The 113,537-nt window shown below is 59.2% G+C and carries 103 protein-coding genes and 1 tRNA gene (1 of these 104 running past the window's edge); 48 read left to right on the forward strand and 56 right to left on the reverse strand.

All coding sequences use genetic code 11. From position 1 onward, the window contains the following. Positions 1–99: 99 nt before the first annotated feature. Positions 100–432 carry an STAS domain-containing protein gene (locus ABD903_RS13865; protein WP_345225196.1) on the reverse strand — a complete coding sequence of 111 codons (333 nt, stop codon included), beginning with the start codon at positions 430–432 and terminating at the stop codon, positions 100–102. Between the two features lie 472 nt (positions 433–904). On the opposite strand from ABD903_RS13865, the gene ABD903_RS13870 reads away from it, so the two are divergent. From ABD903_RS13870 to ABD903_RS13905, 8 genes are all read left to right on the forward strand, one after another. Continuing rightward, positions 905–976: transfer RNA gene (locus ABD903_RS13870), tRNA-Glu, on the forward strand. 408 nt (positions 977–1,384) lie between these two features. Next, the gene (locus ABD903_RS13875; protein ID WP_345225198.1) at positions 1,385–2,143 is read left to right on the forward strand and encodes a DUF72 domain-containing protein; all 759 of its coding nucleotides are present in this window, start codon (positions 1,385–1,387) and stop codon (positions 2,141–2,143) included. A gap of 660 nt (positions 2,144–2,803) precedes the next feature. Beyond that, positions 2,804–3,289 (forward strand): carboxypeptidase regulatory-like domain-containing protein, encoded by a 486-nt coding sequence (locus ABD903_RS13880; RefSeq protein ID WP_345225199.1) that lies wholly within the window; start codon positions 2,804–2,806, stop codon positions 3,287–3,289. Between the two features lie 78 nt (positions 3,290–3,367). Continuing rightward, positions 3,368–4,093 (forward strand): M48 family metallopeptidase, encoded by a 726-nt coding sequence (locus ABD903_RS13885; RefSeq protein ID WP_345225201.1) that lies wholly within the window; start codon positions 3,368–3,370, stop codon positions 4,091–4,093. Positions 4,094–4,273: 180 nt separating this feature from the next. Continuing rightward, positions 4,274–5,281: a type I glyceraldehyde-3-phosphate dehydrogenase gene (gene gap, locus ABD903_RS13890; RefSeq protein WP_345225204.1), complete on the forward strand. Its 1,008-nt coding sequence runs from the start codon at positions 4,274–4,276 to the stop codon at positions 5,279–5,281. Between the two features lie 135 nt (positions 5,282–5,416). Further along, a complete protein-coding gene (locus tag ABD903_RS13895) occupies positions 5,417–6,334 on the forward strand; it encodes a diacylglycerol/lipid kinase family protein (RefSeq protein ID WP_345225206.1) in 918 nt (305 codons plus the stop codon). Between the two features lie 79 nt (positions 6,335–6,413). Then, the gene (locus ABD903_RS13900) at positions 6,414–6,761 is read left to right on the forward strand and encodes a translation initiation factor (protein ID WP_345225208.1); all 348 of its coding nucleotides are present in this window, start codon (positions 6,414–6,416) and stop codon (positions 6,759–6,761) included. A 51-nt stretch (positions 6,762–6,812) separates the two neighbouring features. Next, positions 6,813–7,250 carry a DUF1622 domain-containing protein gene (locus tag ABD903_RS13905; protein WP_345225209.1) on the forward strand — a complete coding sequence of 146 codons (438 nt, stop codon included), beginning with the start codon at positions 6,813–6,815 and terminating at the stop codon, positions 7,248–7,250. On the opposite strand, the gene kdsB is transcribed toward ABD903_RS13905, so the two are convergent. Next, entirely contained in the window at positions 7,225–7,983 is a 759-nt protein-coding gene (gene kdsB, locus ABD903_RS13910) for a 3-deoxy-manno-octulosonate cytidylyltransferase (protein WP_345225211.1), read from the reverse strand. The genes ABD903_RS13905 and kdsB overlap by 26 nt on opposite strands. 279 nt (positions 7,984–8,262) lie before the next feature. Here kdsB and ABD903_RS13915 point away from each other — a divergent pair, with 279 nt between their 5' ends. Both ABD903_RS13915 and ABD903_RS13920 read left to right on the forward strand, forming a co-directional pair. Further along, a complete protein-coding gene (locus ABD903_RS13915; protein ID WP_345225213.1) occupies positions 8,263–9,249 on the forward strand; it encodes a LysM peptidoglycan-binding domain-containing protein in 987 nt (328 codons plus the stop codon). Between the two features lie 66 nt (positions 9,250–9,315). Beyond that, positions 9,316–10,074 carry a TIGR02757 family protein gene (locus ABD903_RS13920; protein WP_345225215.1) on the forward strand — a complete coding sequence of 253 codons (759 nt, stop codon included), beginning with the start codon at positions 9,316–9,318 and terminating at the stop codon, positions 10,072–10,074. Between the two features lie 56 nt (positions 10,075–10,130). Here ABD903_RS13920 and ABD903_RS13925 read toward each other — a convergent pair whose 3' ends face one another. The 4 genes from ABD903_RS13925 to ABD903_RS13940 form a co-directional block, all read right to left on the reverse strand. Next, complete coding sequence (locus tag ABD903_RS13925) at positions 10,131–12,572, reverse strand: TonB-dependent receptor domain-containing protein (protein WP_345225216.1); 2,442 nt, start codon at positions 12,570–12,572, stop codon at positions 10,131–10,133. Beyond that, positions 12,553–13,923, reverse strand: coding sequence for an HTTM domain-containing protein (locus tag ABD903_RS13930; RefSeq protein ID WP_345225218.1), 1,371 nt, complete (start codon positions 13,921–13,923; stop codon positions 12,553–12,555). Before ABD903_RS13930 ends, ABD903_RS13925 begins: the two co-directional genes overlap by 20 nt. Then, on the reverse strand, positions 13,923–15,032 hold the full coding sequence (locus ABD903_RS13935) for an imelysin family protein (protein ID WP_345225220.1): 1,110 nt from the start codon (positions 15,030–15,032) through the stop codon (positions 13,923–13,925). Before ABD903_RS13935 ends, ABD903_RS13930 begins: the two co-directional genes overlap by 1 nt. A gap of 90 nt (positions 15,033–15,122) precedes the next feature. After that, the gene (locus ABD903_RS13940) at positions 15,123–16,262 is read right to left on the reverse strand and encodes a DUF4856 domain-containing protein (protein WP_345225222.1); all 1,140 of its coding nucleotides are present in this window, start codon (positions 16,260–16,262) and stop codon (positions 15,123–15,125) included. Positions 16,263–16,686: 424 nt separating this feature from the next. On the opposite strand from ABD903_RS13940, the gene ABD903_RS13945 reads away from it, so the two are divergent. Both ABD903_RS13945 and ABD903_RS13950 read left to right on the forward strand, forming a co-directional pair. Next, a complete protein-coding gene (locus ABD903_RS13945) occupies positions 16,687–19,107 on the forward strand; it encodes an endonuclease MutS2 (protein WP_345225224.1) in 2,421 nt (806 codons plus the stop codon). Positions 19,108–19,126: 19 nt separating this feature from the next. Then, complete coding sequence (locus tag ABD903_RS13950; protein ID WP_345225226.1) at positions 19,127–19,612, forward strand: hypothetical protein; 486 nt, start codon at positions 19,127–19,129, stop codon at positions 19,610–19,612. Between the two features lie 81 nt (positions 19,613–19,693). Here the strand turns inward: ABD903_RS13950 and ABD903_RS13955 are convergent, their stop codons facing one another. From ABD903_RS13955 to ABD903_RS13970, 4 genes are all read right to left on the reverse strand, one after another. Next, positions 19,694–22,009, reverse strand: coding sequence for a phospholipase D-like domain-containing protein (locus ABD903_RS13955; protein WP_345225228.1), 2,316 nt, complete (start codon positions 22,007–22,009; stop codon positions 19,694–19,696). 120 nt (positions 22,010–22,129) lie between these two features. After that, positions 22,130–23,092, reverse strand: coding sequence for a fibronectin type III domain-containing protein (locus tag ABD903_RS13960; protein WP_345225230.1), 963 nt, complete (start codon positions 23,090–23,092; stop codon positions 22,130–22,132). Between the two features lie 153 nt (positions 23,093–23,245). Beyond that, positions 23,246–24,280: a UDP-N-acetylmuramate dehydrogenase gene (gene murB, locus ABD903_RS13965; protein WP_345225232.1), complete on the reverse strand. Its 1,035-nt coding sequence runs from the start codon at positions 24,278–24,280 to the stop codon at positions 23,246–23,248. Positions 24,281–24,538: 258 nt separating this feature from the next. Continuing rightward, positions 24,539–25,942, reverse strand: a complete 1,404-nt coding sequence (locus ABD903_RS13970) for a sugar MFS transporter (RefSeq protein ID WP_345225234.1) — start codon at positions 25,940–25,942, stop codon at positions 24,539–24,541. A 115-nt stretch (positions 25,943–26,057) separates the two neighbouring features. Between ABD903_RS13970 and ABD903_RS13975 the strand changes: the two genes are divergently transcribed. Beyond that, on the forward strand, positions 26,058–27,251 hold the full coding sequence (locus tag ABD903_RS13975) for a THUMP domain-containing class I SAM-dependent RNA methyltransferase (protein ID WP_345225236.1): 1,194 nt from the start codon (positions 26,058–26,060) through the stop codon (positions 27,249–27,251). 247 nt (positions 27,252–27,498) lie between these two features. Here ABD903_RS13975 and ABD903_RS13980 read toward each other — a convergent pair whose 3' ends face one another. The 3 genes from ABD903_RS13980 to ABD903_RS13990 all read right to left on the reverse strand — a co-directional run bounded on the left by ABD903_RS13980 (position 27,499) and on the right by ABD903_RS13990 (position 30,168). Next, entirely contained in the window at positions 27,499–27,882 is a 384-nt protein-coding gene (locus ABD903_RS13980) for a DoxX family protein (RefSeq protein WP_345225238.1), read from the reverse strand. An 11-nt stretch (positions 27,883–27,893) separates the two neighbouring features. Continuing rightward, on the reverse strand, positions 27,894–28,832 hold the full coding sequence (locus tag ABD903_RS13985) for an NAD(P)-dependent alcohol dehydrogenase (RefSeq protein ID WP_345225240.1): 939 nt from the start codon (positions 28,830–28,832) through the stop codon (positions 27,894–27,896). 799 nt (positions 28,833–29,631) lie between these two features. Next, positions 29,632–30,168: an ester cyclase gene (locus ABD903_RS13990; RefSeq protein ID WP_345225242.1), complete on the reverse strand. Its 537-nt coding sequence runs from the start codon at positions 30,166–30,168 to the stop codon at positions 29,632–29,634. A 354-nt stretch (positions 30,169–30,522) separates the two neighbouring features. Between ABD903_RS13990 and recQ the strand changes: the two genes are divergently transcribed. From recQ to ABD903_RS14020, 6 genes are all read left to right on the forward strand, one after another. Continuing rightward, positions 30,523–32,793, forward strand: coding sequence for a DNA helicase RecQ (gene recQ / locus ABD903_RS13995; protein WP_345225244.1), 2,271 nt, complete (start codon positions 30,523–30,525; stop codon positions 32,791–32,793). Positions 32,794–33,004: 211 nt separating this feature from the next. Further along, positions 33,005–33,721 (forward strand): DUF2306 domain-containing protein, encoded by a 717-nt coding sequence (locus tag ABD903_RS14000; RefSeq protein WP_345225246.1) that lies wholly within the window; start codon positions 33,005–33,007, stop codon positions 33,719–33,721. Continuing rightward, positions 33,718–34,581 carry a hypothetical protein gene (locus ABD903_RS14005; protein ID WP_345225247.1) on the forward strand — a complete coding sequence of 288 codons (864 nt, stop codon included), beginning with the start codon at positions 33,718–33,720 and terminating at the stop codon, positions 34,579–34,581. Before ABD903_RS14000 ends, ABD903_RS14005 begins: the two co-directional genes overlap by 4 nt. 65 nt (positions 34,582–34,646) lie before the next feature. Next, positions 34,647–35,474: a hypothetical protein gene (locus ABD903_RS14010; protein ID WP_345225249.1), complete on the forward strand. Its 828-nt coding sequence runs from the start codon at positions 34,647–34,649 to the stop codon at positions 35,472–35,474. A 159-nt stretch (positions 35,475–35,633) separates the two neighbouring features. After that, positions 35,634–36,476 carry a helix-turn-helix domain-containing protein gene (locus ABD903_RS14015; RefSeq protein ID WP_345225251.1) on the forward strand — a complete coding sequence of 281 codons (843 nt, stop codon included), beginning with the start codon at positions 35,634–35,636 and terminating at the stop codon, positions 36,474–36,476. A gap of 211 nt (positions 36,477–36,687) precedes the next feature. Continuing rightward, positions 36,688–37,407: a pirin family protein gene (locus ABD903_RS14020; protein ID WP_345225253.1), complete on the forward strand. Its 720-nt coding sequence runs from the start codon at positions 36,688–36,690 to the stop codon at positions 37,405–37,407. A gap of 189 nt (positions 37,408–37,596) precedes the next feature. On the opposite strand, the gene ABD903_RS14025 is transcribed toward ABD903_RS14020, so the two are convergent. The 5 genes from ABD903_RS14025 to ABD903_RS14045 all read right to left on the reverse strand — a co-directional run bounded on the left by ABD903_RS14025 (position 37,597) and on the right by ABD903_RS14045 (position 43,496). Further along, on the reverse strand, positions 37,597–39,450 hold the full coding sequence (locus ABD903_RS14025; protein ID WP_345225256.1) for a M2 family metallopeptidase: 1,854 nt from the start codon (positions 39,448–39,450) through the stop codon (positions 37,597–37,599). Positions 39,451–39,659: 209 nt separating this feature from the next. Further along, the gene (locus tag ABD903_RS14030; protein ID WP_345225257.1) at positions 39,660–40,604 is read right to left on the reverse strand and encodes a zinc-dependent peptidase; all 945 of its coding nucleotides are present in this window, start codon (positions 40,602–40,604) and stop codon (positions 39,660–39,662) included. Between the two features lie 53 nt (positions 40,605–40,657). After that, positions 40,658–41,023 (reverse strand): low molecular weight protein tyrosine phosphatase family protein, encoded by a 366-nt coding sequence (locus ABD903_RS14035; protein WP_345225259.1) that lies wholly within the window; start codon positions 41,021–41,023, stop codon positions 40,658–40,660. Positions 41,024–41,028: 5 nt separating this feature from the next. Beyond that, positions 41,029–42,447 (reverse strand): DEAD/DEAH box helicase, encoded by a 1,419-nt coding sequence (locus ABD903_RS14040; RefSeq protein WP_345225260.1) that lies wholly within the window; start codon positions 42,445–42,447, stop codon positions 41,029–41,031. Positions 42,448–42,542: 95 nt separating this feature from the next. Continuing rightward, on the reverse strand, positions 42,543–43,496 hold the full coding sequence (locus ABD903_RS14045; RefSeq protein WP_345225262.1) for a YihY/virulence factor BrkB family protein: 954 nt from the start codon (positions 43,494–43,496) through the stop codon (positions 42,543–42,545). Between the two features lie 114 nt (positions 43,497–43,610). Here ABD903_RS14045 and ABD903_RS14050 point away from each other — a divergent pair, with 114 nt between their 5' ends. Further along, a complete protein-coding gene (locus tag ABD903_RS14050; protein ID WP_345225264.1) occupies positions 43,611–44,111 on the forward strand; it encodes a DUF2062 domain-containing protein in 501 nt (166 codons plus the stop codon). 178 nt (positions 44,112–44,289) lie between these two features. Here the strand turns inward: ABD903_RS14050 and ABD903_RS14055 are convergent, their stop codons facing one another. From ABD903_RS14055 to ABD903_RS14075, 5 genes are all read right to left on the reverse strand, one after another. Then, complete coding sequence (locus ABD903_RS14055; RefSeq protein ID WP_345225266.1) at positions 44,290–45,258, reverse strand: enhanced serine sensitivity protein SseB C-terminal domain-containing protein; 969 nt, start codon at positions 45,256–45,258, stop codon at positions 44,290–44,292. A 132-nt stretch (positions 45,259–45,390) separates the two neighbouring features. Next, positions 45,391–45,825 carry a c-type cytochrome gene (locus ABD903_RS14060; RefSeq protein ID WP_345225268.1) on the reverse strand — a complete coding sequence of 145 codons (435 nt, stop codon included), beginning with the start codon at positions 45,823–45,825 and terminating at the stop codon, positions 45,391–45,393. Positions 45,826–45,866: 41 nt separating this feature from the next. Next, the gene (locus tag ABD903_RS14065) at positions 45,867–46,541 is read right to left on the reverse strand and encodes an SCO family protein (protein WP_345225270.1); all 675 of its coding nucleotides are present in this window, start codon (positions 46,539–46,541) and stop codon (positions 45,867–45,869) included. Positions 46,542–46,554: 13 nt separating this feature from the next. Beyond that, complete coding sequence (locus ABD903_RS14070; protein WP_345225272.1) at positions 46,555–46,962, reverse strand: hypothetical protein; 408 nt, start codon at positions 46,960–46,962, stop codon at positions 46,555–46,557. A 45-nt stretch (positions 46,963–47,007) separates the two neighbouring features. Continuing rightward, the gene (locus tag ABD903_RS14075; RefSeq protein ID WP_345225274.1) at positions 47,008–47,523 is read right to left on the reverse strand and encodes a DUF4112 domain-containing protein; all 516 of its coding nucleotides are present in this window, start codon (positions 47,521–47,523) and stop codon (positions 47,008–47,010) included. Positions 47,524–47,728: 205 nt separating this feature from the next. Here ABD903_RS14075 and ABD903_RS14080 point away from each other — a divergent pair, with 205 nt between their 5' ends. Then, complete coding sequence (locus ABD903_RS14080) at positions 47,729–48,727, forward strand: aldo/keto reductase (protein WP_345225276.1); 999 nt, start codon at positions 47,729–47,731, stop codon at positions 48,725–48,727. A gap of 261 nt (positions 48,728–48,988) precedes the next feature. On the opposite strand, the gene ABD903_RS14085 is transcribed toward ABD903_RS14080, so the two are convergent. After that, entirely contained in the window at positions 48,989–50,437 is a 1,449-nt protein-coding gene (locus ABD903_RS14085) for a diadenylate cyclase (protein ID WP_345225277.1), read from the reverse strand. 220 nt (positions 50,438–50,657) lie between these two features. Between ABD903_RS14085 and ABD903_RS14090 the strand changes: the two genes are divergently transcribed. Beyond that, positions 50,658–50,912, forward strand: a complete 255-nt coding sequence (locus tag ABD903_RS14090; protein WP_345225278.1) for a hypothetical protein — start codon at positions 50,658–50,660, stop codon at positions 50,910–50,912. Here ABD903_RS14090 and ABD903_RS14095 read toward each other — a convergent pair. After that, a complete protein-coding gene (locus tag ABD903_RS14095) occupies positions 50,907–52,130 on the reverse strand; it encodes a BaiN/RdsA family NAD(P)/FAD-dependent oxidoreductase (RefSeq protein ID WP_345225279.1) in 1,224 nt (407 codons plus the stop codon). The two genes, ABD903_RS14090 and ABD903_RS14095, sit on opposite strands and share 6 nt — an antisense overlap. 112 nt (positions 52,131–52,242) lie before the next feature. Here ABD903_RS14095 and ABD903_RS14100 point away from each other — a divergent pair, with 112 nt between their 5' ends. Further along, on the forward strand, positions 52,243–53,433 hold the full coding sequence (locus tag ABD903_RS14100) for a cation:proton antiporter domain-containing protein (protein WP_345225280.1): 1,191 nt from the start codon (positions 52,243–52,245) through the stop codon (positions 53,431–53,433). A gap of 31 nt (positions 53,434–53,464) precedes the next feature. On the opposite strand, the gene ABD903_RS14105 is transcribed toward ABD903_RS14100, so the two are convergent. The 6 genes from ABD903_RS14105 to ABD903_RS14130 all read right to left on the reverse strand — a co-directional run bounded on the left by ABD903_RS14105 (position 53,465) and on the right by ABD903_RS14130 (position 60,819). Beyond that, positions 53,465–55,243, reverse strand: coding sequence for a chloride channel protein (locus ABD903_RS14105; protein ID WP_345225281.1), 1,779 nt, complete (start codon positions 55,241–55,243; stop codon positions 53,465–53,467). Between the two features lie 174 nt (positions 55,244–55,417). Further along, on the reverse strand, positions 55,418–56,272 hold the full coding sequence (locus ABD903_RS14110; RefSeq protein WP_345225282.1) for a mechanosensitive ion channel family protein: 855 nt from the start codon (positions 56,270–56,272) through the stop codon (positions 55,418–55,420). A 75-nt stretch (positions 56,273–56,347) separates the two neighbouring features. Further along, positions 56,348–56,707, reverse strand: coding sequence for a hypothetical protein (locus ABD903_RS14115; protein WP_345225284.1), 360 nt, complete (start codon positions 56,705–56,707; stop codon positions 56,348–56,350). Continuing rightward, the gene (locus ABD903_RS14120; RefSeq protein WP_345225285.1) at positions 56,707–57,012 is read right to left on the reverse strand and encodes a hypothetical protein; all 306 of its coding nucleotides are present in this window, start codon (positions 57,010–57,012) and stop codon (positions 56,707–56,709) included. Before ABD903_RS14120 ends, ABD903_RS14115 begins: the two co-directional genes overlap by 1 nt. Before the next feature lie 105 nt (positions 57,013–57,117). After that, positions 57,118–57,555 carry a nucleoside deaminase gene (locus ABD903_RS14125; RefSeq protein WP_345225287.1) on the reverse strand — a complete coding sequence of 146 codons (438 nt, stop codon included), beginning with the start codon at positions 57,553–57,555 and terminating at the stop codon, positions 57,118–57,120. Positions 57,556–57,768: 213 nt separating this feature from the next. Continuing rightward, positions 57,769–60,819, reverse strand: coding sequence for a PD-(D/E)XK nuclease family protein (locus tag ABD903_RS14130; RefSeq protein WP_345225289.1), 3,051 nt, complete (start codon positions 60,817–60,819; stop codon positions 57,769–57,771). Positions 60,820–60,933: 114 nt separating this feature from the next. On the opposite strand from ABD903_RS14130, the gene ABD903_RS14135 reads away from it, so the two are divergent. Continuing rightward, positions 60,934–61,629: a hypothetical protein gene (locus ABD903_RS14135; protein WP_345225291.1), complete on the forward strand. Its 696-nt coding sequence runs from the start codon at positions 60,934–60,936 to the stop codon at positions 61,627–61,629. A gap of 167 nt (positions 61,630–61,796) precedes the next feature. On the opposite strand, the gene ABD903_RS14140 is transcribed toward ABD903_RS14135, so the two are convergent. The 3 genes from ABD903_RS14140 to ABD903_RS14150 are packed head-to-tail and all read right to left on the reverse strand — an operon-like array spanning position 61,797 to position 63,170. Further along, positions 61,797–62,318, reverse strand: coding sequence for a GNAT family N-acetyltransferase (locus ABD903_RS14140; protein WP_345225292.1), 522 nt, complete (start codon positions 62,316–62,318; stop codon positions 61,797–61,799). Beyond that, positions 62,318–62,632, reverse strand: a complete 315-nt coding sequence (locus ABD903_RS14145; protein WP_345225294.1) for a hypothetical protein — start codon at positions 62,630–62,632, stop codon at positions 62,318–62,320. Before ABD903_RS14145 ends, ABD903_RS14140 begins: the two co-directional genes overlap by 1 nt. Positions 62,633–62,642: 10 nt before the next feature. Then, positions 62,643–63,170, reverse strand: a complete 528-nt coding sequence (locus ABD903_RS14150) for a GNAT family N-acetyltransferase (protein WP_345225295.1) — start codon at positions 63,168–63,170, stop codon at positions 62,643–62,645. Between the two features lie 123 nt (positions 63,171–63,293). Between ABD903_RS14150 and ABD903_RS14155 the strand changes: the two genes are divergently transcribed. Together ABD903_RS14155 and ABD903_RS14160 are read left to right on the forward strand one after the other, a co-directional pair. Then, a complete protein-coding gene (locus ABD903_RS14155; RefSeq protein WP_345225296.1) occupies positions 63,294–63,821 on the forward strand; it encodes a vitamin K epoxide reductase family protein in 528 nt (175 codons plus the stop codon). 116 nt (positions 63,822–63,937) lie between these two features. Then, positions 63,938–64,519 (forward strand): hypothetical protein, encoded by a 582-nt coding sequence (locus tag ABD903_RS14160; protein WP_345225298.1) that lies wholly within the window; start codon positions 63,938–63,940, stop codon positions 64,517–64,519. Between the two features lie 16 nt (positions 64,520–64,535). Here ABD903_RS14160 and ABD903_RS14165 read toward each other — a convergent pair whose 3' ends face one another. Further along, positions 64,536–68,486: a UvrD-helicase domain-containing protein gene (locus tag ABD903_RS14165; protein ID WP_345225299.1), complete on the reverse strand. Its 3,951-nt coding sequence runs from the start codon at positions 68,484–68,486 to the stop codon at positions 64,536–64,538. A gap of 98 nt (positions 68,487–68,584) precedes the next feature. Between ABD903_RS14165 and ABD903_RS14170 the strand changes: the two genes are divergently transcribed. After that, complete coding sequence (locus tag ABD903_RS14170; protein ID WP_345225300.1) at positions 68,585–69,100, forward strand: hypothetical protein; 516 nt, start codon at positions 68,585–68,587, stop codon at positions 69,098–69,100. A 465-nt stretch (positions 69,101–69,565) separates the two neighbouring features. After that, positions 69,566–70,483, forward strand: coding sequence for a hypothetical protein (locus ABD903_RS14175; protein ID WP_345225301.1), 918 nt, complete (start codon positions 69,566–69,568; stop codon positions 70,481–70,483). Between the two features lie 90 nt (positions 70,484–70,573). Here ABD903_RS14175 and ABD903_RS14180 read toward each other — a convergent pair whose 3' ends face one another. Next, positions 70,574–71,011, reverse strand: a complete 438-nt coding sequence (locus ABD903_RS14180; RefSeq protein WP_345225303.1) for an acyl-CoA thioesterase — start codon at positions 71,009–71,011, stop codon at positions 70,574–70,576. Positions 71,012–71,029: 18 nt separating this feature from the next. Next, positions 71,030–71,737 (reverse strand): DNA alkylation repair protein, encoded by a 708-nt coding sequence (locus ABD903_RS14185; RefSeq protein WP_345225305.1) that lies wholly within the window; start codon positions 71,735–71,737, stop codon positions 71,030–71,032. A gap of 239 nt (positions 71,738–71,976) precedes the next feature. On the opposite strand from ABD903_RS14185, the gene ABD903_RS14190 reads away from it, so the two are divergent. Both ABD903_RS14190 and ABD903_RS14195 read left to right on the forward strand, forming a co-directional pair. Then, entirely contained in the window at positions 71,977–72,168 is a 192-nt protein-coding gene (locus ABD903_RS14190) for a cold-shock protein (RefSeq protein ID WP_151079922.1), read from the forward strand. Positions 72,169–72,523: 355 nt separating this feature from the next. Then, complete coding sequence (locus ABD903_RS14195; protein WP_345225306.1) at positions 72,524–74,479, forward strand: DEAD/DEAH box helicase; 1,956 nt, start codon at positions 72,524–72,526, stop codon at positions 74,477–74,479. A 147-nt stretch (positions 74,480–74,626) separates the two neighbouring features. Here the strand turns inward: ABD903_RS14195 and ABD903_RS14200 are convergent, their stop codons facing one another. The 3 genes from ABD903_RS14200 to ABD903_RS14210 all read right to left on the reverse strand — a co-directional run bounded on the left by ABD903_RS14200 (position 74,627) and on the right by ABD903_RS14210 (position 77,392). Next, the gene (locus ABD903_RS14200; RefSeq protein WP_345225308.1) at positions 74,627–75,094 is read right to left on the reverse strand and encodes a PA2169 family four-helix-bundle protein; all 468 of its coding nucleotides are present in this window, start codon (positions 75,092–75,094) and stop codon (positions 74,627–74,629) included. A gap of 168 nt (positions 75,095–75,262) precedes the next feature. Continuing rightward, positions 75,263–76,504: a BaiN/RdsA family NAD(P)/FAD-dependent oxidoreductase gene (locus ABD903_RS14205; RefSeq protein WP_345225309.1), complete on the reverse strand. Its 1,242-nt coding sequence runs from the start codon at positions 76,502–76,504 to the stop codon at positions 75,263–75,265. Positions 76,505–76,531: 27 nt separating this feature from the next. Then, the gene (locus tag ABD903_RS14210; protein WP_345225311.1) at positions 76,532–77,392 is read right to left on the reverse strand and encodes an SDR family oxidoreductase; all 861 of its coding nucleotides are present in this window, start codon (positions 77,390–77,392) and stop codon (positions 76,532–76,534) included. Between the two features lie 138 nt (positions 77,393–77,530). Here ABD903_RS14210 and ABD903_RS14215 point away from each other — a divergent pair, with 138 nt between their 5' ends. Continuing rightward, entirely contained in the window at positions 77,531–78,403 is an 873-nt protein-coding gene (locus ABD903_RS14215; protein ID WP_345225312.1) for an SDR family oxidoreductase, read from the forward strand. A gap of 137 nt (positions 78,404–78,540) precedes the next feature. Here the strand turns inward: ABD903_RS14215 and ABD903_RS14220 are convergent, their stop codons facing one another. Next, positions 78,541–79,383 (reverse strand): LysM peptidoglycan-binding domain-containing protein, encoded by an 843-nt coding sequence (locus tag ABD903_RS14220; protein WP_345225314.1) that lies wholly within the window; start codon positions 79,381–79,383, stop codon positions 78,541–78,543. 77 nt (positions 79,384–79,460) lie between these two features. After that, a complete protein-coding gene (locus tag ABD903_RS14225; protein WP_345225316.1) occupies positions 79,461–79,760 on the reverse strand; it encodes a hypothetical protein in 300 nt (99 codons plus the stop codon). A gap of 118 nt (positions 79,761–79,878) precedes the next feature. On the opposite strand from ABD903_RS14225, the gene ABD903_RS14230 reads away from it, so the two are divergent. Continuing rightward, positions 79,879–80,646, forward strand: a complete 768-nt coding sequence (locus tag ABD903_RS14230) for a glycosyltransferase family 2 protein (RefSeq protein WP_345225319.1) — start codon at positions 79,879–79,881, stop codon at positions 80,644–80,646. A 114-nt stretch (positions 80,647–80,760) separates the two neighbouring features. Here ABD903_RS14230 and ABD903_RS14235 read toward each other — a convergent pair whose 3' ends face one another. The 4 genes from ABD903_RS14235 to ABD903_RS14250 all read right to left on the reverse strand — a co-directional run bounded on the left by ABD903_RS14235 (position 80,761) and on the right by ABD903_RS14250 (position 86,678). Further along, a complete protein-coding gene (locus tag ABD903_RS14235) occupies positions 80,761–82,203 on the reverse strand; it encodes a T9SS type A sorting domain-containing protein (protein ID WP_345225321.1) in 1,443 nt (480 codons plus the stop codon). A 228-nt stretch (positions 82,204–82,431) separates the two neighbouring features. Then, positions 82,432–83,667: a metal-dependent hydrolase family protein gene (locus ABD903_RS14240; RefSeq protein ID WP_345225323.1), complete on the reverse strand. Its 1,236-nt coding sequence runs from the start codon at positions 83,665–83,667 to the stop codon at positions 82,432–82,434. A 56-nt stretch (positions 83,668–83,723) separates the two neighbouring features. Next, positions 83,724–84,332: a hypothetical protein gene (locus tag ABD903_RS14245; protein WP_345225325.1), complete on the reverse strand. Its 609-nt coding sequence runs from the start codon at positions 84,330–84,332 to the stop codon at positions 83,724–83,726. A gap of 60 nt (positions 84,333–84,392) precedes the next feature. Next, positions 84,393–86,678 (reverse strand): S46 family peptidase, encoded by a 2,286-nt coding sequence (locus ABD903_RS14250; RefSeq protein WP_345225326.1) that lies wholly within the window; start codon positions 86,676–86,678, stop codon positions 84,393–84,395. Between the two features lie 147 nt (positions 86,679–86,825). On the opposite strand from ABD903_RS14250, the gene ABD903_RS14255 reads away from it, so the two are divergent. After that, entirely contained in the window at positions 86,826–87,617 is a 792-nt protein-coding gene (locus tag ABD903_RS14255; protein ID WP_345225327.1) for a DUF4184 family protein, read from the forward strand. Between the two features lie 16 nt (positions 87,618–87,633). Here the strand turns inward: ABD903_RS14255 and ABD903_RS14260 are convergent, their stop codons facing one another. After that, entirely contained in the window at positions 87,634–88,131 is a 498-nt protein-coding gene (locus ABD903_RS14260) for a YkvA family protein (protein WP_345225328.1), read from the reverse strand. A 152-nt stretch (positions 88,132–88,283) separates the two neighbouring features. On the opposite strand from ABD903_RS14260, the gene ABD903_RS14265 reads away from it, so the two are divergent. Continuing rightward, complete coding sequence (locus ABD903_RS14265; RefSeq protein ID WP_345225329.1) at positions 88,284–88,823, forward strand: DinB family protein; 540 nt, start codon at positions 88,284–88,286, stop codon at positions 88,821–88,823. An 83-nt stretch (positions 88,824–88,906) separates the two neighbouring features. On the opposite strand, the gene ABD903_RS14270 is transcribed toward ABD903_RS14265, so the two are convergent. The 4 genes from ABD903_RS14270 to ABD903_RS14285 all read right to left on the reverse strand — a co-directional run bounded on the left by ABD903_RS14270 (position 88,907) and on the right by ABD903_RS14285 (position 91,835). After that, a complete protein-coding gene (locus ABD903_RS14270; RefSeq protein WP_345225330.1) occupies positions 88,907–89,548 on the reverse strand; it encodes an AlbA family DNA-binding domain-containing protein in 642 nt (213 codons plus the stop codon). Between the two features lie 337 nt (positions 89,549–89,885). Beyond that, positions 89,886–90,146: a hypothetical protein gene (locus ABD903_RS14275; RefSeq protein WP_345225332.1), complete on the reverse strand. Its 261-nt coding sequence runs from the start codon at positions 90,144–90,146 to the stop codon at positions 89,886–89,888. Positions 90,147–90,413: 267 nt separating this feature from the next. Then, positions 90,414–91,286: an SDR family NAD(P)-dependent oxidoreductase gene (locus ABD903_RS14280; RefSeq protein ID WP_345225333.1), complete on the reverse strand. Its 873-nt coding sequence runs from the start codon at positions 91,284–91,286 to the stop codon at positions 90,414–90,416. A gap of 126 nt (positions 91,287–91,412) precedes the next feature. Continuing rightward, positions 91,413–91,835: a DUF3127 domain-containing protein gene (locus tag ABD903_RS14285; protein ID WP_345225334.1), complete on the reverse strand. Its 423-nt coding sequence runs from the start codon at positions 91,833–91,835 to the stop codon at positions 91,413–91,415. 190 nt (positions 91,836–92,025) lie between these two features. On the opposite strand from ABD903_RS14285, the gene ABD903_RS14290 reads away from it, so the two are divergent. Beyond that, the gene (locus ABD903_RS14290) at positions 92,026–92,997 is read left to right on the forward strand and encodes an isoaspartyl peptidase/L-asparaginase family protein (protein WP_345225335.1); all 972 of its coding nucleotides are present in this window, start codon (positions 92,026–92,028) and stop codon (positions 92,995–92,997) included. A gap of 179 nt (positions 92,998–93,176) precedes the next feature. Then, positions 93,177–93,521: a hypothetical protein gene (locus ABD903_RS14295; RefSeq protein ID WP_345225336.1), complete on the forward strand. Its 345-nt coding sequence runs from the start codon at positions 93,177–93,179 to the stop codon at positions 93,519–93,521. 87 nt (positions 93,522–93,608) lie between these two features. On the opposite strand, the gene ABD903_RS14300 is transcribed toward ABD903_RS14295, so the two are convergent. Further along, entirely contained in the window at positions 93,609–94,532 is a 924-nt protein-coding gene (locus ABD903_RS14300) for a cyanophycinase (protein ID WP_345225337.1), read from the reverse strand. Between the two features lie 88 nt (positions 94,533–94,620). Then, positions 94,621–96,414, reverse strand: a complete 1,794-nt coding sequence (locus ABD903_RS14305; protein WP_345225338.1) for a M1 family metallopeptidase — start codon at positions 96,412–96,414, stop codon at positions 94,621–94,623. Between the two features lie 185 nt (positions 96,415–96,599). Between ABD903_RS14305 and ABD903_RS14310 the strand changes: the two genes are divergently transcribed. The 4 genes from ABD903_RS14310 (at position 96,600) to ABD903_RS14325 (ending at position 100,408) form a co-directional block, all read left to right on the forward strand. Continuing rightward, positions 96,600–96,863, forward strand: coding sequence for a hypothetical protein (locus ABD903_RS14310; RefSeq protein ID WP_345225340.1), 264 nt, complete (start codon positions 96,600–96,602; stop codon positions 96,861–96,863). Then, a complete protein-coding gene (locus ABD903_RS14315) occupies positions 96,811–98,541 on the forward strand; it encodes a L,D-transpeptidase family protein (protein WP_345225341.1) in 1,731 nt (576 codons plus the stop codon). Before ABD903_RS14310 ends, ABD903_RS14315 begins: the two co-directional genes overlap by 53 nt. A gap of 452 nt (positions 98,542–98,993) precedes the next feature. Beyond that, positions 98,994–99,596: a helix-turn-helix domain-containing protein gene (locus tag ABD903_RS14320; RefSeq protein ID WP_345225343.1), complete on the forward strand. Its 603-nt coding sequence runs from the start codon at positions 98,994–98,996 to the stop codon at positions 99,594–99,596. A gap of 638 nt (positions 99,597–100,234) precedes the next feature. Continuing rightward, positions 100,235–100,408 carry a hypothetical protein gene (locus ABD903_RS14325; RefSeq protein WP_345225344.1) on the forward strand — a complete coding sequence of 58 codons (174 nt, stop codon included), beginning with the start codon at positions 100,235–100,237 and terminating at the stop codon, positions 100,406–100,408. A 144-nt stretch (positions 100,409–100,552) separates the two neighbouring features. Here the strand turns inward: ABD903_RS14325 and ABD903_RS14330 are convergent, their stop codons facing one another. Together ABD903_RS14330 and ABD903_RS14335 are read right to left on the reverse strand one after the other, a co-directional pair. After that, on the reverse strand, positions 100,553–101,044 hold the full coding sequence (locus ABD903_RS14330) for a hypothetical protein (RefSeq protein ID WP_345225346.1): 492 nt from the start codon (positions 101,042–101,044) through the stop codon (positions 100,553–100,555). Positions 101,045–101,473: 429 nt separating this feature from the next. Then, positions 101,474–102,880 (reverse strand): DEAD/DEAH box helicase, encoded by a 1,407-nt coding sequence (locus ABD903_RS14335; protein WP_345225347.1) that lies wholly within the window; start codon positions 102,878–102,880, stop codon positions 101,474–101,476. Between the two features lie 101 nt (positions 102,881–102,981). Between ABD903_RS14335 and ABD903_RS14340 the strand changes: the two genes are divergently transcribed. After that, positions 102,982–103,503, forward strand: a complete 522-nt coding sequence (locus ABD903_RS14340; protein ID WP_345225349.1) for an NUDIX domain-containing protein — start codon at positions 102,982–102,984, stop codon at positions 103,501–103,503. A gap of 146 nt (positions 103,504–103,649) precedes the next feature. On the opposite strand, the gene ABD903_RS14345 is transcribed toward ABD903_RS14340, so the two are convergent. Continuing rightward, positions 103,650–104,210 carry a hypothetical protein gene (locus tag ABD903_RS14345; RefSeq protein WP_345225351.1) on the reverse strand — a complete coding sequence of 187 codons (561 nt, stop codon included), beginning with the start codon at positions 104,208–104,210 and terminating at the stop codon, positions 103,650–103,652. Positions 104,211–104,439: 229 nt separating this feature from the next. Here ABD903_RS14345 and ABD903_RS14350 point away from each other — a divergent pair, with 229 nt between their 5' ends. From ABD903_RS14350 to ABD903_RS14380, 7 genes are all read left to right on the forward strand, one after another. Next, the gene (locus ABD903_RS14350; RefSeq protein WP_345225353.1) at positions 104,440–105,879 is read left to right on the forward strand and encodes a 3' terminal RNA ribose 2'-O-methyltransferase Hen1; all 1,440 of its coding nucleotides are present in this window, start codon (positions 104,440–104,442) and stop codon (positions 105,877–105,879) included. Between the two features lie 151 nt (positions 105,880–106,030). Then, positions 106,031–108,031, forward strand: coding sequence for an OmpA family protein (locus ABD903_RS14355; RefSeq protein WP_345225355.1), 2,001 nt, complete (start codon positions 106,031–106,033; stop codon positions 108,029–108,031). Between the two features lie 55 nt (positions 108,032–108,086). Then, positions 108,087–110,726, forward strand: coding sequence for a polynucleotide kinase-phosphatase (locus tag ABD903_RS14360; RefSeq protein WP_345225357.1), 2,640 nt, complete (start codon positions 108,087–108,089; stop codon positions 110,724–110,726). A 66-nt stretch (positions 110,727–110,792) separates the two neighbouring features. After that, positions 110,793–111,557: a hypothetical protein gene (locus tag ABD903_RS14365; RefSeq protein ID WP_345225359.1), complete on the forward strand. Its 765-nt coding sequence runs from the start codon at positions 110,793–110,795 to the stop codon at positions 111,555–111,557. 165 nt (positions 111,558–111,722) lie between these two features. Further along, on the forward strand, positions 111,723–111,914 hold the full coding sequence (locus ABD903_RS14370; RefSeq protein WP_345225362.1) for a hypothetical protein: 192 nt from the start codon (positions 111,723–111,725) through the stop codon (positions 111,912–111,914). Next, on the forward strand, positions 111,911–112,780 hold the full coding sequence (locus ABD903_RS14375) for a UDP-2,3-diacylglucosamine diphosphatase (protein WP_345225363.1): 870 nt from the start codon (positions 111,911–111,913) through the stop codon (positions 112,778–112,780). Before ABD903_RS14370 ends, ABD903_RS14375 begins: the two co-directional genes overlap by 4 nt. A gap of 111 nt (positions 112,781–112,891) precedes the next feature. Then, positions 112,892–113,537: the 5' portion of a glycosyltransferase family protein gene (locus ABD903_RS14380; RefSeq protein ID WP_345225365.1), read on the forward strand. It continues 383 nt past the right edge of the window; 646 of the gene's 1,029 nt are visible here — the first part of the coding sequence; its start codon is at positions 112,892–112,894; its stop codon lies off the right edge, out of view.

Raw genomic sequence — 113,537 nt, forward strand, 5'->3', positions numbered from 1 at the left:
CTGGATTCTGTGGGCCAACGTCACGCTCTGCTTGAATCGGTTTCCTTAATTCCCAAACAGGCTCTTAGGCCAGAAGTTTAGTTACTCGCCAATTACCCTTTACCCAACCACCGGCGGAGCTTCCGTGAGCATCGTCGGGCGGGCATCTGCGGTCAGGTTATTGAAGGCCTGTTGCAAGGGCTGGCTCAGGCACAGCAGTATCAATTCGGAGCCGCGGCGGCGTAGCCGCTCGTGGTAGCGCAGCAACACCGCGAGGTGCTCGGCGGCCAGGGCTTGCAACCGGCTGCAATCGACCCAAACGCTGGGTTTGCGGCTCCGCCAGGCTTGTAACAGGCAGCGTTCCAACGAGCCAGTCGCCGAATCCGTTGCTGGCAGGTCATCGGCGAGTAGCAATACGAAGCGGTCGGGGAGGATTTCGTGGAAGACTTGCATGGCGGGGAAAGACAGGCGTGGAAATGGGGCGCTGCACATATACGCTAAGCTGAACCATAAAGTGACGCGGCTTTATACCTAAATAATCTCCGTAGTCTCGTGGGTAAGTACGTAGTTTTATTGCCTCAGAACTGGTTTTTTCGAGGTAGAGCCTTCCGCAATGCCCGGGTATACCCTCGTTGCATGGCAGGCTTCTCGTTGGATGGGGCAACCGGCGCGGCCGTTGGATTGGTAGGGCGCCTTGCAAAGCAGCCCGTTTTTTATGCTTTACTCTTCCGTCAGTGTTCGATTCAGGAGAAAAAGGCCCTGGCAGTATTGCAGGAAAGCACCTAGGTTACTTACTGGGTAAAATTTTTGTGGTTGAGAATCAGAAATTTCCTGTCGGGTTCAGACTTTTTTAAGGAGCAGGTATTGCGCCACGAAACCGCACTACTATCTTTGCACCACTGAAAGCGACTAAGGAACAATATCTGGTCCGTTCGTCTAGGGGTTAGGACTGCAGATTTTCATTCTGCCAACAGGGGTTCGATTCCCCTACGGACTACTAAACCTTGGTTGCTCTCAAAAAAGAAGGCCACTCTGTTTTAAGCAGGGTGGCCTTTCTTGCTTTCTGTCAGTGGCCGCAAGCCTATTCCAGTGTTAGCATTGCCGCTAGGGAAGCCCCTCTGCAAGTCAAGCAGGCGGCGTTTGACCTGGGCCAGCAACTCGGCGGGCACGGGAATCTGGGCCGTGGCGGGTGAAGGGGTAGCGCACCAAGGCGGTGATTTCGAGCAGCTCGTCTTGCAGCTGGGCGCGGGTTTTCCCCGCTGCTAGGCGCTGCCCCCTGCCTGGCATGCCAAGAGGGCTGCTCTGATAAGCAGATGATGCGTTAGGACCCCGTGAAGATGTGCCTGGGGAAAACGCCGAGGCAGCGTGGCCCGTTATACCCCGAACCTTCCATTTAACTCCTCCCATGCCGGCCCTCCTTGGCACCCTGCGCACTGGCACCAGCGGCATCGTCGTGCCCGGCCCGAAGGCCACCTTTCCGGAGGCTTACCAGACGACGAGCCGCCTCACCTACTACGCCACCCTGTTTAACTCGGTGGAGATTAACAGCACCTTCTACCGCATCCCCCAGCCCAAAACGTTTGCGGCCTGGGCCGCGGAAACCGGCCCTGCATTTGACTTTACCCTCAAGCTCTGGCGCGATATCACGCACACCAAAGCCCTGGCCGAGGACCTCTCCGGCGTGGTCCGCTTTCTAGAGGCGGCACGGGAGTTGGGCCCCAAAAAGGGCTGCCTGCTCATTCAGTTCCCGCCCAGCAACACCATTCGTCAGCTGCACGCAGTTAGTGCCCTGTTGACTGCGCTGGCAGCGGCAGACCCCGCCCGCGAGTGGCGCAAAGCGGTGGAGTTTCGCCACCCCAGCTGGTATGTCGATGATACTTGTGAAATGCTGGACCACCACGGCGCCAGCCTGGTGCTGCACGACAAAGGTCCCGCCCGAAACGCCCGGCTCAACGAGGGGGCCGACTTTGTCTATCTGCGCTTCCACGGCCCGCAGGGCAACTACCGCGAGTCCTACGAGCACGATTTTCTGCACGACCAGGCCGAGCAGATACACGACTACCTCCAAGAGGGGAAAGACGTGTATGCCTACTTCAACAACACCATGGGCGCCGCTTTTGACAATGCCCAAGATCTGCAGCGGCTGGTCGCGGAGCGGGCGTGAGCCGTCCAACTCGCCTCCGGGGGCGGGCGCTGGTTTCCAGGGCCAGGTCGTGGTACACCACGGCGCGGGCTTTCGCAATGGCCGTGGCACCGAGGGCCTTCGCGCGGGGCTGCCGGTCGGGCCGGGCATGCTGTGGTGGACGGGGCCGAGGAACTCTTCCGCTTCGACGACGCGGATGGGAGAGATGGGCAAGTGTAAGAGTTGAGCGGTAAGGGCCAAGAACTCGCCGAACACGGGCTCGACCAGGATGGGCAGCAAGTCGTGGGCGCGCAGGCTGCGCGCCGCGCGGCCTAAGGGGAAATGAACTGAGCGTACCAGATGGCCCGCTCGGTTCATTTCCCCAAGGGTTATTTTACGTGGTCATTTCTAGGGAGGATCCTGTGTTTACAGAAACAGTCGATTTTGTTCCTCACGGACTACTAATTTAGTTGCTTCAACTTGTTAGGCTGAATTAGCTAAGGACACAAATAGATGCTGCTTTAGTTATAGATGTAATATCGTTTGCCCAGAATATTGATTCGTTTGGAAGCGAAAGGCTAAGGTTGGGCCATATGCCAGTGTAGCGCCAGGAACGGTGCAGTACGTTTGATTCATCGCTCCGTCACTGCCTTGGTGCAGGCGCTGTGCACATCCAACTGCTACTCCCTTAGCCACACCTTCATGTTCGCTCTCCGTACCCTTCCGTCTTTCGTTCTGGCCGCTGTTCTTTTCCTGATTTCGTTGAGCGGTTTTGCAGCGCCGGGTTCCGGAACGGCTCCGGTATCCAAAACTGCTGCTGCTAAAAAGGCGGCTTCTCCCAAGAAAGGGCCGAGCGTCCGTCGCAAAGTTGAAACGCTGAAGCCAGTAATGGCCGTGCCGACGACCGACATCTTCCACGACCACCGTCCGGTGGCTTTGGCTGGCTGGGTTACCGGTGCCGATGGCATGCCTCTGCCCGGCGCCACGGTATGGCTGACGGGTAGCACGCACAAACTGGCTACCGTAACCAATGCGAAAGGCGACTTCGTACTCACCTTGCCTAACAATGCCCCGGTAAGCCTGACCGTTGGCTTTGCCGGGTACGAAAACCAAACGGTGGTGCTAACCCAGCCCCGCCTGCAAAAAGGATTGAGCGTAGAGTTGAAGCAGACCGTAAGCCGCCGATAATCGGCCTCAAACGAATACCGGCGCTGTTGATCCATGCGTCATGGCAGCCGTATCTTGCAAGGCTTTTGCAGGAAACGCATGCCGCAGGTACAAATTGAAGGAGTAGATCTGGAGTTGGTGCGCAAGAACATTCGCACGATACGTCTTACGGTATATGCCCCGGACGGACGAGTGCGGGCAGCAGTGCCGCTTCGCATGCCGCTGGAAAGCATTCAGCAGTTTGTAGTCGCCCGCCGGGCCTGGATTCGCAAGCACCAGGCAACCTTCGCCGCGCGCCAACCCGCTCCCCAGCTGCGTTACGAAGACAACGAAACCCATTACTACCAAGGCCGCGGCTATGCACTTCGCTTGCTTCCTGCGGTGGGACGGCCGCAGGTGATTTTGCGCGAAGAGCAAGGACAGCTGGAGCTTCACCTGCCCCCTGGTAATACCGCCGAAACCCGCGCCGCGCTGCTGGCGGCGTGGTACCGCGCCCGGCTGAAGGAACAGGTACCGGTGCTGCTTCAGCAGTGGCAGCCCGTGGTGGGCGCCCAGGCCGCCGAGTGGGGCGTAAAGCAGATGAAAACGCGCTGGGGAACCTGCAACACCCGCGCCCGGCGCATTTGGCTGAATCTGGAGTTAATCAAACGGCCGCCGCAGTGCCTGGCCTACGTGGTGGTGCACGAACTGGTGCATTTGCACGAGCGGCTGCACAACGCCCGTTTTTGGGGCTTCATGGATCAGTTTATGCCCGACTGGCGGCAGCACAAAGCCGAACTCAACCAAGTGGCGCTAACCCCGGCCATGCATCCCGATGCTGACTAATTGCCAGGCGGGCTGCACGAACTGATTTCCAACATAAAGCAACGGGCTGCTACTACCAATAAGGGCGTACGCGGGCTGCCGTCGGGGCCGGGTTTTTGTTTTCTCCCGTAGCCGCGTACCTTCGCCCGCGCATTCTCACCACGGTTCAGTGCGTGAACCGTTAACCTTTTCTTCCCCATTATGGCTAAAATCAAAGTCGCCATCAACGGTTTCGGCCGGATTGGTCGCCTGACGTTTAAGTCGCTGCTGAGCCGCCCCGACGTGGAAGTGGTAGCCATCAACGACCTGACCGACAACAAGACGCTGGCTCACCTGCTCAAGTATGACTCGGTGCACGGCCGCTTCGATGGCACGGTGGAATACGACGAGAACAGCCTGACCGTGAACGGCCAGCGCATTGCTGCCCTCGCCGAGCGCGACCCGAAGTTGCTCCCCTGGGGCGACATGGGCGTGGACGTGGTACTGGAATCGACCGGCCGCTTCACCGACGAAGCCGGTGCGGGTCAGCACCTCACCGCTGGTGCCAAGAAAGTAGTTATTTCGGCTCCCGCCACGGGTAACATCCCCACTGTGGTGTTGGGTGTAAACGAAGACATCCTGACCGGCGCGGAAACCATTCTCTCGAACGCCTCCTGCACCACCAACTGCCTGGCCCCCATGGCTAAGGTGTTGGATGATGCTTTCGGCATTGAGAAAGGCTACATCACCACGGTGCACGCCTACACCTCCGACCAGAACCTGCAGGACGCGCCGCACAAAGACCTGCGTCGTGCCCGCGCTGCGGCTTACAGCATCATCCCCACCAGCACCGGCGCCGCCAAGGCCGTAGGTCTGGTGCTGCCCCACCTGAAGGGCAAGCTCGATGGTCTGGCCATGCGCGTGCCAATTCCAGACGGTTCGATGACCGACCTGACGGTTATCCTGAAGAAGGAAGTAACCAAGGAGCAGGTGAACGACGCCCTGAAAGCTGCTGCCGCCGGCCCGCTGAAAGGCATTCTGGAGTACACCACCGACCCCATCGTGAGCATCGACATCGTGGGCAACCCCCACTCGTGCATCCTGGATTCGGAGCTCACCTCGGCTAACGGTACGTTGGTTAAGGTTATCGGCTGGTACGACAACGAAAGCGGTTACAGCACCCGCACTGCCGACCTGATCGAAAAACTCGGCCAGATGAAGTCCAAGTAAGCGTCCGCGCTTGCGTTTTGCAACGCCCGCTCTGCCTTTCGGCGGGGCGGGCGTTGCTGCGTATAAGCAAGGCACTGGCCGTGGGCGTTTGCCGCCGGCCGTGCATCTTTGCCACCCGCTCCGTTCGTGACCTGTATGCCCACCTCTTTGTCCCGCCTGTGCTTAATCTTTAATCCGATATCAGGCACCAACCGGAATTTTGACTTGCAAGGGCTGCTGAACGCCGTGCTGGGTAAGGATTACGGCTTGCATTACGAGGTGCGGGCTACCCAATACGCTGGTCACGCCGAGGAACTCGCCCGTGAAGCCGCCGCACAGGGCTTTGGCGTGGTGGTGGCCGTGGGCGGCGATGGAACGGTAAACGAAGTCGGCCGAGGCCTGCTGGGCACCGGCGTGGCCATGGCGGTATTGCCACGCGGCTCCGGCAACGGCCTAGCCCGTCACCTAGGTATTCCGCTGCGCCCCGAAGCTGCGGTAGCTCTGCTGCGCCGCCCCCGCGTGCTGAACATCGATGTGGGCCGCTTGAATGGAAGACCGTTTTTCTGCACCGCTGGCCTGGGTTTTGATGCGCACGTGAGCCGCATGTTTGCCGAAGCCGGTACCCGCGGGCTTAGCACCTACGTGCGCGTTGCGCTGCGCGAGTACCAGCGTTACCGCCCGTGCCCAGTGGAAATAGAACTGGCAGACAAGCAGATTCAAACCGACTGCTACGTGCTGGCATTTGCCAACGCTGCCCAATACGGCAACAACGCCTACATCGCGCCCCTGGCCGACATTCAGGACGGATTGCTGGATGTATGTCTGATTAACCAACTTCCCTTATGGCGCGCCGTGAAAGTGGCCTACGGCCTCGCGGCCGGAAACCTGCCTACTTCGGGCGCCGCCGCCTATCACACCGCCCACACGATACACGTTCGCACCGAGCGGCCCCTGGGCTTTCACCTCGATGGCGACTTTGCCGGCGAATCAGCTGATTTCTCGGTGGCGCTGGAACCGTTGGCCTTGCCTGTAGTAGTGGGCGAGGGATTTGGAAACACAATTGCTGTTGGCTGAGAGGGAACATCTTACTAGCCGATCTGTCTCCTTTAGGCCTTCAAGAGGGCAAGAAATCAAGGCTTTAACCCATTTTACCATGAGCAAAAAACACGGCAACAGGGAAGGGGTGGTGTACTCCACTAACCCCGATTTTACCTACCAGCAGGATGAAGCCGCTGAGGCCGTTACGCTGCCTCCGCAGCAACAGCAGCTGCGCGTGCAACTGGATAAGAAGCAGCGGGGCGGCAAGCAGGTAACTCTCATTACCGGTTTCAAAGGCACTGAAGAGGACTTGCAGACCCTCGGCAAAACCCTGAAAACCAAGTGCGGCGTGGGCGGCAGCGCCAAAGACGCCGAAATCCTGATTCAGGGCGACGTGCGCGAAAAGGTAATGGCCGAGCTGGTGAAACTAGGTTACAAGAACACCAAACGCATCGGCGGCTAATTCTTTTCCGTACCACGACGCAGTAGTACCGGCATTAGCCCACCACCTCTCATGCGACAGTTCGAATTAATAGAAGGCACGGTGCGAGGCGCAGTGCAGTGGCTGAAGCTGGGCGTGGAGGCGGTAGGGGCCGCCGTAATCGGAATTGGTATTGTGGTGGCGCTGGCGCAGCTGCTGCCCATGGTGCTACGCCGCAAGCCGGCCAGCTTCACGGCCGTGCGCCTATCACTGGCGCGGTACTTGGCGCTGGCACTGGAATTTCAGCTAGGAGCCGATATTCTTTCCACGGCCATTGCGCCAACCTGGGAGCAGATTGGGCAACTGGGTGCCATTGCGGTAATTCGCACGGTGCTGAACGTGTTCCTGGCCAAGGAAATGCGCGAGGAGCAAGCGTCCATAGCCGAGGAAGCTGTGGTAAACAAAGCCAACAGCGAAGGAAGTCCTGTAAGCCCCGTGCAGCCGGTTATGCCTCGGCAGTACCCACAGTAGCAAGGTGCCGCAACGCCCGCTCCACGTCCTCGGGAGTATCAATGCCAATGGTTTCCAGCTCCGTTTCGGCGGTGTGAATTCTAAATCCGTGGGTGAGCCAACGGAGCTGCTCTAACGATTCGGCCAACTCCAGCGGCGCTGGAGCTAGTTGGGTGAGTTGCTGGAGAACGGCCGGTCGGTACGCGTACAAGCCAATGTGGCGCAAGTAGCGGTGGTGCGTCCGCCATTCCGACTCGGGGTATTGGCGCAGGTACGGAATGGGGTGGCGGCTGAAATACAGGGCCTCGCCGGCAGCGCCCAGTATTACTTTGGGAAGGTGTGGGCTTTGCAGTTCTTCATCGGACACCACTGGTTTTACCAGCGTGGCAATTTGGGTGGAGGCATCGGCAAATACATCCAAGAGCGCGTTAATCTGCGCGGGGTGAATAAAGGGCTCGTCGCCCTGGATGTTCACCACGCAACCGGCCGATACGCCCAGCTGCTGGTAGGCTTCCCACACCCGGTCGGTGCCGCTGGGGTGGTCGGGGTGGGTAAGTACCGCTTCGCCGCCGAAACCCTGAACGTGCTCCAGAATGCGTTGGTCGTCGGTGGCCACCACCACGCGGCTCAAGCGGGCCTGCTGGGCCTGCTCCACTACCCGCCGAATCATGCTGCGGCCGCCAAGGTCCACAAGTGGCTTGCCGGGCAGGCGGGTGGAGGCGAAACGGGCGGGAATGATGCCGATGCTGTGCATAGGAACGAGGAGTAGGAGCGGATTATGGTCGCAAGGTAAGTTTGATGCCGTTACCTAGCCGCTGGTAGACCAGCCGATGCAGATTCGCCAAAGTAATAGAGCCGCGACGGGCGCACTGCAAAAAAACAGGTTTGGTTGGCACGAAAGTGGCCTACTGGCGGTAGCCCCGACCGGATTTGCGTATCTTTCGGCGTTGCGGGCGCTCCGCTGACGATGCATCTGTTGGATTTGGGAATATCATTGCCTGCGTCCGACTTCCGTGCCGTACGAAACCACCGTATGACCCGTTTATCCTACCGACTCCTCGTTTCTTCTCTTTTTGCCCTGCCGTTTACCGCCGCTGCCAGCCCCGTGCTGCCGCCCGATTCGATAGGCGTTGTGTACCGGCAGAATGCCGCTTTCGTGCGGCACCGCGTGGCTCCCGGCGAAACACTGTACGGCATTGCCCGCCGCTACCGCGTTAGCGTGGAGCAGCTGATGGAAGCCAACCCAACGGTAAAAGGCGCTTTGGCATCGGGCCAGGAAATTCTGGTGCCGCGCCAGCGCGCCGTGCTTCCGGCCAGTACGCCAGCTACGGCTGTCAAACCAGCCGCCTCAGCAACCAGCGGCGGCGGCGGCGGCAATGCTGCTGCCCGCAGCTTGCCCACCGATGCCCGCGGCAACCACATTTACAAGGTAGCGGCCGGGCAAACCCTCTTTGCCATTGGTCGGAAGTTCGATGTAGCACCAGCCGAGCTACAGCGGCTGAACAAACTCGCCGATGGCGGTGTGCGTGTTGGTCAAACCCTGGTGATACTGCCTGGGTCGGGAGGTGCCGCCGCTCCGGAACCGGCAGTTGCCGCCACGCCCAAGCCCGCGCCACCCACCGCCCGTCCCGAGCGAGAGGAGCCTGCCGACAAGGAACCCGGTAAAGTAACCGACGACCGTCCTGTTACCACGCCCACGGTGCCCGCAGAGGAAGAAGCCAAGGAGCCCACCCGCGCCAGCGAGGTAGTGCGCAAGGTGACGGAAAGCGGCTTGGCAGCCGTAATTGAAGGCGGCAACTCCGAGAAATATCTGGCTCTGCACAAAACGGCCCCCGTGGGCACCATCATGATGGTGCGCAACATCATGAACGGCGTGGTGGTGTACGTGCGGGTTATCGGCAAGCTGCCCGACACCGGCGACAACTCCAGCATCCTGATTCGTCTCTCGAAGAAGGCCGTAGCCAAACTGAATACGCCCGATCAGCGGTTTCGCGTAGAAACGTCGTATCTACCTGAATAAGAACGTGCCTGTAAGTATTGTTCCTCGAAAGCCCGGCCTGCGTCGGGCTTTCTAGTTGATAGAAAAGTGACCCACGCCCAGCTCAAAGCGCTGCTCGACGACCGGTACGAGCGGTACGACCGGCCCGCGTTCATCGCGCCCGACCCTATAAGCCTGCCGCACCGCTTTACTCTCAAGCAGGACATCGAAATCAGCGCTTTGTTTGCTGCTTTGCTGGCCTGGGGCAAACGCAGCATCATCATAAACAAAGGCACGGAGTTGCTGGCGCGTATGGATAACGCGCCCCATGAGTTCATCCTGCACCACCAAGACGACGACCTGCGTCGGTTGGAGCGGTTTTGCCACCGCACCTTCTGCGACACCGACCTGCTGTATTTCGTGCACTGGCTTCGCTGGTACTACGAGCAGCACGAGTCGCTGGAAGATGCTTTCCTGAACGGCGCCACGCAGCGCGAGCGGCTTATTAACTTCCACAACCTATTTTTTAGCCTGCCCGATGCCCCCGAGCGCACCCGCAAGCACGTGGCCACACCGGCACGCAACTCGGCCTGCAAGCGCATAAACATGTACCTGCGCTGGATGGTACGCCGCGATGCGCACGGCGTCGATTTCGGCCTCTGGCAGCGACTTTCGCCCGCCGATTTGGTGTGCCCCCTCGATGTGCACGTAGAACGGGTGTCCCGCCGATTGGGCCTGCTGCAACGCAAGCAAACCGACTGGCAAGCAGCCAACGAGCTAACCGACAACCTGCGTCAGTTCGACCCAAACGACCCCGTGAAATACGATTTCGCCCTGTTCGGGCTGGGCATTGACGAGAAGTGGTAGTAGGTTGTCAGTTGCGAGTTGTCAGTGCGTTCAGGGATACTGGCAACTGACAATAATCACCACTTCACCGCCGCCGTCAGGAAGAAACTGCGGCCGTCGGACGGTAAAATGCCGGGGCCGGGGTAGCCGGTGGCACGGCGGGTGAAGTACATGGCGTTGGCGAGGTTGTTCACGCTGCCTTCCAGCTTCAGCCAGCGCCGCTCCCACGATACCGACGCGTCCATGACCTGGTAGGCCGGAATCAAGCCTACCACGGCCGACACGCCGCCAACCTCGGCATTGGTCGCGTCGGTGTATTGGTCGGAGAGGTAGGTATATTGGAAGGATGCCTTAACGGGGCCGTAGCCAGCGCGCAGGCCTGTTTTGAGGTTTACCGTCGGAATAAACTCAACGTTGTTGCCTTTCACGCCCTGCTCTTCGCTTTGGGTGTAGCGCCCCCGCACCAAAGCCAGGTTGCCGAACGTGGCTACCGACCAACGGCCGGTTTCGGGCTGCACGAGGCGCAACACATCGGCTTCGGCGTACGATTCCACGCCCAGAATGAGGGCCCGGCCAATGTTGCCGCGGCGGCGCAGCACCCGGTCGTTGGCGTCGTACGTCTGCACCTCGCCAATTCGGTTGCCGTAGTTCAGCGCAAACAAGCTCACGTCGTACGTCAGCCATTGGCCCTGGTCGCCGCGCAGACCGAGGTCGGCGGAGTAGCCGCGCTCATCCTGCAGGTTCGGGTCGATAACGGCCGACGGGTTGGCAATGCGCATGTCGCTGAACGTGATGGAGCGGTAGTTCTGCGAGATGTTGCCGTAAAATTCGCGCTGCTCCTGCGGTTTGTAACTCACCCCAATGCCGCCCAGCACAAAGCCCCGCCGGTTTTCGCGCTCCTCCGGGGTAATGGGAAACGACACGACGTTCAAGGCCAAATCCCGGTTCACGTTGCCGTATTCGCCCTCGGCGCGGGTGCGGATGTACTCGTACCGCACGCCCGGCGTAACCGACAGCTTCTCGCTGAGGTAGAAAATGTTCTCGGCAAAAACCGCCACGTTTCGGTTCGGGAAGCGGTAGTCGGAGTAGCTGTTGGTGGTGAGCGGGCCGGGTTCCCCGAAGGTAAAATCGGCCGAGTGGCCAGCCGGCCCGAAGCCCTGAATGCTGTGGTTGAAGCCGCTGTAGTAGCGCGTGCCCACCAGCAGCACGCCGTACTTGCTGGCCACCTGGTAGCGGTTCAGGTAGCGGGCCTCCACGCCAAAGTTGCGGAAGTCACCGGTAATCAGGTCGCGGCCGAGGTCGTCGCTGTCGTTGGTGTCGACGCGGTTCGGGCGGTGACCCAAGGACTTACGCGAGGCCAGCAGGCCGAAGGTGGTGAGGTTAATGTTAGACCGCGGATTCAGCTTCCAGTCGGCCGAGGCGTTAAACAGGTTCCAGTCGACCTCGAACCAGTTCCGCGCGCGGTTCGACTGGCGCGGGTTGCGGGCAAACTGCTCGTCGCTGAGGCCGCCGGGCTGCTGCGCCAGGTAATCCATGTGCGTGACCTGCGCGCCCACCTTAAAGTTCTCGGTGAACTGGTAGCGCACGTCGGCGTAGGCGGTTTTGCTGTCGAAGTGCGAGTTCGGGCGCCACCCGTCGCCGCGCTTGTATTGGGCGAAGGCGTAGTAGCTCAGCTTCTTAACCGTTCCGCCGACGCTGTTAAAGGAGTTGAAAAACCCGAACGAGCCCACCGTTTGCCGCGACACCACCGAAACCGTTTTATCCGGCTCAGGGCCGCGCATTTCGAAGTTCAGCAAACCGCCGAACTGCGTGCCGTACTGCAAAGAGGCCGCGCCGCGCACCAACTGAATGCGCTTAATGGCCTCAATGGGCGGCGTGTAGTAGCTCTCGGGGTAGCCCAGGGCATCGGCCGAAATATCGTAGCCGTTCTGGCGCACGTTGAAGTTGGCGGTGCGGTTGGGGTCGAGGCCGCGGCCGCCGATGCTGAGCTGCAGGCCGCCCTGGTCGTTTTCGTAAATGTTCAGGCCGGCCACGCGGGCGTACACCTGCCGGGCATTGTTGGTGGCCAGGTTGGCCACCAGGTTATCGGGCACAATGACTTCCGATTTCTTGGCCGCGAAAATAGCCGTGCCTTCCACCTCCCGCAGGCGGGTTTGGCCGAAGCGGGCCTGCGGCGCGGCCACCACCACTTCCTTAAGCGTCCGTTCGCGGCGGGCCAGCCTGAAATCGAGCACGCTGCCATCGGCGGGTACTTCGACTTCTATTTTCAAGGGCTCGTGGCCGATGGAGGAGAGCTGCAACTGTTGCCGGCCGGGCGCGAGGCGCGAAATGTTGAACAGGCCGGTGCTGTCGGTGCGGGCAATCTGGCGCGAGCCTTTTACATAGACCTCGCAGCCCACCACGGGCTGGTTGGTGTCGGCTTCGCGCACGCGGCCCTGCAGGGTTACTTGCTGGGCAAACGCCACGTGGCCGGCGAGCAAGCTCACCGTCACCACCGAACTACAAACCGGAAATCTCATCGTCGAAAGGCAAAATCCAGGGCTTGGGCCGCAAGTCGTCCGACTGCTGCGCCAAGTCCACGGTGGGGTCGATGAACGTCTTGCCCAGGCGGCCGTTCAGGCTCACGTAGGCATCGGCGTACACCTGGGGCGACTGTACGCCCTGGCGGGCGTAGTAGTCGCGTAAATAATGGGCGAACTGCACCATCATGTCGGGCTGGGTAGCCATCATTTTCTCCTGCAACACGCTCAAATGCTCGTAGTTGTTCACGATTCGGGCGCGGCCGGTGGCGCTGTCGACCACCTTGAACTGCACCTGACCCATTTTCTCCATCAGCATCACGCGCCAGGAAAAGCGGTAACCCTCTTCGGTCCAGAATAACTCCCGCGGGTACAACAAGTACCGAAAAGGCAGCAGCAGCTGCACCAGGAAAAACACGCTCAAACCCATCAGCAGCAGCCGACGGGTGCGCGGGCCGTACATAAGCGGTACTGCCAGTGCCTTCGGAACCGCGGGCCGCAGGCGCAGCAAACGCCGAAGGCCGCTGAGCACCCGCTCGTGAAACGACGCCGGGAAAAAGATCAGTGCCGCCACCATCATCACGTAAGGGAACATGCCGATGGGAAACAGCACGGCCGTGAGTACGTGAAACACCACTACTGTGGCGTAAGCTACGGCGCGGGTGCGGCGGTAAAGCAGGAAAAACGGCACCGTGAGGTCGTAAAACGCTCCGAACCAGCTGAATGCATAGGCAACCCACGTGTAGCTGAGTAAGGGGCCAATCAGCGGCAAGTCGTTTTTGGCGGGCAACCAGATGCGCAGGGGCATGGCCTGAATCAGCCAATCGGAGTTCAGCTTGGCCAAGCCGGCGTAGAAATACACAATGCCCATCATCAGGCGCAGTGCATCCACCGTCCAGCGCGGCACGGCGTCGCGCTCGTGGGTGGGGTTCCGGGCGACATCCAGCGAAAAAGAGCGGCCGGCGGGCAGCAGCACCAGTAGCAGCGCTACTAAACTCACAAAGTAGTAGTGGTTCAGGTAGGTGCTTTTGTCCATCAGCTCGATGTAAGTGAAGCTGAGAAACAGGCCGGCGGCGGCCACGCGGTACCACAAGCCCAGGGCCAACAGCAAGGCGCACAACCCGCACGCCAAAAACAAGCCGTACGTGTACGGCCCCAGCGGTTTTACCCACTCAAAACCGTAATAGGGGAAGAAGAACTCCGGCTGCAGGTAAAGCTCCTCGATCCAGCCTTTGGCCCAAAAACGGACCACGCTGGCCAGTACCAGCAGGCCGAAAGCCAACCGGAACGTAGCCAGCGGGGCCGCTGGAATGTAGCTCTGAAGGTAGTGTTGCAGCCTGCTGCCCTGCATTAGTCGCCGTCGTTATCGACGTAAGTCACGGTGACGCCCAGCGCCGAGGTCATGTCTACTTTAATCATGCGCACGGCCTTCTGCATCTCGTTGTACGAGGCCACAGCATCAGCATTGCGGCTGGTGATGGTCGTGAACAGATCAGGCCCCAAGCCGCTCAGCTGCTGATACGAGGCGTTCAGCTGGTTAATGATGATGCCGCTCAGGGCCTGGTTCGTGCGGCTGTCCTTAGCACCTACCGCATCCAGGTAAGACTTGAGCGAGGGTTGGCCTTCACGGCCCGCAAAAAACTTTTGCACCGTCGCGTGGGCCGTGGTAGCCAGTTGTAGCGGCAGGGCGCCGCGGAAGTAATAGGCTTCGATGCGGTCGGGTAGGGGCGTGCCCGTCATGGTGCCGGCCGGAATGCCCACTTTGCCCGCCCGCAAGAAACGCTCGTAGTAAAGCGAATACGCGTTAACCACGCGGGAAAGGGAGCTGCTGGCATCGGTGCCGGCGTTGTTGATGAAGGTGTCGCGGTACGAGCCGTTCCACTGCGCGTTTACCGCGTTGAACTTCTCCTCCATTTTGGCCACCACGTCGGTGAGGTAGCGGCGGTGGTTAGCCGAGGAAGCGAACTGCTGCGCAATGGCCGCGTCGCCGGTGGCAATGCCGTTCAACAGGTAGTCCAGCGCCGGGAAACCCTGCTGTGGAATGGCCGTTGCCAGATCTAGGTTGTAATTGCCCGAGCCGATGTTCTGCCGAATACCCGCCGCATCGGTGGGGTAAATGTTGAAGTGGTTGCGCAGGCTCACTTGCTCGGCGGGACCAAACTCGTACAGCTCTACCCGCTGCCATTCCACGTACGCTTCCTGCCAGGCCTGGCGGGAAGCGCGCAGCGTGGTTTCGGTGGGAGCAGCCGTAAAGGCCGTGGTTTTGGCCTTCAACTCCACCATCTTTCCGTTGAAACGCGCGTAACCGGGTTTTACCAGGCTATCGGCCCAATACGTAAGCAAGGCCTTGCGGTCGGGCGCGGTGCTGGGTTCGGGCGTGCCGTTCGGGTCCTTGGAGCAGCTAATCATTACCCAAGCGGTAAGAACGAGCAGGAAGGCGGAAACGAGCGTTTTTTTCATGGAATCGAGTAGGGTTTGAAACACCAACGACCAAAACAGCGGACTGCTTTGGCGCGTTGGGCTGGGTCCGCGGCGGCCGCGGGCCAGAACTTACTGGATGTTAAACTTGGCTTTGATGGCGTTAATGGCTACATCGGCCTGGGCGTTGGTAAGGCTCCAAACCCCATTTGTGCCGGCAGTCAGCGGGTTCAGCACACCGTCGGAAAAGGCTGCGTCGGCGCCGTACTTGCTGCAGAAGCGCAGCGAGTAGATGAAGCCGAGGCCTTCGGCCAGCGCGTGGGTTTTAGCGGCCAGGTCGGGGTTTGATTTCCAGCTGTTCAGGTACGACACGGCCGACAGGGCAATGGTCTTTTCCAACTCCGTGCGGATGATGTTGGCCTGGTTTTTTACCTCAGCTTTGTCGTTGTTCACAATGGCCGCGCGGCCTTTCAGGAACGCCATGTACACGCCGGGCGAAGCGGATGCGTTTTTCTCGTTCAGGTAGCCGGCCAGGAAACGCTCCCGGTTGTTGGCGTCGAACACAGTGGTCATGATGGGCTTCGAGGTCATGTAGCCGTAAGCCAAGTCCCAGTTGTGCTCCAGCTCCGAGTACGGCTTGCCGTCCACGGTTTTGCTATTGTTGGCGTTCAGGGCCTGGTCGCTCAGCAACATGTGGTCGATCTGGTCGAGCAGCACAGCGCCAATCAGCGCCTTCTGAATCACTTGGTTAACCTCAACGCCTTTGCCATCTACCAAGTAACGGCCGATGCGGCCGGCTACACCAGGAGCTGCGGGCGTGTTTACCGAGCGGCTGGCGTCGGCCAGCAGGGTAATGTTATTGTCGATGTAAGTGCGGGCAGCTTCGGCACCCGTAGCCGAGAAAGAAGCGGCCGTGGTGTTACGCAGTTGCAGGCCCGAGGTGTTCAGCGCTGCGTTTGAGAACGTGCTGCCGGTGTACATGCTGCGCAGCTTGGTTACGTCCAGCGTGCTGGGCGCGGTGGTAGTGGCTACCAGCGCCATGTAATTGTTGAACTCCGTGAACATATCCAGCCGCGTGTTCGAGGCGGTCAGGTCAACCGTCGATTGGCCGCTGGCATCTTTGAACGATTCCGTGTACTTCGTAGTGGCCGTCAGGCTGGCGTAATCCATCTTGGTGCGCAAGGCCGGAGTGGGTTCGGCTTTGTCGGTGTCGCAGGAAGAAAAACCAAAGGTCAGGGCCAGCAGGGCAACAGGAACGCACTTAAAGTTCATCGGAAATTGGGTTGTATCAGGGGAACGGGACAAAGGTATTATGGCTATTTGGAATAATTACAAATAGACCTAAAATTTCTTTAGAACCTTTCCAAACAGCTTGTTTAATCCATCGGCAATCGTCAATGTTCCAAGCCTATCAGTTTTACGAGCTATAGCTGGATTCATCATTAGAGGAGTTCTACTTCCTGATTCTTATGCCGGTCTGTAGACCCTCTACCGCCGCTTTGAGGGGCTGCTTCTTATATAGTAAGAGCCTTCTTCTGAATTGTAGGCGCTTATAATGCTTGATGTCACGCAGCGGGTAGCTTTTGGTAATACGGAGTCGCATAGCTTTGCCTGAATCTTTCGGCCCGCAACGCTGTTACCCAAGGCTGCCTGTTAGGCGCTTTTTCATCGAACTACCGATTCCGACCCATACCACTTGATTTACCCGCAGACATTCGAGCAGAAAATAGGCTTCCAGCAAGTGCGCGAGCGGCTGGCTGAAATGTGCCTGAGCCCCCTAGGCCGGCATTACGTGCAGAAAATGCAGTTTCAGCCCCGTGCCGACGAACTGCGGAAGCTGCTGCAGCAAACCGACGAGTTCCGCCAGCTATTAAGCAGCGGAGCCGATTTCCCCAGCCAGTATTATTACGACGCGCACCCTCATTTGCTGCGCGCGCAAATTCCCGGGGCCTATTTAGAAGTATCGGCGGTTTACGAGCTGAAACTCTCGCTGCGCACCATCCGCGAGGCCCTGACCTTTTTCACCCAGGCGCCCGAGGGGCTGTATCCCACTTTGCGCCTGCTGGGCGTGGGCGTACAAGCCGACCGCAACTTGCTGGCCGCCATGGACAAAGTGGTGGACGACGACGGCCACGTGCGCGACGATGCTTCGCCGCTTTTGCGCCAGTTGCGCCAAGAGCTCATTAACCGTCAGGGAATTCTGCGCCGGCAGATTGCTGATGTGCTGCGCAAAGCCCGCTCCGAAGGCTGGACGCCCGAAGGCGCCGAGCCCACCATTCGGGGTGGCCGCTTGGTGCTGCCCGTTATTGCCGAGCACAAGCGCCGCGTGAAGGGTCTGATTCACGATGAGTCGGCCACGGGCCAAACGGTGTACATCGAGCCCGAGGCCGTGTTCGAGTTGAACAACGACATCAAGGACCTCGAAAACGCTTGGCACCGCGAGCTGATCCGGATTCTAATGGCCCTCACGGACCAGCTGCGCCCGCACATTCCCGACCTCAAGCGTGCTTATCAGTTCCTCGGTCTGCTCGATTTCATTCGCGCCAAAGCCCGCTTCGCCCGCGACCTGGATGCCGTGCTTCCCAAGCTGGGCTCGCGGCCGTTGGTGCATTGGAAACAGGCGCGGCATCCGCTATTGCAGCTGAGCTTCAAGGAGCAAGGCCGCGAGGTAGTGCCGTTGGATATTGAGCTTACGCCCGAGCAGCGCATCCTGGTTATTTCCGGTCCGAACGCCGGCGGCAAATCTGTAGCCATGAAAACGGTGGGCCTGGTGCAGTACATGCTGCAATGCGGCCTGCTGATTCCCGTGCAGGAAAACTCCGAAGCCGGCGTATTCGACGACATTTTCCTTGACATCGGCGACGAGCAAAGCCTGGAAAACGACCTGAGCACGTATTCTTCGCACCTCACGCACATGAAGCAGTTCCTGCTGCTGGCCAACAAGCGCAGTCTGGTGCTCATCGACGAATTTGGCACCGGTACCGAACCGGTATTGGGCGGCGCCATTGCCGAGGCTGTGTTGGGTGAGCTGAACCGTGTGCGTGCCTTCGGGGTGATTACCACTCACTATACGAACCTCAAGAACCTGGCTGAGCGTACGCCCGGCTTGGTGAACGGCGCCATGCGCTATGACCCCAAGCACCTGCAGCCGCTCTACCGCTTGGAAACGGGCAAGCCGGGTTCGTCGTTCGCGCTGGAAATTGCCCGCAACATCGGTCTGCCCAAGGCCATCGTCGACCGCGCTACCCAACTCGTGGGCAAGGAAAAGGTGCGTTACGACCGACTCTTGGAGGAGCTGGAAGTAGAGAAAACCACCCTCGAAAGACGCAATGCGGAGGCCGAAAAGCACGAGCGGCGCATGAAAAAAGCGGCTCAGGAATACCAGGACCTCAAGAATCATCTTGAGGAGACCAAGCAGGACGTGCTGCGTGAGGCCAAGCAGAAAGCCAAGCTGCTGCTCAAGGACACCAACCAGCAGATTGAAGCCACCATTCAGCAAATTCGCACGGCCGGGGCTGAGAAGGAGCAAACCAAACAGGCCCGCCAGCAGCTTGATTCTTTCGTGCAGAAAGAGCTAAAGGAGGAACGCCCCAAAGCCCAGGCCCACCGCGAACAAGCCGATTCGGCTACCCTCAAGCCCGGCGACAAAGTTGCGCTGATCGGGCAGGAGGGCCACGGCGAGCTGGTGAGCGTAAAGGGCAAAACCGCCGAGGTGCTTTTCGGTGGCATGAAGACGCTGGTTAAAGTAGCGCAGCTCGAAAAGCTCACGCGTTCCGAAATTCGGGAGCGGGAGAAGGAAGCGGCCCGCAAAGCGCCCATGGCCGAGGCTCGCTCCGGCGGCGCGGGGCTGGACGTAACGGGCCGCATGGCCGGTTTCAGCACCACCCTCGACCTGCGCGGCGAACGGGCCGAAGACGCCTTGCAACGCATCATGAACTACGTGGATGATGCTGTGATGCTGGGCGTACCGGAAATCAAATTCCTGCACGGCCGCGGCAACGGTGTACTTCGCCAGATTGTGCGCGACTACCTCCACTCGCAACGCGCCGTGGCCAGCGTAGCCAACGAACACGCCGACCGCGGCGGCGACGGCGTAACGGTGGCGGTACTCAAGTAACCACCAACTACCTTCGGGCATGCAGCTTCTTTACCGCATGCTCGTATTAATCGGGCAGCTGACGCTAAGCTTTAGCGTCGGCTGCTTTGTTTATATGCTCTTCGCCCTGCTCGATTTCGAAGGGGGCTTTCCCGCGTTTCTTGGCATGGTGACGTTTCACCCATTAATGGCCGTCGTGCTGGTTAGCGCGACCATGATGGTGGGCTTACTGGCCGGTTTGCCCCTGCGTTTTAACAATGCGCTGAGGCGATGGTGGGTACGCCACTTTGCCGTTCAGGCCGGCTTGATTGCATTGGGCTTAGTGTTGCTGATTGGTGCGGTAGTGTTTCCCGAAACGCGTTCAGTTGACCCCGCAGAACTGGGTATTAAACTGGTTCCAAACCTAACCCTTGCCATCAGCGGCTGGCTGCTACTCATTTTTGGATTGCTGCACGTTTACCCACCTCTGCATTGGTTGGATAGACTAGGCAGTCAGTTTCAAACGCACTTTGAAACTTCGAGTTAAGATTACCAACTGGCGAATAAGGCCAAACAAAAAGCGGCTGCCCCATCGGGCAGCCGCTTTTTGTTTAAGCGTTTTGGGGAATTACTCCACTACCACGCGGCTCACTTGCGTAGCTTCGGGCGTCACAATCTGCACCATGTACAGACCGGCTTTCAACTGCGAAGCGTCCACGGTCAAATCCTGACCAGCTACCATCGTCTGGGTTTGCGTGAGTACCACGCGGCCGGTGGCGTCGCGCAGAGTAATGGTGGCCTTGCGGGCCGAAACCGCGCTATTCACGCGCAGCTGAAACTTGCCGCGGGTGGGGTTGGGGTACACCTGCACGCTCGATTCCTGCACCTTGGCCGTTTTGTTGGCCAGCACCAGGTTACAGGGAATAATGCCGCGGTTCTGGTCGGTAATGCGGCGGTAGAATTCCTGGTAGTACTGGTTCACGATGCGGCTATCGTGTACAATGAGGGTATTCTCGTCGTTTTCGGTGTTGGCCGAAAGGCTCCAGTTGTGCGAGCCGGTAAACACCGTGGGGTCGGACTGCGAAGCGCCGGCGTCTACCAGCACGTACTTGTGGTGCATGATGCCCGCTACGTTGTTCACCATGGCGCGACTACCCAAAGCCTGCCGGATGTTGCGGAAAATGGCGCCCGAGCTGGCGGCGCTGGTCGTATCGTCTACCAGCACTTCCGAGCAGTTGGCAATGTTGCGCAGCTGCACTTGGTTGCGGATGGTGGTGCCAAGGTCGCTCAGGGTAATGAGCATGGTGGCCACGTGCAGGTCGTTGTCGGCGGTCTGAATGGTTTCAATCAGGCGGCCGTTCACGTTGTCGGTTGGTGAGAACCACGATTCCACCAGCTTGCCGCCGATGTTAAGGTAATGGGGCGTGTTATCGGTTTTGCGCGAGCCGAATACGGCCGTTGAATTCGTGCCACCGCCCCACATTTCGTTGAACTCCATGGTGTACACTCGGGCCAGGGACTGATCCTGCACCACGAGGGCGTTGTTGCGGTCCTGATTGAGCTGCCCCGGAGTCCAGTTGGTGGCTCCGGTCCATACCCACGGCCGGTTGGGGTCGGTCGAGTTAGCGTCAATCACCACAAACTTATTGTGCATGATATTCTGCGTGGTGTTGCGCGCTACCCGGCGAATGGCCGCGTTCAGCCCTGGTATGCTCAGGTTGGTGTTGCTGCCTTCGTAGATAACGCGCACCTGCACGCCGCGGGCGTGGGCGGCATTCACTGCGTTCAGAATAATGGCGCTGTTCCAGTTGTAGATGGAAATGTCCAGGGTTTCCTGGGCGCGGCCAATGTAGCGGGCCAAGGTATCGGCAATGGAACCGTTGGGGGCGTGAATGGCATTGTTGCCGGGTAGCGCCAGCGCCGTATTCACCGGGTTGGTGAAGTACGTTTGCATACGGCCCGAGGAAAGCGAAGCCGTAATCATGGGCACGAGGCGCGACTCCGAAAGGCCCACGCTGTTGGTCGAGCTGGCCTTTATGTAGTACACTGTGGCCGGCTGCAGACCCGAAATAGCAATGCTGTGCTGGGTTACGCTAGCGGCGGCGGTAAGCGTGGTGAAAGGCCCGGCAGCGGTGGTGGCATATTCCACTTTGGTGTCGCCGGGGTTTTGGGTGCGGAAGTTCACCGTGAAGCCCGAGGTGCTGATGTTGGTCGGCATGGGCGTGGTCTGCAGGTTTGGCGTGCCGCCTTGAATGAAGTCGGCGTACAAACGGGGCAGCAGTTGGTAGCCGGTGGTACCGGGGGCGGTGTTGGTGAACTGGCTCATGATGCCTACCACGTCGAACACCCCGGAAGGGGCCGGCTTGCCAATGAGGCCGTCGGGCGGACCCGAACCGGCATTCACAAACAGAGGATTGGCCGCATTGCCGTTAATGCGGTAAGTAGCGCCGCTGGTAAACGACGATACCGGACCTGGTGTAGCCGTGTTGGTGGTAATAGAGGTCAGACCGTTCAGGCGCACCAATTGGCCTTCGTACTGCTCGGCAAAAGCGGCGGTGAAGCCACCAGCCGGGAAAACTACTGGCGCCGGCAACGGCCGGTTGCCAGCCAAAACAGTAATTGATGTAACCGGGTCGATTTCCAGCAAGCCGCGGAAGTTCTTGAGCGTACCCGTTACCTCCACGCTGTCGCCCTGCCCGACGCCTACTACCAGAGCGGGGGAGTACGCCGCAATGCCGCCGGTGCCATCCTGCAGGTAGCGAATGTCGCGCAGCTCGGCCCCGTTCGTTACCACGCCGCGCACCTTTACCGTGGCCCCCGACTGGTTAAAAGCCGGTGCCTGGGCACGGGCCTGCGCAATGGTAATGGCCGTTTGAGCCAATGCCGAATGCGAGAAGGAAAACACTCCGCCGCATAGCAGAGCCAAAAGGGTAGATTTTTTCATTCAGAGGAGGGAAATGCGGAATGTAGGGTGTGGTAAGGCGGTGCCGGGCGGCGCGCAACCTGGGTTTCCTTAACGCACCGGGAGTTGGCCGCAAGCTAACTCCCGGTGCGTTGATAAGGGCTAGCGGGTGCGGTTCTTGGTAGAGGTAATCATAGGCACCGCCTCCGAGGTGGAAGTGCCTACGCTGTTGGTCGAGCTGACGCGTACGTAGTACGTGGTGCCGGGCTGCAAATCGGTTAGCTCCATGCTGTGGAGCTTGGTGGGCGTGGCATCGTTAACCATACCGCCAAGGGCCGGCGTGGCGCCGTATTCTATTTTGGTGGTGCCGGGGTTCAGCGTTTCGAACCGCACGGTAATGGTGCTTTTGCTGACGCTAATTGGCACTGGCTCGCCTACAATTACGGGCATGCCGCCCCCCTGTACCATGTCGGTAACCAGGCGCGGCAGCAACTGGTAGCCCGTGGGGGTGCCGGTGGGGGAGTGCTGACCCACGATGCCAATCAGGTCGAATTCTCCTGTGGGTACTTCTTTGCCAACCAGCCCATTGGGTCCTTCCGACGACACGCTGACGCGGGCCAGTGCCCCGCCCTGGCCATCGATGAGGTAGTTGAAGTTGCCGGCAATGGTGGTTACCGGGCTGCCGCCCATGGTGGTAAGGCGCTTTACACCGGTAAGCTTAACCAATCGGCCTTCGTTCGCCTCGTTCAGGACCTTTGCTACATCGGCGGCGGGCACTACTTTGGGCTGCACTGGGCGGCCCCGGCCTAGCTTTTTAAAGGAAATGACGGGGTCCATCTCCAGTAAGCTGTTGTAGTTTTTGAGGGTGCCGTTCAACTCCACACTGTCGCCCGGCACGAGGTCGGTGAAACCGGGAAGTTTATTGGAAAAGGCTGCCAAACCACCGTCTTTGTCTTGCACGTAGCGAATGTTGCCGAGTTCAGGGCCATTCGTGACCACGCCGCGCACCGTTACCGTGGCGCCGGGGCCTGCGGTACGGGCTGCGTTCAATGAAATAGGTTGTTGGGCTTGCGCCTGTAAAAGCGTCCCGCTGCTCAGAAGGGCAAACAGAATAATTGTTTTCATGAAAGCAGAAACAAGTACGGATTACTAGAGAAAGGCAAAATGGGCAACAAATATGCTGATTTTCAGCCGAACCACCGCAAAGGAATAGCAGCTCCCCGTTGATAAAAATGGTATTTTATCAATGTTAATACTCGTTGCTTTTCTCCCGGGCCGTTAAAAGATGTTAACCTCCGGATGAAGCTCAATTCCGAATTTCTCTCGCACGGATGCAATGATTTGTTCCGCCAACTCGCGCACCTCTGCTCCAGTAGCTCCTCCGTGGTTTACCAGCACCAGGGCCTGTTGCGCATGCACCCCGTAGTGGCCGCTTTCACCGGCGCGGTGGCCTTTCCAGCCGCATTGCTCAATTAACCAGCCAGCAGGCACCTTTACGCCGCCCGGTACGGGGTAGCCAGGGGCCTCCGGAAACTGTTCTTTCAGGGTATCGAACTTGTGCTGGGATACCTCCGGGTTTTTAAAGAAGGAACCCGCGTTGCCAATCTGGGCCGGGTCGGGAAGCTTGCTGCGCCGGATGCTGATAACGGCCTGGCTGACCTGCTGCGGCGTGGGCTCCTCGGTAATGCCCATTTCCTCCAGGGTGGTGCGAATGGCGCCGTAAGAGGTATTAATGCGGTGCTGCCGGTGCAACCGCAGCACCACGCCCGTTACGATGTACTGGTTTTTAAGCGGCCCTTTAAACACCGACTCCCGGTAGCCAAACCCGCATTCTTCATGCGAGAAAGAACGGAGCAAGCCGGTGCTGATTTCCACCGCTTCCAGGTGGTCGAAGGCGTCCTTGAGCTCCACGCCGTAGGCGCCGATGTTCTGCAGCGGCGCCGCGCCCACCGTGCCCGGTATCAGGGAGAGGTTTTCGATACCTGAAAGTCCTTGGCTGAGGGCATATTCCACCACGCCGTGCCACGATTCGCCCGCGCCGGCCCGCAGCAGTGCCGTGTTTTCATCGGGTCCTGCCGCTACTTCCAGTCCGCGAATTTCGTTGCGCAGCACCACGCCGTCGAAGTCGCGGGTGAAGAGCACGTTAGAGCCGCCGCCCAGCACCAGTTTCTCGGCCTCCTGCACTTCGGGCAGCCGCAGCAGCTCGCGCAGCTCCTCGGCCGAGGCGAAGGCAGCAAACAAGCGGGCCTGGGCATCGATGCCGAAGGTGTTGTAGGAGCGAAGCGAGACGTTGTGGAGGAGCTGAGCGGGCATGGTTAGAACAGGATGAAGCCCAAAGGTACGAAGGGGGCCTTACCCCTCGGTTCCAACCCAAGGTCAGCGTAGCGAAGTCACAGGGCCACTATCGTAGCTAACGCCTGAACAAGAGCACGCATTGGCGCAAGCGGCGCGGAACCGCAGCGGGGCCGGCAAGCTGAGCTTGCCGGCCCCGCGTCGTTGAACGGAATCGTTGCTTAAGTTGCTAACGTTTGGCTCCCCTCTCCATGGGAGAGGGGGCCGGGGGTGAGGCCCTTACCGCACGCGGTAGCCGCGCAAGGCATAATACAGCAGATAGGCGTAGCAGAGCGCGGGAATAATGAATGCCACGCGCAGCCCGCCGCCGTTGGTTGCCACCCAGCCCATGAGCAGCGGCACAATGGCGCCGCCCACAATGGCCATAATCAGGTACGAAGAGCCTTGTTTGGTGAACTGCCCCAGTCCCTTAATAGCCAACGGGAAAATTACAGGCCACATAATGGAGTTCATCAGGCCGCAGAGAACAATCAGCCACAAAGCCGCTTCACCCTCAGTGAGAATAGAGGCCACTACAAAGGCTACGCCAGCAGCACAAACTGCTACCAACGCTTTCCGGTCGTTGATCCGGCTAAGCAAAGGAATGCCCACCACGCGGCCCACCAACGAGCCGAACCAATAAGAGGCTACAAGTACGGCACCTACGGCTTTGGTGAAACCAGCAGTAGTATCGATGGGAGCGGGCGACTGACCAAAAAGCACGGCTACGAAATTCGTGGCTACGTTCAAGCCGCGTACCAACGCCTGGGTAAAGTCACTGAGTTGGGCAATACCTTGGGCCTCACCGTAACGGATTAGGAAAGAACCCAAACCCACTTCCACACCCACATACAGGAATATGGCCACCACACCCAATTTTAGGTGTGGAAAATCGAGGGCAGACAACCGGTTCCATGTTTTCGCCGGCTCTTGAACCTGTGCTTCTTCGTCGGCCGGAATGCTTTCGATTTCGGGTAGCTTCAATAGCGAGAAAACGCCTGCCAGCACTGCCAGAAACACTGCTAAACCAATGTAAGGGGCCTTTACCAACGTGGCTTCCTCGGCTAGTCGCTGTTCCAAAGGCATAGCTGCCAAGCGGGCTTTAAGGGCCACCGACCCGCCAAACAGTAGCATGCCGCCAAGTAGGGGGGAGAGGGTACCGCCGAAATTATTGGCTACCCCCACAATGCTAACACGGCTGGCTGCACGATTGGCTGGCCCCAGTACCGATACGTAAGGGTTAGCGGCAACCTGCAGCAATGTTACCCCCGCGCCTAACACGCTCAGGCCCAGTAGGAACATCACGAACGTGCGGGAATTGGCTGCCGGCACAAAAAGCAAAGCCCCAGCCGCCATAATCAGGAGGCCCAGTACAATACCGCGCTGGTAACCAAGTCGCTCCAATACGCGGCCAGCCGGTAACGACATCAGGAAATAAGCCCCGAAAAACGCGAATTGCACCAACGACGACTGCAAGTCGGTGAGCTGACACACATCCTTGAGGTAGGGCATCAGCACGTCGTTGAAATTGGTAACGGCGCCGAATAGGAAGAAGAGCGACGTCATGGCTACCATGGGCACGGCGTAGCTACGCGCAGCGGCCGTGTTGGTGGCGGAGGAAACGGAAGAAGTAGGAACGGCCATGCGGCGGAGTGTATCGGGAAAAGGAGGCCTTAAATATAGGAAACGGCAACCCGAAGCCGACCTGCTGCCGGCTTTTACGCACCTTTGCAGACCGGTTTTTCCAATCTGCTTCTCTATGGCTTCCCGCTCCGCCGAATTATACCTGACCGCCACCACCCAGTTTGGCCTCGAAGAAGTACTAGCCGAAGAGCTGCGCCAACTGGGCGCCGAAGTAGTGAAAGTGGGCAACCGCGCCGTGGAATTCACCGGCAACAAGCAGCTGCTCTACGAAGCCGTGCTCTGGTGCCGCACCGCCATGCGCATCCTCATGCCCTTCGCCGAGTTTGAGGCCCCCGACGAGCAAAGCCTCTACAAGGAAGTCAGCCGCATCAACTGGTCGAAATACCTTTCGCCCGACCAAACCTTTGCCATTACGGCTGTTACCAACCGCTCTAACCTGGAGCACTCCCTCTATATTTCGCAGCTTACCAAAGACGCCATCGTCGATCAGTTTCGCACCCGCACCGGCCGCCGCCCCAGTGTGGACCCCGTGAAGCCCGACGTGCGCCTGCACCTGCACCTGCTCGACAATCAGGCCCTGTTGTCGCTCGACGCGGCCGGCGAATCTTTGCACCGCCGCGGCTACCGCCAGCAAACCAACGAAGCGCCGCTGAACGAAGTGCTGGCCGCCGGCCTCATCCTGCTCAGCGGCTGGGACGGCAAAAAACCGCTCATCGACCCCATGTGCGGCTCGGGCACCATTCTCTGCGAAGCGGCGCTTATTTCCCAGCGCATCGCGCCCGGCCTGTTTCACCAGGGCGACTTCGCCTTTCAACACTGGCCCGATTTCGAGCAGGCCCTCTGGGATTCCGTGCTCATGGATGCCCGCCAGGCCCGCATTGAGGAGCCTCAGGCCTACCTCGCCGGCTCCGACCTCTCCCGCGACACCATTGAACTGGCCCGGCAAAACGTAGCCGCCGCCGGCCTCGAAGATTACATCCGCTTGGCCGTACGTGACGTACGCGACGCTACCCCACCCAAAAACGAGGAACAGCCCGGCATCCTGCTCCTGAACCCGCCCTACGGCGAACGTATTGGGGCCGAAGCCGAAATGGCTGCCCTCTACAAAACCATCGGCGATACCCTAAAAACCAACTTCCAAGGTTACGACGCCTACATTTTCACCGGAAACCTGGAGGCTGCCAAAAGCGTGGGCCTGCGCACCTCGCGCCGCGTGCCCCTCTACAACGGCCCCATCGACTGCCGCCTGTTGAAGTACGAACTGTACCGCGGCACTCGCAAGGCACCCAAAGAAGAGCCGCAAGCCTAAGTGCAGACGAAAAAACTCCCCTCCTCAGACGATTCCGCGCATCAACCGGCGTGGGGACGCGGTGCCGCTGGGGTGGTTGACCATCGTTGCTGATGTTGTTTGCTTAGTTTCCCAAGGTCGTCCTGTCGAGCGCAGTCGAGACATCTCGCCGAATAGTAATTCCCTCGTTGAACGAGCGAGTTAGTATCCGGTGTCAGCACGCGAGATGTCTCGACTGCGCTCGACAGGACGACCTTGGGAAATTGCCTTACCCGTGACGCACGGGCCGCGTGTACCGCCACCCCCACGCAATAAGCACCAGCTGAAGCGGCAGCCGCGCCCACAACACCCATTGCGGTAGCCCTAGCCCGCCACCGGGCAGCGTAGCCATGTAAATATTGGCCGGAAACACCGCCACCAGCAGCGCCACCAGTCCCCAGGCCGCGTAGCGACGGGTACGCTGCGGCAGCAGCAGCAACCCCAAGCCTATTTCGGCCACGCCGCTCAGGTACACCAGCAGCTCCGGCGCCGGCAGCTGCGGCGGTACAATGCGGATGAAGGGCTCCGGCCGCAGAAAGTGAAAAACACCCGCTACGATGAATAGGGCGGAAAGTGCCCAGAGGCCTAAGCTAAACGTTGGCTTGTTACGCAAATTTGCTTGGGCTAAACAGTAATAACCACGTTGCCCTTCTTACGTCCTTGGTCAACGTAACGATGTGCTTCCACTATGTGCTCGATAGGGTAGCGCTTGTCAATTACTGATTTTAACTTTCCTGCTTCGCAGAGGACTTTCAGGAAATTCAGGTCTTCGGCTTTTAATTTGAAGTTGCTGGACAAATCAAGCACATTCAAATAAACGCCTGATTGAGTGAGGCACTTTTTGCGTTTAGCAGGCGGTATTTTACCTACGGCATCAAAAATAATGTCATAGGCATTGTTGCTTTGGCTAAAATCTTCTTGCGTGTAATCAATCAGCTTATCGGCGCCGATTGATTTCACCATATCCAAATTTGCAGTGCTGCACACGCCAGTTACCTCTGCACCAAAATACTTGGCCAACTGTATGGCGTAGGTGCCCACGCTGCCGGATGCGCCATACACCAATACCTTATGACCCGGCTGAATATTTGCTTTGCGAAGGTTAAGCAAGGCGGTTAATCCCCCATTGGAAACCGGGGCCGCCTCCTCAAAGCTCATATTAGCTGGTTTCAGGGCAATTGCCCCGGTTTCAGAAACGCAGCAATACTGGGCGTAGGTGCCGAATTGCATTTCGGTGGAAGCAAAAACGGCGTCACCAACTTTAAAACGCGTAACATCCTTGCCTACGGCCTCAATTACGCCGGCCAGCTCCATGCCCAGGATTTTTTTTCTGGGGCCGTTGAAGCCGATTGCGAACCACATTATGGGCTTAAAAAAGAAGTCTTTGACGGGACCTAAACCCGGCGCGAAACGGCGAATTTTAGTGTCACCAATGTGTACCGTGGTTGCGTATATTTTTATGAGGACTTCATGAGCTTTTGGCGAAGGTCTCTCTACTTCTGTAAGAAGCAGAACCTCCGGTGCTCCGTATTTTGTGCATACAACTGCTTTCATCGTGCTCATTTGGGGTTGGTATTAGCGGAGCGTTGTAAGCTTAGTATAGCCTGTGTTAGTTGTCGTAATTCTATTTTCAGATAAACAACAGTTCTATCCAAGAAGTGAAATATATTATAAAAATTATTACGTCCAAAATATTTACCTCTCGCTCGTCAAATAGGTCGTGCCGGCTTCTGGAAACTGCCACAAATTCCTGTTTTTGAACTTTTAAGCTTGTGATTCTTAATATTTGGAAAATGACGAGAAAGATAACTGTATTTCGCAGCCCAGTCGCCGAATGTCCTTTAGTCATTTCCAAAGAAGAGTCTAAATGCAACTGTGTGTAAAATATAAAATGAATTATTCCTATAATAAGCCATGCTATAAATACAGAAAAGTTTCTTAATGATTTGTAGTTTAAGAAATAAATAAAGAGGTGTGTTCCTATTGTATACATCAACAGGTATTCTGCTCTATTGCCCCAATTCAATAGATCAACTGTATTTAAAAAAATTGCTGCGCTAATTAAAGCGTAGATAAGAATACTCGTGTAGTCCCATGGTTGAAAACGTTTAAAGTAAACGACAGGGTGTTTCATGAGTTGATATTATTGATTCTAACGTTGAACAGCTTTAAGAAGTAAGGGCATTTGGTGACTACAGCTGCAAGTATTCTTTTTGCTGCTCAATGAAGTTAATTGGTTTAGTATATATTCGTCAGTTCTTATTTTTTTAAGCAGATGTTGTGCGTTTGTGTATTTATTTTAGAATCTTTACGTCAAAATAGTGGCTTTCAATAGTATATTAATTGCAACTGCATGAAGCTACTACCGCTGGTTAGCAAGTTGTTTCAAAACAGTACTAAAGTGGACTGCCCTGTGTTCAATAATTTGACCGTTTTTGTTGAACTTAAAAATATCTACATCCTTAAATTTGAAGGATTTGCCTGATGTTTTCATTCCCATGAAATCATTTTTAAATGTGCCGCTCCAACCCGCATAAACAAAAACATAATCACCCTCAGCAACAGCTAATTCATTATCTGATCTATAATCTTTTACAGATGAATTCCATAAGTGCATGAATTGTTTAGCATTATCGACTCCCTGTACGGGCGGGGTACTCTCATCCCCAAATTCTATTGTATTAGGTGCTAAATGTTTTACTATTTCATCTACGTTGCCTTCGCTCCATGACTTTATGCATAAAAGTGCAATCTGCTTGTTACGTCCTTCAATGCTGTCTTGCGCATGTTCTTTTGCAATAAGATTTGTCTTGTCGGTATTCGTGTCAGGATAAGTCTTCTTGGTATTGCAGCCAATGAGGAAAAGAAGAATGCTGACATTAATCAGTAGTAATTTCATATGCCTATTGTGGTTTTGTTTTGGTTCTTTGAACATGAATTTCCCAGCTGCTAAGCTGTTTCGTTGCAACGCAATGTTTTTTATTTACAAGGAAAATAGCATGACGCACAACATCTGTATTTGCGAAACCCCTGTTGCGTAAACCCGCCCAAATCGACATGCTTTACGAAAGTCAGTTGCGTAAACCGAGCCAACAGTGGTTGTATTGCCGCTATGGGTTACCGGCACAAGGTAACAAGTGGGTTGAAACTTGCGGCCCACCTCTCACCAAAGCCTCAGCCGTTGCGCACGTTTTTAGCTTTTGGATGGTTTCCTTGGCCTAGAACTCCCGCCAAACCGCCGTATTTTTACCGAATGTTATTCGCTCCGGAACCCCTTGCGCCCACCATCGATTCGGCTCGCCGCGTGCTCAAGCAGTACTACGGCTACGACCAATTCCGGCCCCTGCAGCAGGACATCATCCAGAGCATCCTGAGCGGGCGCGACACCGTGGTGCTCATGCCCACGGGCGGCGGTAAATCGGTGTGTTTCCAGGTGCCGGCCATGGTGCAGGAGGGCGTGTGCGTGGTGGTGTCGCCGCTTATTGCCCTCATGAAGGATCAGGTGGAGGCGCTGAAAGCCAACGGTATTTCGGCGGCGTGTATTAACTCCAGCATTGGGCAGGCCGAGCAGAACAGCATCGGCAAAGCCTGCCACGCCGGGGCGCTGAAGCTGCTGTACGTGTCGCCCGAAAGGCTGCTCTCCGATGGCTTCCTGAGCTTTTTGCAGCGCATCAAGGTGAGCATGTTCGCCATCGACGAGGCCCACTGTATTTCCTCCTGGGGCCACGATTTCCGGCCCGAGTACACCCAGCTGAAGGTGCTGCGCCAGCAGTTTCCGCTGGTGCCCATTATTGCCCTCACCGCCACCGCCGACCGCCTCACCCAGCGCGACATTCAGCAGCAGCTGCGCCTGAACGACCCGCAGGTGTTTCTCTCGTCGTTCGACCGCCCGAACCTGAACCTGAACGTGCGCCCCGGACAGGACCGGGTGGGCGGCATCGTAAAGTACCTGCAGGCCCACCCCGACGAGCCGGGCATTGTGTATTGCCTCTCGCGCAAGCAGTGCGAAACCCTGGCCGGCAAGCTCAAGGAGAAAGGCTACCGCGCTGGTTTCTACCACGCGGGCATGACCGACAAAGCCCGCTCCGACGTGCAGGAGAAGTTCCTGCGCGACGACCTGCAGATTATCTGCGCCACGGTGGCCTTTGGCATGGGCATCGACAAGAGCAATGTGCGGTGGGTTATTCACTACAACCTGCCCAAAAACATCGAGGGCTACTACCAGGAAATCGGCCGTGCCGGCCGCGACGGTGCGCCAGCCGAAGCAGTGCTATTCTACAGCTACGCCGACGTGGCCCAGCTGCGCGACATGATTACCAAAGACGCCGACCCGCGTCTCTCGCAGCTGAACACCACCAAGCTGGAACGCATGCAGCAGTTTGCCGAGGCCGCTTCCTGCCGCCGCCGCATTCTGCTCGCGTACTTCGGCGAAGTTTCCGAAACCGACTGCGGCAACTGCGACATCTGCCGCAACCCACCCTCCACCTTCGATGGAACAGAGCTGGCCCAGAAGGCCCTGTCGGCCGTGGCCCGCACCCGCGAAGCCGCGCCGCTGAGCGTGGTGGTCGATATTCTGCTGGGCCGCCGCAACCAAGGCGTCATCTCGCGTGGCTACGACCAGATCAAGACCTTCGGGGCCGGCGCTAACCTTTCGTTTCTCGATTGGCAGAGCTACTTGCACCAGCTGCTGAACGCCGGCCTGCTCTACATTGCCTACGAGCAAGGCTATGCGCTTAAGCTCACCGAGCAGGGCTGGCAGGTGCTGAAAGGGGAGAGGCGCCTGAATTTGCGCCAGTTCCAGGTGCCCGAGAAAACCGAGAAAGCACCCAAAGGCCGCGCCGCCAAAGCCGCAGCCGGCCAGCGCCTGCCCTCCATTTCCGACGGCCTCTTCGAGAAGCTCCGTGGCTTGCGCAAACGTATTGCCGATGCGCAGGGCGTGCCGCCTTACGTGGTGTTTTCCGATACCACGCTACAGGAAATGGCCGTGGAGCGGCCCCGCACCCGCACGGCCATGCTGGCCATTTCCGGTGTGGGCATGAAGAAATTCGAAACGTACGGTCAGGAGTTTATCGACCTGATTGCGGCGCAGTCGGGCGCACCCGCACCCGAGGACGTGCCTGATATAACCATAGCGCAAGAGGCCGCTCCGGCTGCCCTCACCAAAAAGCGCAGCCCCGGCGCCCCATCGGCCACCGGTAGCACCTACCTCGATTCGTGGAAGCTGCACCGCCAAGGCTTAACCGTAGAGCAAATTGCCGAGCAGCGGGGCTTGTCGCAGAGTACCATTAAGTCGCATCTGGAGGCGCTTTACGAGAAGGGCTACCAGCTGCGCACCGAAGAGTTTCTGAGCATGGATGACTTCGCCAAAATCCGCATGGCCGTGGCCGAGCTCGGTCCCGACTTCCGCCTGCGCGACCTGTTCGACCACCTGCGCGAACAGTTCGACTACTTCCAGCTCCGCGTGGCCCTCATTTACGACAAGCGCCTGCGTGGCCAACTGCCCACCAAGCCAGTAGAAGTATAAATAAGACCCATTACCGCAAAAGCCCGTTCGGTTTCCGCAAATGCAGGAATTGAATGGGCTTTTATCATTTGACACTCGGTCGAATTTTTATCTGCCAACTGCGCTAACCAATATTTTATCAACCCTTACACAATTTCCTATATAGTTACCGTTATAAAGCTGTTCTGGCTTCGGAAACTGCTACTTTAGCTTAAGTCTTTCAGCCCCTGTTATGTTGCTTTCCTCTGCTGTGTACCGCAGCACCCAAGTCGTGGCCGGCGTGGCCATAACGCTATTCATTGGGCTGATGCTGAAAATGGTAATGCCGTACCTCAGCTTCGAGCCCGGCATTCATTTCCTGACCACCAAATCGGCCGCCATTAACGAAAACGCTCTATTTCGGGTGGGGTTTTACGTGCATATCACCAGCAGCTGCTGGGTGCTGGTAATTGGTTTGCTGCAGTTTTTCCCCGCGTTGTGGCGCAACCGGCGCAAGGTGCATCAGCAGTTGGGCAAGGCGTACATCGTATCCATTCTGGCTCTGGCAGCGCCTTCGGGGCTTGTTCTGGCTTTCTTCGCCAATGGCGGACTGTCAGCTAAGGTTGGGTTTACCATGCAGTGCGTGGTGTGGTGGCTATGCACCTACCAGGCTTATCGGTTGGCCCGGCAGCGGCAGTGGGAAGCTCACATTCAGTGGATGCTGCGCAGCTTCCTGGTGACGCTGGCGGCCATGAGCCTGCGCTTGGAGAGCTACACCTTGTACTATGCGTTCGGTACCAAGCCCATTGAAACTTACCTCACCGTGGTGTGGCTTTCCTGGACTGGTAATCTGCTACTGGCCGAAGCACTCATTCAGGCCGGGGCCGCCCGCTACCTGCTGCGGGATTTTTATAAGAATACAATTTCCACTGCCCTTTCTCAGCCTCAAAATCAAGCCGTACCCGCATGAAAACGCCTGTATACTTTCTTTTCGGGGCCGGCCTGCTGCTCGGTGCCTGTCAGCGGCACGTGGAAGGCGACCGAATGAGCCTGTCGGCCGCGCACACGCGGCCCGCCGTGGAAAAAGCCGCCGTGCAACCTGTAGCCTCTGAGCCCCAGGTAGCTGCTGCAGTGGCGGCGCCAAAGCCGGAGCTTACCGCCGACATGCGCGAGATGCTGCGCACCTACGATTTAAGCCCGCTGTGGCAGACCGATGTGGAGAACGGCGGCGCCTTGAACGGCTTTTTCGGCACCGACCATTACCGCATTGAAGTGGTGCTGCTATCGGTGGAAAAAGATTCGCTGCGTCCCGAGGTGTACAGCATCAAAGGCAAAGACCGGTACAAAAAGCGCATCACGCCTTTCGAAGGCACCCTTACGCTTCACCAAATACAGGACTTGCCGCTGACCGAAGAAGACGTGGCGGCCGGGGAGAAGGCCCAGGCTTACACCGCTACCGGCACGTTTGTACTGAATGAAACGCCGGGCCGCCGTGGGGCAGGGGCGTTTACCGGAACCATGGCCGTCGACTTCCTGGTGAACCCCGCCGAGTTTGAAGGCGTGCATGTGTGGGCCGGCTTAGGCACCGAAAATTCACCCACGCAAAGCAGCGGGTTCAAGTTTGAAGGCGAGTGGACCGACTACCAAAGCGGGCAGCGCAAACCCTTCGTGTGGGCCGAGCAGTTCTTGGTTATCGGCTCGGCTGTGCTGAAGGATTTCGTGGTGGGTGAGCGGGACATCAACATCAACCCGCGCTACGCTAAACTGGGCTGGGACCAGTATTGGGAAAACGAAGAATGGTGGGCCGAAGGCGCCACCGCCAAACTCTAGGCTGACTTTCTAGCTCATTCCACTTGCTGCGCGCCATAAACGTGCAGCCCAGCTTCCCTATACCCATGCACCAAGCTTTCTTTCTGGTGGTTGCGGGCTTCCTAGCCGCAGCCTCCACGGCTATTCCTGTGCCCACTGGTGCCGAACAGCCAACTGCCGTTAAGCCGGCAGCAAAAGCCACTCCCAAGCCGGGAGCAGCTGTAAAACCACAGCCCAAAACGGCGGCCTCGCCAGCAGCCAGCAAGGCTCAGGCGTTTTTTCGGCGGGTGAACCTCGCGCCGTTGCTGCGTTTTAACCCCGCTGAGGGCAGCAGCGCAGTAATGAATGGCTTTTACAGCTACGAGTACTGGCGGCTGGAATTTGTGCTGCTTTCGGTGAAGCGCGACGCCAAGCAGCCTAATGTCTATCATGTGCGGGGGAAAAGCCGGCTGAAACGGCGGGTTACGCCCTTCAGCGGCACCATTACACTTACGGGTTACGCAGCCCTGCCCAAGCCTAACCTCTATGACCTCCCGTATCAGCCGTGGCGGCCCGCCACGGTAAGCGGCACGTTTTCCTTCCGTGAAACCAGCGGCCGGCGCGGCGTTTTCAGTGGGCAGGTAGACATGGACGTAGCGCCCGACCGCGACCGGCAGGTGCGCTCCTGGTGCTGCTCTCCCGACAACGAAACGCGAGGTGGCGGCATCCTCTTCGAAGGCCAGTGGCGGAGCGGGAAAGAGCAAGTGCCCGTCATTTGGAAAGACGATTTATTTGGGCTGGCGCGCCAAATTTTGACCGACTTCGAAATTGGCTCCCGCGACGTGGAAATCAATCATAAATACGCCCGTAAAGGCTGGGATACGTACTGGGAAAACGAGGAATGGTGGGCCGAAAGCCCGGTTGCGCGCCTCTAAATCAAGGCATAAGGGAGTAGGAAAACCTAAGTGATAAATAATTACACCTAACTAAAAAACTTTTGGCTAATTGAATTAGTAAAAGAAGCTTGTTGTTCCTACCTTCACGAGCCGGTAAGCCGCTGAGGGCGAATTACGTTAGCCGGCTCCCCACGCCCCATGATTAATACGAACCTGAAATTCTGGCGCCGCGAACTGGGTTTAACCCAGGCTCAGCTGGCCGATAAACTCAGCATCAAACGCTCCTTAATTGGGGCCTACGAAGAAGGCCGCGCCGAGCCCAAACTCACTACGCTAGTGAAGATGGCCCGCTTGTTCGGTATTTCGCTTGATGCGCTGGTAACCACCGACTTCTCTAAGAAGCGCCAAGCTGCTGCCGTGCTGCGCCAGCTTCAGAACGTGCCCGCGCTTGATGCCGATAAGGTGGCTGCCGACGGCGGTTCCTTGGTCAGCATCGACAAAGCCAAGGGCGAAAACCTGCGCGTGCTGGCTTTCACCGTGGGCCAGGATCAGCAGGAAAACATTGAACTGGTGCCGCTGAAAGCCGCTGCCGGCTACCTGAACGGTTACGCCGATCAGGAATACATTGAGGACCTGCCCAAGTTCCGCCTGCCCATGCTGGGCCAGACCGGCACTTTCCGTGCCTTCGAAATCAGCGGCGACTCCATGCTGCCCATTGCCTCGGGCACCGTTATCGTAGGCCGCTACGTGCCCGACTGGAACGAGGTAAAGGACGGCACGCCTTGCATCGTGGTGAGCAAAAAGGAAGGAATTGTGTTCAAGCGCGTGTTTAACCGCCTGAAAGAAGCCGCTGCCCTCACGCTGCACTCCGACAACCCCGTGTACTCGCCCTACGAAATCGACGTGGAGGACGTACTCGAAATTTGGGAAGCCAAGAGCTACATCAGCAGCACGTTCCCCATTGCTGATTTGTCGCTGAACCGTTTGGCCAGCATTGTGCTGGATCTGCAGAAGCAGGTTACCACGATGAAGAAGGCCTAAGCAATCGATTCGGCCTGCGGGCGGGCTGTGCCTGTTAATTGGTATTAAACGAAAACCGCTTCGGCCATTGGCCGGAGCGGTTTTCTTGCGTAGTAGTATAGCGGTTGCTACATGTTTTGTGAGCCGCCGGACTAACTTCACGGCCCTTCGGCGCGTATGCGGGGCTAGCTTTCCTGCGTTCCACCGGAACTTCAAGACCCCGAACCCTGCCATGCTGACCTACATTCCAGCCGCCGAGCGGCGCCATGCTTCACCCGCCCCTTGGCTCAACAGCTATTTCCTGTTCTCGTTCGCCGATTATTACGATCCGCAGAACATGCACTTTGGGCCCCTGCGGGTGTTTAACGACGACGCGGTAGCCGCCAACTCGGGCTTTCCGCAGCATCCGCACTCGGAAATGGAAATTGTGACGCTGGTGCTCGAAGGCGAAATTGCCCACGAGGACACCATGGGCAACAAAACCACCATTAAAGCCGGCGAGGTGCAGCGCATGACGGCCGGCACCGGTTTGGCCCACTCCGAGTACAACCGCACCGACAAGCCGCTGCAGCTGTATCAGCTGTGGTTTCTGCCGAACATGAAAGGTCTGTCGCCCAGCTACGAGCAGAAAGACATCGATTTCCTCGACACCAAAAACGAATTGATTCCCCTCGTGTCGGGCCAAAAAGTGCTCGAAGACGTGGTGTACATCAACTCGAACAGCACCGTTTATTGGAGCAACTTGCGCGCCGAGAAGGAAATTCAGTTCAAGACCTTCCCCATTCGCCTCACCTTTATTTACGTTCGCGAAGGCACCATTTTCGTGAACGGCACCGAGCTAGGCCCCGGCGACCAGGCCCGCATGACCGACGAGCACGTGGTAGATATCCGCGCCGATAAGGACGCGCAGTTTATCCTAATTGATTTACCCGCCGCCGAAGCGAATTACTAAGGCAGTGCGTGACGAACTGATTCCTCCGTTGTGACTGACAGAAGGCATCATTGGGTGCGAAACGACAGGTACCCACAAGACCTGCGTTGCGCTGTATTTATTGAAACTGCCGGCATGAAAAAGCCGCCCCGTTTGGGGCGGCTTTTTCATGCCGGCAGCTTTGCGAAGGATGAACCTGCAATACAATGCCTACATGGTGTACTTACGGCCTTTGTTCTGCTGCTTCAGGTATACCATCAGCGGCTGGAAGTATTCCACCATGGCACGAGCCGAGAGGTCTTCGCCGGTTTTCTCGCGCAGTAGCTGGCGCCAGTCGGCGGAGGCGCCGGGGTACATGATTTCGCGTAGAAACTTGCCTACTTCCTGATTGCCATAGTAGTTGGTAGCGTGTGGGTCCTGCTTCAGAATGTTCTTGGCAATGTGGTCGTGTAGCTGAAACAGGATGATGTAGCTCAGGGCGTAGTCGTAGTACTGCGCCGGGTCGTCGTTAATGTGGGTTTTGGTGGCGGCGTCCAGAAAATTCTCACCACGCGTAGTAGGCGGCACAATGCCCTGGTACTGCTTGGCCAGTTCCCACCAGCGGGCGTTTAACTGGTCTTGCGAGAGGTTATCGGCGTAGAAGCTGTTTTCCCACTCGCTCATCACACCCGAGGCGAACGGAATGAACGTGACGTAGTTCAGGGCTTCTTTCAGCAGCGTCTGGGTTTCGTCGGTTTTGGTTTTAGCATCGGTCAGGCCCAAGCCCACCAAGAAAGGCTTTTGAGTGGCGGCCAAACCCATGAGGCTGCCCATGGCCTCGTGGTAAGCACGGTTGGCTCCGCCGCGCAGCAGCACGGGCACATCGGGGTTGGTGTAAGTGAGGTAATAGTAAATGTGTCCCAGCTCGTGGTGGGTTGTTTCATACCACTCGGTGTTGCCTTCCACGCTCATCAGGCTGCGCACGTCCTGGTCGAGGTTCATGTGCCAAGCCGAGGCGTGGTTGTTCTTCTTGTAGTTGGCGTCTTTGGGCAGCGGGTACAAGCTCGATTTCTCCCAGAACACGGCCGGCAACGCCTGGAAGCCCAGACTCTGGTAAAAGCGCTCAGCCTGTTTTACCTGCCACTCGGCGCCTTTCTTGGCCAGCGTAGCGTCCAGGTTCAAGCCTTTCACGTCCACCATGGCGCTCCAATCCTGGCCCCAGCGGTTAGGCAGCCAGTGGGCAGGCAGGTAATCGGGTACTTGTTTCTGGTTGTATTTCTTGGCCAGCTCGTAACGGGCGTACGTGTGCAGCTCGCGGTAGAGCGGGCGTAGCTCGTCGTTCAGCTTGCGTACCAGCTGCATCATTTCCTCCCGGCTCATGCCGTAGTCGGAGGCCTGGTAGGTGAAGTAGTCGGGGTAGCCGAGGGCTTGCACGGTTTGGTTGCGCAGGCCGCGCAGGTTCAGCAAGCCTTCCTTCAGCGTGGGGCCGATGGCTTTGCTGGCTTCCCACACCTGTTGGCGCTTGGCTACGTTTTTCTCCTTACGCAGCAGCTCATCGAGGTCGTTGGTGGTAACCGATTTCCCGCCGTACTTGTACGTGAAGCCATATAGCTTCTCGGTTTGCTGGGTTTCGGCTTTGATGCGGCGCTTCACCACATCGGCAATGGTTTGGGGCGAACCGGCGGCGTTGTAAAGCGCCGTTTTCAGCTGCTTCACCTGAAGCGGGCTGAGCTGATCTTCGTGGCTAAGCAGCTCGCGCAGCTGTTCAATATTCTGGGTGCTGCCGGTAAAGGCGGCCAGGGCCTCGTTGGCGCGGGCCGTAGCCACAGCGTTGGTTGAGTCGCCGGCTACGATGCGGGTGTTGGAACGCCACTCGGCTTCGGCCGATTGGGTATACAGGCGCTGATATTCGGCGGAATACCGCTTGAGGAAATCATCGGCCAGGGCCGAGTAATTGATGGCGGCAACCGGTTGCGTAGCCGACTCGGGCGAGGCCGGGGGCGTTGCGGCCGTAGGGGCCGAAGCCTTCTGAGCGCAAGCGCTCAACAATACGGCCGTCAGCACCGGGAACAAGTGTTTTTTCATAGGAAAGAAGGCTGGGAAAGGAGGCCGCTGCACAAACCGCGAACGGGCTGTGCCGAAAATAACCATCGGCCGGCGAAACCCGTGTGCCCGGAATGCTCATGCCTGACAAGTGCCTGAACAGCAGGGCCCGAAAACGCAGGAATGATTTCCGGGCCTTGCTGTTCGGCAATGGTGAACGGGCGCTTGACTTTACGTCGGCAGCAGTAACGTTAGGCGGCAGTTTCCGTGGCTTCCTGCGTCAGCTGGCAGCAATTCTTGAATTTCTCGCCCGAGCCGCAGGGGCAGGGGTCATTGCGGCCGAGGCGCCTGGGTGCTTTTTTGAGCAGCGTACGCGGGTCGAAGCGGGCAAAGCGCATGCCCGGGTCCTGGCGGAAGGTGCGCGTGAGCAACTGGTACAGCTCGGGGTGTTTGGTTTCCAGCTGCTCGGGCTTCTCGAAAAAATACTCCAGCACCACCGCGAAAAACTCGGCTGCCGAGGTGCCGCCGTAGTCGCCGATGCTGGACTTCCCAGCCCGGATCTGCTCGATTTCATCGTGCATGAGCTGTTTCCACTGCGGCACCAGTTCCCGGGGCAGCATCAGCAGCGGCACCCCGTCAATTTCACCGTCGGCCTGGTCCAGCAAATGGGCAAACTCGTGAATGCCCACGTTCTGCTTGTCCTTGGCGTCGCGGAAGCCTTGCTCCAGCGCGGCTTTCGAGAGGCGCATGTAATGGTCGGTCTGGAAATTCTGCACCGAACCCAGCAGTGTACCTTCCAGGGGTTTTACTTCCCGGTCCTCGTCGCGGTCGAGCTTCCAGGCGTCGGGAAACACGAGCACTTCGCCAAGGTTATCGTACTCCCAACCGCCGCGGAACCCAAAAATGGGAATTACCGCCGAGCAGGCCACCAGTAAGCGAGTGGTGTCGTCGATGCTGGTTTTGATGCCGGTGATGCGCGTGCGGGCAATAAAAAGCTGCACCTGCTTCTCGAAACGCAGCTTTTCAGTATCAGTGAGGGCCGAGTAGAACGCCACGCGGTCGGTGAGAATAACGCGCCAGGCTTCGGGAAAGGGTTTGCTCAGCGCCACGGCCCGCTCACGGGTGCCGCCGGTAACGTAGCGGTAAATCAGAAAGAAGATGCCGGCCAGCACGGCCAGGCCAATGAGGTACTCCATAGTGGCCGGAAGAACGGTCGCGGGGCGGTTTAGTTGTCTGCCAACGCTGCAGGTTACCGTTCCGGAACGGTTTCGGGCGGTAAATGCTGGCGCAGTCGCTCGCGCAGCAAATCCAGCAACACGTGGTCGAGAAACTGAAACTTATCGGGAATGCGCAGGCACACCACGGGCTTGCCCGTTAGCTCAGCCGCAAATTTCTCGCGCAGGCGGTCGGTGTGGCGGCGCTCCATCACAAAGATGACATCGGCCCAACCAATGTGACCCGCCGTCACGCGCACCCGCGCGCCCGGCTCGGTGCCGGCCGAGCGGGCTTCGTAGTGCGGGTGGCCGTCGAAGAGGCGCTCGGCGGTGAGGCTGCGCCAGCGGTTTTGGCTGCAGATGAACAGCAGTTGGCGGGGAGGAATGCTTTCAGCCGACAAGGCGCTTACCGGATTTCGCTTACTCGAATTTTCTGACCCTTGATGCGGGCGCCTGTCAGGCGTTGCTGCACCCCGGGGCCCATTTCGCGGGGCACCGTGATGTAGCTGTAGTGGTCGAAAATCTCGATGCGGCCCACGTCTTCGCGGGCCATGCCGGCCACGTTTACGCAAGCGCCCACCAAGTCGTGCGCGCTGACTTTGTCTTTGCGCCCGGCCGAAATATGCAGCGTTACCGCCGTGGGCTTGGCCGATTTGGTAGCCGCTGGCAGGGCCTGCACTTTAATCGGTTCCCATTTCACCGGTTTCGAGAGGGGCCAGCGCTGCACGTGCGCTTGCTCGGCGGGAGTAGCCAGAATATGGGCCGTGCCGGTGGCGCCGGCGCGGGCCGTGCGGCCGGCGCGGTGCTGGAAGGTGTCGGCCTTGTCGGGCGTTTCGAACTGGATAACGGTATCGAGGGCGTTTACGTCGATGCCGCGGGCGGCTACGTCGGTGGCCACCAGGGCCAGGGCCGAGCCGTTGCGAAGTTTCAGCAGGGCTTTGTCGCGCTCGGGCTGGGGCATTTTGCCGTGCAGCACCTCGGCGGCCACGCCGCGACTCACCAGGAAGCGGGCCAGCTCTTCGCAGCGCTGGCGGGTGTTGCAGAACACCAGGGCGCGGCCGGTTTCGGGGCGTTGCAGAATGTGGTACAGGGCGGCGGGCTTTTGCTCGGAGGTGCCCACGTGACCCAGCAGGCTGAGGGTTTCGGGCAGCGTTTCGCGCTCCACATCGGCCTGCACGGTGCGCGGGCGGGTGAGGTTTTTGCGCACCAGGTTCATGACGTTATCGGGCATGGTGGCCGAGAACAGCAGCGTTTGGCGGCGACGCGGCAGGCGCATCACAATGTTGGCCAGCACTTCCTGAAAGCCCAGCTCCAACAGCTTATCGGCCTCGTCAATCACCAGCACTTTCAGCTGGTTGGGCACAATGGTGCGGCGGTCTAAGTGGTCGAACAAGCGGCCGGGCGTGGCAATAACTACCTGCGGCGCCTGCTTCAGGCTCTTGGCTTCTTCGGCAAAGCTGTGGCCGCCGTAGAACGCGGCTACGCGCAGATTCGGCAAAAATTTGCCCAAGCGTTTCAGTTCGGCGCGGCCCTGCAGCACCAGCTCGCGGGCCGGCACCAGCACCAGCACCTGCATGGCATCGAGCTGTAAATCGACTTGCTGCAGAATGGGCAGGCCGTAGGCAGCGGTTTTGCCCGAGCCCGTGGGGGCCTGGCCCGCAATGTCCTGCCCGTCCAGCACCAGCGGTACTACCTGCGCCTGAATAGCGGTAGGCCGGGTAAATTCCATCTCGGCCAGCGCGCGTTGCAGCGGCTCGGCAAGGCCGAGGGCGCTAAAATCGAGGGGCAAGGGCGCGGTAGGCGAATCAGGCGTGGTGTCGTTCATGGCTGCAAGTTCGGCACGTTTCGCCAAACGGCCCCACTTGGTGCTTCATTGGTCGGCCGCGGCTGGCCTTGGAGCGCGTATCTAGCTTCTGAACTTTACTTGTCCTCGTCCTCCGCATCGGGCAGGTTTACCAGGCGGTAGCGCACCCCTGACGCTTTGGGGCGAATGGGTTGCCCGGCGTAATGGGCGTAAGCCTTAGTGAAGCTGGCCCCGAAATAAAACATCATGGCCGAGTAAAACACGAACAGCAGCAGTAGCACCACGGAAGCCGCCGGCCCGTAAATGGGACCCAGGTTGCGCGGTTGCAGCAACACGCCCAATGCCCGCTGGCCCAGCTCGAACAGCACGGCCGTGAGCAAAGCGCCGCGCCACAGGGCCGGCCACGGTACCCGCGCGTGGCTCAGGTTGCGGAACGTAGCGCCAAACCAAGCCGCCAGAATGAGCAGCGAAGCCACCAGGTTAAGTACCTGGAAAACGTAGTAAAGGAAAGTCGCGTCGAAGCCGCGGATGTAGTCGCCCATCAGGTGCAGCAGCGAATCGACCACCAGCGCCGCTACCGCCAGCACCGCCGTTACCAGCAGCAAGCTCGCCGAGCGGGCCCGTTCGCGCACCACCAGCCCCAAGCGTCCGGAAGCCGGCCGGGGGCGCACCTGCCACAGGTCGTTCAGCGAGTTTTGAATGACCACGAACAGCGTGGTGGAAACAAACAGCAAAAACACCGTGCCCAGAGCCGTTACCAGCCGGCTGCGCTCGATGTTGGTCACATTCATCACAATTTGGTCGAGCAAACCCGCGCCGGAGTCGCCAATCAGGTCGGAGAGTTTGTTTACCAGGGCCGCCCGCACGATGGAAGCCGGATAGAGGGAGCCCAGCACCGCCGTAAACAGAATGATAATGGGCGGCAGCGCAAACGTGGTGAAGAACGCCGTGGCCGCCCCCAGCCGTAACGGGTCGTGGGCCGACAGCTCGCGGCCGGCCCGGCGCAGCAAGCGCGCGAAATCCAGAAGAAAATGGTGGGGCCGGTCATCTGCCGGTCGTACCTTTGTCATGTAGGGCAAGAAAGGCTGCAACCAGTGCGGCCGAATTAGCGAATGTAGCTACAAACGGTAACCAGCCCCGGCCCGTTGTTGTTGATTGTGGCAGCCCGACTGCCCGTTATGCATATGTCTACCGAACCTGTTGCCCCTGTACCGGGCTTTTTCCGCCGCCGCGTAGTGGAGCCACTCCTGGCCCAATTGCGTCAAGGCCTTGCACCCGAGCAGTTGGCTCTTACGGTAGCCCTGGCTGCCTCTTTTGGCCTCATTCCCATGCTTGGCCTCACTTCGGTGTTGGGCACGGCCATTGCCGTGTGGCTGCGGCTGAACGTGGCCACCATGCTGCTCGTGAGCCACCTGATGAGCCCCTTGCAACTGCTAATCATTCTGCCGCTGCTGCGTTTAGGAGCCGGTATGCTGGGCGGCACCAACTCGGGCCAGCTCACGCTCGAACGCATCAAGTACCTGCTCAGCAACGACTGGGCCGCGGCGTTTCAACTATTCTGGCGGGCCGAACTAGGTGCCTTGCTGCTGTGGCTGCTCGGCTCGGTGCCGGTGGTAATTGGGCTGTATATAGTGCTGCGGCCGGTGTTCCACCGCATTGTCAGCCGGCAGCAAGCCGTGAGCTAAGCACTGAGCCATTAGCTTTTAGCTGTTGGTCGTTAGCTTTCGTTTTGGTAAGCAATGGGTTATCTGCCAATCATGGTTGGTTTATTTTTGCCTGCCTACTTAAAACCCTGCTGAGAGACGCACAAAAAAACTCCGCGGCACGCGCCGCGGAGTTTTTTTGTGGGGTTACAGGGGTTGGCTACGCGCTTTGGCGCTGGTACAGCGGCTCTTGCTGGTTGAAGTACTGCGTAAGTGGCTCGTTGGGGTCGGGGCTTAGGCGCACCACGTCGATGGCATCCTGCTCCGAGAGGTAGTTTTTAAGTACCGGACCGAGCTCCTGCAGGAAATCCATGTCGTCGCCTTCCACGTCGAAAGCCAGCAACAGGCGCGGCGGTGCTTGCTGGCCGGCCAGCTGCATTACCGCCAAGTGGGAAGCTTTAATGTGGGCATGAGCAGCGCAAAATTGCTGCAGATCCTGGGCCATGCCCTCGGGCAGCTCCGTTACGGGGTGCAGCTGCACTTGCGGGGCTTCCTGACCTTCGGGCTGGCCAAAAATGCGGCCCGACAGCAAATCGTCAAGTTCCTGGGCCACCAGCAGCTTGCCGAAGGGCGAGAAGGGATTCAAAACGCACTCGGCGGCAGCCACCATGCGGAACAAGGCGTCGCCTTGAATGCGCAGGAAATGTACCTCCGTGGGCTGCGCACCCCCTTCGTAAATGCGCTCCTCCGAGGAAAACACGGGAATGCGGCCGTCGTGGAGCACGTGCAGCTGCACCTCGGTGCCTTCGGTGATAATTACTTCGCCGGGGGCGGTGCCCTCCGGCTGCACGGTGAGTACCAGCAGCTGGGCTTGCAGCAGCTCGTGATAGAACACCAAGCGCATGTCGGGCTCCTGAGCAGCGCGCAGCATGGCTTCTTCCAGCGCCGTGGTGGGCTCGAAGGGCGGCATGGGCGGCATATTGGGCAGGGGCGGGGGCGGTGGTATGTTGGGCATTACCGGCTGCGCCTGCATTGGTGCTTCCGTGGCGAAGGAAGGGCGCTGGTAACGAGGGCCGCTGGCGGGCTTGGGGGCCTCGGGAGTAAGCGGTAAATCAGCAGGCGTAACTGGTGCCGGAGCCGGAGCGGCCGGGTTTTCAGACTTTTTCTTCAGGAAATCGAACAGACCCATGAGTCGGTAACTGGATGAAAGTGCAAGCTAGTGAGGTTTAGCGAAGAAAGCAGCCTTGGGAAGCAGGCAGACAATCAGTAGCCAACTAATCAGCGCATTGGCATTGAAATGCTTCGCGGAAATTACCCGAATCTACGGAACGTCGGCGGCGCGGCAAGGTTCCAGGCGCGTGGTAACTTCGGCAATGGTGAAGGGTTCCAGCCGATTGCCCCAGCTCGACTGAATGTAGTTGAGCAGGTTGGTAATCTGGGCTTCGCTCAGGTCGTGCTGGCCGGGCATTACCTGGTTGTACTCCACGCCGTTAACCACCATCGGGCCCTGCTGGCCGTGCTGAATAAGACAGGCCAGCTGGTCGCGGTGCTTGGTCAGGTAATCGGCGCCGGCAATCGGTGGAACGAGGCGGCGCAGACCCTGGCCCTGGTCGCCGTGGCAGCTGGCGCAACGAGCGGTGTACAGCCGCTGGCCTTCGTTCTGGCGGTCGGTGAAGCAGCCGGCCAGCCCCATCAGCAGCAGACTAGCCACGCCCAGGGCGCGCAACACGGGCGAAGCGGCAAAACGAAAGCGCATGCAGAGAGAAGTACGAACCAGTTACGAACAACACCCTGCGGCTACTTGGCCGCGGTAGCCGGAGCGGCGGGCAGCTCTTTCAAGAGCACGGGCAGCTCACGCAGCAAACGGTCTACTTCCTCCACGTTGGTGCCGTCGTACGAGCCCCGGATGTGGCCTTGCGGGTCTACGAGCACAAACGCGCCGCTGTGTACGGCGCCGCCAGGGGCCGCGGAGTCTCGCTGAGCGGCTACCATGTATTTGCCCGCCAGCCGGAAAATAGTGTCGCGCGGAGCAGTGGCGAAGTGCCACTGTTTGGCATCCATTATACCCAGCCGCTCGGCGTATTCGCGCAGTACGGGAATGGAATCGTGCTCGGGGTCAATGGTGTGCGAGAGGAAGGCCACGCGCTGGTCGCCCTTGTATTTTTCGTACACGCGCAGCATTTCGCTCTGCATTTTGGGGCAGATGCTGGGGCAGGTAGCAAAGAAAAAATCGGCGATGTACACCTTGCCCTGAAACGTAGCCGGCGTTACGGGCTGGCTGTCTTGGTTGGTGAGTGTAAACGTGGGCAGCTTAGGATACACCGTGTCGCCGGGGGCAATTACGTCGGGGTCACCTAAAAAGGGAAGGCGCTGCTGCGCGGTGTCGGGCGAAGACTGGCAAGCCGAAAAACTCAGGGCCAGGGCCAAGCCGGTTAGCAGGGGAAGGGAGTGGGAAACGAGGGTGCGGATCATCAGCAAAGGGAAATCAATGGGCAGCAGGAGCCACAGCCGGCAGCAAGGCGCGGGCCGAGTCGATGCTTTGCTGCATTAGAACACCTACGGAGTCGATGTGGTGCTGCTGGCGGGAAAAATACGCCAGCGTACGGGCGTGACTTACCGAGTCGGCGGGCTTGCGGTACTGGTGCATCCAGTTCATCATGGCCCCATCGGCGCGAAGCAGCGCGCGCCGCTGACGACCGGCGGCCACGGTATCGGCGGCCTGGTTGAGTTGCTGGCGCAGGGTGTAAAGTTCATCCATGCGCGCCATCAACTCGTCGTGGCGGGCCAGGACTTTCTTCTCGGCTTCAGCTTCTTTTTCCTCGTCGCTTTGCAGCGACAGGCACCCGGACAAGGCGGGCAACAGCAACCCCAGGGCTGCGAAACGGCGGAGCATTTTCACGGCCGCAAAGGTAGTGCCCGAACGGGAAACACCCCTGCTTTACAGCGTCCAGTGCTGCTCACCGTATTTCCATAGCCAGAGCAGCACCTTCCACAAGGCCCAAGCCAACAACCCGAACGCTACCAGCAGCCCCACGGCTAGGACTACCACAATGCCCGTGCCCCGGCCCTGGTGCCGGCCTTCCAGGTAATGGCGCTGCAGCAAGCGTACGTTTCGTTCATTGCTTTTGTAGGCGAAGTCGAACAGGTTGCCGATGATGGGGATACTGCCAACCACGGTGTCCAACAGCACGTTAATAACCATCAGGATAATGACCTTGCGGCTGGCACCATGCCGGGCCATGGTGAGAATAAGGGCACCCGAAATGGCAAATGTGCCCAGTTCACCCACCACCGGCAGCAAACCCAGGAGTGGATCGAGACCGAAGCGGAATTTGGTGCCGGGCAGCTGAAACTGGCTGTCCATCAGCCGGGCCACCTGCTGCACCCAGCGCAGGCGCGGGTCGGAAGGGGCAGAAGCGGTCAGGGCAGGCGTAGGACGAGCGGGGGCAGCCATGGCGAAAAGGAAGGGGTTACCGCTTTTAACGCAAATCGACGGTAAAAGGCGGCGCTTGGGCAGGGGTTAACCGTAAGTAACTGGCAACTGCTGGCATCCGCGTACACGTGATACAGGCTAAACACAGCGCCGATCAATCAAAATACCGAGTGCCGAGTTATTCGTACTCGTATTTCCGTTTTCCTACCCCCTCAATTTGCACGCTATGGCAACTCTTCTAACCCGTACCCTGGGCCGCAACGGCCTGCACGTTTCGGCCCTTGGGCTGGGCTGCATGGGTATGTCCGATTTCTACGGCCCCCGTAACGACGACGAAAGCACGCGCACCCTGCACCGCGCCCTCGAGCTAGGCGTTACGTTTTTCGATACCGCCGACATGTACGGCCCCTATAAAAACGAAGAGCTGCTAGGCCGCGCCTTCCAGGGCAAACGCAGCCAGCTGGTGCTGGCCACCAAATTCGGCATTCAGCGCGACCCCAACGACCCCGCCAAGCGCGGCATTAACGGCCAGCCCGATTACGTGCGCCTAGCCTGCGAAGGCTCGCTGAAGCGCCTGCAAACCGATTACATCGACCTGTATTACCAGCACCGCGTCGACCCAAACACGCCCATTGAAGACACCGTGGGCGCCATGGCCGAATTAGTGCAGCAAGGCAAAGTGCGGCACCTGGGCCTGAGTGAGGCCTCAGCCGAAACCATTCGGCGGGCCCACGCCGTGCACCCCATTGCGGCCGTGCAAAGCGAGTACTCACTCTGGAGCCGCGACCCGGAAGATGAGGTGCTGGCCACGTGCCGCGAACTGGGCATTGGGTTTGTGCCGTATTCGCCGCTGGGCCGGGGCTTTCTAACCGGTCAGATTCAACGCTTCGAGAACCTGGCCGAAGACGACTACCGCCGCTTCACCCCGCGCTTTCAAGGTGAAAACTTTCAGAAAAACCTGGATATGGTAGCTAGGGTTAACGAACTGGCGCAGCAAAAAGGCTGCACACCCGGGCAGCTGGCTTTGGCTTGGGTATTAGCGCAAGGCGAAGACGTAGTGCCCATTCCCGGCACCAAGCGCATTGCCTACCTCGAAGAAAATCTGGCTGCCATACAGGTGCAGCTGAGCCCGGAGGACTTGTTGCTGATCGATAAGATAGCGCCTCAGGGTGCCGCCGCGGGCCCCCGTTACCCCGCTGAAATGATGAAGTCGGTAAATGGGTAGTCCCGTCTTCCAGAACCCGTTTCTCCTGGGGACGCTGTTCTAACGTCAGCAACGATTCCGTTCAACGACGCGGGGCCGGCAAGCTTAGCTTGCCGGCCCCGCCCGGTTCCGCGCCGTCTGGGTGAAATCTGTTCAGGCTGCAGCAACGCTAAACGATAGTGGCGTGGCGCCACATTTAGAGTCGAAGGTCAACTGGGGCCGTGTTACAGGAAAACCCTGTTCTGCAAGGGTCGGGTGTTAAAAATGGGTGGGAGTGAGGCCTTACTTTTTCACCGAAGGCAACAGATCGATCCAGCCGTCTTCGCTTACCACAACGGCTAGTGAGGGAAACCGGCTGGTTTCTATGTAGCGAAGAGCCGAATTGTAGCGTGACCCGCGGGACGCGTCGCCGCGTTCCGAGGCCAGACCGTCGAGAATGGCACCGATGGCGAAGCACGTGCCGTATGGGTCGATGAACACGGCCCCGTCGATGTTGGTGACGAGGCGCAGCACCGAGGGCGTCATGAAGCGCGGCGCCACCCGAAAGCACTGGCGCGACAGGCGCTGGGCCTCGTAACCGGCGCCTTCGGAAATAATGAGAATGGTGCCCGAAGGCTGTGTGGTGGCTTTCAAGGCCAGCTCCCAGTGCAGCTGCACGGTGGCATCAGACATAGCGGGCCACATACGCCGAATGGTTTCGGTGAAGTATAGCTCGTCGATGCGGCCTTGCGGCAAGCGCGGCGTGGCCGATACTACCCGCATCATTACGTGGCCGGCATGGCTCAGCTCCCAGTTGTGGTGGTGGGTGAAATGCACCGTAAAAAGGGGTTCGTAAGCCGCGTCGGTGGGTTCTACCAAATGCCCTAGCCCGAAGACGTGCGTGGCATCGGATATAAGCGCGGTGCGGCCCTCGCTCATCTCCAGGAGCTTGCGCACGGAGCGGTGGTCTCGCAGCGGAACGGGCGTTTCCAGGGTTAGCACCGGCACCACGGCGGGGTGGTTGCGCCGGGCGAGTAGCATGGTGCCGTGGCCCTCAATGCCTTCGTGGCGCAGCGCCGCTACGCCGTTGCAAGCATCGTAGAGGCCGTGGTTACCGCCGGCCGGACCGTGCATGAAGCGCCGGCCTGAGGAGCGCAGCAACTCGTTGTAGTCGCGGTCGAGCAAGGGGCGGCCCTCTTCGGCATCGGTGCCGCGCAGGGCTTTGCTGCACTCCTGCAGCACTTCGCGCACCACAGCCATCAGCAGCGAAGGCGGCCGAGATTCGCTGGTAGCGTCTTCGTTTAGGGCGTAATAGCTGTGAAACGTTCCGGCTGCCAGCTGCAACACCACGAGTACCAAGGAGCCGTTCATGAGCACCGGCTGCGAGCAAAATGATACCCGGCCTTCGGCCAGGCTAAGCGTTTGCAGCTCGTGCTCGGTAGCCCGGCGCACCAAGCCATACCAGCGCATTTTCTCGAAACGGTCCTGGTCGTCGGTGTGCAGGTGGTACACTACTTCGCGGGTGGTATCGGGCTCGAGCGCGGCGGCACGGGCCTTTACCTGGCTGAAGTTTTCGGGGGCGTAGCGGTGGGTGGTTGGTTCGAGGCGTACGGCGCCGGGCTCGTCGCCTTCGCGGGCGGCGGCCAGGCCCAGTAAAAAGACCTCGGGACGCAGGTTGCGGTCGAGCAAGTTAAAGACGCCTTCGGCAAGCAACTGAGCCGAGACGCGGAAAAGACTTTGGTAATCCCACATGGGCAAAAAGGAGCAACGGGGAACACGGTGGAGGCCCGTGTGGTTGCCTTCGTACGCGAAACGCCCGCTACAAGGTGCGTTGCCACCGCGGTCTACAACTTTTCGGCTTCCCCTCGGTTACACAAACACCCTCTGAACGACCACTTCAGCCTGCTCGCATGCTTGCGCTTGGAGCACGGGTGCAGTATCTTGGGGGAGCCCCCGAAAGCCCCGTGATGCCATGATGGTCGATTTGTTTTTTGGTTTTGTTTGCGCCCTGCTCTGGCTTCCGCTGGTTACAGGTTACTGCGCATACAGCTACAATCGGTCGTTTTGGTTGTGGTTTACGCTGGGATGCGTGCTGCCCATTGTCTCGTTTTTTGTGCTGCTTGGCCTCATATGCCGGCAGGAGCTAAATCCCAGCTACAAGCTGCTGGAAGAGGCCAAACGCATTTTAGCCGAAGCTGAAGCAGCAGAAGTCGAGCGGCAGCTATAGGCCCAGCCATTGCTGCACACCCCGGGCCGCCCAGGCCCCGGTACTGAAGCAGCCCTGGAGCAAGTACCCGCCCGTGGGCGCTTCCCAATCCAGCATTTCGCCCGCCAGAAAAGTGCCCGGGCGCCGGTGCAGCATCAGGTGTGGGTTTACTTCCCGAAACAACACGCCCCCGGCCGTGCTTATGGCCTCATCGAGGGGGCGCAGGCCGGTTACGGACAGCGGCAAGTGCTGCAAGAGTTTCGCCAGCTCCACGGGGTTTTGCAGCTGGGCGGGAGTAGCCAGCTCGCGCAATAATGTGGGTACCGGAGGCCCCAGGTTAAGCGTTTGCCGCAGCACTTCGGGCAAGGAACGACCGGCGCGGGCTTGTTGGAGGCGTGCGAGCAAAGCCGGGGGCGCGAGGTCGGGCTTGAGGTTGAGGTGCAGCAGAGCGGGGCTGCCCGTTTGCAAAGCGGCGCGAACCGCGGGCGTAAGCGCGTACACGGGAGTGCCCTCCAAGCCGTAGTCGGTGAGCAGTACTTCGCCGCGGGTTTCTACCGTGCCGCAGCGCAAGCCAATGTTCTTAAGCGGCGCCCGGCCTACTTTCTCGCGAAAAAAACCAGACCACGTTACTTCCGCGCCGCAATTAGCCGGCTCAAAACGGGCGCATTCGATACCCAGCCGCTGAAATTCGGCGGTCCAGCTGCCGTCGGAGCCGGTTTTAGCCCAGCTGGCGCCGCCCAGGGCCAGCACAGTGGCTTGGGGCTGCACACTGAATTCCTGATTGGTGTGCTCGTTGCGCAGCCGAATGCCTCGTTCGCCTTCGAAGCCCAGCCACCGATGGCGCGTGTGCAGCTGCACGCCCAGCGCCGCCAGGTGCTGCAGCCAGGCGCGCAGCAGGTGGGCCGGCTTGTGCTCCTCCAGTGGAAACACCCGGCCGCTGCTGCCCACGTAGGTGGCAATGCCCAAATCGGCAGCCCAGCGGCGGAGGTCATCGGGGCCGAAATGCGCCAGAAACGGGTTGAATTCCCCGTGACGGGCACCGTAGCGCGGCGGAAAGGCGGCGGCCGGCTCGCCATTAGTGAGGTTAAAGCCGCCGTGCCCGGCCACCAGAAACTTGCGTCCCGGCGTGGCTTGTGCCTCGTACACCGCCACACCCGTTACGCCGGCCTCGGCCAGGCGCTGGGCGGCCAGCAAGCCCGCCGGTCCGCCGCCAATAATGGCTACTGTGGGATGCTGCATGGCGTGAAGGGTGGAATCAAAGGCGGGTGTTACAACGGGAAAAGCGCATAAAAATAGGCCTAAATGGGCCAGTGGGCCGGCCAGTTGCGGTCGAGTTGCGTAAGTTGGCCGCATGGGACCTTACTCCATTCTCATCTACCTGAGCATTGCTATCATCTTGTCGTACTTGTTCGACATCATTGCCAGGGCCACCAAAGTTCCGTCGGTACTGATGCTCTTGCTCACCGGCATAGCCATTAAGCAAGCCGTCGATTACACGGGAATACCCTTGGAACTGCCGCGCGTAATGCTGCAGCTGCTGGGCATTGTGGGCCTGATCATGATTGTGCTGGAGGAGTCCCTGAACCTAAAAATCAGCCCCGAAAAAAGCCCGCTCATCCGGCGTTCCTTCGCGGCGGCTCTGGTAATGCTGCTGGTGCAGTCGTTTGCTATTGCGTGGCTGCTGCAGTATTACCTCGGTGTTTCGTTTCAAAGTTGCCTGCTAAACGCGGTACCGCTGGCCGTGGTTAGCTCGGCGGTGGCCATTCCCAGCGTAGCCAATCTGGGGGGCGAAAAGCAGGAGTTTATCGTGTACGAAAGCACGTTTTCCGACATTCTGGGCATCATGTTCTTCAACTTTGTGGCCCAGGATAACTTCGCGCAGGGCATTTCGGTACTCACCTTCTCCCGCGACCTGCTGGCCATTATTGTCGTGTCGGTGGCCAGTACGGTGGCGTTGGCGTTTCTGCTCGACCGCATTCGGCTGCACGTGAAATTTTTTCTGGTGCTGGCGTTCCTTATTCTCATTTACAGCCTGGCCAAAAAGCTACACCTCTCGTCGCTGCTGGTGGTATTGGTGTTTGGCTTAACGGTAAAAAACGCCAGCCTTTTCCTGCGCGGGCCCTTGCAGCGGGTGGTAAAGCTGGAGCGCATGCAGGAGGAGTTGCATCAGCTCAAGAGCATTACCGCCGAAACGGCCTTTCTCATTCGTACTTTCTTCTTCCTGTTGTTTGGCTATTCCATCACCCTAAACAACGTGCTCAGCGGCAGCCTGCTTGTTCAGGGGGCGCTCATCGTAGCGGTGCTCATGATTATTCGCTTTTTCTACTTGCGCTACGTGGCCCGCACCAGCTTAATTCCAGAAGTGTTTATCGCGCCAAAGGGGTTGATAACCATATTATTGTTCTATAGTATTCCCAACAAGCACCTTATCGGCCAGGTCAGCGAAAACATCCTGTTTGTGGTGATTCTGCTCACGGGCCTGCTTATGCTGGTGGGCCTGCAGCTGCCCGGAAAAAAGCCGGCCGAAATAGGGGAGTACTAAGGCGCGAAACCCGGGTGGGGTTCGGGGCGGCTTACTCGTTTTCGCGGATGAGCTGGTAGCGGTAGTTGGCCAGAATCACCGATTTCAGCAGAAAGCCCACGTATCGACCATTCTTGAGCACGGGCAGCGCCCACACGTCGAGCTGTTCCATGCAGCGCAATGTGTCGAGCAGAGTGTCGTCGATGTTCACGGTGGCGGGGGGCTCCACCATCAGGTCGCGCACCCGGGTAGTGGCGTATTTTCCTTCGTCGAACAGGGCGTCGCGCATGTCGTCGAGCGACACAATGCCGACGAGGGCCCCGTCTTCGTCCACTACCGGAAACAGGTTGCGGGTAGCGTGGCGGAAAATATCCACCAGCTCGCCCAACGTGGCATCGGGGTGTACGGGCTCGAAGTCGTTTTGCACAAGGCGGGGCAGCACCAACTGCGCCAGCAGGCCCCGGTCGCGGTCGGCGTGCACGTACACGCCGCGCTGCACCAGCTTGCGGGTATACACCGAGTAGGGTTCGAAGTATTTGGTAATCAGGTACGAAATGCTGGTGACGAACATCAGCGGCACGAACAGGGCATAACCGCCGGTAATTTCGGCGATAAGAAAGATGGCCGTGAGCGGCGCGTGCACCACGCCGGCCAGCGTTCCGGCCATGCCCAGTACCACAAAGTGCACCTCGGGTACCACAAACAGCCCGCTCATGTTAATCAGCCGTGCCACAAAAAAGCCCAGCAGCGCCCCCGAAAACAGCGACGAACCAAACATGCCGCCGTTACCGCCCGCCCCAATGGTGATGCACGTAGCAAACACCTTCAGCAGCATAACAGCGGCGGCTACCAGCAGCAAAACCCACATGTTTTCGTCGCGGTACACCGAGAAAATACTCGCATCGGTGAGGCGCTGCGACTCGCCGCTGAGCAGGGCCTGCACTATGTCGTAGCCCTCGCCGTAGAGCGGGGGAAACAGGAAAACCAGGATTCCCAGGGCTATGCCGCCCAATGCCACCTTCCGGAAGGTACCGGGCCACCGGTCGAACCATTTTTCGGACGCGAAATACACCCGAATCATGTACACCGAGAGCATGGCCGTACCCAGGCCCAGCACGAGGTAAAACGGAATGGTATCGATGCCCCAGCTGGTGGTGATGAGCACAAACGGCTGACCCGAGAACAAGAGCTTGGACACCACCGTGGCCGTGGCCGATGAGATGAGCAGGGGAATAAAAAACGGGGCCGACAACTCGCTCAGCACCACTTCTACGGCAAACAGCACGCCCGCAATGGGCGAGTTAAAGATGGCTGCTACGCCCGCCGCCGCACCGCAGCCCAGCAACAGGCGCCGCTCGCGCCGGCTCACGCGCAGCACCCGCGACACGTTCGAGCCAATGGCCGAACCCGTTACCGAAATGGGTGCCTCCAAACCCGCCGAGCCGCCAAACGTGACGGTAATCAGCGAGCTGATCATTTGGGAGTACATTTTAGAGCGCGGCACGATGCTGCCCTGGCGGGCCACCGAGTAAATAATGGGCCCGATGCCGCGGCCAAGGTTGCCGCCCAGGAAATACCGGGCGTAGAGCACCGTAAGCCCAATGCCGATAATGGGGTAGAGAAACAGCGCAAACACGCGGTTTTGCTCGGGCACCCAGCCGTACAGCGCCTGCTGGCCCCAATGCACGGCATTTTTCAGAATTACCGCCGCCAGGCCGGCCAAGGCGCCTACCAGCGTGGCCACCAGAATCAGGTACACCCGGTCGCTGACGTGGCGCAGGCGCCAAAGCAGCAGGGGACGCAAAATCCGGTGGACGGTACTTTTGGGCATCGGCGAAACGGCGACTATTAGCCGATGCGGGGCGCCGCAACTATCCGGCCAATCTACCTATCCGCATGTTAATGAAAAACGCTTGTTTGCGCATGCCGGCAAGCGAAAATATGCGTGCCAAAGCCGCCTTTCAGACTACATGAGTCCCGAACACCCTTTTCAGGCCTTTGGCCCTTACTGTGCCGTGGAAGGATTGGGGTAACCTTGCTGCAACAATAACTGCCGCAGATCCTGCATCAGGTTGCTTTTTAGCTCCTGGGTACCGCGGCGGTAGTCCTCGGAGTAAGTCCAGAAATACACGCGCAGGGTGGCCGTGGTGCCTTCCACTTTCTCTACGATGATGTAGGGCGTGTGCGGCTCTTTGGTTTCCACATCGTGAAACGTGCGCACAAAATCGAGCACCAGGTGCTGGGCTTTTTCCGAGGAGGGGTCCTGTTCGAAGTTGACGCCCACTACAAAGTCCTGCCGAATGTGGCCGTCGCGGGTGAAGTTGATGAGCGGTTCGCGCAGTACCATGGCGTTCGGCAGGTAAATGTGGCGGCCGTCGAAGGTTTTGATGAGGGTGGTGCGCAGGTTCAGCGCTTCCACCCGGCCCATCAGCTCCTTGTTGTCGCGAATCTGTACCGTATCGTAAATGCGAAACGGGCGGTTAAAAGCCAGCACCACGCCGGCCAGAAAATTCTCGGCAATGTCTTTCAGTGCGAAGCCCACCACGAAAGCCGTGAGGCCGGCCGCACCCAGCATACCCGTTACCACACCCACGGCGCCCAGCACCTGCATGGCCAGTACCAGCCCAATGCCCAGCAATATCCACTTGCTCACGCGGGTTAGAAACTCGGCCAGCAGGGGGTCGTGGGAGCGGGCTTGCAGGCGGGTTCCTATCACGCGGCTAAGTCGCTTAGCTACGAACAAGGCTACAATAAGCAGCACCAGGGCAATGACCAGCTTGGGCAACAGGAAAAGAAAGTGGGCCCAATAAGTGGTAAGAACCTCGTAGAGGTCGTGAAAAAGCATGTGGGTGTCGTCCATAATAAGCAATCGGCCGGGTAAAGCCGGACAATAGCCCCCGTGTACGGCGCCCAAGCTGCTATGGGTTTGCCTGGCTCAGCAGGCACGATTCAGCCAGCGCCGAAAAACGAGCGTGCCGCCGGCATACGCCAGCACATCGAGCCAGTCGGCGGTGTAGCGCGCTGGAAACCAGCGAGGCGCTAGGAGTTCAAACCACAAGCTTACGTACAGCCAGGCGCCCACCAACCAGCCATCGGGCAGTAGCAGGTGCTGCTGGTGGCGTACGGCCCGCTGCACGGCCAACGCCAGCGTTAGCACCACCGGCATGCACAGCGCATCGGCGAGCCAGCTGGCTACCGGGCCCGGCGGCTGCCAGTGAAACCCGCGCGTGGCCAGCTGGTAGAGCCCGTACAGGCCGGCCGCGGCCAGAAAAAGCGGGCGGCGCAGCAGCGGCATTACCCCGCCAGCACCGTCACTACCCATATGATAAACGAGAGCGTGGCAATGAACAGCATTTGGCCGCCGCGCACCGCGTACTTGAGCATGCGAAGCGGCCAGGGGTCGGTAGGGTGAATGGTGATGAGCATGATCTGGGGCATTTCCCATTTCCAGGCCTGCTTCATTTCCGCTTCTTTTCGGGGCCCCTGCGGGTCGAGCAACTCGTGGCAATGTTCGCACCGGTCGTCGGGGCGTTGCTGGTGGCCCGACCACTGGCCGCAGTGCGGGCACTTTTTAGAGGCGGACAGGGGCGGTGCATTCATGCCGCAAAGGTAAAGCGCCGCCGCCGGGCGGGGCTCACATATTCGGGTGAGCCCCGCCCGGCGGCGGGTAATTTAAGGTAGAAAGCGACTACGCTCCTTAGCCGTTTATTCCTCCATAATATCCTCGTTCCAGAGGGCCGGCTCGGCGGCGATGAACTCTTCCATCATCTGCACGCACTCCGGCAAATCGAGGTCAACTACCTCCACACCGTGGCTTTCCATAAATTCCCGAGCCCCATCGAAGGTGCGCGACTCGCCCACAATCACCTTCGGAATTTTGAACTGCACAATGGTGCCAGCGCACATAAAGCACGGCATCAGGGTGCTGTAGATAATCGTGTTGCGGTAACCCTCGGCCTGGCGCCCGGCGTTGTTGAGGCAGTCCATTTCGCCGTGCAAAATGGGGTTTAACTCCTGCACGCGCTTGTTGTGGCCTTTGGCCACGATTTTACCATTGCGCACGAGCACCGAGCCGATGGGAATACCGCCCTGCGAACGGCCCAAGCGGGCTTCGTCGATAGCGGCTTGCATGAATTCGTCCATGTTGGGAAGGGAAATGGTGAGGCGAAAAGCTAAAGATATCTAGCCTAACCGAAGGAGCTTGTCATTGCGAGCAACGCGAAGCAATTGATCCTTGCCTGAGGTAGAAACCGAAGGAGTCGGATGAGCCAGAAGACGTAACGGGCCACCAACTGCAGTTGGCCAGGCTCATTCTGCTGTCATTGCTTCCACTTGAGCTTTGCAATGACAGCAGAATTACCGTGCACAGATGCCCTTATAGGAACACCACTGGCATACGTTCAAATCGTCCGTCTTCCGAATCGGCTCTTTGGGGTCGAGCATGCGGTCCACGAAGCGGGTGAGGACCTCTCGACTAGCCTGCTCGAACGACAGTTCCCCGGCAGTCAGGAAGGACAAATCGGCTTCCAGCGGCGACGGGTCGGGGCTGCGCAGGGGCACAATGGCGGCTTCGGCAGCGGCGAAACCGCGCTGAGCCAGCATGAGGCGGTAGAGCCATAGCTGCCGGACCTTATCGGCCCCGCCGCCGGCTTCCGACACGAGGCGTTCGAAAGCCTCTTCCGGGGTGCGCTTGCTGCGGGCGCCGCCCATTAGGTTCAGCGAAGCGCCATGCACCGAGCCGGTTTTGTAGTCGATGATGCGGCGGCGGCCGTCGGGCAGCTCGTCCACGCGGTCGGCAAAACCGATGAGGTGCACGGCCACCCGTTCGCCATCTGCGGTTTCCACCGTAACGTCGCCCACGAGGCCTTCTTCCAGGCCCACTACGCGCAACGGCCCGTCATTTTCAATTTGGGTTATGAGCGAATCGAGGTAACGCTGTACCAAGTGGCGGCCCACGCCGCGCAGCACGTGGTTCAGGCCTTCGTCGGGCAATTGCTGGCGGGGCTTGTCGGTTTCTGCGCCGTCTTCCAGGGCCAAGCCACGTTCGAGTAGATCGGGTACTTGGGCCTTAAAGCTCACAATATCCTCGGCAGTAATGGGGCGCTTTTCGGCCACGAAGGGCTGCATCAGGTGCTCCAGTACGTAGTGCACAGCCGTACCGAATACGTCGGCCCCCAGATCCTCTTCCACGCCTTCCTGCTCCTTGAACTTGGCAATGCGCGAGAAGTAAAATTGCAGCGAACAGGTGAGAAACTGGTTCAGGCCCGAGGCCGACAAGCCGCGCTCCAACACGCCGCGGATGGCGCCGCGCATTTCGGCGTCCTTTTCCAGCACCAGGTCGCCTTCAAACTTCTGGTTGCCTTCGGAGCCACGGGCCACTTCGCCGCCCATTTCGCGGCCGTCGGGCGTTACGGTGGCCGAGGCAACCAAATCGAGCACCTCTAAATTGGGATTTTGAGCGGCTAAATCGTTCTGAATTTGAAGCAGGAAGCGGCTCCGCTCGCCGGTGCGCACACCTTCGGCGCCGGGTAAAATATGAATCAGATCGACGCGGCGGGCGCGTTGCAACAGGCGCCAGAACTGGTGGCTGGTGCCGGCTTCGTGGTCGGCGTAGGTGGGCAGGCCGTAGCGCGTGAGCACGTCGTAGGGGAACAAGGAACCGTTGCGTTTGGGTGCGGGCAGAATGTTCTCGTTGCAGCTCAGAATGATGATGTGGTCGAAATCGAGGGCGCGGGTTTCCAGCAAACCCATGATTTGCACCTGGGCAATGGGTTCCCCCGAAAACGGCAGGCGGGTGCGGCCCATTTGGTCGTACAGAAAACGGCGGAAGGAGCGAACGGACGGGCGGTGCTCCCGGCAATCGAACGCAGAATCGAGCTGGCGCACGAGGGTGTAGAACAGGTACAGGTACTCGGCCTCAATGGCGGTGTGCTCCTGCCGGTACACGTCGCGCAGCAGCTCAATGACCTCGTAACAGGCTTTTACCACGTCGTCGCAGTTGCGCCAGGGCCTGAACAGAGCTTCCACCAGCGGGTGGTGCCGGCCCAACTCCCGCAGCTCGTGCTCGGAGAGCAACACGGCGTTGCGCTGCACAATCTGGCGGCAGATGTCGTCCAGAATCCCGTGAAACTGTGCTTGCTCAGGCTGCTGATCGAGCCAGTTTTCGTAGCGGCGCAGGAAGGGGTGGGCCAGCAGCTTGGTGACCGTGAGGTGATGGTAGCGACGCACGCCGTAGTCGGGGCCGGCTTCGCCCTCGCGCACGCCCGTCAGGTGGACCTCAAACAGCAAATCGATGAGGTTGAACAGGGGCGTGCTGCGGAAGCTCAGGCCCATGGTTACGTTGAACTGCGGCACCTGCTCGGGCGGCAAACCGTGCAGCACGGGCAGCAGCAGGGTTTCGTCGGGCAGCACCACGGCCACCGAGGCGCCGGGGTTGCGTTGCAGGCTTTCGACCACCAACTGCCCGGCTACTTTGCCCTGCATGGAGTTGTTGGCCACGCCAATCATGCGCACGGTGCGCGGCAGGGTGCGCAGCAATTCCTCGGCGCCGGTATCGGCAAACCCAAAGGCGGTGGGCGCTAAATCCAGCGAATCGGCGAGGCGGCGGAAGGGCAGACCGGCGCGGTTCGGCGAGTCGCCGTCGAGGTAGAAACGGTCGGTATCGAAGCGGACTTCGGCCTTTCGCTCCTTCAGCAGCAGCTTAAGCAAGCGCCGCTCGGCTTTCGATAGAATGCCGAGGCCGAGGAACACGTGCTGCGGCACCAGTTCGGGCGTGTCGCGCAGGCGGTCCTGCAGGCGGTTCACGGCCAATCGGTAGGCCAGGCCGGGGTAGGCGAGGCCCTCGGCTTTCAGGCGGCGACGCAGGCGGGTGTACACGTTGCCGAGGTCGTCCCAGAACCGGAACCACGCGGCCACGCTGGGCGTGGGCGGCGTGTCGGTCAGGTCCCAGCGCTCCAGGGCCTTGGCTTCGGAGAGGTACTCGAAGAGGCTGGCGGGGTCGGCCAGGTTTTGGTCGAGGGCCGAAAAGTCGTTCAGCAGCAGCGCCGACCAGCCCGTGAACAAATCGAAATCCAGCTTCGGGTCGATTTCGCGCAGGATGTCGAAGAGCAGCAGCTGCAGGGCAATTGGCTCCTCCACCTGCACGCCGGCCAGCTCCACCATGTAGTCTTCCATGGCCGCCACGCGCGGGCTCCACACGGCCTCGCCCAGCGGCGCGGCCAGGGCCAGCTCGTTTTTCAGGTACACCACGGCTCGGCGCGTGGGCACCACCACCACCAAATCCGACAGCTCGGTGCCGGTGAAACGGCGCAGCAAATCCTGCGCAGCCTGGCGCAGAAAGGGTTGCAGGGCGGTGTCGTTGGTGGCAGTAAGCAGCGGGGCGGGAGCAGGGGCGGTGTGGGGCGTCATCAGAGGTAAAGATAAGGCCGCATTACCTTGCAGTAAACCTGGGAAACCATCCAGAACCCACCAGAGTAAAGTGCCGATAGGCAGTTGTCGGATTAGATAAGTATTAAATAACGTATGATTCGGGTAATTGTAGGTTTCCTGTTACTGGTTATGGGTTGCGGTACAGAAGCCCAGCAACAAAAAACCGCTCAGCCCCCGGTGTTACGACCCTCGGCCGAGGAAATTCGCGTGTACAACGACCTGCTGAATGAACTGGTGGAGGAGCGCTTGTACAACAGGTATTTAGGAGCCCATGAAAGGCGAATCTCGAAGGCGTATGCTGCTGCGTTTTACGAAAAAACAGACACCACAGGCTTGCAACAGGAAATTGACAGCTTGCGCAACAACATTATTCAGCAGCGCACGAAGGCTTGCATCGTGTACCTGGATACCGTTTTTCGCCCATTTATTGAACCGTGGAAATTCTATGAATCCGCAAAGGTGGTCAGCATGATCAAGTGGGTGACTACCGATGCGCAAACCGCCGTAAGCACTTTGAGTACGGGTATGCCGGGGCTACAAAGTGAGGCCTTCCAACTGCGCGCAGCCCAGATAAAACCGGCCCAGGCATATAAAAAGGGCGCCATTGGCGAGTGTTTCATCGGGAAAGTCAGCGTTTCCAAACTCGTTTTCAACTCAGACTACACCCGGTGCCTGCTGGCCTACAATTTCTACTGCGGCGACAGGTGTGGCCGCGGAGAATTGGTGTCAGCCGAAAAGAGAAATGGCCGCTGGGTGATTGTGCAAGCGGAAGAGTGTTGGATAGCCTAGTCGTTGCGGAGTGGCTAATACATTTTTGGTAGGAGCCTGTGTTTTCCAAATGACCCTTACGCCGGCGTAAATGGGCTTAGAAGAGACGTAAGCCCCTTAGACGGCCTGTAAAGACCATCAGAAGGGACTTATGCACCGTTAGAAGCGGCGAAGCAACTCTTAGAAGATTAACGTGGCGTTTCAGAAAGAAAGTCTGCGGCGTTAAGCGTGTAAAACCGCACCGGGCCACCGTAGAACTCCGCCATGTGCTGAAACCGCAGCCCGCACTTTCCCAGTACGTGCTGCGAGGCCAGATTCTCCGGGCTCGTTACCCCCACAATCTGCTGCAAACCCAGCTCCCCAAACCCGTACCGCAGCACCGCCCGCGTCATTTCGGTGGCGAAACCCCGGCCCCAGTAAGCCGGGAAATACCTGTAGCCGACTTCGATGTGGCCCGAGGTTTCGAGGTGCTTGAGCACCTGAACGCCCACGAAGGCGCCGGTGCTTTTCTCGATGATGGCCCAGCGGCCGAGGCCGGGGAACCGCTCGTAATTGGTCAGGATTTCCTCTACGTACTCGCGGGCACCCTCGTAAGTGCGCGGCGGAATGATGTAGCGCATCACGTCAGGGTCGGAGTCGAGGCGAAACACGGTATCGAGGTCGTCGAGCGTGATAGGGCGCAGGGCGAGGCGGTCGGTTTGGGGCAGCATCAGGCGAGGTTGTAAACGGCGGCCCAAGTGTCGGAAAGCCAGATTTCGGTGCCGGCGGGCAACTCGGTTACGGCGTCGGAAGCCAGGAGCAGGACGTACTCGGCGCGGTCGGCAGCGGCGTCGGGGCCGCGGTGCAGCTCTTCGATGGTGGCGGGCACGGTTAAGGATCCGGCGGCGAGGTGCAGCTCCACTTCCAGGTTGGCGTGAATGGGAAAGCGGCGCAGGCTGGTTTCGTGGGCGCTGGAAATGGCCAGCAAGCCCAGGCCGGGCAGGTGCAGGCTGGTTTCCACCACTAGCAGGAGCTGACTGGGCATGGCGCGGGCGTTATTGCGGCGCGACTGAGGCCGCGGCGGGGTTATCGAGGGCGTAAAAGCGTTGCTCGGCGCCGTAGAAGTGCGCCATGCGCTGGAAACGCAGCCCACATTTTTCGAGCACGCGCTGGGAATCCACGTTCTCGGGCGACGTAACGCCCACTACGCGGGGAAGCTGCAACTGCTCGAAGCCGTAGCGCACCAGGGCGCGGCCCATTTCGGTGGCGTAACCGCGGCCCCAGTAGGCAGGCAGCAGGCGGTAGCCCAACTCAATGTGCTCGGTGTTTTCGAGCGGTTTAAACAAGTGGATGCCCACTACCGCGCCGGTGGCTTTTTCCACGGTGAACCAGCGGCCCAAACCGGGCCAGCGGGTGTAGTCGGCGGCCATGTTGCGCAGGTATTCGCGCACCACTTCGGGGCTTCGCGGCGCGCCAATGTGGCGCATCACCTCGGGCTCGGTGTTAAGCAAGTAGTAGAGGTCGTAATCGGCCTCGGTAATGGGGCGCAGGGCCAGGCGGTCGGTTTCGGGCAGCTGGGGCATGGGCAGTAAAGCTAGCACGCCGGGTCGCCACATGCCAGCGGGCTGGGCCCGGCCAAAGGTGGGCTAACCCCAGCACAGGGGTTTCGTACTCCTGAGTTGTACCTACCCGCAACCAAAACTGCTATGAACCCAACTCAATTAAGCCGCGAGCTGCGCACCGCCCGTACCCCCGATTTAAACCGCCGCCGTTGGATTATCGGCCTCTCGCTGCTGGGCGTGGCGCTGGGGCAAATTGTGACGCTCTACCAAACCGGCATTATCAAGCACTTACCCGACCCACCCGTAGGACCCTTCGATTCCGACAAAGTGGACGCCTCCGACTACGCCTACAAACGCCTCGACACTCCCGACGCGGCCGGCATGATTATCACCTACGGCCTCACCACGGCCCTGGCAGCGGCCGGCGGCAAGGGCCGCGCCCTCAACAAGCCGTGGCTGCCCCTGGCCATGGGCGTTAAAATTTTCTCCGATGTACTGACCAACATGAAGCTGGCGCAGGAGGAATGGGCCGAAAACAAGGCTCTGTGTTTCTATTGCCAGCTGGCCAATGCGGCCTCTATAGCCTCGCTGGCCCTGGCCGTGCCGGAAGCCGTGCGGGCAGCGAAAAACTTGCAGAAGGGTACCGGTGCCAATAGCGTGGCGCAGGTGTAAATAGCCGAGCTATTTTGCATGTTGCGGCCCCGTCGCTGCCCCATGTGCGGGCCGGTCGGGGCTTTTCTCAACCGACTGCTACGGGTAAGCGAAAGGTGAACGAAACAGGTAAGCACATGCACTATCCATTCATTCAAAAGTTAGCGCAGCTGGTTGGTGTTCCATACCAAGACCCTGTTCTCAAAGAAAGAATGAAGCACGTCTCTATTCGAGGCCGCGTCGCGTTTTGTATTGTTTGTCTTGAAATTGCTATTCATAACTTGAAATTTTCCTCTCCAGCATCTAGGCACTTGTTAGCCAAATTGTGGGATTATGTTAGTAGCTGTCAGCTAGATATATGGCACGAAGAAATGGCGGAGTATTTACCCAGTTCTATCATAGAGACGGAACGTTTCCAGGAAGAAGACTTCGATGATTTAAGCGAGTATAACTTTGGGCAGCTGCGTAATTGGTACCAGACCCTGCCCAAGGGTGTTGTAGATATGATTGAATGCATTTTCGTAGTTGGCACCGTCAACCTCTACGGAGAAATTACAGGTTACAGTACCGAAACGCTCAAGCCGACGATGAGGGTCGCAGGTTTAATGCAGCAACTCAAGCTACCGTTGCCGGAAATAGCCCGATTCGAAAAATCCGCGTTTGCCGATTTTGACGGCTGGGGAAAACAAGTCGATAAAAGCTTTTTTGCCTTGGGTTAGCTCCCTTTATTAAGAGTCAGCACCCAAATTCCACCACTTCCTCCGTCTCAAAGTAATAGATAACCCCGCGCACATCGGCGTAGCCGAGGCGCTTGAACAGCTGCCCGTAGCGCTGCAGCAGCTCCTGGTGGCGGGGTTCGGGCGGGGGCACGCGGAAATCGAGCAGGGTAACGCGGCCCGGCGCCGGGCCTTCGTTCGGCTCGAACACAATGCGGTCGGGCTTGTAATCCTCGCGAGGGTGGCCGCCTACCAGAATCTCGCGCTCGGTTTCGGCAACCACGCCGGGGCTGAAGTAGTGGGCCATGCGCGGGTGGCGCACCACGCGGTGCAGCCGCTCCAGCAACTCGGGCTGCTCGCGCCGGCTCACCAGGCCCTCGGCCGTGAGCTGACCGGCTACGCGTACAGCATCGGTGGCCGTAATTACGCGCCGCAAAGCAAAGTGCAGCTTGCGGTTCCAGTCGCGTTGCCTTTCCTGCTCCGAGAAGTCAAATACCGTGGTGGCGTGGCGGCGCAGCCGCAGGCGTTGCTCCCAGTCGGCAGTATCCAGGTTGTGAAGGGCGAACAGGTTATCCGTGGTCAGCAGCGCCTTACTGGATTGCGGCGGCGCGGGGCTGCCCGGGCTCAGCACGTAGGTCAGCTGCTCGTCGTCCCACTGGCCGAGGTCGGAGAGGTAGCGGTGCAGCAGCTGCGCCACGTTGGTCGCCGGTGCCGTTTGGTCTTTTTTGCTGGCCGCGCCGTCGGGCCGTCGGCTGAGTATGTAAAGGCGGTGGCGCGGCCGGGTGAAGGCCACGTACAGCAGGTTCAGCGCTTCCACGAAGGTTTTTTCGCGCTCGGTGCTGTACTGCTCGGCCAGGGCGGTTTGGTTCAGGGCTTCGCGCTGCGTAACCACGGCCACGGGCGGCATGTCGGCAATGGGTCGGTCGTCCAGGTCGGGCAGGCGGCCCCAGAGGTACTCGCCGCGGCGCGGTTCCAGGCTCCAATCAGCAAAGGGCACAATCACTACGCCGTAGGCCAGGCCCTTAGCCTTGTGCACGGTGGTGATGGTAATGGCGTCGCGGCCGGCCGGGGCGTTAATGCTCAGGTTGCTTTTGCGCTGGTCCCAGTAGGTGAGGAAGTTGCCCAGGTTATTGCCGAAGCGCAGGGAATATTCCAGCGTCAGATCGAGGAAGCGGAACAAGTACTCGCTTTCCTCGCGGCGGTGCAGTAGCCCAAACAAGCCCATGAGCTTTTCGCTGAGCTCGTAGAGGTCGAGGTTGCCGGTTTGGCGTTCCTGCACGTCGTAGCCCAGGCGGCGCAGCTCGTCGAAGAAGGGGAGGGCGCGCTCTTCCTTGGCAATGGCGGCAATACGGCGGGCCCGAATGGGCGTGGGTGGCACGCCGCGCACCACTTTGTCTACCAGCAGCAAAGCTTCCACGCGCGCCAATGAATCGGCGGGTTGGTGGAGCACGCGCAAGATGGCCACCAGCAGGTTCACCACTTCGGCAAATTCCAGCGAGAGGGAGTCGGCCGAAATAATGTCGTAGCCGCGCTCCTTCAGAAACTTGGCCACGCGGCGGGACTGGTCGCGGCGGCGGCAGAGCACGGCTACGTCTTGGGGGCGAAAACCATCGGCTATGGCCTGCTCAATGAATGCCAGCGTGAGGTAGAGCGTGCTTTCCTCGTAAGGCAGTGTGTCGGTGGGCAGGTGGCCGGGCAAGGGCTCATCGGCGTAACGGCCTTCGGCCGGATGGTAAAGGCGGGCGGGAGCCTCGGGCTGGGTGAACAGCAGCTCCACGTGGGCTGCCTCACCCCCCCGGCCCCCCTCTCCTAAGGGAGAGGGGGGAGTCTGTTCCTCTTGCTGGTGCTTGTTGAGGGCGCTTTCAATTTGGAGTAGCACTTGAGGCAAGGCGTTCAACACTTCCTCGTTACGAAAGCGCACTACCCGGAAGCCTCTTTGCTCAAGGTCATGGGTGCGTCCGGCGTCGTATTCAGCTTGCGACGCGGCATCGTGTACCGAGCCGTCTACCTCCACCACCAACCAGTGTTCTAGGTTGACAAAATCGACAATAACCCCGCCTAGGCTATGCTGACGACGAAACTTATACCCGTTTAGCTGACGATTACGCAAGGCTTGCCACAGTGCGTCTTCAGCAGCGGTAGAATCCCGGCGCATCTCGCGGCTGAAATCACGAAGCTGTTTGTAGCTTTTTTCATCGGCCGTGTTCCAGTGCAGCGTTTCGTCATCATAACCAAGCTCACCAGGCTGTAGAATGCGTACGGTGTTAGAATGCTCCCCCTCTCCCCTAGGAGAGGGGGCCGGGGGGGGAGGCCCCGAGGGGCCGGGGGGTGAGGCTGGCCAGGTCTGCACAAACTCCGCGTCGTAAATGGCCTGCACGAGCGGCAACTGCGGGTGTCCCTGGCTAACGTGGGTGAAAAAGTCGTTGTTAAACTGAATGATTTGCGGGCCCGAGCGGAAGTTGGTTTGCAGCGAAGCCGGCTCCAGGGCCTGTTCCAGGGTGAAGTAACGTCCCGCCAGCAGGTCGCGGGTTTCCTCGTCCTGGGCTCGGTCAATCAGCGGCTGAGTTTGGCCTTGGTAGAGGCGCAGAATCTGCTCCATTTCGCCGCCGCGCCAGCGGTAAATGGCCTGCTTGGCGTCGCCCACGGCCAGGCTAAGGTTGCCGTTGGCCACGGCGTTTTCCACCAGCGGCAGCAGGTTGTTCCACTGCAGCTCCGAGGTGTCCTGGAACTCATCAATCAGCAAATGTTGGTACCGCTCGCCCAGCCGCTCGTACAAGAACGGCACCGGCTCGCGCAGCACAATGCTGGCCAGCCGGCGGTTGAATTCACCAATGAGCACCACGTTGCGCTCCTGGCTTACCTGTTGCACCGCTTTGCTCAGCTCACTCAGCAACGACACGTGAAACAGGTGCGGCAGCAGGCCTTCTATTAATATGTATTGGCTCAGAAAGCGCAGCCGCACCAGCGTCAACTCTTCGAAAGCTTCCTGCAACATGGGCTGCACGGCTTCTACGCGGCTTTTGTGCGGTTCTTTCTTACCGGTAGTGCTGCTCCACACGCCACTTTCGGCTACCTTTTGGGCAGTGGCCGTGGGCGTATCGCCGTCTTCCAGCCAGCGGTGCCAGTTCTTGAAGTGCGTGTACACACCCCGCTCGCCGCCGGCCAGCAAATCGGGCGTTACGCCGTGCTCGTCCAGCGCCGCCAGGGCGCGGTCGGCAATTCCTTTTACCAGCGCATCCAGTTCCTCGCGCTTCTGCTTGAGCGTGCGGTGCAGCACCCGAAACTCCTTCAGCTCCATTTGCTGCAGCTGCGCCACGGCCTCGTGCACCGATTCGTTGAGCAGGAATTTGCCGAAGCGCATCAGTTCATCGGGCAGGGTGTTCCAGCTGCGGCCTTCCTCGGCCTTGCTCAGGGCGTACTCCTGCAGGGTGCGCGTCAGAATCTGGTTTTCTTGGCCGCGGTTCACCTTGTCTAGCAGCAAGGCCACCGCCGCGTGCAGCACCGATTCGTCGTCGAGCTCTACCTCAAATGCGGCCGGCAAACCTAGCTCCCGGGTAAAAGCCTGCACCACGCGTTGCACAAAGGAATCGATGGTGCTAACGGCGAAATCGGCGTAGTGGTAAAGCACCAGCCGAAAGGTACGGGCGGCGCGGGTGCGCAGCAGGTTCTGGCGCTGCTCGGGCGTATCCAGCACGCGCGGCAATAGGCCGTCGGTAGCCATTTCTTCGGCTAGTTCGGCCAGCAGGGCCTCGGCTTTGGTATCGGTGCCGGGGTTAGCGAAACCGCGCAGCGCGCCCACAATGCGCTCCTTCATTTCGGCCGCAGCGGCGTTGGTGAAGGTTATGGCCAGCACCGTTTTGTAGTAGTCAGGCTCGTCGGAGCCCAAGGCCAGCCGCAGGTACTCTTTGGTAAGCTGATAGGTTTTGCCGGAGCCGGCCGAAGCCGAATAAATGCGGAAGGTATTGGGCATGTATGATGTAAGAAACGCTTGACAGGCTAAAATTAAGTGCTAATTTGACGGCCTATCTACTTTATATTCTAATGCATCGAAAGTTACTTGTAGGTACTATGTTGTTGCTGGCCCTGACCGGTATCATACTAGTTTGGCGCCGTCAACAAATACTCTGGACCGAGTTTGCTGAGCTGCAAGGGAGAGACTACCTTGATAGGAAATACGCTGAATTTGGCCGGGTAGGGAGTATGGATATCGTATTCCAAGACCCCAATACTGTTGATGCAGACAACAATTTCAGCTCTGAATACGTGGTCGGGATAAACTACTCATGGAGTAAGCAGCGCTACGAGCACCTCGTTGGAGTATTTGATCTAGACCCAAGGAAAGAGGCAGCGTTTGTTCAGGCGGCGGCTGCTCATTATCAATCCGATAGTACCCTTTTAGTTGTGATGTCGGCCATGGGAGATTCCACCGACGTAATGGTGGACCGCAAAACAAATCCCGCGAAACTTGATGATCTTCCCCCGGAATTTTTCGAGTACATGATGTGGCGGAGGGAACGGGTAATCTTCTCCAATGGAACGTTAAAAACACGCTTACTGGAGGAAATGAACCAGCACATGTTTTAGCGGTAGCACTTGTCCAAATAAAGTGGGCGTTTATCGTACGCTCATGTAACTGGGGTAATGCTACTAAGGCAACTGTACCACTGATAAAATGACGCAGAGCAGCAACGCAGAAGTTACTTTCCGCTGATTCGCCGTTTTACAGGTTGTCCTAAGCCGCGACGGAAGGAGGTCCTGCTTTCTGCGGGAGGGCGGCGAAGCACCTAAAGGGGCCTTTGCGGAATTCGTGTTTGCCGAGCGAAAAAAGGGCTTCTGGCGGCTAACCAAACGAATGGCATGGTGGCTGACTTGGTGGGCGTATCTGACAGCTAGTCTGGTGTTTATGGTGTTTCTGGCAATGTAAATGTTTGCATTTGCCACAAAAACCACACCTTAAACCCTTAATCTGAGCCGTTGAAACCTGGGCAAAAGCAGACCAGTAAAAAGTACCCTCCGTTCTTTTTCTAACCTTCTTTTTCCCAAAACATCATGGCTGATTCCCGCAATAATTACCGCAACGAAGACCGCGACGAACGCGGCCGTTTCCAGTCCTCGGATGACCGCGGCTACGGCCGTAATTCCGATCAGGATGATGACCGCCGCGGGCGCAATCAACACAGCAACCGCCGCCGCGACGAGGACGATAACGACCGTCGTGGAGGCGGATATGGTTCTTCCGGCAATTATGGCATGTCGGGCGGCTACGGCTCTTCCGAAGGCGGCTACTCCGGCCGTTATGGCAACGAAGACTACGGCTACGGCAGCGCCTACGGCTCCTACAGCCCCGAATACGACACCCGCTCCGACGACCAGTTCGAGCGCAGCAGCCGCAACCAATACTCCAGCGGCTACGGCAGCTACGGCCGCCGCTCCGACCAAGACGAAGACCACCGCGGCGGAAACCAAGGCCGCCGTTCTTCCTCCGATTACGGACCCGCGTATGAACGCGAACATCCCGGCGCCGGCATGGGCCGCGGCTACCGCTCCGACCTATTCGAAGGCCGCGGCAGCAACCAGGGCAACCGTCGCCGCGACGATGACGACGACCGCGACGACCGGCGCGGCCGCAACCAGTACAGCAGCGGTTATGGTAACCAAGGCCGCCGCAACGATGACGACGACCGACGCAACAGTGGCCGTAGTTCCTCCGATTACGGTCCCGCCTACGAGCGGGAGCACCCCGGCGCCGGTATGGGCCGCGGTTACCGCTCCGACCTATACGAAGGCCGTGGCGGCAACCAAGGCAACCGTCGCCGCGACGACGACGACGATGACCGCCGCGGTCGAAATCAGTACTCCGACAGTCGGCGCGACGACGATAACGACAACCGTGGCAATCGAGGCGGCCAAGGCGGCTACTTCGGCGACCCCGAAGGCCACGCCCGCAATGCCCGTGGCGGCCGGTAGTCCATTTGTCTAGAATTGCTCAAGTAAACTAAATCGGCCCGAGGCAAGTGCTTCGGGCCGATTTGTATCTGTACTACCAGGTAACGAAGCCTAACCCGGCAGGGGAGAGCGAAGCCGTTGCATCACCTCTTCCTCCACGCGCCGCGGCCGCTGCGTTTGCGGGTCCAGCAGCACCCACTGCGACTCCGCCTCGCACAGCACTGCGCCATCCGCGACCCGCTCGATGCGCGTGAACCGCTGCGACTGGGCGCCACGGTAGTCGCCAACCCAGGTTAAGGCGCGCAGTTCTTCGCCCAGGAAAGCCGGGCGGAGGTAACGCACATGGTGTTCCCGCACAATCCAGATGTATTGGCGTTGTTCGCTTTCGGAAATGGCGGCCTGCCAATGCGCACTGGCCGTGTCCTGCATCCAGCGCACATACACCACATTGTTGGCGTGGTTGAGCGCATCGATGTCGTCGGGGGCAACGCGAAAGGTGCGCGAAAACCGAAAGCTGGCGGGCGGTTCCGAAGGCAATTGTTCCTGCATACTCGTCTACTGTGTGCGTTATACCGCAGGAACGCTTTTGGTCTTGCGGGCCCATACTTTAGCCAAGTACGGCCGAACCTCAAAAGTCTGGCAGGAAGTGTCGCCGTGGTCGATGCTAACGGGACCTATTCGGTCGGCGGCCGCTTCCACTTGCTGCCGAAGCGTTTCGTTACGGCTTCCCATGCCGATTAGGCAGTTGTTCATGGCTTCTTTAGCACGGTTAGGAGCTACTGCTATGCCCGCTTCGATACGGGCAATGAACGGCTCAAAGAAACTATCGGGTAGTGCGGAGCTGCGCAAGGCCAGCCCGTTTAGCAAGCTGTACCCAATGCGCTGATGCATTTCTCCGGGGCTGCTTGTCCATTCCCGCACCTTGCCCTGCGCATACTGGGTGCCGCCTACCAAAGTAGCCAAGGCATCGGCCAGCATGTGGCAATGGGTATCAGCAGCCCAGGCATCTGCCGCAACTTCGGTTAGCTGGCGCGGATCGGCAATCATGGTAGCCAGCAGTTGCGCATCAAAATTCCGAGTAGCCCACAGTTGTTGCGCTAGGGCGTGGGCATGTGCAGCATCCTTGCCTCGGCCTGTCAACTGCTTCTTCAACTGACTGAAGTTGGCAAAGCTCACCCCAAACAGGTCGCCGCTGGCACCGTGGCGGCGGTAGATTTTTCGGTTCTGCTCGGTGCCAAGAGCTTGCAGCTGAGCGTAAATTTCCTCGAACGTCATAAGGCAATAAGTAGGGGCTTTTGGCAAATCCACCTAAAAATAGCGGCTGAACAGGGCAATAACCCCGTTAAGTATTCGAATGCTTTTGTATTCGAGCTGTTTGTTTTTCGAAAGTAAATTCTACCTTTACTGTGGTTTAAGGAAATATGCTTTCGTTCCACTACTGTGTATTCTCGTGCAGAATTTTTGAGTAGGGTCCTGATGCAGTTTGCTTAAATATTTTTTTCAACACCACCATCATGCAGACAGGAACTGTAAAATTCTTCAACGAAACCAAAGGTTTTGGTTTCATCAAAAACGACGAGACTGGCGAAGACATCTTCGTTCACGTAACCGGCCTCATCGACGAAATCCGTGACAACGACAAGGTTCAGTTTGAAGTGTCGGAAGGACGCAAGGGCTTGAACGCCGTAAAAGTACGTCGCGCCTAGTTCGCGAATAACTTTATCTAACAAGAAAGCCCGCCAATCGGCGGGCTTTCTTGCGTTTAGGCGCGCCGCGCCGTTGCACAAGTACCCGTTTAACAGTGCAAAAATGCGTTTTGCAGTGGCCATTCAGATGGCTTGTGCTAGGCTATTGTCCTACTCCCGGCGCCATTGCCGTTTATTATTCCTACCTTTGCAGCCGCAATTGAGAATCGGCCCGTCCCGGCCGGGGCGCCCTGCTGTTGTAGCGCCTGTCGTTTTATTTGTCGTTTGTCGTCGTCGTCCGTTGTCCTGTCGTGTTGCGTAGGGAAAGGAACGAGCTGGTTACCGATTGCTGTTCCAATCACTCCCTACACAAGACATGGAGAAAGTAAAATTTGAAGATCTGAAGCTCTCGGAAGAGCTTCAGCGCGCCATTACGGAAATGGGCTACGAGGAAGCCTCGCCCATTCAGACGGCTGCCATTCCCGTCCTCCTAGAGGGCAAAGACGTTATCGGTCAGGCCCAAACGGGCACCGGTAAAACCGCTGCGTTCAGCATCCCCGCCATCGAAAGCATCGACACCGACTCGCGCGACGTGCAGGTGTTGGTATTGTGCCCCACGCGTGAGCTGGCGGTGCAGGTTTCGGGCGAAATTCAGAAACTCGGCAAATACAAGCGCGGCTTGGCAGTGGTGCCCATTTACGGTGGCTCCAGCTACGACCGTCAGTTTAAGGCTCTTGAGCGCGGTGTTCAGGTGGTAATTGGTACGCCCGGTCGTATCATGGACCACTTGCAGCGCGGTACGCTGAAGCTCGACAAGGCCAAGATGATCATCCTCGACGAAGCCGACGAAATGCTCGACATGGGCTTCCGCGACGATATCGAGACGATTTTGGCCCAGATGCCGGAACAGCGCCAAACGGTGTTCTTCTCGGCTACCATGAGCAAGCCCATCATGGACCTGACGCGCAAGTACCAGCGCGAGCCCCAGATCGTGAAGGTGAACCACCAGGAGATGACCGTCTCGAACATCGAGCAGTCGTACTACGAGGTGCGTGGCCCGCAGAAAAAGGATGTTCTGTCGCGGGTTATCGACATGTTCAGCCTGAAGTCGGTTATCGTGTTTGCTAACACCAAGCGCATGGTCGACGACATCGTATCGGACCTGCAGGCCCGTGGCTACTTTGCCGATGGTTTGCACGGCGATATGAGCCAGCAGGCCCGCCAGAACACGCTCGATAAATTCCGCAAAGCCACTTTGGAAATTCTCGTGGCCACCGACGTAGCCGCCCGCGGCATCGACGTGGACAACGTGGAGGCCGTAGTTAACTACGACCTGCCAACGGACGAGGAATACTACGTGCACCGCATTGGCCGTACTGGCCGCGCGGGTAAATCGGGCAAGGCCTTCACCTTCGTGAGCGGCCGCGACATTTACAAGCTGCGCGACATCATGCGCTTTACCAAAGCGCAGATCAAGCAGGAGCGTATTCCGTCGTTCGAGGACGTATCGGAAGTGAAAACCACGCTGTTGCTGGGTCAGATCAAGGAAATCATCGAGAAAGGCAACCTGGAGAAATACGTGGGCCGCGTACAGCGCCTCATCGACCAGGAGGAAGAAGTGACGTCGCTTGACATTGCTGCTGCCTTGCTGAAGATGGTGATGAAGGAAAACAAGCAGGCCGAAAAAGGCATCGAAGCCGACCGCCAGAAAGGCGTTCCGCGCGACGGCTACACCCGCATGTTTGTGACCATGGGCAAAAAGGACCGCCTGCACCCGCGCGACCTGGTCGAGCTGATTGTGGGTGCCACCAGCATGGCCCCCGGCCGTGTGGGCGACATCGAGCTGTACGACAAGTTCAGCTTCGTGGAAGTGCCGAACGAGAACGTGAACGAGATTGTGGAGCAGCTTGGCCGCACCACGCTCTACGGTCGTCCGGTGGCCTTTAGCCTGGCTACGCAGCGCGAAGCCGGTATGGAAAGCGCCGAAGCCGGTGACCGTCCGCGTCGTCCGGCCGGTGGTGGCCCGGGTGGCTACGGCGGCAACCGTGAAGGCGGTTACCAGCGCCGCGAGGGTGGCTACGGTGGCGGTAACCGCGAAGGCGGTTACGGCGGTGGCCAGCGTCGGGAAGGCGGCTACGGCGGCGGTCAGCGCTCCGGTGGTTACGGCGGCGGTGGCAACCGCGAAGGCGGCTACCGCGGCGGCAACAGCTACGGTGGTGGTCAGCGTTCGGGCGGCTACGGCGGCGGTAACCGCGAAGGCGGCTACCGCGGTGGCAACAGCGAGGGTGGCTACAAGCCGCGCCGCGACCGTGACAGCGGCGTAGACGAATAAGCTAAGCTTCAACCAACAGCTTGCTGCTGGTATGTTAATGCAAAAGGGCCACCTCATTTGAGGTGGCCCTTTTGTTTCCCGGGCTTCGGGAGGAAATGGCAGATTTGAGTTGCCTACAACGCTATGAGGCCCGCGGTAAAGATTAGTTTATTTAGAGGAGTCGCGCAGGCTGCGAATCTGGTCGTGGGCTTCGCGGATGCCATTGTACTGCTTTTCTACAATGGACTTGATGTTGCTGGGCAAGCCTTCTGCTTGCACGGCCTTTTGGAAAGCCTTTACGGCGTAGTCTTCGCCACGCTCGCACTCGGCCAGAATGCTGTGCCGGTCGTTGCTGGTTACCACCGATTTAATGTTGATCCAGGCGCGGTGGGCAGTGCCCACTACGGAGTCGAGCTTGCCTTCTTTGGCTTCCTCGGGGTGCAGGTTCAGGTTGTGCATGGCGTTTTCCAGCTCCGTGAGGTAGCCGTCGCGCTGCACTGCGTACTTTTTAAATACTTCCTTCAGATCCTGATCTTTAACGTCGGTCAAAGCTTCAGAATATCCACGCTCGCCGTCTTTCAGGGTTTCTACCAGTTCATTCAGAACGCCGTGGAGCATTTTGTTGTCGGTTGCCATGGGGCTGTGGTGTTTTGGGTTGACGGAAGAGAATTTAGTACTTCTCTTACTCAAGCATTACACCTAAGGTTGCAATACATGCCTGCCTGGGTTCAATGTACCGACCAACTATGGGGCCTTATGAGCCGTGTTTTATTAATCGTGCTTCAGAATAGAATGACCTACAACTCAGCTTGCCATAGCCCGGCCGGCCAGATAGCCTGTTGTCCAGGCGGCCTGAAAGTTGAAACCACCGGTAATGCCATCAATATCAAGTACCTCGCCGGCGAAATACAGTCCGGGTACGCGGCGGCTTTCCATCGTTTTTAGGTCGACTTCGCTCAGCGGAATGCCGCCGCAGGTTACGAACTCCTCCTTGAAAGTGGTTTTGCCGCGCACTCCCAGCGGCTGACGCAGCAGCACTTCAATCAGCCGGTTTTGCAGCTTGGCTTGCAACTCGTTCCAGCGCACTTCGGGCCCGATGCCAGCTTGTTCGGTGAGCGTACGCCACAGCCGTTGTGGCAACCCAAACAAGGGGTTCGACTGCACTACCTTCTTGCCGTTTTCCGCCCGAAACGTATTCAGCCACTGGCGCATGGTTTCTTCGGTTTGGGTGGGTACCCAGCTGACGAGAGCCGTGCCGGTGTACTGCAGCTCGTGCAGGCGGCGGGCACCCCAGGCCGAAAGCTTCAGTACAGCCGGGCCGCTCACGCCCCAGTGGGTTACCAGCAACGGCCCCTCGTAATCGAGCTTTTCACCGGCCAGCACCACGCGGGCGTGCGGCACGCTCACGCCCATCAGCTCCTTCAGCGGCGACTGGGGCACGTTAAAGGTGAACAACGACGGAACCGGCTCCTGTATGCCGTGGCCCAGCTCACGCAGCCAATTGTAGCCTTCCGATTTGGGCACGCCACCGGTGGCCACCAGCAGCCTTTGTACGCGCAGTTTGCGGTTCTGGGCTCCGCTGAGCGTCAAGTCAAAGCCTCCGTCGGGTAGGGGGGTTATGCGCTCGGCGGCGGTACTGAGCAGAATTTGCACCCCGGCGCGGTGCGCGGCGTCGAGCAAACACTGGGCAATGGTTTCCGAAGAATCGGTGACGGGAAACATGCGGCCGTCGGCTTCGGTCTTGAGCTTCACGCCGCGGGCCTCAAACCAGCGCACCGTGTCCTGGGCGCCGAATTTGTTGAACGGATCCTTGAGCTGTTTGCCACCGCGCGGGTAATGCTGCACCAGTTGCGCCGGCGAAAAGCAGTTGTGCGTTACGTTGCAGCGGCCGCCGCCCGATACGCGCACCTTGCTCAGCAACTTGCTGGTTTTCTCAATTAAATAAACGGTGAGCCTGGGGTTGGCTTCGGCGCAGGCAACGGCACCGAAAAAGCCCGCCGCTCCGCCGCCCAAAACTGCCACGGCTTCGGTTGAATTCTGCTTCACAACTACAAAAGTACGGCGCGCTTCACGCTAAGCGCAGAAACCCAGCGACGCAATTGGGTCGGGGTGCCGGAAAGGGTAACGCAACGCCTCGTGAAGTCGTTCGGTGGCAATCAGTTTGCCGGAACTGTGGTCGGTGTGGCGAAACTGCGGCGCCGGCAACCCTAGGTATGCGGCCGCCGCCGAGTAAAAGGCTCGGCGCGACGGATGCGAAGGCGCGCAGACGTTGAGCGTGCGGGCCGGACCGTGCTGGGTAATTACGGCCTGAATGATGCCCACGGCGTCGGCTTGGTGCAGCATGTTTACGGGAGCCTCGGGCTGCGGCAAATCGGAACGGCCGGCCAGGAAACGGCCCGGCGGCCGGCCGGGACCCATGAGGCCGCCCAGGCGCAGCACGGTGGTTTGCCACGGCTGCTTGGCCGGTTGCTGAAACAGGTATTCGGCGCGAAGCAAGCTGCTGGGGCCGTCGGGTGCAGCCACGGCGTCGTCTTCGGTCATGGTGCGGTCGTCATCGGGGTACACGCCGGTGGAACTGACGAACACCACGTGGCGGATGGATGAGCCCGGCAGGGCGTCGGCTACGGCTTGCAAGGAGGCCGGGTAAGCGGCCAGGTCGGGCACGGCGGCGCGGCGCTGGCCGGGCGGCACGTTCAGCACCAGCACCGAGCAGCCAGCCAGCACGGGCTGCACGGCGGCGGCCGGGGTTTCGGACGAAAGACTGAGCTCGTGGGGCCGGATGCCATCGGCCACCAGCAGGGGCAGCTTGTGGGGGGACGTGGTGCTGCCGGCCACCGAATACCCGGCGGCTACCAGCGTGCGGGCCAGCGGCAGCCCCAGCCAGCCGCAGCCAATGACTGCCACGCCGCCTTCCGAAGAAAAAGTCTTGCTCATGGCCCGAAAATTACGTCATTAACAGCCGTTTCCGTCGGCAGTACGTGGCTATGGGAGCAGGTAAACTGCTCGGCATGCATACAAAATCACGTAATTGCCGTTCTTGCGTTTCATTGCTCATTCACTTCTTCTTTCCCTATGACCTCACCCTACGCCCAACCCATGCTGCGCGACGGCGCCCTGCAAGGCAAAACCATCATCGTAACCGGCGGCGGCACTGGCCTGGGCCGGGCCATGACCACTTACTTCCTCCAACTGGGGGCCAACGTGGTCATCAGCTCGCGCAAGCTGGATGTGCTGGAGAAAACCGCCCAGGAGCTGCGCGACCAAACCGGCGGCCAGGTGCTGCCCGTGCAGTGCGACGTGCGCAAATACGACGAAGTGGAAGCTTTGCTGAAGCGCACCCTCGACACCTTTGGCGGGGTAGACGTGCTGGTAAACAACGCCGCCGGTAACTTCATCAGCCCTACGGAACGCCTCTCACACAAGGCGTTCGATGTGATTGTGGACATTGTGCTGCGCGGCTCCTACAACTGTACGCTGGCCCTGGGCAAGCACTGGATTGAGCAGAACAAGCCCGGTACCATTCTCAACATCGTTACCACGTACGCTTCGGTAGGCTCGGCATTTGTGGTGCCTTCGGCGGCAGCCAAAGCTGGCGTGCTGGCCATGACGCGCTCTTTAGCCGTGGAGTGGGCCAAGTACGGCATCCGTTCGGTGGCCATTGCGCCGGGCCCGTTTCCGACCGAGGGCGCCTGGAGCCGCTTGTTCCCCGAACCGCTGGCCTCTAAGCTCGATCCAGCCGCTTCGGTACCGCTCAAGCGCGTGGGCAACCACCAGGAGCTAGCCAACCTGGCGGCTTATCTGGTTTCTGACTTTGCGGCTTACGTGAACGGGGAGGTCATTACCATCGACGGCGGCGAGTGGCTAAACGGCGCGGGTGAATTCAACAAGCTGGAAATCCTGAGCCAGCCCATGTGGGACCAAATCGAGAAAACGATGCGCCGGTAGCGGCTAAAATTGGGCGGTTATAGTAGCCGCATCGGCACGAAAAAAGCCCAGCTTTCGGCTGGGCTTTTTTGGTACGCTTACTTTTCGGATTCGGAGGTTTTAGGGAATAAAGCAGCCGGTTTGGGCTGAACCCATGGTTAGAGTTTGTAATCCTTGTAATCCTTGCTGAATTCGGCCGCTGGAATGGGCTGGTTGGCTACCACATCCTGGAACTCGAAGGACTCGAACAGGCCGCGGTCGTCCCACACGGAAATAACGAGCGGCAGCATCAACTTCTGATCGACGCAGATAATAGTGCGGCGCCCGTAGGCATTGGGGACTTGCAGCGTGCGCCCGGCGGGTACGGTTTCGCCGTACGAGAGCTTGTTGCGTTCCAGAATGCGATGCTCGCCGCAGCCGAACCGGTCGGCTATTTTGGCGGGCGTCTCGGGTTTTTCGGGGGTGTAGTTTACGTACTTAAACTGCGGAAAGTCGGAGCGCAGAATGTAGCACGGGCGGTTGTGCACGGTGGTGTCGCCGGCGTACCGGAACGAGCGGCGGTACGTGTCGGAGCGTTGCGGCATGGTACGAATTACGTCGGTAATTACCCCGTAACCGGCTTCCAGAATGCCGTGGTGCTGGTTTTTGCGCATCAACGAGCCGTTGGGGTCGAGGCTAAGCGTCACGTAGGGAAAACTGTTGGGGTACACCCAGGCGTCGCCGTCGTTCTGGCCTTCAACCCACAGCACCTCAATGCCTTTGTGGTTGCGCAGGTAAATGCGCTGGGGCCCAAACGTGAGTTTCATTTGGGTGCGTACCTGCTGCAGGGTAGAGCCCATGCGTTCGGTGGCCTTTACGTTGCAGCGCAGGGTTTGCAGCTTGTCGATGGCCGTGCTGAGGCGCGTGACCAGTTGCTCAGTGGTGATTTTATCGGGCGGAGCGGCAGCAGAGGCCGCCAGTAACATACCGATGGCGGCCAGAAGCCGGAAAGGATGAGTCATAAACAATTAGCGGGGGAGCCTGGGCTTTGGAACCAGTAAGTTGCGCAGAAATCAGCAATAGTATTGGCGGGCGGGGGTTAGTTAAGGCTGATTTTAGGCAGCCGGGAAGCCGTGCTGTCGAAAACGAACAACTCATCAATTTCCACGCCACCAAAAAAACGATAGAGCGGAAACTGTTCCACTACCGCGCGCACCGCGTCGGTATTTGGGCCCTGCATGGTTACCCAGCCCCGGGAGCGGTCGGCGCTGATGGCGTAGGCCAATATCACGCTTTCGTCGATGAGGCTGCTGATGAAGGCGCGGTGCCGCGGAATCGTCGACACGAACTCCGCGTCGAAAGCATCGGGAAGGCGCAACGTAACGACAAACAGGGCCATACGGAGTGGGAAGGAGGGCAACGTTCGGCCGGTTAACGCCACCGCCGCCGGGAAAGTTGGTCGCATGGCGTGGCCGCCCACAACTTTTTTAGCGTTTGCCCGAACAACGCCTTACCCTATGCATTTCGCCGTCATAACCCCGACTCACAACCGCGCCGCTTATTTGCCCGAAGCCGTGCAAAGCGTGCGCGCCAGCGTGCTGGCCCCGTTGCCCGAAGCCAGCTACGAACACCTGGTGCTCGAAAACGCCTGCACCGACGACACCGCCCGGTTATTGCGCGACCTGGCTTCCGCCGACGGCGCTCCGCTGCGTACCCAGTCTCATCCCGGCCCCGAGCCGCTGCTGCCCGGTCCGGCCCGCAACCGCCTCATCCGCGAAGCCGCGCCCAATGCCTGGCTGGTGCCGCTCGACGACGACGATGTGCTGCTGCAGCGCGCCCTTTATCACTACGGCGTCCACATCGGGGCTAACCCGGCGGGTAAGTGGTTTGTGGCCGATTTTCTGCGCGTAGACCAGGAACGGCGCTACCTGCCCGGCGAAGACTACTACGCCTGGCGCTTCGACTCGCCCACAGACATGCTGCGCGCCATTTTTCGGGCCGAGCATTTCATTCAGGGGAATGTGTGCTACAGCCGCGCCTTGTTCGACGAAGTAGGTGGCTATGATGAAAACCTGCACATGGCCGAAGACCTCGATCTGTACGTGCGGTTTCTGCTGGCAGGCCATTTGCCCGTGGTGTGCCCTCACCTGAGCCACCTGCATCGTTTTCACAGCAGCAATGTGAGCATAGGGGTAGACGCCGCCAGGCACGGCGCCGACCTGCAGGTGCTCTTCGATAAGTACACCGGGCAACTGACCCAATTAGGTATTGAGCGGCCCGGCTAAACGACACTGGAACCGTTTTCAGAATAGCCTGCCGCTAAAACGCCGAAAAGCGCTTCGAGCTTTACGAAGCGCTTTTCGGAAAAATTGATTCTGCTGTGTACGCCCGAGGGGCGTTTATTCCCGGGTAAGCTTCAGAATGCGTTGGCCGTTAGGAGTGCGCACCGTTAACACGTATACACCCACCGGCAGGCGGTTCAGCTCGTCCAGCTGCACGTCGTTCTGTCCCGCGTTCAGGTCGAGTTTCTGGGTGAAAAGCTGCTTGCCCACGGCATCGTTTAGCCGGAGCGTGACGGGGCCGGCGGCGGTGGTTTTCACGCGCAACGTGAGGTGCTTGCCGAAGGGGTTAGGAAAAGCCTGAACCAACAGCTCGGAATTAGTTGGAACGCTTACCGTGCGCACCGGGCTCAGCGAGGCGGTGCCGTCGCGGTCTACCTGGCGGAGGCGGTAATAAATAACGTCGGCCTGGTAGCGGGTCAGGCGGGTGTCCAGCAATTCGTACGTGGTGCGCTGGCTGGTGGTGCCGTTGCCGCGCACCGTACCGATGCGGCTAAACGTGCGGCCGTCGGTGCTGCTTTCCACGTCGAAGTAATCGTTGTCCTTTTCCGATGCCGTAACCCAGCGCAGGTAAGCATCGGCGTCGCGCCGCTCGGCCGTAAACTCCACTAACTCCACTGGCAGCGGGTTCTGCCGGTTAGAGACCGTGAAAGTGCCCAGCGAGGTGCTGCTGAACGAAAAGCTGCGGGTGGTAGCGGTGGTGCTGGCCGCTCCGGCGGCCCCCACGCTTTGCCAGGTGGTGGGCGAAGCGGCCATCCAGGCCTGCATGTTGGTGAAGTTGGTAAGGCCGTTGTCGTTGTCGGACAGCCACTCGAGGGTAATGGGCACAGCACCGGCCGGCGCACTGGCGCTGCTGATGGTCCAGATACGGTCGATGCCTTTGGCAGCGGCGTTGCTCGGGTTCACGCCGTAGCTCACCCCGGCTTGCAGAAGCCCGGCCGTGCGGGTAGCGGTAACGCCGCCCAGGCCGGTGACGTCGAGGGTAGCGCCGTTACCGAAGTTGAGAGTGCCTGCGGTAGCGTTCCGTTGTACCTGAAGCCGGCCTTGCACGTAGCGGCCGCTTGCTTCACCGCTGATGGTGCCCGAAGGCAGAATTATTGCCGTAGCACCACCGGTGGTTCGCACCATGCCGTTTGTCAGCGTCAGTGCATTGCTTACCGATACATCAGCAGGCAGAAGCAGGACACTGGTATTGCCGGAGGGCTTGGCAACTTCCAGCTGGTATAGAGTAGCGCCGCCAGCCGTCAGGCTTTGGTCGGTGGTTCCACTGATGAGCACCTTGCCCGTGCCGGCCCCAACGGTTCCGGCATTTACGAAGTTGCCTTTCAGCTCTACGGTGCCGTTGTTGATCAGGGTGCTGCCGGCCTTGTTGGTCAGGTTTCCGTTCACAAACAACGTGGCCCCTGTTCCCACGGTAATCTGTGCTCCGTCGTTCGTGAGGTCTTGGGCAGCCAGAGCAGGTGCCAAGGCCGTTAGTAGCAGGGTGATGTAAAGTTGTTTCATAGAATTGGGCTTGGGCTTAAATATAGTGAGTATTCAATTTAGTGTGGTGTTTTGGAGGAAAGTTATGGGGGTTTTTTAAGTGCTGAAGTAACCTCGTGGATAGTGTAATGCGAGTTTATCTCGCTGTATTACTGATGGATAGCCGGCCAGAAAAGCCGGAGGTTATTCCAGTGCCCTTCTCTGACTTCTTAAGGTAAGTTTTTAGTGCGGTAAGCTGCTTCGCACCGGTTAGTTGCGGAGGTATACCGCTCCGCCTTTCATTACCAGCCGCACTTGCCGGAGCGCGGTTACATCCTGCGTAGGGTCGCCTTGCACTGCCACCAAGTCGGCCAGTAAGCCGCTCTTGATGCTGCCGCGGTCAGTCAACCCAAACAGCTGGGCGTTGCCGCTGGTTACGCCGCGCAGCACTTCCTGAGGGCTGAAGCCATATTCCCGCACCAACAGCTCCAGCTCGCGGGCGTTGTCGCCGTGGGAGAACACGCCTACGTCGCCGCCAATGGCAATGGCCACGCCGGCCTTGCGGGCAGCTTGCAAGCTGGTTTTCTTCTGCCGAATGCGTTCGGGTTCGGGGTCCTGGCCTTTGCGCCAGCCGCGGTATTGCAGTATGGCGTCGCCGGCGGCTACGGTGGGGCAGAGGACCACGCCGCGCTGCTTCATCAGCTTAAACACTTCGGGCGTGCCGTTGTCGCCGTGCTCGATGGTTTGCACGCCGGCCAAGGTGGCGCGGCGCATGCCCTCGGGCGTGGAGGCGTGCGCCACCACCGGTCTACCAGCCGCGGCGGCGGTTGTCACAATCAGGTTCAGCTCTTCCTGCGAAAACGTGGGGGCGGCCGTACCGCCCAGGCCCCAGCGGTAGTCGGCGTATACCTTAATAACGTCGGCTCCTTTACCTATTTGCTCGCGCACGGCGCGGATTACACCTTCGGGGCCATCGGCTTCCTGCGCGCCCTGGGGTACGTGCACATCGGTGGAAAGCTTAGGGCCGTAGCTGCCGGTAGCCACCAGGGCCAGGGTGGCAATGAGCAGGCGCGGGCCGGGAATAAGGCCTTGGTCGATGGCTTGTTTCAGCCCGACATCGGCGTAGCCAGCGCCTTCGGAGCCCAGGTCGCGGGCGGTGGTAAAGCCGGCTTCCAGGGTGCGGCGGGCGTGCACGGTAGCGCGGGCCACGCGCAGCGCCTGCGACTCCAGCAGCACCTGGTCGTTCCAGGAGGTTTCGTTATACGGATGCAGCAGCAGGTGGGAGTGGCCCTCAATCAGGCCCGGCAGCAAGGTTTGACCGGGCAACTCCAGGGTTTGCGCGCCGGCCGGCGCCGTAAGCTGCGCGGCCGGGCCCACGGCTTTAATTCGGTCGCCCTCGATGAGCACGGCCCAGCCAGGGTGCAGGGTTTGGCCGTCGAAGACGGCAGCGGGGCGCAGGAGGTAAGTGGATGGCTTGCCTTTTTGCGCCCGACTCAAGTTCGGCATTAGCAGCACAAAAGAGGCAGTAAAAAATAAGCTTAGTAAACGCACGAAAGGCAGTGTTAGAGGATAGACGTCGGTTTTTTGAGGTCGAAAGACAGGCCCAGCTGAATATCCAGGACGAGTAGGTTCACATCAGAGAAAGGCACATCCGCATCCTGGAGAGTAGGCCCGCGCGACAGAATTCGCGGGTGAAATACGGCTTCCAGGTTAAAGCGGCTGCCCCATAGATGGCGGTAAGTCAGGTTGTTCCAAACGCCTAGCCCTATTTTATTGGCCGCGCCATGTTGTTCCTTGCGGCCTACCGCGTCAACACCGAAGGTAGGCCCAACCGTCAAAGCCCATCGACTGGCGTTATTGGTTCGGTAGGCCAGAACGGCGTGGGCAGAATACAAATAATTGTGCAGCTCGGAAACCGTACGGCTCGGTCTCCATGTGCTACCGATTGTCAATTCGTGCGGGTGTCGGGCGCGGGCGGCGGTGGCGGTCAGTCCCAGCGCCACATGCCGGCCAATATCAACGCTACCGTGCAATCCAACGGCCGGCGCGCCCGGAAAGGACTTTTCGCCCAGGTGAGCGTAGCCGCCGGTAACCATTACTTTTTGCGCTGCCGCAGAAAACGTACTACTCAATGCAAGACCCAGGAGCAGATATTGGAGCATCGGAAACATGAAAAGCCGGGAGTTGCGTGTATGCAGCTCCCGGCTAATCTAATCAGGAAAGTGACATGATTAATTAGCCTCAGCCTTCTTGCGCTTCACTTTTACCTTCTGTTTCTTTATTTTCTGGTCGGAAGCGCCGCTGGCTGAGCCGGCTTGGCCGGGCACGTTTACCAGCTTCATTTCTTTCACCAAATGCCCTGCTCCGGCGTATTTGTCCACCACAAACAGCATGTACCGCACATCAAGGGTGATGTTGCGCACGCGGTCGGGGTCGTACATGATGTCGGACATGGTGCCTTCCCAGTTGCGGTCGAAGTTGATGCCGATTAACTCGCCACGGCCGTTGATAACCGGCGAGCCGCTGTTGCCGCCGGTGGTGTGGTTGGTGGCCGTAAAAGCGACTGGCACGGTGCCGTTTACGGCATAGGGGCCGAAATCCTTGTTCTGGTATAACTCGGCCAAACGCGGGGGAACCTCAAACTCGGGGTTGGTGGGGTCGGCTTTTTCCATGATGCCGTCGAGAGTGGTGTAGTACTCGTACTGCACGCCGTCGGCGGGCTCGTAACCGGCAACTTGGCCGTAGGCTACGCGCAGAGTGGAATTGGCATCGGGGTAGAATTTGCGCTCGGGCTGCCACTGCCGCAGGCCGGCCATGTAAGTGCGCTGGAGCAGCGTAATCTGGTCGGTGGCGGTGGAGTAGACGGGTAGCACCTTGCTGCGGTAGGTACTTACCACGGCGCTGGCCAGCTGGTAAGCGGGGTCCTGCAACAGGGGCTGAGCGTTGCCTTTGGCCAGCTCGTCGAGCACCTTCTGGGCGCTTTCGTTGCTGGTGAGTTTGCTGCGGGTGTAGAGGTCGGCGGCGAAACGCGTCCAGGCAGCCGCGTTGGCGTTCTGTTTGCGCAGGTTCTTCACATAATCGGGCAGCAGCTCGGCGGGCGTACCGTCGGTGTACAGCGGGAGCAGGGCTGCGGCCACTTTTTGGTCGGTGGGAGCGGAGTAGTTGCGGAAAAAGTTGCTGGTGCCGGTGCGCGCCTTGCCAATGGCGGTGGCCAGCTCAGCTTGCGGAGCCTTGTTTTGAATGAGGTCGATGAGGTTCTGCAGGCTGTTGGCGTAGGCTACCAGCTCCACGCCCAAGGCGGCTTCGGTGGTGTAGTCGCGGGCCAGCACGTAGGGGCGCACCAGGCGGTATTGCTGCTCCAGCTGGTCCAGAATCTGGCCGTAGGCGGCTTGGCGGGTGGCATCGCCGGCCGCCACCCAGGCGCGGAACTGCTGTTCCTGCTGCTGCTTGCGGGCGGTGGCATTCAGGCGTTTAAGGCCGCGCATCTCGCCAATCCATTTCTTCCAATAATTGGCCAGCGAGGCGTATTTGGCGGCGTACTGAATGCGCACTTTGTCGGAGGCCTTCATGTCTTCGTCGAGAATGCGCAGCTTGGCGTCGCGCACCTTCACGCGGGCAGGATCGGAGGCAGCGTAAACTTCATCGACGCCCCAGGAAGTGAGGTACTCCGTGGTACGGCCGGGAAAACCGAACACGAGCGTGAAGTCGCCAGGCTGCACGCCGCCGAGGGAAATGGGCAGGTAGTGGCGGGGTTGGTAGGGCTTGTTGCTGGTGGAGTAGGGCGCAGGTTTGTTGTCGGGGCCGGCGTAAATGCGGAATATGGAAAAGTCGCCGGTATGGCGCGGCCAGGCCCAGTTGTCGGTGTCGCCGCCAAACTTGCCAATGCTGCTTGGCGGCGCGCCCACCAGACGAATGTCTTCGAATACTTCCGTCACGAACAGGTAGTACTCGTTGCCGCCGAACATGGGCCGCACAAAAGCGCGGTAGTGTGTGCCCTCCACGGCTTTCTGGGCCACTTGGGCGCTGCGCTGCTGCACGGTTCGTTCGCGCTCCGCTTCCGCCATGCCGGCCGGAATGCCTTGCAGCACCTGGCCCGTTACGTCTTCCATGCGCACGATGAACGTGGCGGTAAGGCCGGGATTGGGCAATTCCTGCTCGCGCGTCATGGCCCAGTACCCATTAGTTAAGTAGTCGTTTTCAACCGACGAATGCTGCTGAATTTGACCGTAGCCGCAGTGGTGGTTGGTCAGCATCAGGCCTTCGTTCGAAACAATTTCGCCGGTGCAGCCGCCCCCAAATTGCACCACCGCATCCTTCAATGAGCCGCGGTTAACGGAGTAAATGTCTTCGGCCGTTAGCTTGAGGCCTTTTCTCTGCATGTCGGCTTCGTTGAGCTGCTTGAGCAGGAGCGGCAGCCACATGCCTTCGTCGGCGCGGGCGGCAGCGGGGGCCAACAGGGCCAGCAATAGCGCCCAGAACCGAAAGGCATGCCGGAAGGAGGGGAAAGAATGCGTCACGAACTAGGGAATGAGTGAATGGTACAGTAAAATTACAAGGCCACGGCCATAACCCCGGGCTAGCGGCGCAAGTGCCCGCAGCTGCCGGCGCATACCTTTGCCCCATACCGACGCATCTGTTTCAGTCTATCAGCAGCACTATTCGCCGTGCCCTTTACTTTTTGCCACGCCGCCGCCGTCGTGCCGCTTGCCCGCCGTTTGCGCCTGCCGTTGTCGGCGCTGGTGGTCGGCAGCATGAGCCCCGACTTTATGTTCTACGCCACCCTGTGGCCCGACAGCGACATTGGCCACCGGCTCGTGGATTTGCTGGTTTTTTGCCTGCCCAGCGGTTTGCTGGTGCTCTGGCTGTGGCACGCGGTGATGAAAAAAGCCGCCATGGACTTACTGCCCGCAGCATTGCGCCAGCGGTTGACGGTTCCGACGGCGGCGCCCTTCACTTTTTGGCCTGGAGGCCGACTGCTTACCGTGGCCGGGGCTATTGTGTTGGGAGCCTGCACCCACGATGTTTGGGACGCTTTTACGCACCCCGACGGCTGGGTTGTGTTGCAGGCCCCGGTGCTGCAAGCTTCTTTTCAACTGCCGGGCTTAGGTGCCGTACCGGTATATAAATTGTTGCAGCACCTCAGCACCTTGGTAGGCGGAGCACTGCTGCTTTGGTGGTTTTGGCAATGGCTACACACGGCGCCGGCGGCCTCTTGGCCGGTGGTACTCGCCCGCGGCCCGGTGTTGCTGGTGCTATTGCTGCCCCTGGCAGCGGGCCTTGGTTTTGGCTACGCGCGCTGGCAGGCCGGCCCGCCGGTGGGGTACATGGCGGTGCGAAACCTACTGGTTGTGGGTTTGGTAACGAGCATTACGGCCCTGTGGATAGAACTGATGTTATTGGGGCTTTACCGCTTGCGCAAAACAAAACGGGTCACTCCCGTAGAAATGGCCCGTTGAAAACACAACCACAGGCTTAAGAGTGACCAAGTTCGGCCACGGCTGCCGGCGTCATTGGCGTTTGAGCTGCTTCAGCCCCTGGCAGGAGCGTAGTGGCGTTGGTTTCTTCCCACTCGTGAAAACGCGAAATTTCCTCCTGGAACTTGCCCACGAACCAGCTGATAAGGCTTAAATCATCGAGGAAGCCCAGCAAGGGAATGAAATCGGGCACTAGGTCGATGGGGGAGAGAACGTAGAGCAGCACCGCAAGCCCCGAAACCACGGTGCCGGTTTCGATTTGCCGGTACGAGCCGTTAATGTAGCTGCGCACCAAGCGCACGACCGTCAGCATTACGTCTATCAGTTGAGCGAACTTGTTTTTGCCGCTCTTTTCGCTGGCCAGTTTATCGGCCACTTCGTTGAGCATGAGAACGGCCCGGAACGGCTTGCCCAATAGCTTGGCCGCGCGTCCCATGAACACGTTGAAGAGGGCGTTTTTGGAGATTTTGAGGCCTTTATCGGCGAGAGTGGACATAAGTAGGCGGTCAGAATGAATGCTTGCGGGTTGTACGTACGCCCCGGTACAGTGTTGGCCCAGTTAGCGCGTGCCAGTACACTTAAACCGCCGCTGCTCGCCGGCACGGGTCTATATTCGCCCCCACCAATTCCATTCCTCATCCCATCTGTATGCGCCACATTCGTCCAGAGCCCGGCACCTTTCCGCCTTATTACGAGAACTACTACCGCCACATTCCGGCCGGCGCCGATCCGCTGGAAATGTTGGCCGTGCAGCCCACGGCGTTGCACCAACTCCTGGCAGGCATGAGCGAAGAGCAGGCCGCCTTTCGGTATGCGCCCGGTAAATGGAGCATCAAGCAAGTGGTGCTGCACATTGCCGACTCGGAACGCATTTTTGCTTACCGGGCCCTGCGTTTCGCCCGCGGAGACGCTCAGGAACTGCACGGCTTCGACGAAAACACCTACGCCGATGCCTCCGGTGCCGACAACCGCACCCTTACCGATTTGCTGGCTGAGTATGCAGCCGTGCGCCAAGCTTCGCTGGCTTTGTTCCGTGGATTTCAAGCCGAGCAGTTCGACCTTCAAGGTCGCGCCAACCAGAACCCGGCTTCGGTGCGGGCGCTGCTCTACGTGCTGGCCGGGCACGAAGCCCACCACCTGCACGTGCTGGCCGAACGCTACCTCCCGCTGCTGAAGGCCGAAGCCTAAGCACCGCTGTATTTCCGAACGCGTCGGCGGCCGGGCTTTCTTAAGAGCCCGGCCGCCGACGCGTTCGTTTCCAGCCCGTATACTCAACCCCGCGTGTAATACGGCTCCTTCTCCTTGTCGTGGTAGCGCAGGTAACCGTGCAGCACCAGCTTGATGAGCATGCGGTGGGCGCGCCGTTTCGAAACGTTAATAAGCTTCTCGTACTGCCCCAGCGTCAGGCGCGGGTGCTCCCGCACGTAGTCAAGCGCTGCCTGCTCGTGCCGGGTAAGCGGTATGCGCTCAAATTGACTTGCCGGCGGTTCGTGTTTCAAAACCTTCTCGGTTAAAGCGCTGGTTTGTACACTGGCAGCGCCCACCCGAATGTAGCCGCGCCAGTCGTCCTCGCCTACCAGGGCTTTGTGGGGTTTGCGGGTGCTTTCGGGTACCGCTACCACCAGCACGGTTCGGTTGTCGTCCTCAACTTCGTCGATGCGCAGCGAGAGGGGCGGCTCCACGTAATGCTGGGCGGCCTGCAAAAGCAGGTAACGCTCTTCGTCCGCGTCGCGCACGCCCACCACGCGCCCTTTATCGTCGATGCCTACGAGTACATGACCGCCGCGCGTATTGGCCAGCGAGGCCAGCGTACGGGAAATACGACTGGGGTGGGTGGTACGGGTTTTAAATTCGATAGCCTCGCCTTCGCCGGGAGCAATTAATTCGCGTAAGTGCTTTGCTGATATGCTCATAACCTGCCCGCAGTTTTCGTTAATGGTGTGTGAAATCAATAAAAAAGCGGAGGAAGTCCCGGAAGCCTTCGGGCTTATCGCATCAAAAACATTGTTGCAGGAATGATTTGACAATAATTAACGCTGGCAGAATGGCAAAGTTCGGCTGCCGCGCTATTTTGCAGCAAGTGCGCTTTTGGTGCCTTGGTTGTCCTGGGCCTGCGCTTGGACTTGCGGCTGCCAACGCCAGCACATTTCCCGTTTAATAACAGCACGTTTAACCCGGAACAAGTAAACAAAAAAGGCCCGCCAATTACGGACGGGCCTTGCTCTTACGCGCGCAATGCGGTAGAATCAATTAACCATTGCTGGCTGCTTTCTTGGGGCGGCCGGGGCCACGGCGGCCACCTGAACCCGCTGTATCACCTTCGCCGGACGTAGGTTTACGGCCGGGCTTCTTGCGCTCAGAGGGCTGGTAAGCCGGGTCGAGCAGATTAGCTAGCTCATCGAGTGCCGACTGCATTTTGCCGTGGGCGCGACGAATTTCGCGAATTAGATTTTCGTTGCGACCAGCATCAGCCAGTACTTTTTGCAGGTGCTGAATGTTAAGTTCGGCCATTGGTTCAAATGGTTAAATGCGTTCTAAAACCTGAACAAAGGAACGAGAAATAAAAAATAAAGTAACAGCAAAAAGCTTTTTTTTTCTAGAGCCCTTCTAAAAGCATTATGGAATGCCTTTAAAGAGGCAATTAGGTTGAAATAGTAGCTTGTTATTTATTCATAATTACAGCCGCTAGTAAAAAGCTTGCATTGGTTTCATTTCGTAAATGAGCCGGACTAAACGGTTGGAATACCCAACTTAAACAACTCCAATGGGCATTATTAGCTATTGACCCACGCCGGTTTCATCGGCAGAAATGCGCCACAAACGTTGGGCTTCAGCCAGATTTGCGGCACGGTTTGAAATACTGGTTGGTCGGCCCCTTTTAAAGTATTGACCGTTGTATTTAGTGGCGCCGTGGTCGGTTACCAAGTGTACCAAGGCAGCAGCGGCCTGCTCGGTGGAAATAGTGAAAGGAGTAGCCAGCTTCACCAACGTGCGCATGAGCCACGAACTACCGGCAAACAACTTGCTTCGCACAATACCTGGGTGCAAGCTATAAGCCGTTATGCCCGTTAGCTCCAGTCGTTCAGCCAAGGCTTTGGTGAATAATATATTGGCTAGCTTGGAGTCGCAATACGCCGTGAAAGCGCTGTTATGGGCACTGTCGTTGCGCCGGGTGGCAGTGGTTTCTATTTCGCCCAACCTATGTGCTTCCGACGCCACGGTAATCACGCGGCCTGCCGGGCTGGCTTCCAGCAACGGAAGTAGCCGGTTGGTAAGAACGAAAGGAGCCAAATGGTTGGTCACCCAGCACAGTTCGTGGCCTTCGGCGGTTACTTGCAGGCGGCTCGGTAGCACGCCGGCGTTGTTAATTAACACGTCGAGCCTGGGGTAGCACTCCAGAATTTGGTCGCAGAGTTGGTTTATCTCCGCTAGCTGCGACAAATTACAGAGCAGCAGTTCGATACGGGTGCCGGGCGCTGCCTGTTCTACCGCTTCCCGGGCTTGTTCGCCCCGGTCTGGGTTGCGGCATACCAGCAGCAGGTGCGCGCCCAAGGCCGCCAGCTGATGAGCCGCTGCCAGGCCTATGCCGCCCGACGCGCCGGTGAGAAGAATGGTTTTGCCCCGTAGCGGAGCGGCAGAGTCAGAAATCATAAGCAAGCGGGCGAGAAACCATCAGGCCGAAGCGGGACCGGCGGCTAAGTACGGGCACATACGAAAAAATGCCGCCCCCGGCAATGGGGAGCGGCATTTTAAGAACACGCAAGGCGTTCGACAAAATTAGAACGGCAGGTCGTTGTCGTCGTCGCTGGCAATGGGAGCCGGGCGTGAGGGCTGCGCGTCGCGGCGCAGGTTGGCGTTCTGGTTAGCAGCCGGTGCAGCTGCGTAGCCACCCTGGTTGCCACCACCTGCGGCACCACTGCCCGAGCCGGCCTCAATGCGCCAAGCTTCGAGGTTAGTGAAGTACAGCATCTGGCCGTTTTTGTTGAAGCCGCGGCCGCGCAGGTTGAACTGCACTTTTACTTCGTCGCCAACTTTGTATTGGTCAATCAGCGCCGTTTTGTCCTGAACGAGCTGAAACTTGATATGCTCGGGATATTGGCCGTCTACGACCTCCAGCACAAATTCGCGCTTGCGGAATTTCTCGCTCACCTGCTGTTCGTCCATGATGTCGTGCAGGCGGCCGGTAGCTTCGTAAGCCATAATCAGAAGGGGTGTTGTTGAAGAGTTAGTAAGCCAAATCTACGAAAAATAATTCCTCATAAAGGGTCCGGAGCGGCTCTTTTCCGGCTAGGGTTTAGTCGTCAGAGCGTTGCTGTATATATAAGGAGTAAGCAGGCCGTTGAGCGCGGGGCAAACCGTACTTTTGCGCAGCATTTCCGTACCCTGCTGCATGTCTGATATTGCCTTTGCCCTGCACGGTGGCGCCGGCACCATTGCCCGCCACTTGCTTACTCCCGAAGCCGAGCGCGACTACCGCCAAGCCCTGCACGATGCCCTGCTTACCGGCTACGACTTGCTGCGGCAGGGCGCGCCGGCGCTTGATGCCGTGCAGGCCACCGTGGTGTTTCTGGAAAACTGCCCGCTTTTTAACGCCGGGCGCGGCGCCGTGTTTACCCACGAGGGCCACCACGAAATGGATGCCTCTCTCATGGACGGGCGCACCGGCCAGGCAGGCGCCGTAACCGGCGTGCGCAGCATTCAGAACCCCATTACCGCCGCCCGCTTGGTAATGGACCACTCCGAGCACGTGCTGCTGGCATGGCCCGGCGCCGAGGAATTTGCCCGCCATCATGGGCTACCCATGCAGCCGCCCGAATACTTTTTCACGGAGCATCGCTACGCCCAATTGCAGGAAGCGCTGCAAAGTGGCCAAGTACGCCTCGACCACAGCCAGGCTGCCCCGTTGGAAGAACCGCTGCCGTTCGACGAAGACCCCAAGAAGAAAATGGGCACGGTGGGTGCCGTAGCCCGCGACCAGCACGGCCACCTCGCAGCCGCTACCTCTACCGGCGGCATGACCAACAAGCGTTACTCCCGCATCGGCGACTCGCCCCTGATCGGTTCGGGCACCTGGGCCGATAACCGCACCTGTGCCATCAGCTGCACCGGCCACGGCGAGTTTTTCATGCGGGCCGTGGTGGCTCATGATATAGCCTGCCTCATGGACTACCGCGGCTTAAGCCTGGCCGAAGCCTGCCGCGTGGTGGTGCACGACAAACTGGCGCCCGTGGGTGGCGAAGGCGGCCTAGTGGCGGTGGACGCTGCCGGTAACATGGCGCTGCCGTTTAATTCGGAAGGCATGTACCGCGCCAGTATTGGCTCCCATTCGCCGCTGTTCGTGGGCATTTACCGCGACGAGTAGAGTCCGATTTGTGCGGATTTGGGATACCCGTTTTCCGAAGGCATAAGCTAGGGCAGCTTGTCCACGGAACAAAGAGTAAGCAGCGGTTTTTGCAGTCGGGTTTTGGTTGTTGGCGGCCAGCTTGCGTATAGCAGTACCAGCCCGTAACGGGAATTACTCCAAGACCAAGCCTTTGCATTATGGCCAAGCCAACCCAAAACACCCACCGCCAAAACCAGGACGCCCCGCAAAACGAACCCACTAACACGTCATCGGGTGGTGCCGAGGAACGTCGGCCGGGGGAAGATTTTTTCACCCTGCCCGAAGACCAGGTTCCGCAGCAGCACCGCGCTTCCAAAAATGACCTGCCGGCTCAGGCGCCTACCGAACCCGAATCCATGCTGGACCGCGAAACCCACGGCCAGCTACTCGACATCAGCGAAAGCGACGCCGACCGGGACATTCATCCCGAAGACACTTTGCGTGGGGGATTGGCGCAGTCCTCCGCGTTGGAGGACAACAACCGCGAATCCAACTCACAATAATTCTACCGGCAAGCTGCCTTGTAAACCGAAGCCGGGCGCAGTCAACTACTGACTGCGCCCGGCTTCGGTTTTTTATGAAGTGTGCGGTTACACGTTCGGTGGTACGGCGGCCGCGTGCGGGTGGGCTTCTAGGGCCGCGTCGTGGGTGCGTTTGTCCACAAAGAATTTGCGTTCCTGAATATCGTACACGTTGCCCTTGGCCAGCACGTGCAGCACAATGTTCTCAAGAGAAAGCGCCGTGCCTTTGGCGGCGGCGGCGGCATTGTTGTGCTGGATGTTATGCCCGTCGATGATGATGACCAGATTGGAACCGATGGTTTCGATCAGGTTGCCGTTGGTGATGAGCACACCCGTGTCTTCGCCCAAGCCAATACCGATGAGCTTGGGGTGCAGGCCTACCGCTTCAATAAGTCGACCAAAGCGGCCGCGTTTCACAAAGTGCGAGTCGATAACCACGTGGCGGTTCAGGCCCAAGCCGGTTCCCATGCGTACGGCGCCCTTCATGAGCGCATCGGGCACCGAGCCGCCGCGAATCATGATGTGCGACATGGCCATGGCCCCGGCGCTGGTGCCGGCAATAACGAAGTTGGGCTCGGCGAAGTAGCGTTTGGTGAGCAACTGCAGAAACTTGGTGTCGCCGAACATCTGCTTCAGCCGCGACTGGTCGCCGCCCGAGAACATAATGATGTCGGTTTGGGCAAGGCGTTCCAGGTACTCGGGCTGGTCGGTATCCTCGGGTACCCGAATATCCATCACGCCCACGTTCAGGCAGTTCAGCATGCCAAACGAGCTGACGTAAATCGGGCCCACCTCGTGCGGAATCATGGAGGCCGTGGTAACTACCTCAATGCGCGGGTTGGTCAGGCCGCTTTCCAACACCACGCGTTTTAAAATACCCAACTCGAAAAAGTTGAGGTAGTATTTCTTCCGCTTGCGCGAATAGGGATGAGTGCCTTTGTCCTCGTTGCCGCCGATGGCAATCAGCTTCCCTTGGGGTTTCTGTGCGTCCAACGAATCAGTGAAAATCAGGTTGAAAAATGAAAGCGGGCAAGCAAGCAATACCCGCGCCAGCTTTGCCGAAGATAGAGGGCCTAGGTGGTTACGCGTCGCGGCCCACCAAGGTGTCAAAAGTGCTGGTGGCCACCGAGTGGTAGTTGGGCCGGGCCGCGGCGTAGATGGTCCGGGCGCGTTCCGCGCCGCCGGGAGTTGCTAGCAGCGCCTTGTAGAGTGGCGTCAGAAATTTGCGCCGGCCGACGCGCGTCAGGAACTGATGCAGGGGCTCGTCGGCAGGGGAGTAACCCGCTCGGATGGTATGCGGAAACCACGCCGATAGAATTTCGGCATTGCCAGAGTGGGTAAAACCAAAAGCAGCGTCGAGGTCCTGCAGCCGGTCGGCTTCGATGTGCTCGGGCAGCCCGTGTAGAAAATGCACCCATTCGTGGGTGCTCCACTCCTGGGTATCGAGCGCAGCGGCGCCGCCGCCGTGCCGCCACGTTTGCAGCGCAGCCTCTACCCGCCCAAACCGCTCCGACGCCACCGCCGGACCCACCGCCGGCACGCCGGGCCCGTTAACCCACCGGTCCAGCTGCACCTTTTCTTCGGAACCGGGTACCTGACTGAGCAATTCGCGGCGCAGGTACTGCAGGAAGCTCGCCGTGTCCATCGACTGGAACGCGTGGCTGCTGAAGTACTGGGTGATAAACGCATCGAGCTTCTCGCGGCCCACCACGCTTTCCAGCGTGAGCAGGAGGTAATTGCCTTTTTCGTACGCAATTTCGTTGAGGCCCTCGTCGGGGTCGCGCCCCGCTAAATTGAGGTGTAGGTGAGTGTCGGGGCTGTCGGCGCCCAACTCCGCCACCGTATGGTGCAGGCCGGTTTGGCCGAGCACCTGCAACATATCGGCATACGGCCGACCGTACAAGCGCTCCATAATGCGGCGCTCGAAGTACACCGTAAAGCCTTCGTTCAGCCAGAAGTCGTTCCAGGTGGCGTTGGTCACCAAGTTGCCCGACCAGGAGTGGGCCAGCTCGTGCGCAACCAAACTGGTGAGGGACCGGTCGCCGGCCAGAATGGTGGGGGTTACAAACGTCAGGCGCGGGTTTTCCATACCACCGAACGGGAACGAAGGCGGTAGCACCAGCAAGTCGTACCGTTCCCATCGGTAAGGGCCGTACAGGTCTTCGGCCGCGGCCACCATGTTTTCCAAATCCACAAACTCGTGCGTGGCCGCGGGCAGCGTGGCGGGCTCGGCGTAAATGCCGGTGCGGGAGCTGAGCGGCTCAAACCGCAGGTCGCCCACGGCCAGGGCCATCAGGTAGGAGGGAATGGGCTGCGGCATCCGGAACGTGTACTCGCCCGATGCCGCTAACTCTTGCGGGTTTTCGGCACTCATCAGCGCCAGCAGGTGCGCAGGCACCGTTACCCGGGCCTCGTAGGTAAAACGCACGCCCGGTGAATCCTGGCACGGAATCCAGGTGCGCGCCAGAATGGCCTGCGACTGGGTAAACATAAAGGGGTGAACCTTGCCGGCTGTTTGCTCAGGCGCAAGCCACTGCAGCGCGGCGGCCGCGGGCGAAGTGCGGTAGTGCAGGGTAACCGAGTGGGTGCCGGGCTGCAGTGCCACGCGTAAGGCTTGGCCGAGAACGGCGTCGGCCGGGCCCAACTCGAACTCCGTTGGCACGCTGCCGTCCAGTAGCACCTGCTCGATGTGCAGGTCGCGGGCATCGAGCCACAAATCGGTAGCACCGGACTGGGTTTCCACTTGCCACGTAGCTTGTCCCCGCAGGGTGCGGCTGGAGAAGTCTACTGCCAGGTCGAGCGTAAGGTGACGCACAACAGCTTCGGTGGGGCGGGCGCAGCTGTGCGGGTCGTGGGCGAGGAGCGAAGGGAGCATATATAATAAGGAGTAAGCAGAAGTTCTGAAAGGGGTACGGGAGGGTGGCAAATATAGCCGCAAACGGCAGCCGGTCTACTGAGGTTAATGCCGGTATTCGGAGCTGTAAGTGTATAACCGAGATGCCCAAAAGGCTGCTCAAACCCAATGCCCGATACACAAACACCTGTTTAGAAATGTTTTCTTTGACGCTCATTTCCGCCTATCTTGCGGAGTGGCGCAACTTGTACGTCGGCAACCTGCCGGGGCTCGTTGCAGTACAACAGGAAAAGCTTGCCTGCGGCCCGTGTTTCGGGACGCCACCGATGGGCGGGTTTATTCCATTGTTTTCCACCCCCTCTGATAATGAAGTCTCCGGTTCAATCCGTTTTCCTTTCTTCGCTGCTGCTCTGGCTTATGGGCTGCTTGTTGCTGATTACCAGCGCTTGCAGCCAGGAACAGCAAGATAAAGTGCAGGATGCGGCCTCCAGTATTTTGCCCGGTAAGGGCAATCTGGGTGGCCTGCCGCCCCGCATCGATACCGTGTACGTGCAGAAGTACATGGCCGCTAACCCCGCATTCAAGGACGAAATTGAGTGGGGGAAAAAGTTCTATAAAGAGCGGGAGGGTCGTCTGGGCTGGTTCCGCAACCACGAACTGCTGCCTCATGCCGAGCGTATGCTCGGCGTAATCAACCAGGCTGGTAAAGAGGGGCTCGACCCCAAAGACTATAAGATTGTTGATTTCGCCCCGCTTCTGGCCCAGCTCAAGGAAGCCTCCGATACTACCGCACGCAACGCGGTAGAAAAGGAAATTGATGTAGCCCTTTCGGCAACGTACTTCAACTGGGCCGATGATTTTTACCGTGGCACGGTAAACCCGCGGGAAGTAAAAAACATCGACTGGAGCATTAAGCGCAACAAAATTAAGTTGCATAAGGCCCTCATGACCATTCTGCAGGAGCGCGATAGTACTTACCCGTACTACGAGTTCGAGCCCCTGCACCCCGAGTACGACCGTCTGCGCGAAGCACTGGCCCGGTTTCGGAACATGCAACGCAATGGGGGCTGGCCCACCGTACCCGCGGCAAAAAGCCTGCGCCCTAACGACACTTCGGCCATAGTGCCTGCATTGCGCCGCCGCCTGCTTGGCTTTAAGCCCGACGGTACGGCTAACCCTGCCGAGGTCAACGCCACGCCGGTTGCGGCTACCAGTCAGCCCGGTCAGCAACCGGCCGCTTCATCGCGCGCATCCCACCGGTACGATACCGAGTTGGTAGCTGCCGTTAAATCGTTTCAGGAGCAAAACGGATTGAAGGCCGATGGCAACATCGGTTCGGAAACCCTGCGTCTATTAAACGTGCCGCTCCAGGAACGTATCGACCAGCTTATTCTGAACATGGAACGCTGGCGCTGGATTCCTAAACGTTTCGAGCCTAGCTACCTGCTGGTGAACATCCCCGACTACAAACTTCACGTGGTGGAAAACGGGAAAGAGGTTATGGACATGCGCGTAATCGTTGGGAAGGCCCTGAACGCAACGCCCGTTTTCAGCGACAAAATGGAATACGTGGTGTTGGCACCCTACTGGAATGTGCCTTATAGCATCATCGATAAGGAGATGCGTGCGGGCCTTAGCCGCGACCCGGTGGGCACGCTCAACCGCCTTGATATGGAGGTGGTAAAGGGCTCCGGGGCCAAAGCAACTCCCATAGATCCGACTAGTATCGACTGGGCCAACCTAACGGAGAAAACCTGGAAGTACACGCTGCGCCGTCGCCCCGGTCCGGAAAATGACCTGGGAAATGTGAAGTTTATTTTCCCGAACTCGAACGACGTATACCTGCACGATACGCCCCACGACGAATTGTTCAACCAAGCCAAACGCGGGTTTAGCCACGGCTGCGTGCGAGTAGAGCAGCCCTTGCAGCTGGCTGAGTACCTGTTGCGCAATAAGCCCGGCTGGGACCAAACGAAAATTCAAAACACCATTGCCGAAGGGAAGGAGCAGTACGTGAGCCTACCTGAAAAACTGCCGGTATACTTGGTATACTTTACCGCTTGGGTTGACGAAGCCGGTAACGTGCATTTCCGCGACGACATTTACGGGCACGATAAAACCCTTGCCCGGGAATACTTCAGCACCTAAAGTCTGAGGTAGCTTCATTACCGCGGCACGTGCTGTCGATTAGTAAATAGGAGCCATTCTAAAAGCAAGCAGCCCCTTCGTCGCCTGACGAAGGGGCTGCTTGCTTTTAGCTCGGGTAGAGTCACCACTGGTAATGGCAAGGGTATAAGTCCGCCGGCCAGCGTCACCTCTAGCATAGTAGAAATACCGATTACATGAACAGCCATTCATGGCGCGTCCAGTAAGCTGCTGTTGGGTTCTTCTCATCTCATGCCAAACAATGGTCTACAGGGACACGGCTGACAGATTAGGTGTGCATCGGTTAAATGAATATCAAAAAACAATAGTAAATACACATGTAAACAGGTGTTGTGCTTGCTGTTTCAAATGTAAACATGTGTAAATTATGCACAGCCCTATATAATAACTGTCATTGAATGATATTAGATTTGTAAATAAAAGCTGAAACCGCCATGCTGGACCGCATTCGTGCTATTCTACAAGCTCGCCAATTAACTCCCACGCAGTTTGCTGACACTATAGGCGTGGCCAGGCCCATCGTGAGTCACATTTTGGGTGGGCGTAATAAACCAAGCTTAGAAGTCGTCCAGAAAATCATTGCCGCTTTTCCCGATTTATCCATGCCATGGTTGCTGACAGGGCAGGGCAGCATGGAAGTAGTGCCGGGCATAGCCTTTGCAGCCTCCCTGGACGCTCCGAGTAACCTGGTGGCACGCCATGACACTGTTGAGGGCAATGCGTCAGCTCCAGAGCCCCGTCAGCGCGTCGCCAGTAAAGCCGCTCGGCCTGCTCGAGCAACGGAAGCTGCCGTTCCATCAGAGCCTGCCCTTGGCGTTAATGGTCGCGTTAACACAACTGATGTATCCTTTCAGCCGCTGCCTCCATCCGTTACACCGGACTCCTGGAAAGAGGAAGCACAGGTGCCCACGCCCGTAGTACCAGTGCCTGCGCCAAATACTTCTCCGCTAACAACACCCAAAACAGTGCGAAGGGTAATGATTTTTTACAGCGACGGTACTTTCGTTGATTATAGTCCTAGCCCCGAAATAGTATAGAAACCATGAAAGGCCCGGAATTGAGAGGAAATACAAGCAGAAGGATAAAAATGACAGAAAGCTTTGCAGGTAATGCAACCTGTATTCTCACGGATGTTATGTGATTGGTTATATGGTATCAATGCGTTTTATAGATTGCTTAATTTTTATTTAAGGATGAGGTAAATGCTTTGTAATCAAAGGTTAAAAATAAAAAATATAAAGTACGTATTGAGGCCTGTGTAGGGTGGTTTGTGATTGGGCTGTTATGGAAATAATTCAATTTGCATAAGCATTTGAATTGATGGACGCATGCTGGTTTGGCTGAGCTTGAGGGTGCATCGGTTGCTAAAAAAATCAGCTGGTGTAATAATAGGTAAAGTTAAAAAAAACAGGCATTACGTTGTTGCCAACTAGGTTAGCGTCGTTGCTTTGAATTGTCATTTGTAATTCGGTTCATGTCTTTATGCTTGCCGGCTTTTGTGTTTTATTTGTTACTCTAAATACCAGCTTTCGAATGTATGATTGTAAACAGGTCTCAAGCCTTGCCGTTTAAGACGGGTTTACATTGTGGTGTGGGAAGCCAGAGCCATATCTAGTTTAATACGACGTCGGATGAGCCTTTGGTTGATTAGCTAAGCCTTTCTTACCTTTGGCGCATGAAGAAAATTTGCCTGCTCGCTCTGTTTGCTTGGGTGTCTGCGCTGGCCACGTCCTGCTCGCCTGCCCCCAATGCCGAGAATGACCCCAACGCCGATGCGGCGTACAAGCGCACCCACCGGGCCGAAATGTACCGGGAGGCGCAGAGCAATAACCCCAACGCCATTAAGTAGCGACGCGTATAGCCTGCGCCCCAATAAGGCAGCGCCCCGCCCGACACTTTGTCGAGCGGGGCGCTGCCTTGTTCTGTAAGACGCGCTTTGGCGCATCTACTCACCACAGGTGAGGGGCGATACGCTCATGTAGCCTATATCCGATCAGGCGTTGACGGTTTCGAGCGCCGGAGTGGAAACCGACTCCATGGTAAAGTCGGGGAGCGGCAGGGTAGCCAGCAACGACTGCTCCAGCAAATCGGCCCAGGTGCGGAGATAGAGGACCACATCGGGGCGGCGGTTGTGAAGAAGTGCGTTGCGGCGCTCGAAAGGAATAGCCGCCCGGATGACCGGATCGGAAAGCCGCTCCAGATGGGCCAAGTCGGTGCGGGTAAAGCCCGCCGCAAGCATCTCATCGATAGTATCGTCGATGGGCAGGCCGCTGGTGGGGCAGTAGTCGCGCAGCTGCTGGTCCCAGTCGCCGTGGCGCTGCATGGCGCGGGCGTGGATTTCAGCTTTGGTGAGGTGCGTTACGGTTTGGGCAAGGTGGCCGCAGTTGCAGCTGCCCATATGGCCCCATTGGTACGGAGCCTGGGTATCCAACCGCTGCGCGGTGGCGCGCAGTGCCTCAATCACAGAAAGCGAACAGGAAGCCATAAAAAGGTGGTGAAAGGTGTGTTAAAACCCACCGAATTGACCGCGGTGAGCTATCCTATAAAACCGTAAGCCGCCAATTTGTTTCCTGTTGCCGCCTAAGAAGGTTTAATACGGGCTTCTATTTCGCTAAAAATGCTCGTTGCGGGATAGAGCCATCATCACGCTACAGCAATGAGCGGCAATAGCGGAGGGTGGCCGCCAGAAAAAGGAGTATTCGAAAAACTGGGTGCCGCCGGGACTGGAAGTCAACCCATGCGGGGAATTGAATACGCTTCTAAAGAAGGCCGTCAGCACAACAGCCTTCGGGATTATCCAGGATACTTGTACACAGAAAGAACCGCCCCATCATGGTTAAATGACGAGGCGGTTCTTTATAAGATTCTAGTGTATAGCGTGTTTGGTTTTGTTTATACAAATGTGTAAACAACGCTAGTCGCGGCGTTTGCGGCGCGCTGGGCGGCTGCCACCCGTGCCGGACTTACCCGCCGAAGCAGCAGCCCGGGGCTGACTGCGGCGGTCGGCCGTGGGGCGGGGGGCACCTGGAGCAGGGCGGGCATGCTCGCGCCGCGAAGCCCCTGCGCCACCAGCAGCTGGCCCGCCGGCCGTGCCACGGCCACCGCCTCGGGGCGGTCGACCGGCTGGGCCTTTGGGCTTGGTGATGTTGGCGCCTTTCAGCGGAACCGGGGCTACGTCGTTGTTGGCATAGGAATGGTCGCTTTCCACCGGTATTTCGCGGTTGATCAGGCGCTGAATGTCCTGCAGGTAGGCGCGCTCTTCCAGGTCGCAGAAGGAGAGGGCAACGCCGGCAGCTCCGGCCCGGCCAGTACGGCCGATGCGGTGTACGTAGGTTTCGGGCTCGTTGGGCAGCTCGTAGTTTATAACGTGGCTCAGTTCATCCACGTCGAGGCCGCGGGCAGCCAGGTCGGTAGCTACCAGCACACGGGTTTCGCCGCTTTTGAAGTTCTGCAAAGCCCGCTGCCGGGCATTTTGCGACTTATTGCCGTGAATGGCTTCGGCCCCGATGCCTTTTGCGGTGAGGCCCTTGGCCACGCGGTCGGCGCCGTGCTTGGTACGGCTGAACACCAGCACACGCCGCAGATCGGGGTTCTTGAGCACTTCCAGCAGCAGGTACGGCTTGTCGGTTTTCTCCACCATGTACACGGCCTGCTCCACCGTGTCGGCGGTGCTTGATACGGGCGTTACGGCCACCTGCACGGGGTTGCGCAGAATGGTATCGGCCAGTTGCTGAATGGTGGGCGGCATGGTAGCCGAGAAAAACAACGACTGACGCTGCTTGGGCAACAAAGGCAGAATCTTCCGAATATCGTTGATGAAGCCCATGTCCAGCATCCGGTCGGCTTCGTCGAGCACGAAAATTTCCAGGCGCGAGAGGTCCACGTACCGCTGGTTGATGAGGTCGAGCAGGCGGCCGGGCGTGGCCACGAGGGCATCTACGCCGCGCTGCAAGGCCTGCACCTGCGGGTGCTGCGAAACCCCGCCAAAAATGACGGCGTGGCGCAGTTTCAGATTCTGGCCGTAGGTGGCAAAACTTTCCCCGATCTGGATAGCCAGCTCGCGGGTAGGAGTGAGGATGAGGGCGCGCACGGCACGGGGGCCGGTGGGCTGGTTGGCGGGCTTGGCTTCGTGCAGGCGTTGGAGCAGCGGCAGCGTAAAGGCAGCGGTTTTGCCGGTCCCCGTTTGGGCTACGCCGAGCAGGTCGCGCGCATCGAGCACGTGCGGAATGGCCTGCTGCTGAATGGGGGTGGGGCGTTCGTAACCTGCGGAGTGCAGCGCGTTCAGCAGCGCTGGCAGCAGGTTGAGGTCTTCAAATGTCAAAATCGAAAGGAAAAAGAAATGCGGCAAAGGGCGCCGCGGACCAACACTGGCCCGCATATTTGGCGTAAGAAGCCGGGTCAGGCTTTCACCCAATGCACCCTATGAAGATTACAAAGGTAGAAACGGTTTACGATGGCTTCTATAAACTGCGTAAACTCACGCTAAACAACGGCCAGCAAGAGCTGGTGCGGGAGCGGTTTGAGCCCGGTCAGGCCGTTGCGGCCTTGGTATACGATACCAACACCAAGGAGTATATTTTCGTGCGCCAATACCGGATTGGGGCAGAAAGCGAGGTAGTGGAAATTCCGGCCGGCATGCTCGATAAGAGCGGTGAATCGGCGGAAGACGCGCTGCGGCGCGAGATTCAGGAGGAACTCGGCTACGAAGTCGACCGCCTGGAGCACATTGTGAAGATGTTTCCCTCGCCGGGCGGCAGCGCCGAGCAAATCGACGTGTACTACGCCGAAGTCAGCCGTCAAACGGGCGCAGGCGGTGGCGTTGTGGATGAAAACGAAAACATTACCATCGTACGCCTGGGCTGGGAGACGCTGCTGCAAACCGAGTTGCGCGACGCCAAAAGCCTGCTGGCCGTGCAATGGCGGCAGCTACAACTCAGTAAATAGCCTTTGCCAAGGTGCCTGGCTCCTCATGCTGATGCCGGAAGGGCCTAGTCACTGCAGAACGAGCCGTTGTTGCAATTGCCGTTCTCACGTGACCAGGCCCTTCCGGCGTCAGCATGACCGGAGGAAACAAAGCCAGTCGCCTGGACCTACTTCGTGGTGATGATGTACTCGAACTTCTGTTTGAGCGTGGCGTCGGTGATGGTTACTTCGAGTGGTTCGCCCGGTGCCACGTTCACGAACGGAATGGTGCGCTGGCTCATGTACTGGTCGCGGTTCCAGAAACGGCCCGCACCGGGGGTGAGCTGCTGCGAGAATACCTCTTTGCCGTCTTTGGTGCGGGCCGTAACGGTAAGCAGGCTGGGGTCGGCGTTTTTGGCACCCACGCGGTACATGGTTACCTGCAGGGCACCGCCCTCGGGCACTGCGGCCAGCTTGCGCTGGTAGGTGCTATCGGCCCAGCTGTTCATTTTGCGCTGCTCGTTTACAATGGTCAGCAGCAGGTCTTTGGGCTGGTAGGCCACCCGGGTTACGGTGCCGTTGGCCTGGGAGTCTTCGTCGGTGTTCTTGGTTACGTTCAGCACGTAGGGCGACTCTTCGTCCTTTTGTGGCCGGAAATGGCGCTTGCGCTCAGCGCCAGGAAAGCTTTGGGCGAAAGTGGCCGTGGCCGTTAGCGCCACCAACGCAAACAGGGTAAAAAACTTCTTCATATCGGACTACAACGGATGCGCAGTAGGGCATCCAATTGCCAAATTTACAGACAACTTGCACTCCGGCGGTACGCGTCCGGCCGTTTCAGTTGATTTTCTTGCCGAAAGGTCCCCGGGGCTTGGCGACTCCCGGCCGGCGGGGCTCCATCAAGGTTTGGAGCTTTGCTGATTCGGCTATTACCAACTTGAGGCCTGCCTTCGTTGCCGCTCCTTACTTCCGTCTAGCTTTATGCTTCTTACCATTAGCACCACCCACCAGCCCGCCACCGATTTGGGCTACCTGCTGCACAAGAATCCGGCGCGGCTGCAGTCGGTGGAAGTGGCGTACGGCAAGGCGCACATCTTTTACCCCGAAGCCACGCCCGAGCGCTGCACCGCCGCGCTGTTGCTCGACATCGACCCCATTGGGCTGGTGCGCAACCACCGCGGCCCCGCCGGCGAAGGGTTTGCGCTGGAGCAATACGTGAACGACCGGCCCTACGTGGCCTCGTCGTTTTTAAGCGCGGCCCTCGCCAAAAGCTTCAACACCGCCCTGAACGGCACCTGCAAAGACCGCCCCGAACTGCCCGACCAGCAGTGGCCCTTCGAAGTCACCGTGGCCGTGGTGCCGGCCGCCTCCGCCGAGCTGCTGCGCCGCTTGTTCGAGCCGTTGGGCTACGCCGTGCAGGTGAACACGCACCCGCTCGACCCCACCGAGTCGACCTGGGGCGACAGCCGCTACCACACGCTGCAACTGGCGCACCAAGCCCTGCGCCTGCGCGACCTGCTCAGCCACTTGTACGTGCTTATTCCGGTGCTCGACAACGAAAAGCACTACTGGATTGGGGCGGCCGAAGCCGAAAAGCTGCTGCACCGCGGCGGCGAGTGGCTGCCGCGCCACCCCGACCGCGAATTTATTACTCGTCGCTACCTACGGTTTGCCGAGTTCGTGAACCCCACGCTGCAACGCCTGCTGGAAGGAGAAGGGACAGAGGAAAACGAGCTTGCCGAAGCATTGGAGGCTGCAACAGGGGAGGTGGGTGCATTCGAAGCTAGCCAAGCAGCCGAGGCTGGTGCCGCCCGCGCAAGTCAGTCCTTACACGACTTACGCCTCGACCGCGTGGCTGAGGAAATCCGTCGCCTCGGGGCTAAGCGCGTGCTTGATTTGGGCTGCGGCGAAGGCAAATTGGCGCGTCGCCTGCTCCAGATTCCGCATGTGGAGCACATTCTGGCTACCGACGTGTCGCACCGCGAGCTGCAGCGGGCCCACGAGCGGCTCCACGTGGCCGAAATGCCCCCGCGCCAGCGCGAGCGGCTCACGCTTACCCAAAGCTCCGTGCTCTACCACGACCCGCGCCTGGTCGGCTACGACGCAGCGGCCGTGGTAGAAGTAATCGAGCACCTCGACGAAAGCCGGCTGGCTGCCTTCGAGCAAGTGGTATTTGCCCGCGCCCAGCCCGGAGCCGTGCTCGTAACCACGCCCAACGCCGACTACAACCAACGCTACGAAACCCTTTCTGCCGGGCAGTTCCGCCACCAGGACCACCGTTTTGAATGGACCCGCACGCAGTTCCTGGCCTGGGCCGAAGGTGTGGCCGAGCGCCACGGTTACCACGTGCGCGTGGAGCCGCTGGGGCCGGAGGCAGCCGAAGTAGGGGCGCCGTCGCAGCTGGCGGTGTTTGAGCGCTGAACAGCGCCGAACAAGGCTCGGACTCAGAAGCAGTTGCGCGCAATAAGTCGGTTTCTGCCGCAAAAAAGCCCGTTGTCTGCTGCCGGTGGGTAGGCCGAATGGGGGAGGCTTGTTTATCTTTGAAGAAGGTCTACACCCTTTTCCCCCGCTCATGAGGTTATTGCTGACGTTGGTACTGGCGGTAAGCTGGCTGCAGCTACGCGCGCAGTCCGGACTCAGCACCTACGCCGACGCCAAAACGGGCTACCGACTGAGTTACCCGCTCAGCTGGCAAGTGTACCAAGCCGACGGACAAACGGGCACTACGGTGTTCTACGTCGGCGACGACTGGCGCCAGGCGCCAGCCGCGGTTACGCTAACCATTCGTTCGCTGTCGGCCAACCGCCAGGGTCTGAACTTGCTCACGGCCGGCGAACCGGACTCCATACGACAACGAATCCTGCGCTTGCCCGAAGGCCAAGTGCTGCGGCTGCAACCCAACGACGGCGGCTATTTCCAGGAGGTGCGCTACGATTACACGTTCACCCCGCCGGCCGCCGGCCGAACCTTTGTGTTGGGGCGCCGCTTGTGGCGCGATGGGTACGAGTTTGAGCTGGAATACCGCGCCAGCGCCGAGCAAACCCCCCGTTACCGCACGGTAGGGCGGCAGCTGCTGGAGTCGTTTGTGTTAATCGAGCAGCCCCGCGCCAAGCGTTCTGCTCTGCCTCGGAATCAATCCGTAGCCGTCGTCAATCCCAACCAGCCCTGCGACGACAAAATGTACGGCATTGCAGCCCTGCGCGCCCATGACGGATTGTGGGAAGACGACTGCCGCACGATTCACGAGTTTTCGAGCCGGGACCTTTCGGCGCCTCCCAAAATCCACCGGCGCGTGCTGCCGTTTCAGTCGTACGCCCTGGCCAAGGGCTTCGACAACTGCCTGTACTCGGTGACCAAAGCGCCGAGCGACCAGCCCGAACTCGTGTACCGCTACGACCCTGCCACCCGCAAGGGAGGCTATACCACGTGGCGCCTGCCGGCTCAGGGGCCCGAGAACGTCTGGATTTCAGCCGCCACCGACGAGCGTGGCGACTTATACTTCATGACCAGCGACGGAAACCTGCTGGTGAAAGTCAGCCCCGTAACCGATGCGGTGCAAACCATCTGGACTACCGACCCGGTGCAGCGGGCTCCTTATTACAAAGCCATTGGCTTTGCCGGAGCCGGCACCCACGCCAACTTCTGCCTCGACGACGGCGGTACCATTTACCGGGTGTACAGCACCGACGGTGCTCTGCTGCAAGTGAACCTGGCCACCAGGCGCGCCGCCCCCGACCTGATTCCGCTCGACGGCTTGCCCGAGCGCGGCGGCTACAGCGACCTACTGCTGCAAACCGACGCCGAAGGCCAGCGCCGCATGTACCTGGCCGGTCCCAAAGCGCTGTACGAAGTGGATTTGGCGCGGCGGCAGGCCACCCGGGTGCGACGCGGCACCTACACCGACCTGGCCGGCTGCAACGTATTTAAAGCCCCTGTGGCGCCGATTAGCCCCGCCGCAACCCCACCTGCTGCTGCTACGTGGCGCGGGCGCGTGCTCGATGCCGTTACGCGTCAGCCCTTGCCCCAGGCCCGATTGCAGTTCCGCACAAACGGCACCGATACCGCCGTGCCGCTTTCCGCCGAAGGCAGCTTCTCCGCTAACGTTGCGCCCGGTGCGGCCTACGGCGTACGGGCACAGTTAAGCGGTTACTTGAGCACCGACAGCCTCCTTACCATGCCCGGCGGGGCCTATGAGCGGGATATTCTGCTCCGACCTCTGGCCGTGGGCATGACGCTGCCCCTGAAAAACGTACAGTTTCTGCAGGGCCAGGCGGTTCTACTGGAATCGTCCTTTCCGGCGCTGGATCAGCTGGTAAGCTTGCTCACCACGAACCCCGGCATGACCATTGAGTTGCGCGGCCACACCGATAACGTGGGCGACGTACAGAAAAACAAAGTGCTCAGCGAGGAGCGAACCGCCGCCGTGAAGACCTACCTCGTAAACCACGGCATTGCTGCGGCACGCATCAGCGGTATTGGCCTGGGTGGCACTGAGCCCCGCGCCAGCAACGCCAAGGAAGCTACGCGGCAGCTTAACCGGCGGGTTGAGTTTCGGGTGACGGGGGTTAATTAATGGCCTCCACTGCCAGTTTTTCTCTCCTAACTGTTCTTTCCCTATTCATTAATTTATGCCCTTAGCTTCCTTACGCGTCCCCGAACTCTCCCTTGTTCTGCTCATCGGCACCTCGGGCGCGGGGAAGAGCACGTTTGCACGGCGCTTGTTCCGGCCTACCGAAATTGTGTCCTCGGACCACTGCCGCGCCCTTGTTGCCGACGACGAAAACGACCAGACTTCTACGCCCGACGCCTTTGCCTTGCTGCATTACCTGGTGGGCTTGCGCCTGAAGCGCGGTTTGCTGACGGTAGTAGACGCCACCAACGTGCAGCCCGAGGCCCGCAAAATCCTGGTGCAGCTGGCCCGCGACTACCACGTGCTGCCCGTGGCCATTGTTCTCGACGTACCTGACCGGGTAGCCGAAGACCGCAACCAGCTCCGCGCCGAACGCCAGCACCTGGGCCGCCACGTGGTACCCCAGCAGCGTCAGCAGCTGCGCCGCAGCCTCAAAACCCTCAAGGCCGAAGGCTTCCGCCACCTCTACCACCTGCACGGACCGGAGGAAATTGATGCCGTGCAGGCCATAGTGCGCGACCCGCTCTACAGCAACCGCAAGCACGATTCCGGCCCCTTCGACATCATCGGCGACGTGCACGGCTGCTACCACGAGCTGGTGGAGCTGCTCTTCGAATTGGGCTACGAAGTACAACCCGAGCCCGTGCAGGACGTGCGCGACCTGGGCGTACGCGTAACGGCACCCGCCGGCCGCCGCGCCCTGTTCCTCGGCGACTTGGTCGACCGCGGGCCGGCCTCGCCGCAGGTGTTGCGCCTGGTTATGAGCATGGTGCAGGGCGGCCAGGCCTTGTGCGTCCCCGGTAACCACGACATCAAGCTGCTGCGCTACCTCAATGGCAAGCAAGTGGCCGAAAAACACGGTTTCGCCGAAACCGTGGCGCAACTGGCCGCCGAGCCGGATACGTTCAAGAATCACGTGCGGCAGTTTCTCGACGGCCTCGTGAGCCATTACGTGCTCGACGGTGGTAAGCTGGTGGTAGCCCACGCCGGCATGCGCGAGGAAATGCAGGGCCGCGGTTCGGGCGCCGTGCGGGCCTTTGCGCTGTTTGGCGAAACCACCGGCGAAATCGACGAATTTGGCCTGCCCGTACGCTACAACTGGGCCTCGGAATACCGCGGCCGCGCCATGGTGGTGTACGGCCACACGCCCGTCCCCGAGCCCGAATGGCTCAACAACACCATCGACATTGATACCGGCTGCGTATTTGGCGGCCGCCTCACGGCCCTGCGCTACCCCGAGCGGGAGCTGGTAACCGTGCCCGCTGCTCAGGTGTACTGCGAGCCGGTGCGCCCATTACGAGTTGCCAGTGAAGGCGGCTACGAGTCGCAAAACGAACTGATAACTGACAACTCGCAGCTGACAACTCAACTCACCGCCCAACAGCAGCACGACGACCTGCTCGACATTCGCGACGTTACCGGCAAGCAAATCATCAAAACCCGCCTGCTGCCCTCGGTTACCATTCGGGAGGAAAACGCCGTGGCCGCGCTGGAAGTCATGAGCCGTTTTGCCCTGAACCCGAAGTGGTTGCTGTACCTGCCGCCCACCATGAGTCCCTCGGAAACCAGCGCCCTGCCCGATTTGCTGGAGCACCCCGCCGAAGCTTTCGACTACTTTCGCCGCCAGCGCCTGGAGCGCGTGGTGTGCGAAGAAAAGCACATGGGCAGCCGCGTGGTGCTGGTACTGGCTCGTGATGAAACCGCCGCGCGCCGCCGTTTTGGCGTAGTAGGCGAGGGGCCCGGCAAGTGCTACACCCGCACCGGCCGCAACTTTTTCACCGATGTCGCCCTGGAAACTGCATTTCTGGAGCGCCTGCAGGAGGCATTGACCAAGGCCGGTTTCTGGGAGAAGTTCCAGACTGATTGGCTGTGCCTCGATGCGGAGCTGTTGCCGTGGTCGGCCAAAGCCCAGGAGCTGATCCGCAACCAGTACGCCGCCGTTGCGGCCGCCGCCACTGCCGCCCTGCCTGAAGCCGCGGCCGTGCTCACGCAAGCTGCCGCCCGCGGGCTCGATGGCGTGGAGGCGTTGCTGGCCCGCACCACCGCCCGCCAAACCGCCGCCCAGCACTACGCCGATGCCTACCGCCGCTACTGCTGGCCCGTGGATAGCCTCGCCGATTTGCGCCTGGCGCCCTTCCACCTGCTCGCCACCGAAGGCTGCACTTACTTCGACAAGGACCACGCCTGGCACATGGAAACCCTGCGCGCCGTGTGCTTGGCCGACGAAAGCCTGCTACGCGCCACGCCCTACCGCGTGGTTCACCTGCAGGACTCTGCCGACGTGGAAGCCGCCACCCAGTGGTGGACCGCCCTCACCGCGGCCGGCGGCGAAGGCATGGTGGTGAAGCCCTACGACTTCATTCCCGGCGGCCGCCAAAACTTGGTGCAGCCCGCCCTGAAATGCCGCGGCCGCGAGTACTTGCGCATCATCTACGGCCCCGATTACCTGCTGCCCGGCAACCTGGAGCGCCTGCGCGAGCGAAACGTGAAGGGCAAGCGAAACCTCGCCCTGCGCGAATTCGCCCTCGGCGTGGAAGGCCTGGAACGCTTCGTGGCCGGCGCCCCGCTGCGCGAGGTGCACCAATGCGTGTTCGGCGTGCTGGCGCTGGAGAGCGAGGCCGTGGACCCGCGGCTGTAACGCCAGCTTGGGCGCCTGCGGTTTTTTGCCTTTACGAAAAATCCCCAGCAGGGTTAGTGTAGACTTATGGTAAGAAAAGTGGTATGCAGAGGCATAATAGTGCTCGGGCTCTTGGCTGGTGCTTCAATTGGTTTTGCGCAACAGGCCAGTACAACCGACTCTTCAGCTGCCGAGCTGAAGAAAAATATAGCCATAATCAAGCGGGAAGACAAGAATGGGGAGGGCAGTGGTTTGATTGAAGGCACCACCAAAAAGCTAGTAACCTACCTGAAGAGGTATGACCTCTCAGCGGCCGAAGCCCAAACGCTCGGACTCCATTTGTCTGTAGACTCCAAGGATGCAAACGGTTTCAAAGTCTACACTTTCGTCTACGATTCGGGTAATTCCCGTGGCGCAATTAGTATTCCCGTCATGCAATGGAAAAACCAAGCGGGGAAGCTGTTTGCTTTTGCTCCTGCTATTCAATCGTCGTTTTTCAAGGTTCGCCGGCTGAACAGCCCAGGCCGAACGCTGTATCTGCTGCTCGGGACAGAGAAAGGAAGTGCAGGTTGCACGCGAAACCAAGCGCAGGTCGTGCAACTGAAGGGTGACTATTTGCTGCTCGACACACCCGCCTTCGGCAAGCGGGCCAGTCTGGATTTGTGCAACGTATGGATGGAATTTGACGCCCGCCAGCAGAAGCTAATTCTGGAGGCGTCCCCGTTCAGTTTCGACTCTGATGGACCTGAAGACGAGCAATACCAGCTTTTGAAGCGGTTGGGGCTTTTGAATCCAACTGCTCCTAAAACTGGTGTGCTCAGATTCAACGGGCAGCGCTTCGTAAAACCATAGGTTACCCGGGCGTCTGCTCATCGGCAGTCCGCAAATGCTTTGGCGTCTACCTCGCCAGCCGCCGTAACCTGTCCGTCATGAAACCATGACGCAAGCGTAACGGCGGCAACATCACCGCATAACGGCCCAAAGCGTATTTCGAAAGTGGAATCAACCTGCTCGGTTATGAACCGTTTTCTGATTGCCTCGAACCCCGTTTTCTGGCTGCGCGAGCTGCTCTACGCGCTCTTCCAGGCGGTTTTGCTGCTGGCCTACCTGCTGGGTGCCCTCTCGGCCTGGCGCCGCGGTTTGCACGGCGCCGGCCGCCATTACTGGGCGCCCGCGCGGCCGGTGCGCTTTACGCTCCGCGCCGCATGACGGGCCGCCGCGCCCGCAAGCGCCGCCTCGACGTAGCCGTTGTTTCCGACGTGCACCTGGGCACCTACGGCTGCCACGCCACCGAGCTGCTCCGCTACCTCAAAAGCATCAGGCCCAAGGTGCTGGTGCTCAACGGCGACATCGTGGATATCTGGCAGTTCAGCAAAAGCTACTGGCCCGCCGCCCACATGCGGGTGGTGCGCCACTTGGCCGGGCTGTCGGCCAAAGGCACCAAAATCTACTACCTCACGGGCAACCACGACGAGCTGCTGCGCAAGTTTGCCGGTACGCGCCTCGGCGGGTTCAGCATTCAGAACAAGCTGGTGCTGGAGCTGCCCCACGGTAAAACCTGGCTGTTCCACGGCGACGTGTTCGACGTAACCATGCGCCACTCGCGCTGGCTGGCCAAGCTGGGGGCCGAAGGCTACGACCTGCTGATTCTCATCAACCGCTTCGTGAACTGGGGCTTGCAGAAGCTGGGTCGCCCGCGCGTGGCGCTGTCAAAAGCCGTGAAGGACCGCGTGAAAAGCGCCGTGAGCCTCGTCAGCGACTTCGAGCTGACCGCCGCCACCATTGCCATCGACGAAGGCTACCAGTACGTGGCCTGCGGGCACATTCACTGCCCCGACATCCGGCCCCTGCGCACCGCGCAAGGGGAGGTGACCTACCTGAACTCGGGCGACTGGGTGGAAAACCTCACCGCCCTCGAATACACCGCCGAGGCCGGCTGGCGCCTCTACCGCTACGCCGACGACCCCGCCATGCAGCAGCCCGCCCCCCAAACCGACGCCGCCGACCTCGCCGCCGATGCCCCCGCCGCCGAGCTGCTCAGCGGCCTGCTGGCCGAATTTAACCTCCGGGTTTGAGCCAGAAAAGCACGCATTGCCAGAGCCAAAGTCAGCTAAATACAAGGGCCACGTAAGGCTTTCTTAGTGCATTCGAGAGCGGCAAGTCGATAGAAAATCAGCAGCTAATACATGAAAATCCTTTATGCCATTCAAGGAACCGGCAACGGCCATTTGGCCCGGGCCCTGGATGTAGTGCCGCTGCTTCAGGCCCGCGCCGAGCGCCTCGACGTGCTGGTAAGCGGTCCGCCGAACGACCTGCCGCTGCCTTTTTCGGTACGCTTCCGCTGCCACGGCATGGGTTTCGTGTTCGGCAGAAAGGGCGGTATCAACTTCCTCGAAACCTTCTGGCAGCTCGATTCTACTTCCTTCCTGCGCGAAATGCGCATGCTGCCAGTCAAGGAGTACGATTTGGTTATCAGCGACTTTGAGCCCGTATCGGCCTGGGCCTGTCGGCTGCGCGACGTGCCCTGCGTGGCCCTGAGTCACCAGAGCGCCGTGCTGCACCCGGCCGCCCCGCAACCGGTGGTGCCCGATGTGTTGGGCCAGGGAATATTGCAGCACTACGCGCCCACCACGGCGCAGTACGGCTTTCACTTCGCCCGCTACGCCCCCGGCATTTTTACGCCCGTTATCCGCCGGCAAGTACGGGAACTGGTTCCGTGCAACGACGGCCACTACACCGTATACCTGCCGGCTTTCGACGAAGAAACCCTGATTGACCGCCTGCGTCACCTCAGCCGCGTCACGCCCTGGGAGGTGTTCAGCAAGCACACCC

The organism is Hymenobacter koreensis, from assembly GCF_039541855.1.
In the GTDB taxonomy this organism is placed as follows: domain Bacteria; phylum Bacteroidota; class Bacteroidia; order Cytophagales; family Hymenobacteraceae; genus Solirubrum; species Solirubrum koreensis.

Excerpts from the sequence above, each read along its gene's own strand:
- ABD903_RS13865 (WP_345225196.1), bottom strand. The coding sequence starts at position 432 with ATGCAAGTCTTCCACGAAATCCTCCCCGACCGCTTCGTATTGCTACTC.
- ABD903_RS13875 (WP_345225198.1), top strand. The coding sequence starts at position 1,385 with ATGCCGGCCCTCCTTGGCACCCTGCGCACTGGCACCAGCGGCATCGTC.
- ABD903_RS13880 (WP_345225199.1), top strand. The coding sequence starts at position 2,804 with ATGTTCGCTCTCCGTACCCTTCCGTCTTTCGTTCTGGCCGCTGTTCTT.
- ABD903_RS13885 (WP_345225201.1), top strand. The coding sequence starts at position 3,368 with ATGCCGCAGGTACAAATTGAAGGAGTAGATCTGGAGTTGGTGCGCAAG.
- gap (WP_345225204.1), top strand. The coding sequence starts at position 4,274 with ATGGCTAAAATCAAAGTCGCCATCAACGGTTTCGGCCGGATTGGTCGC.
- ABD903_RS13895 (WP_345225206.1), top strand. The coding sequence starts at position 5,417 with ATGCCCACCTCTTTGTCCCGCCTGTGCTTAATCTTTAATCCGATATCA.
- ABD903_RS13900 (WP_345225208.1), top strand. The coding sequence starts at position 6,414 with ATGAGCAAAAAACACGGCAACAGGGAAGGGGTGGTGTACTCCACTAAC.
- ABD903_RS13905 (WP_345225209.1), top strand. The coding sequence starts at position 6,813 with ATGCGACAGTTCGAATTAATAGAAGGCACGGTGCGAGGCGCAGTGCAG.
- kdsB (WP_345225211.1), bottom strand. The coding sequence starts at position 7,983 with ATGCACAGCATCGGCATCATTCCCGCCCGTTTCGCCTCCACCCGCCTG.
- ABD903_RS13915 (WP_345225213.1), top strand. The coding sequence starts at position 8,263 with ATGACCCGTTTATCCTACCGACTCCTCGTTTCTTCTCTTTTTGCCCTG.
- ABD903_RS13925 (WP_345225216.1), bottom strand. The coding sequence starts at position 12,572 with ATGAGATTTCCGGTTTGTAGTTCGGTGGTGACGGTGAGCTTGCTCGCC.
- ABD903_RS13930 (WP_345225218.1), bottom strand. The coding sequence starts at position 13,923 with ATGCAGGGCAGCAGGCTGCAACACTACCTTCAGAGCTACATTCCAGCG.
- ABD903_RS13935 (WP_345225220.1), bottom strand. The coding sequence starts at position 15,032 with ATGAAAAAAACGCTCGTTTCCGCCTTCCTGCTCGTTCTTACCGCTTGG.
- ABD903_RS13940 (WP_345225222.1), bottom strand. The coding sequence starts at position 16,262 with ATGAACTTTAAGTGCGTTCCTGTTGCCCTGCTGGCCCTGACCTTTGGT.
- ABD903_RS13950 (WP_345225226.1), top strand. The coding sequence starts at position 19,127 with ATGCAGCTTCTTTACCGCATGCTCGTATTAATCGGGCAGCTGACGCTA.
- ABD903_RS13955 (WP_345225228.1), bottom strand. The coding sequence starts at position 22,009 with ATGAAAAAATCTACCCTTTTGGCTCTGCTATGCGGCGGAGTGTTTTCC.
- ABD903_RS13960 (WP_345225230.1), bottom strand. The coding sequence starts at position 23,092 with ATGAAAACAATTATTCTGTTTGCCCTTCTGAGCAGCGGGACGCTTTTA.
- murB (WP_345225232.1), bottom strand. The coding sequence starts at position 24,280 with ATGCCCGCTCAGCTCCTCCACAACGTCTCGCTTCGCTCCTACAACACC.
- ABD903_RS13970 (WP_345225234.1), bottom strand. The coding sequence starts at position 25,942 with ATGGCCGTTCCTACTTCTTCCGTTTCCTCCGCCACCAACACGGCCGCT.
- ABD903_RS13975 (WP_345225236.1), top strand. The coding sequence starts at position 26,058 with ATGGCTTCCCGCTCCGCCGAATTATACCTGACCGCCACCACCCAGTTT.
- ABD903_RS13985 (WP_345225240.1), bottom strand. The coding sequence starts at position 28,832 with ATGAGCACGATGAAAGCAGTTGTATGCACAAAATACGGAGCACCGGAG.
- ABD903_RS13990 (WP_345225242.1), bottom strand. The coding sequence starts at position 30,168 with ATGAAATTACTACTGATTAATGTCAGCATTCTTCTTTTCCTCATTGGC.
- recQ (WP_345225244.1), top strand. The coding sequence starts at position 30,523 with ATGTTATTCGCTCCGGAACCCCTTGCGCCCACCATCGATTCGGCTCGC.
- ABD903_RS14000 (WP_345225246.1), top strand. The coding sequence starts at position 33,005 with ATGTTGCTTTCCTCTGCTGTGTACCGCAGCACCCAAGTCGTGGCCGGC.
- ABD903_RS14005 (WP_345225247.1), top strand. The coding sequence starts at position 33,718 with ATGAAAACGCCTGTATACTTTCTTTTCGGGGCCGGCCTGCTGCTCGGT.
- ABD903_RS14010 (WP_345225249.1), top strand. The coding sequence starts at position 34,647 with ATGCACCAAGCTTTCTTTCTGGTGGTTGCGGGCTTCCTAGCCGCAGCC.
- ABD903_RS14015 (WP_345225251.1), top strand. The coding sequence starts at position 35,634 with ATGATTAATACGAACCTGAAATTCTGGCGCCGCGAACTGGGTTTAACC.
- ABD903_RS14020 (WP_345225253.1), top strand. The coding sequence starts at position 36,688 with ATGCTGACCTACATTCCAGCCGCCGAGCGGCGCCATGCTTCACCCGCC.
- ABD903_RS14025 (WP_345225256.1), bottom strand. The coding sequence starts at position 39,450 with ATGAAAAAACACTTGTTCCCGGTGCTGACGGCCGTATTGTTGAGCGCT.
- ABD903_RS14030 (WP_345225257.1), bottom strand. The coding sequence starts at position 40,604 with ATGGAGTACCTCATTGGCCTGGCCGTGCTGGCCGGCATCTTCTTTCTG.
- ABD903_RS14040 (WP_345225260.1), bottom strand. The coding sequence starts at position 42,447 with ATGAACGACACCACGCCTGATTCGCCTACCGCGCCCTTGCCCCTCGAT.
- ABD903_RS14045 (WP_345225262.1), bottom strand. The coding sequence starts at position 43,496 with ATGACAAAGGTACGACCGGCAGATGACCGGCCCCACCATTTTCTTCTG.
- ABD903_RS14050 (WP_345225264.1), top strand. The coding sequence starts at position 43,611 with ATGTCTACCGAACCTGTTGCCCCTGTACCGGGCTTTTTCCGCCGCCGC.
- ABD903_RS14055 (WP_345225266.1), bottom strand. The coding sequence starts at position 45,258 with ATGGGTCTGTTCGATTTCCTGAAGAAAAAGTCTGAAAACCCGGCCGCT.
- ABD903_RS14060 (WP_345225268.1), bottom strand. The coding sequence starts at position 45,825 with ATGCGCTTTCGTTTTGCCGCTTCGCCCGTGTTGCGCGCCCTGGGCGTG.
- ABD903_RS14065 (WP_345225270.1), bottom strand. The coding sequence starts at position 46,541 with ATGATCCGCACCCTCGTTTCCCACTCCCTTCCCCTGCTAACCGGCTTG.
- ABD903_RS14070 (WP_345225272.1), bottom strand. The coding sequence starts at position 46,962 with ATGCTCCGCCGTTTCGCAGCCCTGGGGTTGCTGTTGCCCGCCTTGTCC.
- ABD903_RS14075 (WP_345225274.1), bottom strand. The coding sequence starts at position 47,523 with ATGGCTGCCCCCGCTCGTCCTACGCCTGCCCTGACCGCTTCTGCCCCT.
- ABD903_RS14080 (WP_345225276.1), top strand. The coding sequence starts at position 47,729 with ATGGCAACTCTTCTAACCCGTACCCTGGGCCGCAACGGCCTGCACGTT.
- ABD903_RS14085 (WP_345225277.1), bottom strand. The coding sequence starts at position 50,437 with ATGTGGGATTACCAAAGTCTTTTCCGCGTCTCGGCTCAGTTGCTTGCC.
- ABD903_RS14090 (WP_345225278.1), top strand. The coding sequence starts at position 50,658 with ATGATGGTCGATTTGTTTTTTGGTTTTGTTTGCGCCCTGCTCTGGCTT.
- ABD903_RS14095 (WP_345225279.1), bottom strand. The coding sequence starts at position 52,130 with ATGCAGCATCCCACAGTAGCCATTATTGGCGGCGGACCGGCGGGCTTG.
- ABD903_RS14100 (WP_345225280.1), top strand. The coding sequence starts at position 52,243 with ATGGGACCTTACTCCATTCTCATCTACCTGAGCATTGCTATCATCTTG.
- ABD903_RS14105 (WP_345225281.1), bottom strand. The coding sequence starts at position 55,243 with ATGCCCAAAAGTACCGTCCACCGGATTTTGCGTCCCCTGCTGCTTTGG.
- ABD903_RS14110 (WP_345225282.1), bottom strand. The coding sequence starts at position 56,272 with ATGGACGACACCCACATGCTTTTTCACGACCTCTACGAGGTTCTTACC.
- ABD903_RS14115 (WP_345225284.1), bottom strand. The coding sequence starts at position 56,707 with ATGCCGCTGCTGCGCCGCCCGCTTTTTCTGGCCGCGGCCGGCCTGTAC.
- ABD903_RS14120 (WP_345225285.1), bottom strand. The coding sequence starts at position 57,012 with ATGAATGCACCGCCCCTGTCCGCCTCTAAAAAGTGCCCGCACTGCGGC.
- ABD903_RS14125 (WP_345225287.1), bottom strand. The coding sequence starts at position 57,555 with ATGGACGAATTCATGCAAGCCGCTATCGACGAAGCCCGCTTGGGCCGT.
- ABD903_RS14130 (WP_345225289.1), bottom strand. The coding sequence starts at position 60,819 with ATGACGCCCCACACCGCCCCTGCTCCCGCCCCGCTGCTTACTGCCACC.
- ABD903_RS14135 (WP_345225291.1), top strand. The coding sequence starts at position 60,934 with ATGATTCGGGTAATTGTAGGTTTCCTGTTACTGGTTATGGGTTGCGGT.
- ABD903_RS14140 (WP_345225292.1), bottom strand. The coding sequence starts at position 62,318 with ATGCTGCCCCAAACCGACCGCCTCGCCCTGCGCCCTATCACGCTCGAC.
- ABD903_RS14145 (WP_345225294.1), bottom strand. The coding sequence starts at position 62,632 with ATGCCCAGTCAGCTCCTGCTAGTGGTGGAAACCAGCCTGCACCTGCCC.
- ABD903_RS14150 (WP_345225295.1), bottom strand. The coding sequence starts at position 63,170 with ATGCCCCAGCTGCCCGAAACCGACCGCCTGGCCCTGCGCCCCATTACC.
- ABD903_RS14155 (WP_345225296.1), top strand. The coding sequence starts at position 63,294 with ATGAACCCAACTCAATTAAGCCGCGAGCTGCGCACCGCCCGTACCCCC.
- ABD903_RS14160 (WP_345225298.1), top strand. The coding sequence starts at position 63,938 with ATGCACTATCCATTCATTCAAAAGTTAGCGCAGCTGGTTGGTGTTCCA.
- ABD903_RS14165 (WP_345225299.1), bottom strand. The coding sequence starts at position 68,486 with ATGCCCAATACCTTCCGCATTTATTCGGCTTCGGCCGGCTCCGGCAAA.
- ABD903_RS14170 (WP_345225300.1), top strand. The coding sequence starts at position 68,585 with ATGTTGTTGCTGGCCCTGACCGGTATCATACTAGTTTGGCGCCGTCAA.
- ABD903_RS14175 (WP_345225301.1), top strand. The coding sequence starts at position 69,566 with ATGGCTGATTCCCGCAATAATTACCGCAACGAAGACCGCGACGAACGC.
- ABD903_RS14180 (WP_345225303.1), bottom strand. The coding sequence starts at position 71,011 with ATGCAGGAACAATTGCCTTCGGAACCGCCCGCCAGCTTTCGGTTTTCG.
- ABD903_RS14185 (WP_345225305.1), bottom strand. The coding sequence starts at position 71,737 with ATGACGTTCGAGGAAATTTACGCTCAGCTGCAAGCTCTTGGCACCGAG.
- ABD903_RS14190 (WP_151079922.1), top strand. The coding sequence starts at position 71,977 with ATGCAGACAGGAACTGTAAAATTCTTCAACGAAACCAAAGGTTTTGGT.
- ABD903_RS14195 (WP_345225306.1), top strand. The coding sequence starts at position 72,524 with ATGGAGAAAGTAAAATTTGAAGATCTGAAGCTCTCGGAAGAGCTTCAG.
- ABD903_RS14200 (WP_345225308.1), bottom strand. The coding sequence starts at position 75,094 with ATGGCAACCGACAACAAAATGCTCCACGGCGTTCTGAATGAACTGGTA.
- ABD903_RS14210 (WP_345225311.1), bottom strand. The coding sequence starts at position 77,392 with ATGAGCAAGACTTTTTCTTCGGAAGGCGGCGTGGCAGTCATTGGCTGC.
- ABD903_RS14215 (WP_345225312.1), top strand. The coding sequence starts at position 77,531 with ATGACCTCACCCTACGCCCAACCCATGCTGCGCGACGGCGCCCTGCAA.
- ABD903_RS14220 (WP_345225314.1), bottom strand. The coding sequence starts at position 79,383 with ATGACTCATCCTTTCCGGCTTCTGGCCGCCATCGGTATGTTACTGGCG.
- ABD903_RS14225 (WP_345225316.1), bottom strand. The coding sequence starts at position 79,760 with ATGGCCCTGTTTGTCGTTACGTTGCGCCTTCCCGATGCTTTCGACGCG.
- ABD903_RS14230 (WP_345225319.1), top strand. The coding sequence starts at position 79,879 with ATGCATTTCGCCGTCATAACCCCGACTCACAACCGCGCCGCTTATTTG.
- ABD903_RS14235 (WP_345225321.1), bottom strand. The coding sequence starts at position 82,203 with ATGAAACAACTTTACATCACCCTGCTACTAACGGCCTTGGCACCTGCT.
- ABD903_RS14240 (WP_345225323.1), bottom strand. The coding sequence starts at position 83,667 with ATGCCGAACTTGAGTCGGGCGCAAAAAGGCAAGCCATCCACTTACCTC.
- ABD903_RS14245 (WP_345225325.1), bottom strand. The coding sequence starts at position 84,332 with ATGTTTCCGATGCTCCAATATCTGCTCCTGGGTCTTGCATTGAGTAGT.
- ABD903_RS14260 (WP_345225328.1), bottom strand. The coding sequence starts at position 88,131 with ATGTCCACTCTCGCCGATAAAGGCCTCAAAATCTCCAAAAACGCCCTC.
- ABD903_RS14265 (WP_345225329.1), top strand. The coding sequence starts at position 88,284 with ATGCGCCACATTCGTCCAGAGCCCGGCACCTTTCCGCCTTATTACGAG.
- ABD903_RS14270 (WP_345225330.1), bottom strand. The coding sequence starts at position 89,548 with ATGAGCATATCAGCAAAGCACTTACGCGAATTAATTGCTCCCGGCGAA.
- ABD903_RS14275 (WP_345225332.1), bottom strand. The coding sequence starts at position 90,146 with ATGGCCGAACTTAACATTCAGCACCTGCAAAAAGTACTGGCTGATGCT.
- ABD903_RS14280 (WP_345225333.1), bottom strand. The coding sequence starts at position 91,286 with ATGATTTCTGACTCTGCCGCTCCGCTACGGGGCAAAACCATTCTTCTC.
- ABD903_RS14285 (WP_345225334.1), bottom strand. The coding sequence starts at position 91,835 with ATGGCTTACGAAGCTACCGGCCGCCTGCACGACATCATGGACGAACAG.
- ABD903_RS14290 (WP_345225335.1), top strand. The coding sequence starts at position 92,026 with ATGTCTGATATTGCCTTTGCCCTGCACGGTGGCGCCGGCACCATTGCC.
- ABD903_RS14295 (WP_345225336.1), top strand. The coding sequence starts at position 93,177 with ATGGCCAAGCCAACCCAAAACACCCACCGCCAAAACCAGGACGCCCCG.
- ABD903_RS14305 (WP_345225338.1), bottom strand. The coding sequence starts at position 96,414 with ATGCTCCCTTCGCTCCTCGCCCACGACCCGCACAGCTGCGCCCGCCCC.
- ABD903_RS14315 (WP_345225341.1), top strand. The coding sequence starts at position 96,811 with ATGGGCTGCTTGTTGCTGATTACCAGCGCTTGCAGCCAGGAACAGCAA.
- ABD903_RS14320 (WP_345225343.1), top strand. The coding sequence starts at position 98,994 with ATGCTGGACCGCATTCGTGCTATTCTACAAGCTCGCCAATTAACTCCC.
- ABD903_RS14325 (WP_345225344.1), top strand. The coding sequence starts at position 100,235 with ATGAAGAAAATTTGCCTGCTCGCTCTGTTTGCTTGGGTGTCTGCGCTG.
- ABD903_RS14330 (WP_345225346.1), bottom strand. The coding sequence starts at position 101,044 with ATGGCTTCCTGTTCGCTTTCTGTGATTGAGGCACTGCGCGCCACCGCG.
- ABD903_RS14340 (WP_345225349.1), top strand. The coding sequence starts at position 102,982 with ATGAAGATTACAAAGGTAGAAACGGTTTACGATGGCTTCTATAAACTG.
- ABD903_RS14345 (WP_345225351.1), bottom strand. The coding sequence starts at position 104,210 with ATGAAGAAGTTTTTTACCCTGTTTGCGTTGGTGGCGCTAACGGCCACG.
- ABD903_RS14350 (WP_345225353.1), top strand. The coding sequence starts at position 104,440 with ATGCTTCTTACCATTAGCACCACCCACCAGCCCGCCACCGATTTGGGC.
- ABD903_RS14355 (WP_345225355.1), top strand. The coding sequence starts at position 106,031 with ATGAGGTTATTGCTGACGTTGGTACTGGCGGTAAGCTGGCTGCAGCTA.
- ABD903_RS14360 (WP_345225357.1), top strand. The coding sequence starts at position 108,087 with ATGCCCTTAGCTTCCTTACGCGTCCCCGAACTCTCCCTTGTTCTGCTC.
- ABD903_RS14365 (WP_345225359.1), top strand. The coding sequence starts at position 110,793 with ATGGTAAGAAAAGTGGTATGCAGAGGCATAATAGTGCTCGGGCTCTTG.
- ABD903_RS14370 (WP_345225362.1), top strand. The coding sequence starts at position 111,723 with ATGAACCGTTTTCTGATTGCCTCGAACCCCGTTTTCTGGCTGCGCGAG.
- ABD903_RS14375 (WP_345225363.1), top strand. The coding sequence starts at position 111,911 with ATGACGGGCCGCCGCGCCCGCAAGCGCCGCCTCGACGTAGCCGTTGTT.